The 115,343-nt window shown below is 57.3% G+C and carries 104 protein-coding genes (2 of these 104 cut by a window edge); 26 read left to right on the top strand and 78 right to left on the bottom strand.

Annotated elements, in window-relative coordinates; all coding sequences use genetic code 11:
* The 5 genes from AACX99_RS04450 to AACX99_RS04470 all read left to right on the top strand — a co-directional run.
* On the top strand, window positions 1–51 hold the final stretch of the coding sequence (locus AACX99_RS04450; protein WP_339409831.1) for an N-acetylglutaminylglutamine amidotransferase. The gene continues 1,719 nt to the left of window position 1, outside the view; the window shows 51 of its 1,770 coding nt (coding positions 1,720–1,770); its start codon lies beyond the left edge, outside the window; it ends in the stop codon at window positions 49–51.
* A gap of 147 nt (window positions 52–198) precedes the next feature.
* Window positions 199–1,938, top strand: a complete 1,740-nt coding sequence (gene ngg / locus AACX99_RS04455; protein WP_445261833.1) for an N-acetylglutaminylglutamine synthetase — start codon at window positions 199–201, stop codon at window positions 1,936–1,938.
* Window positions 1,939–1,998: 60 nt separating this feature from the next.
* On the top strand, window positions 1,999–3,189 hold the full coding sequence (locus tag AACX99_RS04460; protein ID WP_339409832.1) for an osmoprotectant NAGGN system M42 family peptidase: 1,191 nt from the start codon (window positions 1,999–2,001) through the stop codon (window positions 3,187–3,189).
* A gap of 80 nt (window positions 3,190–3,269) precedes the next feature.
* Window positions 3,270–6,023, top strand: coding sequence for a hybrid sensor histidine kinase/response regulator (locus AACX99_RS04465; RefSeq protein ID WP_339409833.1), 2,754 nt, complete (start codon window positions 3,270–3,272; stop codon window positions 6,021–6,023).
* Window positions 6,024–6,090: 67 nt separating this feature from the next.
* Window positions 6,091–6,339, top strand: coding sequence for a YheU family protein (locus AACX99_RS04470; protein WP_339409834.1), 249 nt, complete (start codon window positions 6,091–6,093; stop codon window positions 6,337–6,339).
* A gap of 6 nt (window positions 6,340–6,345) precedes the next feature.
* On the opposite strand, the gene AACX99_RS04475 is transcribed toward AACX99_RS04470, so the two are convergent.
* From AACX99_RS04475 to mtnA, 39 genes are all read right to left on the bottom strand, one after another.
* The gene (locus AACX99_RS04475; protein WP_339409835.1) at window positions 6,346–6,774 is read right to left on the bottom strand and encodes a hypothetical protein; all 429 of its coding nucleotides are present in this window, start codon (window positions 6,772–6,774) and stop codon (window positions 6,346–6,348) included.
* 77 nt (window positions 6,775–6,851) lie between these two features.
* Window positions 6,852–8,018: an MFS transporter gene (locus tag AACX99_RS04480; RefSeq protein ID WP_339409837.1), complete on the bottom strand. Its 1,167-nt coding sequence runs from the start codon at window positions 8,016–8,018 to the stop codon at window positions 6,852–6,854.
* Window positions 8,019–8,146: 128 nt separating this feature from the next.
* The gene (locus AACX99_RS04485) at window positions 8,147–8,953 is read right to left on the bottom strand and encodes an SDR family oxidoreductase (protein ID WP_339409839.1); all 807 of its coding nucleotides are present in this window, start codon (window positions 8,951–8,953) and stop codon (window positions 8,147–8,149) included.
* 105 nt (window positions 8,954–9,058) lie between these two features.
* A complete protein-coding gene (locus AACX99_RS04490; RefSeq protein WP_339409841.1) occupies window positions 9,059–9,430 on the bottom strand; it encodes a DUF2784 domain-containing protein in 372 nt (123 codons plus the stop codon).
* A gap of 125 nt (window positions 9,431–9,555) precedes the next feature.
* Complete coding sequence (locus tag AACX99_RS04495) at window positions 9,556–9,879, bottom strand: ComEA family DNA-binding protein (RefSeq protein WP_339409843.1); 324 nt, start codon at window positions 9,877–9,879, stop codon at window positions 9,556–9,558.
* A 135-nt stretch (window positions 9,880–10,014) separates the two neighbouring features.
* Window positions 10,015–11,997, bottom strand: a complete 1,983-nt coding sequence (locus AACX99_RS04500; protein WP_339409845.1) for a polysaccharide biosynthesis protein — start codon at window positions 11,995–11,997, stop codon at window positions 10,015–10,017.
* A gap of 36 nt (window positions 11,998–12,033) precedes the next feature.
* Window positions 12,034–13,053: an MraY family glycosyltransferase gene (locus AACX99_RS04505; RefSeq protein ID WP_339409847.1), complete on the bottom strand. Its 1,020-nt coding sequence runs from the start codon at window positions 13,051–13,053 to the stop codon at window positions 12,034–12,036.
* A complete protein-coding gene (locus AACX99_RS04510; RefSeq protein WP_339409848.1) occupies window positions 13,050–14,024 on the bottom strand; it encodes an NAD-dependent epimerase/dehydratase family protein in 975 nt (324 codons plus the stop codon). Before AACX99_RS04510 ends, AACX99_RS04505 begins: the two co-directional genes overlap by 4 nt.
* Before the next feature lie 36 nt (window positions 14,025–14,060).
* The gene (locus AACX99_RS04515) at window positions 14,061–15,068 is read right to left on the bottom strand and encodes an NAD-dependent epimerase (protein WP_339409850.1); all 1,008 of its coding nucleotides are present in this window, start codon (window positions 15,066–15,068) and stop codon (window positions 14,061–14,063) included.
* A 16-nt stretch (window positions 15,069–15,084) separates the two neighbouring features.
* On the bottom strand, window positions 15,085–16,428 hold the full coding sequence (locus AACX99_RS04520) for a UDP-glucose dehydrogenase family protein (protein WP_339409852.1): 1,344 nt from the start codon (window positions 16,426–16,428) through the stop codon (window positions 15,085–15,087).
* A 78-nt stretch (window positions 16,429–16,506) separates the two neighbouring features.
* Window positions 16,507–17,313, bottom strand: coding sequence for a glycosyltransferase (locus AACX99_RS04525; RefSeq protein WP_339409853.1), 807 nt, complete (start codon window positions 17,311–17,313; stop codon window positions 16,507–16,509).
* Entirely contained in the window at window positions 17,310–18,416 is a 1,107-nt protein-coding gene (locus AACX99_RS04530) for a glycosyltransferase family 4 protein (RefSeq protein ID WP_339409856.1), read from the bottom strand. The genes AACX99_RS04525 and AACX99_RS04530 overlap by 4 nt, the downstream gene beginning before the upstream one ends.
* 80 nt (window positions 18,417–18,496) lie before the next feature.
* Window positions 18,497–20,473 carry an acyltransferase family protein gene (locus tag AACX99_RS04535; protein ID WP_339409858.1) on the bottom strand — a complete coding sequence of 659 codons (1,977 nt, stop codon included), beginning with the start codon at window positions 20,471–20,473 and terminating at the stop codon, window positions 18,497–18,499.
* Window positions 20,474–20,493: 20 nt separating this feature from the next.
* Window positions 20,494–21,111: a hypothetical protein gene (locus AACX99_RS04540; protein ID WP_339409861.1), complete on the bottom strand. Its 618-nt coding sequence runs from the start codon at window positions 21,109–21,111 to the stop codon at window positions 20,494–20,496.
* Window positions 21,112–21,197: 86 nt separating this feature from the next.
* The gene (locus tag AACX99_RS04545) at window positions 21,198–22,334 is read right to left on the bottom strand and encodes a glycosyltransferase family 4 protein (protein ID WP_339409862.1); all 1,137 of its coding nucleotides are present in this window, start codon (window positions 22,332–22,334) and stop codon (window positions 21,198–21,200) included.
* A 90-nt stretch (window positions 22,335–22,424) separates the two neighbouring features.
* Window positions 22,425–23,129: a hypothetical protein gene (locus AACX99_RS04550; protein ID WP_339409863.1), complete on the bottom strand. Its 705-nt coding sequence runs from the start codon at window positions 23,127–23,129 to the stop codon at window positions 22,425–22,427.
* 10 nt (window positions 23,130–23,139) lie between these two features.
* Window positions 23,140–23,787 (bottom strand): hypothetical protein, encoded by a 648-nt coding sequence (locus AACX99_RS04555; RefSeq protein WP_339409864.1) that lies wholly within the window; start codon window positions 23,785–23,787, stop codon window positions 23,140–23,142.
* A 79-nt stretch (window positions 23,788–23,866) separates the two neighbouring features.
* Window positions 23,867–24,736 (bottom strand): hypothetical protein, encoded by an 870-nt coding sequence (locus AACX99_RS04560; RefSeq protein ID WP_339409866.1) that lies wholly within the window; start codon window positions 24,734–24,736, stop codon window positions 23,867–23,869.
* Between the two features lie 22 nt (window positions 24,737–24,758).
* Window positions 24,759–25,508: a glycosyltransferase family 2 protein gene (locus AACX99_RS04565; RefSeq protein WP_339409868.1), complete on the bottom strand. Its 750-nt coding sequence runs from the start codon at window positions 25,506–25,508 to the stop codon at window positions 24,759–24,761.
* The gene (locus tag AACX99_RS04570; protein ID WP_339409869.1) at window positions 25,505–26,887 is read right to left on the bottom strand and encodes a surface carbohydrate biosynthesis protein; all 1,383 of its coding nucleotides are present in this window, start codon (window positions 26,885–26,887) and stop codon (window positions 25,505–25,507) included. The genes AACX99_RS04565 and AACX99_RS04570 overlap by 4 nt, the downstream gene beginning before the upstream one ends.
* Window positions 26,884–28,017 carry a polysaccharide pyruvyl transferase family protein gene (locus tag AACX99_RS04575; RefSeq protein WP_339409871.1) on the bottom strand — a complete coding sequence of 378 codons (1,134 nt, stop codon included), beginning with the start codon at window positions 28,015–28,017 and terminating at the stop codon, window positions 26,884–26,886. The genes AACX99_RS04570 and AACX99_RS04575 overlap by 4 nt, the downstream gene beginning before the upstream one ends.
* Window positions 28,018–28,322: 305 nt before the next feature.
* The gene (gene pseI, locus AACX99_RS04580; protein ID WP_339409872.1) at window positions 28,323–29,378 is read right to left on the bottom strand and encodes a pseudaminic acid synthase; all 1,056 of its coding nucleotides are present in this window, start codon (window positions 29,376–29,378) and stop codon (window positions 28,323–28,325) included.
* A gap of 2 nt (window positions 29,379–29,380) precedes the next feature.
* Window positions 29,381–29,902: a UDP-4-amino-4,6-dideoxy-N-acetyl-beta-L-altrosamine N-acetyltransferase gene (pseH, locus tag AACX99_RS04585; protein WP_339409874.1), complete on the bottom strand. Its 522-nt coding sequence runs from the start codon at window positions 29,900–29,902 to the stop codon at window positions 29,381–29,383.
* Window positions 29,903–29,905: 3 nt separating this feature from the next.
* Complete coding sequence (gene pseG / locus AACX99_RS04590) at window positions 29,906–31,009, bottom strand: UDP-2,4-diacetamido-2,4,6-trideoxy-beta-L-altropyranose hydrolase (RefSeq protein ID WP_339409875.1); 1,104 nt, start codon at window positions 31,007–31,009, stop codon at window positions 29,906–29,908.
* Window positions 31,010–31,014: 5 nt separating this feature from the next.
* Window positions 31,015–33,042, bottom strand: coding sequence for an aminotransferase class III-fold pyridoxal phosphate-dependent enzyme (locus tag AACX99_RS04595; protein ID WP_339409876.1), 2,028 nt, complete (start codon window positions 33,040–33,042; stop codon window positions 31,015–31,017).
* Window positions 33,039–33,914, bottom strand: coding sequence for an aldo/keto reductase (locus AACX99_RS04600; protein ID WP_339409877.1), 876 nt, complete (start codon window positions 33,912–33,914; stop codon window positions 33,039–33,041). The genes AACX99_RS04595 and AACX99_RS04600 overlap by 4 nt, the downstream gene beginning before the upstream one ends.
* Window positions 33,904–34,440, bottom strand: coding sequence for a GNAT family N-acetyltransferase (locus tag AACX99_RS04605; RefSeq protein ID WP_339409879.1), 537 nt, complete (start codon window positions 34,438–34,440; stop codon window positions 33,904–33,906). The genes AACX99_RS04600 and AACX99_RS04605 overlap by 11 nt, the downstream gene beginning before the upstream one ends.
* Window positions 34,427–35,596 carry a UDP-4-amino-4,6-dideoxy-N-acetyl-beta-L-altrosamine transaminase gene (pseC, locus tag AACX99_RS04610; protein ID WP_339409881.1) on the bottom strand — a complete coding sequence of 390 codons (1,170 nt, stop codon included), beginning with the start codon at window positions 35,594–35,596 and terminating at the stop codon, window positions 34,427–34,429. The genes AACX99_RS04605 and pseC overlap by 14 nt, the downstream gene beginning before the upstream one ends.
* Window positions 35,597–35,599: 3 nt before the next feature.
* Window positions 35,600–36,598 carry a UDP-N-acetylglucosamine 4,6-dehydratase (inverting) gene (gene pseB, locus AACX99_RS04615; protein ID WP_339409882.1) on the bottom strand — a complete coding sequence of 333 codons (999 nt, stop codon included), beginning with the start codon at window positions 36,596–36,598 and terminating at the stop codon, window positions 35,600–35,602.
* Window positions 36,599–36,613: 15 nt separating this feature from the next.
* Window positions 36,614–38,410 carry an ABC transporter ATP-binding protein gene (locus AACX99_RS04620; RefSeq protein WP_339409883.1) on the bottom strand — a complete coding sequence of 599 codons (1,797 nt, stop codon included), beginning with the start codon at window positions 38,408–38,410 and terminating at the stop codon, window positions 36,614–36,616.
* Window positions 38,411–38,650: 240 nt separating this feature from the next.
* Window positions 38,651–38,935, bottom strand: a complete 285-nt coding sequence (gene ihfB, locus AACX99_RS04625) for an integration host factor subunit beta (RefSeq protein ID WP_090387490.1) — start codon at window positions 38,933–38,935, stop codon at window positions 38,651–38,653.
* 228 nt (window positions 38,936–39,163) lie between these two features.
* Complete coding sequence (gene rpsA, locus AACX99_RS04630; RefSeq protein WP_339409884.1) at window positions 39,164–40,849, bottom strand: 30S ribosomal protein S1; 1,686 nt, start codon at window positions 40,847–40,849, stop codon at window positions 39,164–39,166.
* A gap of 153 nt (window positions 40,850–41,002) precedes the next feature.
* A complete protein-coding gene (gene cmk / locus AACX99_RS04635; protein WP_339409885.1) occupies window positions 41,003–41,689 on the bottom strand; it encodes a (d)CMP kinase in 687 nt (228 codons plus the stop codon).
* On the bottom strand, window positions 41,686–43,944 hold the full coding sequence (locus AACX99_RS04640) for a bifunctional prephenate dehydrogenase/3-phosphoshikimate 1-carboxyvinyltransferase (protein ID WP_339409887.1): 2,259 nt from the start codon (window positions 43,942–43,944) through the stop codon (window positions 41,686–41,688). The genes cmk and AACX99_RS04640 overlap by 4 nt, the downstream gene beginning before the upstream one ends.
* Entirely contained in the window at window positions 43,941–45,047 is a 1,107-nt protein-coding gene (gene hisC, locus AACX99_RS04645) for a histidinol-phosphate transaminase (RefSeq protein WP_339409889.1), read from the bottom strand. Before hisC ends, AACX99_RS04640 begins: the two co-directional genes overlap by 4 nt.
* 86 nt (window positions 45,048–45,133) lie before the next feature.
* Window positions 45,134–46,240, bottom strand: a complete 1,107-nt coding sequence (pheA, locus tag AACX99_RS04650) for a prephenate dehydratase (protein ID WP_339409891.1) — start codon at window positions 46,238–46,240, stop codon at window positions 45,134–45,136.
* Complete coding sequence (gene serC / locus AACX99_RS04655) at window positions 46,240–47,325, bottom strand: 3-phosphoserine/phosphohydroxythreonine transaminase (RefSeq protein ID WP_339409893.1); 1,086 nt, start codon at window positions 47,323–47,325, stop codon at window positions 46,240–46,242. The genes pheA and serC overlap by 1 nt, the downstream gene beginning before the upstream one ends.
* Window positions 47,326–47,586: 261 nt before the next feature.
* Window positions 47,587–50,355 carry a DNA gyrase subunit A gene (gene gyrA / locus AACX99_RS04660; protein ID WP_339409894.1) on the bottom strand — a complete coding sequence of 923 codons (2,769 nt, stop codon included), beginning with the start codon at window positions 50,353–50,355 and terminating at the stop codon, window positions 47,587–47,589.
* A 244-nt stretch (window positions 50,356–50,599) separates the two neighbouring features.
* The gene (gene mtnA / locus AACX99_RS04665) at window positions 50,600–51,676 is read right to left on the bottom strand and encodes an S-methyl-5-thioribose-1-phosphate isomerase (RefSeq protein WP_339409895.1); all 1,077 of its coding nucleotides are present in this window, start codon (window positions 51,674–51,676) and stop codon (window positions 50,600–50,602) included.
* 148 nt (window positions 51,677–51,824) lie between these two features.
* Here mtnA and AACX99_RS04670 point away from each other — a divergent pair, with 148 nt between their 5' ends.
* The 5 genes from AACX99_RS04670 (at window position 51,825) to AACX99_RS04690 (ending at window position 56,824) form a co-directional block, all read left to right on the top strand.
* Window positions 51,825–53,144: a TRZ/ATZ family hydrolase gene (locus AACX99_RS04670; RefSeq protein ID WP_339409896.1), complete on the top strand. Its 1,320-nt coding sequence runs from the start codon at window positions 51,825–51,827 to the stop codon at window positions 53,142–53,144.
* 139 nt (window positions 53,145–53,283) lie between these two features.
* Window positions 53,284–53,982, top strand: coding sequence for a bifunctional 2-polyprenyl-6-hydroxyphenol methylase/3-demethylubiquinol 3-O-methyltransferase UbiG (ubiG, locus tag AACX99_RS04675; protein WP_339409897.1), 699 nt, complete (start codon window positions 53,284–53,286; stop codon window positions 53,980–53,982).
* A 5-nt stretch (window positions 53,983–53,987) separates the two neighbouring features.
* Window positions 53,988–54,659, top strand: coding sequence for an N-acetylmuramic acid 6-phosphate phosphatase MupP (mupP, locus tag AACX99_RS04680; RefSeq protein ID WP_339409898.1), 672 nt, complete (start codon window positions 53,988–53,990; stop codon window positions 54,657–54,659).
* Window positions 54,660–54,717: 58 nt separating this feature from the next.
* The gene (locus tag AACX99_RS04685) at window positions 54,718–55,458 is read left to right on the top strand and encodes a YciK family oxidoreductase (protein WP_339409899.1); all 741 of its coding nucleotides are present in this window, start codon (window positions 54,718–54,720) and stop codon (window positions 55,456–55,458) included.
* A gap of 439 nt (window positions 55,459–55,897) precedes the next feature.
* Window positions 55,898–56,824: a GGDEF domain-containing protein gene (locus AACX99_RS04690; protein ID WP_339409900.1), complete on the top strand. Its 927-nt coding sequence runs from the start codon at window positions 55,898–55,900 to the stop codon at window positions 56,822–56,824.
* A 71-nt stretch (window positions 56,825–56,895) separates the two neighbouring features.
* On the opposite strand, the gene rluB is transcribed toward AACX99_RS04690, so the two are convergent.
* The 7 genes from rluB to AACX99_RS04725 all read right to left on the bottom strand — a co-directional run bounded on the left by rluB (window position 56,896) and on the right by AACX99_RS04725 (window position 62,863).
* Complete coding sequence (gene rluB / locus AACX99_RS04695; protein WP_339409901.1) at window positions 56,896–58,086, bottom strand: 23S rRNA pseudouridine(2605) synthase RluB; 1,191 nt, start codon at window positions 58,084–58,086, stop codon at window positions 56,896–56,898.
* A gap of 132 nt (window positions 58,087–58,218) precedes the next feature.
* On the bottom strand, window positions 58,219–58,398 hold the full coding sequence (locus tag AACX99_RS04700) for a DUF1289 domain-containing protein (protein ID WP_339409903.1): 180 nt from the start codon (window positions 58,396–58,398) through the stop codon (window positions 58,219–58,221).
* 33 nt (window positions 58,399–58,431) lie between these two features.
* Window positions 58,432–59,223 carry an SMC-Scp complex subunit ScpB gene (gene scpB / locus AACX99_RS04705; protein ID WP_445261834.1) on the bottom strand — a complete coding sequence of 264 codons (792 nt, stop codon included), beginning with the start codon at window positions 59,221–59,223 and terminating at the stop codon, window positions 58,432–58,434.
* A 2-nt stretch (window positions 59,224–59,225) separates the two neighbouring features.
* The gene (locus AACX99_RS04710; RefSeq protein ID WP_167144217.1) at window positions 59,226–59,924 is read right to left on the bottom strand and encodes a segregation and condensation protein A; all 699 of its coding nucleotides are present in this window, start codon (window positions 59,922–59,924) and stop codon (window positions 59,226–59,228) included.
* A gap of 173 nt (window positions 59,925–60,097) precedes the next feature.
* A complete protein-coding gene (locus tag AACX99_RS04715) occupies window positions 60,098–61,312 on the bottom strand; it encodes a tryptophan--tRNA ligase (protein ID WP_339409904.1) in 1,215 nt (404 codons plus the stop codon).
* 44 nt (window positions 61,313–61,356) lie between these two features.
* Window positions 61,357–61,986: an L-threonylcarbamoyladenylate synthase gene (locus AACX99_RS04720; RefSeq protein WP_339409906.1), complete on the bottom strand. Its 630-nt coding sequence runs from the start codon at window positions 61,984–61,986 to the stop codon at window positions 61,357–61,359.
* Window positions 61,987–61,999: 13 nt separating this feature from the next.
* The gene (locus AACX99_RS04725) at window positions 62,000–62,863 is read right to left on the bottom strand and encodes a PHP domain-containing protein (RefSeq protein ID WP_339409907.1); all 864 of its coding nucleotides are present in this window, start codon (window positions 62,861–62,863) and stop codon (window positions 62,000–62,002) included.
* 151 nt (window positions 62,864–63,014) lie between these two features.
* Between AACX99_RS04725 and AACX99_RS04730 the strand changes: the two genes are divergently transcribed.
* From AACX99_RS04730 to AACX99_RS04750, 5 genes are all read left to right on the top strand, one after another.
* Window positions 63,015–63,314 (top strand): YciI family protein, encoded by a 300-nt coding sequence (locus AACX99_RS04730; RefSeq protein ID WP_339409909.1) that lies wholly within the window; start codon window positions 63,015–63,017, stop codon window positions 63,312–63,314.
* A gap of 55 nt (window positions 63,315–63,369) precedes the next feature.
* On the top strand, window positions 63,370–63,771 hold the full coding sequence (locus AACX99_RS04735) for a translation initiation factor 2 (protein ID WP_339409910.1): 402 nt from the start codon (window positions 63,370–63,372) through the stop codon (window positions 63,769–63,771).
* A 3-nt stretch (window positions 63,772–63,774) separates the two neighbouring features.
* Entirely contained in the window at window positions 63,775–64,452 is a 678-nt protein-coding gene (locus tag AACX99_RS04740; RefSeq protein ID WP_339409911.1) for a response regulator transcription factor, read from the top strand.
* Window positions 64,453–64,582: 130 nt separating this feature from the next.
* A complete protein-coding gene (locus tag AACX99_RS04745) occupies window positions 64,583–64,999 on the top strand; it encodes a Spy/CpxP family protein refolding chaperone (RefSeq protein WP_339409912.1) in 417 nt (138 codons plus the stop codon).
* A gap of 171 nt (window positions 65,000–65,170) precedes the next feature.
* Window positions 65,171–66,514, top strand: coding sequence for a sensor histidine kinase (locus AACX99_RS04750; protein ID WP_339409913.1), 1,344 nt, complete (start codon window positions 65,171–65,173; stop codon window positions 66,512–66,514).
* Here the strand turns inward: AACX99_RS04750 and AACX99_RS04755 are convergent.
* On the bottom strand, window positions 66,480–67,046 hold the full coding sequence (locus AACX99_RS04755; RefSeq protein ID WP_339409914.1) for a nitroreductase family protein: 567 nt from the start codon (window positions 67,044–67,046) through the stop codon (window positions 66,480–66,482). The genes AACX99_RS04750 and AACX99_RS04755 overlap by 35 nt on opposite strands.
* 74 nt (window positions 67,047–67,120) lie before the next feature.
* Window positions 67,121–67,492, bottom strand: a complete 372-nt coding sequence (locus AACX99_RS04760; RefSeq protein ID WP_339409915.1) for a YkgJ family cysteine cluster protein — start codon at window positions 67,490–67,492, stop codon at window positions 67,121–67,123.
* Window positions 67,493–67,646: 154 nt separating this feature from the next.
* On the opposite strand from AACX99_RS04760, the gene AACX99_RS04765 reads away from it, so the two are divergent.
* Together AACX99_RS04765 and AACX99_RS04770 are read left to right on the top strand one after the other, a co-directional pair.
* Entirely contained in the window at window positions 67,647–69,101 is a 1,455-nt protein-coding gene (locus AACX99_RS04765; protein ID WP_339409916.1) for a TrkH family potassium uptake protein, read from the top strand.
* Between the two features lie 72 nt (window positions 69,102–69,173).
* Entirely contained in the window at window positions 69,174–70,628 is a 1,455-nt protein-coding gene (locus AACX99_RS04770; RefSeq protein ID WP_339409917.1) for a TrkH family potassium uptake protein, read from the top strand.
* Between the two features lie 8 nt (window positions 70,629–70,636).
* On the opposite strand, the gene AACX99_RS04775 is transcribed toward AACX99_RS04770, so the two are convergent.
* Window positions 70,637–71,638 (bottom strand): AraC family transcriptional regulator, encoded by a 1,002-nt coding sequence (locus AACX99_RS04775; protein ID WP_339409919.1) that lies wholly within the window; start codon window positions 71,636–71,638, stop codon window positions 70,637–70,639.
* 158 nt (window positions 71,639–71,796) lie between these two features.
* Between AACX99_RS04775 and AACX99_RS04780 the strand changes: the two genes are divergently transcribed.
* Both AACX99_RS04780 and AACX99_RS04785 read left to right on the top strand, forming a co-directional pair.
* Window positions 71,797–72,114 (top strand): Mpo1-like protein, encoded by a 318-nt coding sequence (locus tag AACX99_RS04780; RefSeq protein ID WP_339409920.1) that lies wholly within the window; start codon window positions 71,797–71,799, stop codon window positions 72,112–72,114.
* A gap of 167 nt (window positions 72,115–72,281) precedes the next feature.
* Window positions 72,282–73,670, top strand: a complete 1,389-nt coding sequence (locus tag AACX99_RS04785; protein ID WP_339409921.1) for an adenylate/guanylate cyclase domain-containing protein — start codon at window positions 72,282–72,284, stop codon at window positions 73,668–73,670.
* Here the strand turns inward: AACX99_RS04785 and AACX99_RS04790 are convergent.
* Window positions 73,663–74,694 (bottom strand): glycosyltransferase family 4 protein, encoded by a 1,032-nt coding sequence (locus AACX99_RS04790; RefSeq protein ID WP_339409923.1) that lies wholly within the window; start codon window positions 74,692–74,694, stop codon window positions 73,663–73,665. The genes AACX99_RS04785 and AACX99_RS04790 overlap by 8 nt on opposite strands.
* Entirely contained in the window at window positions 74,691–75,509 is an 819-nt protein-coding gene (locus AACX99_RS04795) for a UDP-2,3-diacylglucosamine diphosphatase (protein WP_339409924.1), read from the bottom strand. The genes AACX99_RS04790 and AACX99_RS04795 overlap by 4 nt, the downstream gene beginning before the upstream one ends.
* Window positions 75,510–75,783: 274 nt before the next feature.
* Between AACX99_RS04795 and AACX99_RS04800 the strand changes: the two genes are divergently transcribed.
* From AACX99_RS04800 to AACX99_RS04810, 3 genes are all read left to right on the top strand, one after another.
* On the top strand, window positions 75,784–76,536 hold the full coding sequence (locus AACX99_RS04800) for an AraC family transcriptional regulator (RefSeq protein ID WP_339409926.1): 753 nt from the start codon (window positions 75,784–75,786) through the stop codon (window positions 76,534–76,536).
* Between the two features lie 106 nt (window positions 76,537–76,642).
* Window positions 76,643–76,978 carry a tRNA-binding protein gene (locus tag AACX99_RS04805; RefSeq protein WP_339409928.1) on the top strand — a complete coding sequence of 112 codons (336 nt, stop codon included), beginning with the start codon at window positions 76,643–76,645 and terminating at the stop codon, window positions 76,976–76,978.
* Window positions 76,975–77,826: a DMT family transporter gene (locus AACX99_RS04810; protein ID WP_339409930.1), complete on the top strand. Its 852-nt coding sequence runs from the start codon at window positions 76,975–76,977 to the stop codon at window positions 77,824–77,826. The genes AACX99_RS04805 and AACX99_RS04810 overlap by 4 nt, the downstream gene beginning before the upstream one ends.
* Here the strand turns inward: AACX99_RS04810 and AACX99_RS04815 are convergent, their stop codons facing one another.
* The 7 genes from AACX99_RS04815 to recQ form a co-directional block, all read right to left on the bottom strand.
* Window positions 77,827–78,114 carry a SelT/SelW/SelH family protein gene (locus tag AACX99_RS04815; RefSeq protein WP_339409931.1) on the bottom strand — a complete coding sequence of 96 codons (288 nt, stop codon included), beginning with the start codon at window positions 78,112–78,114 and terminating at the stop codon, window positions 77,827–77,829.
* Window positions 78,115–78,228: 114 nt separating this feature from the next.
* Entirely contained in the window at window positions 78,229–80,268 is a 2,040-nt protein-coding gene (locus AACX99_RS04820) for a FimV/HubP family polar landmark protein (RefSeq protein WP_339409932.1), read from the bottom strand.
* Between the two features lie 249 nt (window positions 80,269–80,517).
* Window positions 80,518–81,921, bottom strand: coding sequence for a DHA2 family efflux MFS transporter permease subunit (locus tag AACX99_RS04825; protein WP_339409934.1), 1,404 nt, complete (start codon window positions 81,919–81,921; stop codon window positions 80,518–80,520).
* The gene (locus tag AACX99_RS04830) at window positions 81,921–82,355 is read right to left on the bottom strand and encodes a MarR family transcriptional regulator (RefSeq protein ID WP_090248226.1); all 435 of its coding nucleotides are present in this window, start codon (window positions 82,353–82,355) and stop codon (window positions 81,921–81,923) included. Before AACX99_RS04830 ends, AACX99_RS04825 begins: the two co-directional genes overlap by 1 nt.
* Window positions 82,356–82,580: 225 nt before the next feature.
* Window positions 82,581–83,597, bottom strand: a complete 1,017-nt coding sequence (locus AACX99_RS04835; RefSeq protein ID WP_339409935.1) for a DUF2804 domain-containing protein — start codon at window positions 83,595–83,597, stop codon at window positions 82,581–82,583.
* Window positions 83,598–83,712: 115 nt separating this feature from the next.
* Window positions 83,713–84,876: a GGDEF domain-containing protein gene (locus AACX99_RS04840; RefSeq protein WP_339409936.1), complete on the bottom strand. Its 1,164-nt coding sequence runs from the start codon at window positions 84,874–84,876 to the stop codon at window positions 83,713–83,715.
* 83 nt (window positions 84,877–84,959) lie between these two features.
* Window positions 84,960–87,086: a DNA helicase RecQ gene (gene recQ / locus AACX99_RS04845; RefSeq protein ID WP_339409937.1), complete on the bottom strand. Its 2,127-nt coding sequence runs from the start codon at window positions 87,084–87,086 to the stop codon at window positions 84,960–84,962.
* 162 nt (window positions 87,087–87,248) lie between these two features.
* Here recQ and AACX99_RS04850 point away from each other — a divergent pair, with 162 nt between their 5' ends.
* From AACX99_RS04850 to lapD, 4 genes are all read left to right on the top strand, one after another.
* The gene (locus tag AACX99_RS04850) at window positions 87,249–87,836 is read left to right on the top strand and encodes a YecA family protein (protein WP_339409938.1); all 588 of its coding nucleotides are present in this window, start codon (window positions 87,249–87,251) and stop codon (window positions 87,834–87,836) included.
* Between the two features lie 9 nt (window positions 87,837–87,845).
* A complete protein-coding gene (locus AACX99_RS04855; protein ID WP_339409939.1) occupies window positions 87,846–88,244 on the top strand; it encodes a YbaN family protein in 399 nt (132 codons plus the stop codon).
* Window positions 88,245–88,335: 91 nt separating this feature from the next.
* Window positions 88,336–89,028 carry a cysteine protease LapG gene (gene lapG / locus AACX99_RS04860; RefSeq protein WP_339409941.1) on the top strand — a complete coding sequence of 231 codons (693 nt, stop codon included), beginning with the start codon at window positions 88,336–88,338 and terminating at the stop codon, window positions 89,026–89,028.
* Window positions 89,029–89,037: 9 nt separating this feature from the next.
* On the top strand, window positions 89,038–90,987 hold the full coding sequence (lapD, locus tag AACX99_RS04865; RefSeq protein ID WP_339409943.1) for a cyclic di-GMP receptor LapD: 1,950 nt from the start codon (window positions 89,038–89,040) through the stop codon (window positions 90,985–90,987).
* A 128-nt stretch (window positions 90,988–91,115) separates the two neighbouring features.
* On the opposite strand, the gene AACX99_RS04870 is transcribed toward lapD, so the two are convergent.
* From AACX99_RS04870 to flgJ, 20 genes are all read right to left on the bottom strand, one after another.
* On the bottom strand, window positions 91,116–92,522 hold the full coding sequence (locus tag AACX99_RS04870) for a sigma-54-dependent transcriptional regulator (protein ID WP_339409945.1): 1,407 nt from the start codon (window positions 92,520–92,522) through the stop codon (window positions 91,116–91,118).
* Window positions 92,523–92,528: 6 nt separating this feature from the next.
* Complete coding sequence (locus AACX99_RS04875; protein WP_339409947.1) at window positions 92,529–93,737, bottom strand: sensor histidine kinase; 1,209 nt, start codon at window positions 93,735–93,737, stop codon at window positions 92,529–92,531.
* 185 nt (window positions 93,738–93,922) lie between these two features.
* Window positions 93,923–95,395 carry a sigma-54 dependent transcriptional regulator gene (locus AACX99_RS04880; RefSeq protein WP_339409948.1) on the bottom strand — a complete coding sequence of 491 codons (1,473 nt, stop codon included), beginning with the start codon at window positions 95,393–95,395 and terminating at the stop codon, window positions 93,923–93,925.
* Window positions 95,396–95,638: 243 nt separating this feature from the next.
* Window positions 95,639–95,935, bottom strand: coding sequence for a flagellar protein FliT (gene fliT, locus AACX99_RS04885; RefSeq protein ID WP_339409949.1), 297 nt, complete (start codon window positions 95,933–95,935; stop codon window positions 95,639–95,641).
* A 27-nt stretch (window positions 95,936–95,962) separates the two neighbouring features.
* Entirely contained in the window at window positions 95,963–96,343 is a 381-nt protein-coding gene (gene fliS, locus AACX99_RS04890; RefSeq protein ID WP_339409950.1) for a flagellar export chaperone FliS, read from the bottom strand.
* 72 nt (window positions 96,344–96,415) lie between these two features.
* Window positions 96,416–96,808, bottom strand: a complete 393-nt coding sequence (gene fliS / locus AACX99_RS04895; protein ID WP_339409951.1) for a flagellar export chaperone FliS — start codon at window positions 96,806–96,808, stop codon at window positions 96,416–96,418.
* The gene (gene fliD, locus AACX99_RS04900; protein ID WP_339409952.1) at window positions 96,808–98,271 is read right to left on the bottom strand and encodes a flagellar filament capping protein FliD; all 1,464 of its coding nucleotides are present in this window, start codon (window positions 98,269–98,271) and stop codon (window positions 96,808–96,810) included. The genes fliS (AACX99_RS04895) and fliD overlap by 1 nt, the downstream gene beginning before the upstream one ends.
* Before the next feature lie 74 nt (window positions 98,272–98,345).
* Complete coding sequence (locus tag AACX99_RS04905; protein ID WP_339409954.1) at window positions 98,346–98,735, bottom strand: flagellar protein FlaG; 390 nt, start codon at window positions 98,733–98,735, stop codon at window positions 98,346–98,348.
* A gap of 72 nt (window positions 98,736–98,807) precedes the next feature.
* Window positions 98,808–100,415 (bottom strand): flagellin, encoded by a 1,608-nt coding sequence (locus AACX99_RS04910; RefSeq protein WP_339409955.1) that lies wholly within the window; start codon window positions 100,413–100,415, stop codon window positions 98,808–98,810.
* A gap of 376 nt (window positions 100,416–100,791) precedes the next feature.
* Window positions 100,792–102,399, bottom strand: a complete 1,608-nt coding sequence (locus AACX99_RS04915) for a flagellin (protein ID WP_339409956.1) — start codon at window positions 102,397–102,399, stop codon at window positions 100,792–100,794.
* 434 nt (window positions 102,400–102,833) lie between these two features.
* On the bottom strand, window positions 102,834–103,601 hold the full coding sequence (locus AACX99_RS04920; RefSeq protein ID WP_339409958.1) for a cephalosporin hydroxylase family protein: 768 nt from the start codon (window positions 103,599–103,601) through the stop codon (window positions 102,834–102,836).
* Window positions 103,602–103,621: 20 nt separating this feature from the next.
* Entirely contained in the window at window positions 103,622–104,521 is a 900-nt protein-coding gene (locus tag AACX99_RS04925; protein WP_339409959.1) for an NAD-dependent epimerase/dehydratase family protein, read from the bottom strand.
* Between the two features lies 1 nt (window position 104,522).
* Window positions 104,523–105,746 carry a class I SAM-dependent methyltransferase gene (locus AACX99_RS04930; RefSeq protein ID WP_339409960.1) on the bottom strand — a complete coding sequence of 408 codons (1,224 nt, stop codon included), beginning with the start codon at window positions 105,744–105,746 and terminating at the stop codon, window positions 104,523–104,525.
* Window positions 105,743–106,303 carry a dTDP-4-dehydrorhamnose 3,5-epimerase family protein gene (locus AACX99_RS04935; RefSeq protein WP_339409962.1) on the bottom strand — a complete coding sequence of 187 codons (561 nt, stop codon included), beginning with the start codon at window positions 106,301–106,303 and terminating at the stop codon, window positions 105,743–105,745. The genes AACX99_RS04930 and AACX99_RS04935 overlap by 4 nt, the downstream gene beginning before the upstream one ends.
* Window positions 106,300–107,382 carry a CDP-glucose 4,6-dehydratase gene (gene rfbG, locus AACX99_RS04940; RefSeq protein ID WP_339409964.1) on the bottom strand — a complete coding sequence of 361 codons (1,083 nt, stop codon included), beginning with the start codon at window positions 107,380–107,382 and terminating at the stop codon, window positions 106,300–106,302. The genes AACX99_RS04935 and rfbG overlap by 4 nt, the downstream gene beginning before the upstream one ends.
* The gene (gene rfbF, locus AACX99_RS04945; protein ID WP_339409966.1) at window positions 107,364–108,137 is read right to left on the bottom strand and encodes a glucose-1-phosphate cytidylyltransferase; all 774 of its coding nucleotides are present in this window, start codon (window positions 108,135–108,137) and stop codon (window positions 107,364–107,366) included. Before rfbF ends, rfbG begins: the two co-directional genes overlap by 19 nt.
* Entirely contained in the window at window positions 108,134–110,956 is a 2,823-nt protein-coding gene (locus tag AACX99_RS04950) for an O-linked N-acetylglucosamine transferase family protein (RefSeq protein ID WP_339409968.1), read from the bottom strand. The genes rfbF and AACX99_RS04950 overlap by 4 nt, the downstream gene beginning before the upstream one ends.
* A gap of 148 nt (window positions 110,957–111,104) precedes the next feature.
* Window positions 111,105–112,784 (bottom strand): flagellar hook-associated protein 3, encoded by a 1,680-nt coding sequence (locus AACX99_RS04955; protein ID WP_339409969.1) that lies wholly within the window; start codon window positions 112,782–112,784, stop codon window positions 111,105–111,107.
* Between the two features lie 30 nt (window positions 112,785–112,814).
* Window positions 112,815–114,854, bottom strand: a complete 2,040-nt coding sequence (flgK, locus tag AACX99_RS04960) for a flagellar hook-associated protein FlgK (protein ID WP_339409970.1) — start codon at window positions 114,852–114,854, stop codon at window positions 112,815–112,817.
* Between the two features lie 6 nt (window positions 114,855–114,860).
* Window positions 114,861–115,343: the 3' end of a flagellar assembly peptidoglycan hydrolase FlgJ gene (gene flgJ, locus AACX99_RS04965; protein ID WP_339409971.1), read on the bottom strand. It continues 690 nt past the right edge of the window; only the last 483 of its 1,173 coding nucleotides appear in the window; the start codon falls outside the window, past its right edge; it ends in the stop codon at window positions 114,861–114,863.

A 115,343-nucleotide genomic window follows, 5' to 3' on the forward strand; every position in this document is an offset into this window, starting at 1 on the left:
TTGTGGCAGATGGCTGCGCTCAACCTATGGTTGAACGAACACGGCCTGTAAGAATCAGTAGTGCGTAGGGTGGCAATATAAAGCGCCCCTACGCCGACTGCGGCATAGCCATAGCCCGGATCTAATTCGGGGTTGTCACGGCTCAACCCACACCCCGGCGCAGACCGGGTGTAGCGATAGAGGACGAGGGAATTTCCCATGCGCGCCACTGCCATCAACCAACGTCTATTACGCGGCCAGACGCCCTCCTACGAGCGCCTGCAAGCACGCTTTGCCGAAGCACCCGGCAGCCATCTGGGCCAGCCCAAAGCGGTGCATTGTGGCTGGGGTCGCCTGCTGCTCGGCCACACTTACCCAGATGCAGCCGCCTTGGCCAGCGACTTACTGACCGAGCAGGCGGGCGAGCGCGACATTGCTTTATATGTCGCAGCCCCACATCAGGTGCTCGCGCAGGCACCGCAGCAGCTGTTTCTAGACCCATCCGACACCTTACGCCTGTGGTTTACCGACTACCGTCAGGCACGCCGTGGCTTTCGTGGCTACCGGGTACGCCGCGCACAGAATGAGGCGGACTGGCAAGCGATCAACAGCCTGTACCAGCTACGCGGGATGCTGCCAATCGAGCCAGAGAAACTCACCCCACGCCACCTGGGCGGGCCGGTGTACTGGCTGGCTGAAGATGAAGACAGCGGCGCGGTGATTGGCAGCGTTATGGGCCTCAACCACCACAAGGCCTACCAGGACCCGGACCATGGCAGCAGCCTATGGTGCCTGGCCGTCGATCCGCGCTGCAGCAGGCCGGGGGTCGGTGAAGTGCTGGTACGCCACCTGATCGAACACTTTATGAGCCGCGGCCTGAGCTACTTGGACCTGTCCGTGCTGCACGATAACGAACAGGCCAAAGGGCTGTATGCCAAGCTGGGCTTTCGTGAGCTGCAGACCTTCAGCATCAAGCGCAAAAATGGCATCAACGAAGCGCTGTTCCTCGGCCCCGGCCCGCATACACCGATGAACCCCTACGCACGAATCATCGTCGATGAAGCGCTGCGCCGCGGCATCGAAGTGCAGGTGGACGACGCCGACGCCGGCCTGTTCACCTTAAACCACGGCGGCCGGCGCATTCGTTGCCGGGAATCGCTGAGTGACCTGACCAGCGCAGTAAGCATGACCCTGTGCCAGGACAAGCGCCTGACCCATCGCGCCCTGGCCCGCGTCGGCCTACACCTGCCAGCCCAGCGCCTGGCCGGCAGTGCTGAGGAAAATACCGCCTTCCTCGCCGAACACGGCAGCTTGGTGGTCAAACCTGTGGATGGTGAACAGGGCCAGGGCGTTGCAGTGGACTTGCGCACATCGCTGGATGTGCAGGATGCCATCGAGCGCGCCAGCAGCTTCGATAGCCGCGTGCTGCTGGAAAGTTTTCACCAAGGCTACGACCTGCGCATTTTGGTGATCGGCTTTGCCGTGGTCGCCGCCGCCATTCGCCGCCCAGCCGAAGTGATCGGCGATGGCCTGCACAGTATCGGCGAGTTGATCGACGCACAAAGCCGTCGCCGGCAAGCCGCCACCGAAGGCGAAAGCCGCATCCCCAAAGATGCAGAAACCCTGCGTACCTTGCATGCCGCCGGGGTCGACTACAGCAGCGTGCTCGCAGCTGGACAGCGTCTCGCCGTACGCAAGACCGCCAATCTGCACACCGGCGGTAGCCTGGAGGATGTCACCGACATCCTCCACCCCGTGCTGGCCGACGCCGCAGTAAAAGCCGCCCGTGCCTTGGATATCCCGGTAGTCGGCCTCGACCTGCTGGTGCCCGCAGCCGACCAGCCTGAGTATGTGTTTATCGAAGCCAACGAACGCGCCGGCCTGGCCAATCATCAACCACAACCCACGGCAGAGCGCTTTATCGACCTGCTATTCCCCTTGAGCCAGACACCCAGCTAACCACGTCCCCAGCCCCTCTCCGATAACGCAGAGGGGCACAATCGCCGTAGAGGAGACTCCATGCAGCAACTCCCCGAACCCGACCTCGTCTATCTGCAGAAGGTGCTGCTGGAAATGCTCGCCATTCCCAGCCCCACCGGCTTTACCGACACCATCGTGCGCTATGTCGCCGAGCGCCTGGAAGAGATCGGCATCCCCTTCGAGATGACCCGACGCGGCACCATTCGCGGCACACTTAAAGGCAAGCAGAGCAGCCCGGACCGCGCGGTTTCTGCGCACCTTGACACCATTGGTGCGATTGTTCGCGAACTACAGGACAACGGCCGCCTGGGTCTGGCCGCCGTCGGCTGCTGGTCGAGCCGCTTTGCCGAAGGCAGCCGCGTCAGCGTGTTTACCGATCACGGCGTGATTCGCGGCAGCGTGCTCCCACTAATGGCTTCGGGACACGCCTTCAACACCGCCGTTGACCAGTTACCAATCAGCTGGGACCACGTCGAACTGCGCCTGGATGCTTACTGCAGCACCCGTGCCGACTGTGAGTCGCTGGGTATCTCGGTGGGCGATTTTGTCGCCTTCGATCCACTGCCCGAGTTCACCGAGAGCGGCCATATCAGTGCCCGCCACCTGGACGACAAGGCTGGGGTTGCTGCTCTGTTAACAGCGCTCAAGGCCATCAAGGAAAGCGGTCTGGAGCCAGAAATCGACTGCCACCCGCTGTTTACCATCACCGAGGAAGTCGGCTCCGGTGCAGCCGCCGCCTTACCCTGGGATGTCAGCGAATTCGTCGGCATCGATATCGCCCCAGTTGCTCCGGGCCAGCAATCCAGCGAACACACCGTGAGCGTGGCCATGCAGGACTCCGGCGGCCCCTATGACTATCACCTGTCACGCCAGCTGCTGCGCCTGGCTACCGAAAATGAGATCCCGGTACGCCGCGATCTATTTCGCTATTACCACAGTGATGCACAATCGGCAGTGACCGCCGGCCACGATATCCGCACCGCCCTGCTGGCCTTCGGCTGCGATGCCACCCACGGCTATGAACGCACCCATATCGACAGTCTTAAAGCCCTTAGTCGGTTGCTTGCCGCTTACGTGCTCAGCCCACCGGTATTCTCCAGCGACGCCCAGCCGGCACAGGGCTCGCTAGAGCGCTTCAGCCATCAACTGGAGCACGATGCACAGATGGAAAGTGATACCCGCGTCCCGACTGTAGATAGCCTGTTGCGGCCACGTGATCAGGACGCTTGAAGGGCTGCGCGCATCCGGGCAAAGTGACAGCATGACGCGGGGCCGGATCAGGCCTCATATAAAAGTATTGAGGTCGGTGAATGCCTCGGATATGCCTGGCGGTGGTGCTTTTCTGGCTGTGCGGGCCGGCATGGGCACTGCTGCCTGCCACACTGGACAACACCGACCTGCGCCTGTCCCTCGGCTCATCCATGGCCTATCTGGAAGACCCGCAGGGTGAGCTAAGCGTCGAACAGGTTGGCACGCTGGCTGATGAGCGCTTTATCCCAACCAAGGGCGAACACGCCAACCTCGGCAAAAATGATTCGGTCTGGTGGTTCAAAGTACGGCTGAATAACAGCTTGGCGCAGAGCCTGGCCGGCTATCTGGAAATCAACTACCCGCTGCTCGATCACCTGCAGGTGTTTCTGTCTACTACCGATGGCCAGTGGCAGATGCAGGAAAGCGGCGACCGCTATGCCTTTTCCCAGCGCCCGGTACAGGTGCGCAACTTCTGGTTTCCGCTTGAGCTGGCACCCGGTGAAAGCACCCTGTTGGTTCGGGTCAAAACCACCAGCACGATCTTTATGCCGCTGTTTTTCAGCACCTACCAGGCCAGTGCCGCAGCCCAAGAAAACCTCATGGGCTTCAATGGCGCGTTCTATGGCGTGCTGTTTGCGATGTTCTGCTACAACCTATTCCTGTTTATCTCCCTACGTGAATCAGCCTACTTCTGGTACCTGGCTTACAACCTCAACGTCGGTCTGCTGGCTGCCTGCTTCGATGGCATGTTGTTCAAACTGCTGCCCGAGCATGTAGCGTTCCAGTCGGTGAGCATCTACATCCTGATGTACCTGCACTGCCTGACGGCTATTCAGTTCAGCCGGCACTTTCTGCATGCGCCGCAATATTTCCCGCGCCTGGATACCGGTCTGCGCTTATTGATGCTGGCCTGTGCCGGCTGCCTGCTGGCGGTGCCACTGATCGGTTTCAATGCCTGGAATATTCTGGCCAGCGTCACCGTCTCGCTGGTGTCGTTGGCACTGCTGCTCACCGGTCTCTATGTTTGGCGCCGCGGGGTGCGGTACGGCTCTTACTACACCCTGGCCTGGGCCATCCTGCTGTTTGCGTTTATCCAGGCCACCACCGGCTCGCTGGGACTGGAAGTATTAGGTGTGTTCGGCGCTACAGCCGTGAAGATAGGCGTGACCATCGAGCTGATCACCCTGTCCATCGGCCTGGCCGACCGCATCAACCTGCTCAAAGAGGAAGGCTTCCAGTCGCGCCGCGCTGCCGAGCAGGCGGAAATCGAGAGCCTGGCCAAGAGCCGCTTTCTGGCCAAGATGAGCCACGAGATCCGCACCCCGCTCAATGGCGTACTGGGCATGCTGCAGCTGCTCAAGGAAACCTCACTGGACCGCAGCCAGCGTTTCTATGTCGATACCATTTCCAGCTCCGGCAGTTCACTGATGGCGGTGATCAACGACATCCTGGATTACGCGCGCATCGAATCCGGCAAGCTCAGCCTGGAACATATCGAGTTCGACCTGGAAGAACTGATTTCCGACACGCTCAGCCTGTTCACCGGCCAAGCCCTAGACAAGCGCCTGCGCCTCTACGTCAGCCTGGAAAGTGGCGTACCGCGCCGCGCCCAAGGCGACCCGACGCGGCTCAAGCAGGTGCTAATGAACCTGCTCAGCAACGCCCTGAAATTCACCGCCGAAGGCCATGTGGCGCTGAATGTTTGCCGCCGCAATGATTCTCAAGGCAAACCGCATCTGGTGTTTGCCATCAGTGACAGCGGTATCGGCATTAGCGATCAGGCCCTGACCCAGCTATTCGAATCCTTCGCTCAGGGCGACTCCAGCACCACCCGCCGTTACGGCGGCAGCGGCCTGGGCCTGGCAATCAGCAAGGAGCTGGTGGAAATGATGGGGGGCCGCATCGAAGTGCAGAGCACTCCGGGTCAGGGTACACGCTTCGCCTTCGACATCCCGCAAGCCGAAGAGCCCTTGCCAGCCGACCCGCTGCGCGAACTGCTCAAGGGCCGTACCGCGCTGCTCACTTCCCTCGACGGCCTCGGACTGGACGCCTTGAGCCGCTTGCTGGGCCGCTGGGGCATGCGCACCGAACGCTGTCAAAACCCGGAGACCCTGCTCGGCTATCTGGAAGATTTTGCCGCCCCGCCACTGCTGGTATTGATGGCACCCTGGCCGGGCAGCATCCAGCACTGGCTGGATTCGCTGCGCCCGCTATTACAGCCAGGGCAACGCGCGCTGCTACTTTGTGCACCGGAACAATGCCAGCAATTGCCCAGCTCCGCTGGCCTGCGCTTGCTTGGCCTGCCGCAACCGCTGGCGATCAATGCGCTGCGCAGTGCACTCCTGGAGCTCTATGAAGAGCCGCGCGTTGCTGAGATCAAACCACTGCCGAAAACCCACAGCGACAGCGGTAACGCACCGTGCATCCTGGTGGCCGAAGACAACCCGGTAAATCAGCTGGTGGTGCAGGGCTTTCTGAAAAAGCGCGGCTACAACGTGCGCCTGGTGACCAACGGCCTGGCCGCCCTCAATGAGTACCAGCGCGACCCCAATGCCACGCAACTGATCCTGATGGACTGCGAAATGCCAGAGATGGACGGCTTCGAAGCCACTCGGCAAATACGTCGCCTGGAGCGTCAGTACAACCTGCCAGCCGTACCGATCATTGCCTTGACTGCGCATATCCTCGATGAGCACCGCCAGCATGGCGCAGACGCTGGCATGAATGACTTCCTTGGCAAACCGCTGGACAGTGCCAAGCTGTACAGCACTCTGGAGGCGTATCTACAGCCAACAGAGCCATCCGCCCAGTAACGTAGGCAAACATGGCCAGGCCGAGCCACGCGCGTTAGCATCCGCGCTGCGCTCTGGAGGCCTTACCATGCTGATCCCTTATCACCTGCTCGAAGCTGACACCTTGACCCGCCTGATCGAAGACTTCGTCACCCGTGACGGCACCGACAATGGCGACGAAACCCCGCTGGATACGCGTATCGAACGAGTACGCCACGCCCTGAGCAACGGCCAGGCGGTAATCGTATTTGATGCGGAAAGCCAGCAATGCCAACTGGCACTGAAACGCGATGTGCCAAAAGAATGGCTGGATGCGCTTGAAGCTCTTGAGGATTAAGGCCGGCTAACCGCGCAGACCGCCCTCACGCTCCCACGCGCAACGCACGCGCAACTCACCTTCCTGCGGGCTGTGAAAGCCGCTATCCGACTCCCAGCGAAAGGTGTGCGTGCCGTTCAGTTCGGTTTCCAAGTGCACCACTGCGCTGGCCCAATACAGGCGTTTGAGCAGTGCCTCGAATTGCTTGATCCACAGGTTCCACTCGTATTCCACGGTGCGGTAGCTGGCACCGAAGTGGATCACCTGGGTCTGGTACAGGCCATCGCCCGGCTGCTCGCAACAGGCAAACATCTCCCGCCCAAGAAAACTCCAGGCATCGCCCACTGGTAGCTCATCGAGCACCTGACGGTTAATTTCGCGACGCAAGCGGCTTTCCGCCGGACTGTCAGACGGCCAGTCACGGATGCAACCATAAACGATGGATTCGGACTCCACGCAGGCACTCCAACAAATCAAGGCTGCCTTCTATCACAGCCGTCCTGGCCAAGGAAGGAACTGCTGCCAAATAAGCATCAACCGTGGGCACGCTTCGGTCCGCGGCGCATCGTCCAGGCCAGCAGCGTCATCAATACCGCCAGCACCGTCAGCACCATAAATGGCAATTGGTAGTTGCCTGCCAGGTCGCGCGCCAGGCCGGTCAGCACCGGGGTCAGGCACGCAATGCAGTAACCCATGCACAGCATCATCGCCGTCCAGCGGCTGACCGCCAGTGGCGAGCCCGCCTCATACAACGGCAGCACCAGTGATAAGGCAAAGGAGCCGCCCAGACCAAAGCCGATAGTGACCGCCCACAGCTCAGGCAGCACCGACGGCTGAAAGGTGATCATCGCTAGACTGATAGATGACAACAGCCCACACCCCACCAGCAGCAGGTAGCGGTTCTTGAAACGCTGAGCCAGCCAGGGCAGTAGAAATGAGCTGGGCAAACCCATCAGCATCGACACGCTGAACAGGCTATTGCTGTGCATCAGACTCAGGCCGGCTTCGTGATAACGCGCCACGGCCCAGGTGGCGAGGGCATAAAATAAGCCGGCCTGAATGGCAAAGAACGCGCTGATCAGCCAGGCGCGCGGCTGCCGCCAGGGCAAGCCCAAACCGCCCTCCTCGCTCTCGGCTTCGACACGGTTAGGTAGGCACAGCCAGAGCAATAGCCCGACCACCGCCGGCAATGCCCAGATGGCCAGGCCATAGGTCCAGTCATCGCCCAGCCATTGCGTGGCCGGCACCGTGAGTACCGCACCACCGGCACCGCCAATCGCCATGCTCAGCGAGTACCACCCCACCACACTACCCATGCGTCCGGCAAAGTGCCGTTTAATAAAGCCCGACAGCAAAGGCCCGGCAACCGCAATCGCCGCACCGAGCAACACCGCACTGCCAATCAAAATCGCACTTGCATGCCCCACCGCACGCAACAGCAGCGCCAGCGCAATCACCGCCAGGCACAAGGCGATGGTACGTTCTAAGCCCAAACGCACGGCAAGGCGCGGCGCAAAAGGTGCCAGCAAGCCCATGCACAACACCGGCAAGGCAGTAGTAAGACTTATCAGGCTGCGGCTCAAGGCCAGCTCTTCGGCAATCCGCTCGATCAGTGGCGCCAGGGAAGTGATGCCTGGCCGTAGGTTGATTGCGGCCAAGATCAGGGCCAGCAACAGCATGGCCCGCGGGAAAGGTTTCACAGTAAATCCATCAGTTTCGCGGCCATGCCGACATGACCGCAAACCTTAGAGCGCAAGCTCATCACAGACAACCCCGAACGGTGATTAAGTTGACCGTTAAGTCAACTAATCCACTTCGGCGCAGCCTTTCACTTAGCGCGCGGCGCACGCATCTTGTCGGCCATGGTCGTCATTTCGTTGTACAGCAGCTGCGGATTTTTCTGCTTCAATGCCCAGGCCATGCGACCTTGCTCATGGGGCAAAATCATAAATTCGCCTTTGCTAATCTCTTGGTAGATGTAGTCGGCAATCTCTGCGGCACTGATCGGCGAGCTCTCCAGCAGTTTGCCAACCTGCGCCTTCATCGCCGGCGTCGGGCCGCGGAAGGAATCCAGCAAATTGGTCTGGAAAAACGAAGGGCACACCACATGCACGCCCACTTCATAAATCTTCAACTCAATCAGTAGGCTTTCCGACAGCGCCACAACGCCGGCCTTGGCCACGTTGTAGTTGCTCATCGCCGGGCCCTGCATCAAGGCCGCCATGGAGGCGATATTGACGATCTTGCCTTTGCTCTTTTCCAGCAGCGGCAGGAAGGCCTTGCAACCCTTAACCACGCCCATCAGGTTGATCGCAATCTGCCAATCCCAATCCTCCAGCGACAGCTCGCTGAAGAAACCGCCAGAGGCCACTCCGGCGTTATTGACGATCACATCAATGCCGTCGAACTTCTCCTCGCAAGCCTGGGCAAAGGCCGTCAGCTGGCTGTAATCACGCACGTCGCAACGCTGAGTGAAGCCATCGCCGCCAGCCTCACGCACCATCTGCAGGGTTTCCGCCAGGCCAGGTTCGTTGACATCCGACAGCGCCAACTGCCAGCCCTCACGCGCCCAACGCAGGGCAATCTCTCGCCCCAAACCTGAACCCGCGCCGGTGATCATCATGCGATTTTGCATAGGAAAGCTGCCTTGTGATGCTGTGGTTGATGGGGCCAGTGTAGCTGGGGAAATTATCTTGCCCGCATACCATCATTCAACTGAATAAGGCGGCCTAAGCTCAACTCACGGCCGCCGCCAGTGCTGCCAAAGCAACACGCCATAAATCAGGCCATTGAGCAGCAGAACGAACAGCCCCAAACCAGTCTGAATCTGCGGCGTCAACCCAGTCGGATAAATGATCGGCAGCAAATAGTGCTCAACGAAACCACCGCAGTATCCCGCCTGCCCTGAAGCCAAGCGCAGGCTGTGCTCCAGTGGCGTCAGCGGACAGGGCCAATGCATCAGTTCCACCAACACGCCCCACAAAGCCGCCGGCACATGCAACCAGACCACGCTACGCCAACGCCACAGCAGCAAACCGCCCAATACCACAAAGAGAATAAACAGCAGATGCACAACCACCACCGCATCTGCTGCAACAGCCAACCAGAACATAAATTGCCTCGCTGTTAATCAGCGCCCTATGGCAAACACATAACACGCAAAAGTATTAAAAACATGATATTCAGAAAGCAAAAAGGCCGGTTAATAACCGGCCTTAATTAAAACAACTGAACGCGTTAGTTAATACTCAACTTGTCGCGATTCTTCTCCAGCGTTGCCTCACCAATACCCTTCACTTCCAACAGCTCATCCACCGAAGCAAAGTCACCGTGCTCATCACGATAAGCAACAATCGCCTGCGCCTTGACCTCACCAATCCCCAACAGCTCACGCTGCAGAGTGGCCGCGTCAGCCGTATTGAGATTGACCTTACCGACCGGAGCCACTTCAGCTGACTCAATAGCGGGCGCTGGCTGGGCCTGCGTTTCAGCGGCGGAAACCACCAGGGACATGGAAGCAAGAACAGCGAACAACAGAGAAGACAGTTTGGCTTTTAGCATGTAGTGCATCCTTTCGTTAGTTTTCATCGACGTGGGATTTCCTCTCCACGCTCTGAAAATTAGCTGCTGCTATGCACTTGTCAAATAACCCTATGCGCCCCCCTGACGCGGTCCTGCCTGAAGGGCTGAATAACTCTATGGTTCCATACGTCGCTTCGAATGAATCCAGTCGACAATCTCACCTTCTGGTTTGTAGCCGCTAACCGTCTCGCACAACAACTGACGTACGCGTTCATAGTCATCATGCTCTACCGCATCCAGCAACTCACTCAGGCGCCCCTTGAAAGCCTCCCATGGTAAATGCTCTTCATTGGCTCGCATGATCATCGGGTGCTCAGTGGGGCTGACGTTATCGCCGATCAGCAGCTCTTCGTAGAGTTTCTCTCCAGGACGCAAACCGGTGAACTCGATAGCAATATCACCCTGCTGGTTTTTTTCGGAGCGTACGCTCAAACCACTCAGATGAATCATTTTCTCGGCCAGCTCGGCAATTTTCACCGGCTGCCCCATATCGAGCACAAACACATCCCCGCCCTGCCCCATGGCACCTGCCTGAATCACCAGCTGCGCAGCTTCGGGAATGGTCATAAAATAACGGGTAATGTCCGGATGTGTGACAGTTACCGGGCCACCGCGGCGAATTTGCTCGTGAAACAGCGGGATAACGGAACCGGAAGACCCTAGTACATTGCCGAAACGGACCATGGTGAAGCGCGTCTGGCTTATGTGCACAGCGCTCTCATCATTAAACAAGCGTGGCATAGTCTCATAGCTCAGCGCCTGCAGAAGCATTTCGGCAAGACGTTTAGTGCTGCCCATAATATTTGTCGGGCGTACAGCCTTATCCGTTGAAATCAGTACAAAATTCTTAACTCCAGCTCTAATAGAAGACTGAGCCACATTCAATGTACCCAAAACGTTGTTTAATAACCCTTCCGCAATATTATGCTCAACCATCGGCACGTGTTTATATGCAGCCGCATGATAAACAGTATCAACCGACCAGACGCGCATAAGATCAGACAATCGCGAATCATTACGGATAGAACCAAGTATCGGAACAAGCCTTACGCTGAGGCGCTCTCGGTTTATACGCACCAACAGTTCCGCGTGAATGCTATAAAGGTTAAATTCGCTATGATCAAAAATAATCAAAGCGGTTGGGCTACTACCAAGAATCTGCCTGCACAGCTCAGAGCCAATGGAGCCACCTGCGCCCGTGACCATGACGGACTGCCCAGCAATGCAGCGCTCAAAAAGATCGCGCTGCGGTGGAACTGTATCGCGCCCTAACAGGTCAGCAACATCAACTTCTTGAATATCTTCGACCTTCACACGTCCAGTCGCCAAGTCCATATAACCAGGAACAGAACGCACATGAAGAGGAAGTACCTCAAGGAACTCTAAAATCTCTCGACGCCTGGCACGACTAGCAGACGGAATAGCCAGCAGAATTTCTTGAGCACCGGTTTCTTTGATCATCTGCTGAATATGCTTAGGCTTGTAAACCTGCAAACCTGAAACAATGCGCGTAGCGATTCCATCGTCGTCATCGATAAATGCTACAGGTTCCATAATTCGCCCTGCCCGCAAGGCAGTTACGAGCTGGTTTCCTGCAGCCCCAGCACCATATACAGCAACTTTCAAAAAACCGTCATTACGTGGAATGAAAGGTAGCTGCTGCTTCACAGACGCCCATCCCTCCATAAAATACTGACGCATAAGTAAACGCAGCCCGCCAATCAGAAGCAGGCTAAGCCACCAGTAATTAAAGACCAAAGATCGAGGAACAAGAACTGTCGGCCGGTACCAGTAAATAGTCAAAGCCATAAGCAACGCTGACAAGGATATGGCTTTGAAAATAGTTATCAGTGCATCATTGCCAAAATAGCGCATGACAGCACGATACAATCCAAGCCGAATAAATATGGGAATAGCGATCAACGGTGCAGCCAAGAACAACCAGGCGTGTTGACCCAACGGATCAATGCGCGAATCGAAGCCTAAGCGCAAAACAAAAGCGAGCCACAGAGCCGCCCAAATGAGTATTACATCTGTCACCACCTGAAGACTACGTTTCATACGCCGCGGTAATTTCAACAAGCGTTTACGCAGCATTGAACTTCCCCCCAAGCGGCAGAACGTAATCTACCCTCATGCTTGATTCTCCTGTTGGCCCGCATTGAAAAATATAGCCAACCCCAACAACGGAGAATAAGCCAACAATAACGCCAGCACACCATCGATATAACCGGTGGCAGCAACTAAAGCCCAAGGGGTCAACCAAAATAAATTAATGAGTAAAACACCAAATGTTATAGGAAGATGCCGTCCGTACCGACGTGATGCAACCTGATAAGCATGACTGCGATGCGCCTCATATAAAGCCTCACCCCGGAGTAAACGGCATAGCAACGTCCAAGTTGCATCGACAATAAACACTCCAAGTAGAATCAACCAGCTCCATACAAGCGTGGCGGAGAGCCAACCTGCCTGTAGAGAAAAACACGCCAAGACAATCCCAAGAAATCCACTACCGGCATCGCCCATAAAAATTTTGGCTGGGGGGAAGTTCCACCAGATAAAGCCACCTACTGCAGAAGCCATAACCAGCAATACGGCACTGTGATTTATATACCCCAAAACAATATAGATAAGCGCTGCGCCGAGACACACACTAATAGCCTCTGCGCTGGCGAGCCCATCAATACCGTCCATAAAATTATAGAGATTAAGCATCCATACGAGATAAAACGCGCCAATCAAATAACCAAACCATTTAAGGTCGTAAGTAACGCCAAGCATTAGAATCGGCGGCAATCCACTCAGATAAAATAGCACCCAACCAGCCGCAATAAAATGGCCTAATAATCGCCAACGCGCAGCTATATGACCATGGTCATCAAGGAACCCTAACAATGCAACACCACTACCACTACCTAGTAGCGCGCAAAATAACGCCCACTCTACATAGCCCATTTGAAACAGCATAAATAAAGCAATCAAAAAACAAAAAACAATAGCAACACCACCCCCGCGAGGGGTTGGTGCAGAGTGGGAACTACGTGAGTTGGGGATGTCCATCAAGCTACGTGCTATGGCGTAACGCCGCAAAAGGCCTGTAGCCAACAACGCAGCGATAAAAGTAACTACACATACCACAGCTAATATCATTTTCTATGATCCAGATAGCCACTAGCACTTTCTCTTAGAGCGGTAGACGCTGCAACCGGCGGCTGCCAACCCAGCACCGTACGGGCCTTGCCTATATCGATCTGAAGGTCGCCGCAAAGCTGCTGGTATTGGGAATAAACCCCAAGAGTTTTTGCTGCATATTTCATTAAGGCAGGGGAAACGGGAAGCATGAGAACCCTGCGCCCCATACCCTCAGCAAGATACTCGATAAGTTCAGCAATGCTCAAATCATGACCATCAGCCACTAAAAACAGCTGATTCGCAGCAGACGGATGAACAACACTGCAGTATAAAAAATCCAGCAAGTTCTCTAAGGAAATAATACTGCGAAGATTCTTCACCCGCGCAAAAGGCAGAGGTATGCCAAGACTTACGAGCTTCAGCAACCGAGAAAAATTCCCAGGCGCGTGTGCTGAGTAAACAAGGGGCGGACGAACTATAACCAGCTCCATATCGCGCCCGCTTACAAGCGCCTGCAGTGCCATCTCGGCTTCAAGTTTTGATTGCGCGTAATACGCTTGAGGCTCAGGTAGATCTTGCTCAGTATAGGGACCAAGAACACTACTCGGACCATTGACACCAATTGAGCTGATAAAAACAAAACGTCGAACACCCGCCTCTAACGCTTGCCGAGCCAATGCCAAGGTCCCATCAACATTGACCACACGAAATTGCGCCAGTGAATCAATCGGCTGCCTTTTCATTACGTGCGCGCGCCCAGCGGTGTGAATAACTACATCACAGCCAGAGAGTGCTGGTCGCCAATCCGTATTACTCGTGAGACCCTCGATCTTAATCCAGTCCCCTGGACAATCAGGTAACTGACGCACAGCTCCCCGCACTGACATACCACGCTGCCGTAAATATTTGACCAACGCAGTGCCAATAAACCCATTTGCCCCCGTTACCAAACAACGAAGGTTACTGGCGCCATCACAAGAAATACTCACACGGTCACCTAGCCACTGGCGCTTTGCATAATCGAATCAAACGTTATAGAACGCGCGGTACCAAGTAACAAACCGCTTAATCCCCTCGCCCACTGAAACTTTAGGTTTATAGCCCGTATCCCTGACCAAATCCGCAACATCTGCATAAGTATGCTCGACATCACCTGGCTGCAAGGGAAGTAGCTCCTTAACGGTACTCTTACCTAGTGCTTTCTCGATCAGCTCGATGTAGGTAAGCAACTCCACCGGCTCACTGTTACCGATGTTATAAACACGCCAAGGGGACTTACTACTTGATGGGTCTGGTTGCTGCCCAGACCACTCGGAGTTGCCTTCAGCAACTCGGTCGAGGCAATGGACTACCCCCTCGACGATATCATCGATATAAGTAAAGTCGCGCCGGTGCTTACCGTAGTTGAATACCTTCAACGGTTTGCCTTCGAGAATTGCCCGGGTAAATAAGAAGGGCGACATATCTGGCCGTCCCCAAGGACCGTAGACAGTAAAAAACCGTAACCCGGTCGTCGGCAGACCATACAAATGGCTATACGAGTGCGCCATTAATTCGTTGGCTTTCTTGGTTGCGGCATATAGAGAAACGGGGTGATCAACGTTGTCATGCACGCTAAAAGGCATGGTTTCATTGGCACCATACACCGAGCTGGAGGACGCATAGACCAAATGCTCTATCGATTCTCTCCGACAACCTTCAAGAATATTCAAAAAACCCAATAGGTTGCTTTCGGCATAGGCATGTGGGTTTTCTAAGGAATATCTCACGCCTGCCTGCGCCGCTAGGTGGACAACCCGGTTGAAGCCTTCGGCCTCAAACAGCGCCGCCATCGCAGTACGATCGGCAATGTCCATGCGCATAAAACGAAAGCTGGCATAGGGCTGCAGTTCATTCAGCCGAGCATGCTTAAGCTCGACCTCATAATAATCATTCAGGTTATCAATCCCGACAACCTCATCACCGCGGTCCAACAAATAACGACACACATGGAAACCGATAAAACCGGCGGCTCCCGTTACTAGGACTTTCATATCAATCAACCTGTAACTAGAGGGCGGGGTTCAGCGAGTCAGCACGGCCAATGGCGTAGTACATCAACCCGGCCGCTTTAACAGCCTGTGGATCAAAAAGATTACGCCCATCTACAAGTACCGGGCTCACGAGTTGGCCTTTGAGCCAAGCGAAGTCAACCGTTCGGAACTGCTTCCATTCTGTACAAATCACCAACGCGTCAGCGCCTGCGAGGGCTTCCTCACGGCTGCCAACCAAACTCAGATCAGCCCGCTGACCATAGATACGCGCGGTTTCTTTCATCGCCTCAGGGTCAAAAGCCTGGACCCTGGCTCCAGCGGCCCAAAGTGACTCCATTAGCTCTCGGCTAGGCGCTTCCCTCATATCATCCGTATTGGGCTTAAATGCCAGTCCCCAGAGCGCAATGGTTTTACCTTTAAGCTGCCCATCAAACGCAGCACTCAACTTGGTAAACAACACTGTTTTCTGCCGATCATTCACAGCCTCAACGGCATTTAGCAATTGAGCTTCATAGCCAATTTGCTGCGCCGTACGCGCGAGGGCCTGTACATCCTTAGGGAAACAGGAACCGCCATAGCCACAACCTGGATATATAAAATGGAAACCAATACGCGGGTCAGAACCAATACCTAGGCGCACCTGCTCAATATCAGCGCCTAAACGCTCGGCCAGTTGCGCCATTTCGTTCATAAAGCTGATCTTGGTTGCCAGCATCGCGTTAGCTGCGTACTTGGTCAGTTCCGCAGAGCGCACATCCATGAAAATCAATTTGTCATGATTGCGGCTGTAGGGGGCGTAGCACTCACGCATACGCACGCGCACAGATTCAGAATCTGTGCCGATGACAATTCGCGCGCCCTTGGTAAAGTCCTCGATCGCCGCGCCCTCTTTAAGGAACTCCGGGTTCGAGCACACATCAAACGGCAGGCTTATATCGCGCTGCTGTAGCACTGCACTAACCGTATTTTTGACCTTGTCCGCCGTCCCGACCGGGACGGTGGACTTATCCACAATGACCTTATAGCCAGTCATGTGAGTAGCTATTGTAGTCGCCACAGCAAGAACATACTTTAGATCGGCAGAACCATCTTCATCTGGCGGGGTGCCTACAGCGATGAACTGTACCTCACCAAATGCCACACCCTGCGCGGCGTCGGTGGTGAAATGCAGTCGGCCTTCAGCATGATTGCGGGTAACCATTGAGTCCAAGCCGGGCTCGTAAATAGGTAAAACACCTTGCTTGAGCCCCTCGATTTTGGCCTGATCAACATCCACGCACATAACCTGATGGCCTACATCAGCTAGGCATGCGCCTGTAACGAGGCCAACGTAACCCGTGCCGAAGACAGTGATATTCATAAAAGACTCGCCCCACCTGAAAAATGCGGCAACGATACCACAGCACTACTTTCAGACGGCAACAAAGCTTACCCGCTATTACCTTGCAACATCATAGATGAGCTGTTTCAAGCGACTAGGCGCGACCCGCAAGATAAACCGCGCAGTGACATTCAGCATATAGTCGAGCCACCCCAGCAGACCAATCTCGCGCTGGAAACGCAGTAGCCTCAACTCATTAAGAAAATATTGATAGCCGCGACGAGCCATCAACCCTTCTCCCGTTCTCATCCACAGCAGACACTCCGCCTGATTGGCAAAGCGATAGCCACGCACAAGCATCAGCGACCACAGTGCGTAATCCTGTGCACGCTGAAACAGCGGATAGCCACCCACAGCCAGCACCGCAGCTTTGCGGAACACGACAACCGGGTGGCTTATGGGGCTGCGCCGAGTGGCAAAGCGCCTGATATCGTCATGAGCGCACGGCACGTCGCGTCGCGCCAAAACCTGCGACATGCTGCTATCTCGCTCCTCGATACAAGCGCCCAACACATCTACATCAGGATGTTTGGCGAGAAATATGGACTGAGCAGCAAAACGCTCAGGCAGCGCAACATCATCACTGTCCATCCGTGCAACCCAATCATGGCAGCAATACTTAAGACCTTCATTGAGGGCAACTGCCAATCCATGGTTGGCCGGAAGAGCACATAGGACCAAAGGCATGCGGTCCATGAATGAATCAATAACTGCCTCCAACTCTGGAGTCAGTGGCCCATCCTTTACCAAGACGACTTGCTCGGCAGGCTCTGTCTGGTCAACAAGGCTCTGCAAAGACGCTTCAAGAAAAGCAGGTTTCTCGCGCGCATAAACAGACATCAAAACAGAGAAGGCGACACTCACGATAACAACTCTTTGTATAACGCCTGATAGTGAGCTGACATATGTGCAGCACTGAAGCCAGAAGAGATTATGGCTACGGCCTCAGCTCTGGCCTGCGCATAATTGCTATCGTCCAGCCCTCTCAGGCACTCCGCCAAAGCCTCATTGTTCCCCGTCGAAAACAATAGAGAGCGCAAATTGGAACCCAGCAAGATTTCGGAGTGCTCTGCGATGTCACTCAACAAACAAGGTAAACCACAAGCAAGTGCTTCAAGCACAGCATTCGGTAATCCTTCGGCTAATGAAGCAGAAATGAAGTAATCGCTTGCCTGCAGATACTCCTGCACATTAGCAACTCGCCCCAGAAACCTTATCTGGCGAGAGGAGCTGTATCGGCCTTTAAGCTCTTCACGCAAAACGCCATCCCCCAACACCAGAAACTGATCTTCCTTGCGCGCGCCCTCCAAGAAACCATTAATCGCAGTGATCGGATCTTTCCGAGGATCAAGATGCCCTGTGGAAATAAATATCCGCGCTTCCGGTGGCAGCTCCAGACGCTCGCGTAAAAGGGCACGCTTGGCACTATCCGCAAGATGGTAACGATCAACATCTACGCCATTCTGTACAACACGCGCCTGCAGTAAACGCCCTTGGAGCATTCCATGGATAGCGTTGGAAACCAAGGCGACCGCATTGACTTTGCGTAAGTTAAATAGATGCCAGCGCGCCATTAACTCGCCCTGCACGCGCCCAAAAGACATCACATAATCTTTAAAGGGATAGTTGCGTAAGGTCGCGACCTGAACCACCGAGCGAGGCAGCACTTGCACGCATAAACTGTCCGCACGAATACCCTGGCTATGCACTAAAACCGGTTTAATAGCAGACAACCGAGCGCTCAACGCCTTGCGCCCTTTTAATAAACCGCTCAAGCGGCCTAAACCAAGCGACTGAACGTTGATCCCCAGTGCCACAAAATCATCCCAGCGCGACTCGCCGGTTTCCGGAGAAAGCGTCAGGACGAATGGCGTAAAACGTGAGCGATCAAGGTTCTTTACCAAACCAAAGAGCTGATTAGTCGGACCACAGCGCTTTAAGGTAGAAACCACATACAGAACGTTCAAAACGTATCTCCGTCGGCTAAAGCTAATGGAACCGCAACAGCCACATATTTATTTACAAGCAGGCAATCATAAACCGTGGATTAACGCACAACCCCTTTAAAAAATAGAGCAAATTCTTGTGCCATTTTTTCGGATTGATACTGCGTAATATGATGTGAATCCATCATCACATATTCATTCACGTCATCTACTACATCGGCATAGCCGTCGGCAGAATACATAAAATCAAATGGATCCCATGTAAATACAGCTTTATTTTTTTCGAGTAACCCTTGATAAACCAGGTCAAGCCGCTTTCTTGTATGTAAATCTTGAGCCTTGGACACCCGACAGACGCTACGTCCAAAAATTTGAAGCTGCAGTTTACAAGCCTCACTGGCGGCAACGACAGACATAAGTGGTGTATCTTTTATCAGTACAACCTTAACTCCACTAGCCGCTAATTTTTCAATATACACCGAAAGATTTTCTTCAAAAAAAACAGCACGCTTATCTAGCTCAACTGGATGACTCATATCGACATGGCCATCCCGATTCGGATTAAGCCGACCTCGATGCATCGCAACAGCCACCACATCCCCCTTACGCGCGGTCTCCACCACATAGTCTAGCGTCGGCGCCACGGCCTTGCCTGATAGAAAGCTTCGCGGAAAGTCATAGTCACTTGCATTGTGCGCAAACCTTAATGAATAAGGCATTCCCTGAAGCGCTTTTTCCAGCATAAAAGTAAACTGCGCTGCATGAGAGTCACCCAACAGAAATACTGTATGAGGCCGCTCAACTGTGCGCACTGGGTGCAGGCAATCACTTAGAAAAACCTCATCGTTTTCAGCCTGATTATCACCATGACATTTGATTGTACCTGCCCAGGAAGCTGCCGCTTCGATACCCATCAAGGATGCCACGCTCAAATTTTCAACCCGAGCCTTAGGCACCTCACGCACAATCAAATAAGACAGAGGCAGCACTATTAAAATAACCAAACACAATGGCTTAACGCGACCGCTTAAGTAACCTTTATAGCGCATTGGGCGCTCAACGAAATAGTAGGAAAAAAGAGAAAACGCAAAAACGATGACAAGCAAGAAAAAGGAAGCAACCAAGGAATCGCCAACGGTGTAACGCCCCAACACCAAAATGCTCCAGTGCCAGAGATATAGTGAATATGACAACGCGCCAATGTACAAGAATGGAGGCGAGCAAAGTAGTTGGTGCACACCCAAGCTGGGGACCGAGAAAACAATCAAAATAGTCACCAGCAGAACTGCCAGAACAGTTGAACAAGCCTGATACTCAATCGGCACAAAGAACAAGCCTAGCAAACCCAAAAAGGACAACCACAGCAAACCACCGCGCCACCGAATGGACTTCCCATTCAGCCAGTACTTATTTATAAAAATGAAAGCAAATGCCCCAAAACAAAACTCCCAGAATCGTGTAGGCATTGAATAGAACGAAAAAACAGGATGACTCTTAACCAGAAAAAAGTAAGAAAGCAAAGAAGCAGCAGACAACACGACAAGAAGCAGCGTTGTACGAGCCCACGCACGCTCTACTTTCACCAAAGCAAGACCAGTCAACGCCAGTAACGCGGGATAAATGAAGTAGAACTGCTCCTCAACACCGAGCGACCACGTGTGAGTAAATGGGTTTAGATGAGCATCGATAGAAAAATAGTTACTTGCAATTTTCAACAAATAAAGATTGGAAAGTCCAAACAGAGAAAGACCTCCCGTCACAAAAATCTCTCGTTGCGGCCCAGGCGTCAACACAAGGAATAATACAGTGGTGAGTGCAACGCAAAAAATTAAGGCCGGCAACAACCTACGAACACGATTTGCATAAAATGTAGTTAAGTAATCAAACCACCCCTGACTCTTCATAGAAACCAAGCTCTGTGTTATCACATAGCCTGATATCACAAAAAACACGTCAACGCCCAGATAACCTGACGGCATTAACGCTGGATAAAAATGGTTTAATATTACCGCAATTACAGCCACAGCCCTTAAGCCATCAACATCTCCACGATACTTGTATTTAGCAGCGCCAGCCATATAACACCATGCAAGAAAAATTAAGAATACGCGCACTGCATATCAAGAAAAAACTTATTAATCGACGCAACTGCAGAATTATTAACTCGCTCATATTTAACATCTACATGAACAGCTGATATCTGCACCGGAACGCTCCGCAGCCCAAGTAATCGCGCAATAGCGAACCTATGATTACCGTCATCAGTTTTCATCAGAACACCATCCCGCGAAACCGCACAGTTGATCTCACCACCGTATTTACAGCGCCCAAGCTCGGACTGCGTCATCAGCTTTCCGGCATCAGAAATCTGGCGATAAAGCCCCTGCACAGCCAGCATATAGCGGCGTAACTCTTCGTGAGTCTTCATACCCCGCGCTTCGCCACGTTGCTCTAAGCGAGCGAGTAATTGACGAAATTCTTCAAGCTGCTCAATAGGGGTGTTTCCCTCAAGCAACTCGCGGCAACTGATGTAGCGCGGGTCGGTCGCCTCAACCTCCAGAAAGGTTTTGCGCGCCAAATCCCAGTCACCACCGCGCATAAGGGTGCGCTGGACTTGAACCGCTCCACGCAGATTGCATTTGAACTCAATTTTTAGCGGATCGATATGAATGCAGGGCAACAAACTCGCGTTTGGCACGCGAAGCGACTCAAGCATTGTTAGACGGTCGCCATATACGCCTCGAAATAGCCACGAATTAGTGACTGCTTCTAAGCAGCTCAAACGATTTCTCAGCGACGCTCTCATCGCGGTCTATCAGCCAGGCAGGTCAATAGGGTTCTGGCTCTACAACTCCACGTGTATTTGCCCACTAGGTCCGCATAGGCCTGCTCAGCTAAACGCTGACTCAACGCAGGCTCATCACGTAGGCGCACCACAGCATGCGCCCATTGCTCGGGAGAGTCCGCCGAGCACAACAAGCAATTGCCCTCATGCTGCAGAACTTCGCGTAATACCGACAGATCCGACGCCAGGATGGGCTTGCGCGCAGCCATATACTCGAAAATTTTCAGAGGGGATGTCCAGCGCCCAATATCACTACCACCAACGCCCTTAACTACCTGCTGATTAGGCGCCAGAAGCACGTCCATGCCGGACATAAAACCCTGCACATCACCTGGCGGCATAAATCCATGAAAGGTTAAATTGCCTAACCCTTCAGCCTTATTGCGCCACTCACGCAACTGCACGTCAGAGCCACCAACCACATGAAAGTCAACCTCTGCCAATAATTGAGCCAAGGGCAGGACGACCTCCATCCCCTTGCCTTGGTGTAGGCTGCCAACATAACCAACCCTGAAGTCATCCGCTGCAGTTGGACCCCTAGCCACACGTGGCCGATCGGTAACAGGAGGCTCGGCACCATCGGGGGCGACATGAATCATCTCGGCACAAAGCAGCTTCTGCTGTAAATGCCAGTCCTTGAGTGCTTGGGTAATGACGACAAGGCGCTGAAATCGCTTGTGCCGGACAATCCACCTGAACATCAGCCCCTGTAGAACACCCGAATCACGCATAGGCTGGTGCACCTCTAGCACTACCTTCGCTCCAGCCAGCAGCGCACTAACGGCCCCGAGCAGCGAGCGAGAAAATACTAGATCAGGCAGCTGCCGAACTTTCCGCAACTGCACCCACACTTGCCAAGCAAAAGCATATGAAGGCTTCAGCCAGGACATTCCTGCTAGCCAGCACAGATCGAAACGAGGTGATACACCGTAATAACGAAATATCTCTTCGGCGGATAAGGTTATTTTCTTTTCAGGCAGCCAGAGGGCAACTTCACATCCTTGAGCCGAAAATGCCTCACACATTTTCATCACATGAACACTATTGGCTGCTTGCGATGGAATATCTGACTGCGCAAGATAAAGCAGCTTCACACGTACACTCCAAAAACCGACTGCTTTAGGTCGACCAGGACAGCATGTTCGGAATCATCCTCACTACACGCGCCACTACCAATCGCTAACTTAGGCATAACGTGCCTCAACATCCGCGATTAGCTGGCGCACAGCAGGAAGCCCCCTCTCAGATAAAGACCGCAGGTGCTCAGCATGGATAACGGCGAGATGCACAGGTATTGAAGTCAGCCCCAGATAGCGCGCCGCCGCAAAGCGGTGGTTACCGGCATTGATCTTGATGAGGTTGCCATCGCGGTCAAGGGCGCACTCCACCTCTCCCTGATAGCGGCTGCCGCCGAGCGCTGCCTGGCTTTTATAACCGTTCTGTCGCATTGCAAAATAGAACGCCTGACGCGCATGAACATGCGCCATGGCATCAGCTTCGTTCCGACAGCCGCGGTAACTACCACTGTTGCGAATAGCCGCCATGATCAGGGCATACTCCTGTGTTGCCTCAAGGTCGATATGTGCCTCCAACAACTCCCGACATGACACATATTTGGAGTTACTGGTTTCGACCTCTGACAAAGGCTGCCGCGCTTGGTCCCAGTCGCCGGACAAAAATAAAGCATTACCCTTCGCTGGCTTAATCGCCACGCTGGCCGCGTAGATAATCTTGTTAGGGTCAACATGTATCACCGGAGGCAACAACAGATTAGGCACCCTGACGTTGGCAATACACCGAGGGCCGGCCAGTAGCTGCTTGGCCGTATTGGTAGTGATCAGTCGATATAAACGCAACCGCTGCACCATGCGCTTTAGCAAGGTCTTCACATGCTCACCGTCAAAACGCCAGCGACTGTAGAGAGCGCACGATATTGGCCGCTGCTGAGCCGGAACTCGTGCCACCCATCGCCGCAAGCCAGTCCGGATGAATATGCCGAACCAGTACAGGCACTCGCTCCACACCCACCAATTGAGCAATAGCCAGGCGATGGCGACCTTTCTCTTCTTTTATCAATCGTCCGTCGCGCGCCACCATCACGCAAATGGGGTCAATGGCCTTGTCTGCTTGGTACCCCTCAGCAGCCATACTTTTAAACACACGAACGTAACCCGCGAACAGCTGATCAATAGCTTGCTCGGAGTTCAATAAAAGCGACTTGTATGAGCGCTGTTTGCCCGCCTGTAGATCGGCCAGCAACACGCGATAAAAATCTATGTTCTTGTACTCGAAAGCACAGGCCTGTAACTCAGCGAGAAACACATACACCGGGGTACTGGCAAAAGGGACGCTGGCGCGATCCCAATCACCCGGCAACACAAGCGGAGCACGCCCCTTAATCAGTGGATAAAGCGGATTCTTCTTTAACCACGGGCGTAACCAAGAAGCGTGCACATGCTTATATTGCACATAACCCGGCAAGCCATAGCCGCTCACAGACTCAGGCCTTACCTGGATCTGCAACGCCTCGGATAACGTTTCACGCAATGGATCCCGCCCCAGGGCAGCGAGCCTGCTTCTTATAGTTCTCATGGCCCATCACACCCCATGTACAAAAACACACGACTCAATGCAAACGGCACAGCGAGGCTGCCAGCTTGAAATCATTGGCATCCAAGGCAGAGCCCAACTGCCGCAGGCGCCATGTTTTCTCAACGAAACTCATCGGCACATCAAGCGCAGTGCTACTTGAGGGCAAATCACGCTTAAGTAGCGAATTACGCGCATCCAGAATCCAGCCAGCGCCTACACCCAGCAATTCGTTGTCAATAATCAACCAATGGCCGGTGGCATGCTCACGAATCAGGTTCGCAGCAGATAGATCCGGGTGACTCAAAAACTGTGGGACGGCTCCAGCAGACAATAGGGCCTGATACTCGATTTGCCACTGTTCAACAAACGCGCCAACATCGCCCCAATGTCGCCATACACCCAGGCGTGCCAACAGGTAATCATTCAGGTAACAAAAAGCACCTGCGTATTGACTGGCCAACGCCAACAACGACGGCTCGTGTTGATTACCGATAATAAATGAAGAGACCGCTTCGCTCGCCTCAAGCTGCTGAGCATGTGGCAATGCAGCAACCGGAGCACCTTCCACCCAAGCCTCGACAACCAGGTGCTCATCCGCAGTGATAACCGGCGCAAACTCACAACCAGCAAAGGGATGGCCCTGCACCGCTAAACGTAAGTCAATCTGGGCTTTGGAAAACGCGCTGTAAATTTTTACTTTGCGCCCCTGACACATGCCCGCAAACGACAAGCGCCCAGCTTTGGTTACGCCTGGCTGGTGATAGCCGCCCAAGGGCTTGAGGTCCGTTACCAGGCAATCGGCCACGCGAATCGTCCCTGGAAAAGACGACAACGCCCGCCGCTGACCTGCAGCCTGCAACCTACCACCGAGCTTGCTCAATACTGTTGCGAGAATGTCTGCCACGTGCGCGTCCTGATTCGGTTGTCTATCGCCCAAGCAGTACCAGCAGGCGGCGCTTCACTAACACCTTAAGCGCTCGATACAACTCAGCGGCGCGCATATTACGCCAGTGCTTCTTGAAAAAAACCCAATTTCCCACTGCCAAGCTATGGCGTGCCCGCCCACCCGCATGGTCACACAGGATAGCAATCGCCCGCGGCTGTGAGGCCAAGCGCTTACCCGCCAACAACATGCGCGCAGCCAGATCACGATCTTCTGATGCAGGCATGGCCTCATCAAAGCCACCAAAGGCCAGAAACACCTCACGCCGAATGGTCAGGTTCTGCCCGCCAAAGCCTGGGTTGGAATAAAACACTCGGCGTTGCTCTTCAGCCCCATCCGGCAACACTTTATATGGCTGAGCCTCCTGCCCCACAGGCTGGCGCATCAACTGACCAAGCACGGCATCAGCTGCTGTTTCCTGAAAGCGCTCAATCACCCGCTCCAAGTAATCGGGCTGCCACAAATCGTCATCATCAAGAAAAGCTACCAACTCACAGGCAGCAGCCTGTGCGCCAACGTTACGTGCCCGCCCGGGCCCAATTCGTGGCGCCGTGCGGATTACCCGAACCCGCTCGGCCAATCCCTCGGTATGCGCATCCTCACGGCCATTGTCGACCAGAATAATTTCGCTAGCCGAGACTGTTTGTGCAAGCACGCAATCAAGCGAACGCTGCAATAAAGCACCGCGATCTGCGGTGGGGATAACGACTGTAATAGTGCGCTCAGCACTCATCTTGCTACTTTCTCTTCAGAGACAGGGGCCCAACAGCCATCAATTTCAACCAGATTAAAATCACGCTCAATCACAGTACCCAAAAAATCAGGGCGCAATTTTTTTATAGCTTTAAGAACTTCAGCCTCGTGTATACCACCAAGCATTTTACGCCTTGCTTTAGCCAGTTTATCTCTTGCCAGACCCCAGCCTTTCATTTCACGATATTCATTCAAATAACACACTGCGAAACGGAAAAAACGCAAAAACGGATTAATTCGGAAAGCACCCATAGGCTGGACATTAATTTCTTCAAGGTGCTTTACAATTTTGGTACAAGCAAGGTCATCATCAACAAGAATCCGGTCAGAAACGTCTACTTCCTTTGAGCTCAATCCGCCTTTGTACATCTCGACACACAGCGCCAATAGCTCATCATAGCTAGAGGCGGGTCTTGAAACCTTATACGTTAAGGTTTCAAATTTAGGCTGCGAATGATCACCTACAAGGTAAACAGAAGGTATACCTGCCACATGGGCTTGAACAGCTGTCGTGCAACCACGATGAACAAGACCTGCGGCAGCGTATAGCCAAATACCGACCTCACCCTCAAAAATTATCTTAACTTTTTTTAGCCCACTTAGTCTTAGAGTCCATTCCGAAATTTCCTCAGCAGGATGGGGCCTAATTATTAAAGGTGGGAAACGCTCATCCGTGTCAATACGCCTAACAAAATCAACAAAATCGTTAAAGTCATTATATGCTGACCAAGCCAGCCTCTTATAGTTATCAACATCAATATCTGATGTAGAAATTTTCTGAAAACGCTCAATTTCCTGTAAAACTCTTCCCTCAGTCAAAAAACCAAAATCAGAAGAAAAAAGGATGAATTTTCCGTAACGCGCTCGAATTTCATCGCCGTCACATGAATACTGGCCTCTGAATTCGGAGCGCCACAAGTCAACTCGAGGCCACCCAGTGACAAATACACGACCAGCAAGACCTGGCCGAGCCTGCTCTAATTTATTTTGGTGCTCATGCCCGATAACAAACAACTTATCGATCAAGCTTTCTGTACCAGGATAAATACGCCGCCTACAGTACATATCGAGATCATGAACTGCGGGGCCCATTTCCTCATCCAGAACAACAAACGAATCGACTTTTTCCTTTATTTTCGCCAAATCGCTTATAGATTTACCACCCTTGTAGAAATAGATCCCTCCTTTTTCCTCTGTTGCCTCAAGAACTAAGCGATCAATTGAGCGCTTGGTTCCCATGTAGACACGAAATCCAGACTCTGCGGCAATAACAGCTATCAAAACCTTCGACTTAAATTCTCTGGCTTTAATTTCTATAGGTAAATAAAGGGTCGGCTTGGCTGATTTCAGCGCGTTCATTGCATACTCCTCAGCCGAACAGCAAGAGCTATACTGGAGTCGGCATAGCGACTATCACTCTGTGACTCATAACGAGGCTGAACTTGTGACCGCTGCAGCGCTATGTCCAACCGTTCGAGCAACTCGGGAATAGGGATGCTTAAGTCGCCTAGGTAAGCATCGACCTGCTCACCGAGTACAGCCGTACAAAACTCGCGAACCTTGGGGTGGCGGTTAAGTGCAAAAAATGGGGTCCCGGACAAATAGGCCGTGATCACACCATGTAGACGCATAGATATGTAAAAACTACAGGAGGCAATTTTTTCAGCAGTCGCACGTACATCACCCCTGTAGTCATGCAGCTCGATCAACTCCGGCTGCATAGCAGCTTCACGCAAGCGCTTATGCAGACGGTTGTCGGCATATTTGTCGCCGGAATAAAGTGCAGCCAACATTACTTGACGGCCGTTAGCAGTCAGGTAATTCAACATCGCCAGCATTTTGGCGAACTGCTCACGCTGTTGTTGCTCTCCTAGTTTCGGGCTGAGGATAAAGGAGACCCCAACCTGCTCAGACCGCTTTACAGCCGAGAACAGTTCAGGACGCAATGCACGGACCGAAAAAGCCAAATCCCGGCCCTGTATAACTTCGGGCCCACCCACTTGGCGGGCAAAGTCAGCAGAAGCTGCGTCCCGGCAATGCACCACATCCAATTCAGCCAGAAAAGCTTTTGCTTGCCGTTCAGCCTGGGTATCAGGAAAGGGACCGAGCGACACGCCTACCGCAGCCGACAATAAGGAGCTGCTTGAACGCCCACGGCGGAAGTTATGAAGCAGCTCATGCTTCCAGGCAATGCTATTGCCTGAATGCAGTACGGAGCCGCCGCCAAAAAACAAGCTGTCATATTCAGAACAGGATTGCGTATAGCGTTTGTAAAACCTAACCCAGCGTGACTGCCCGGCTACATTACAAACCCTTAGTGGACCATCGCCAGATCCGCGATAGACAGGTTCGCTTCCTGCCTCGTAGTAACTCACTGAGCCCACTGCAGACGCCTGATACAGTTCCAAACGCAGACCGTAGGAAAGCAGTTCGTCACCAAAGTTACCGCGACCAACCCATGCACTCACCAAAGGGGACATCGTTCTCATGCATTTACCATTCTGACTACTGCCATCCGCTAAGGCTCAGGCCTGAATAAAGGTTTGTGCAACTCAACGCACTACACAAAACATAAGAGCAGTCCCGCCATACACGGCCCCACCCGACGTGATGCTCACCCTGATTTCGATCTTGGCTTGAACCCTGGGGGTAAAAGACCGGAGCATAGGCTGCCTGCTCACGGGTCTACCCCCAACCAGAAACGTTCGTTGTTCTTCAATACAGCCGTGCTCGCTTACCAGTTGTCACCACATCTCATCAGCCGTGCTCTGAGCTAAGTTCACCTGCTCCAGGGTCACAGCAACGCCTCATGGGTAACCGGCATCCCGTAATGCACATCACAGCTCAAACGCTTGCCAATAACCTGATCCAGCATTTTCGGCGGTAACCCAAAACCGGGTCGAACACTGCGTACCATCTCGGGCGTAATCACATCACCCGCTTTGCCTGTTGCGACGAAGTACAGCGAGCGGCGGAACTGGGCATTACCTTGTTCACTGGACTTGCGCCCATAGTCCACACGCCCCAGTGTTTGCCACGCTGTACGGCTATCACGGCACAAGGCGCTCAGTTCAGCCGGTTCCAGGGAGAAACTGTCGTCAGGGCCACCGCCACTGCGGTTCAGAGTGAAGTGCTTTTCGATGATCGAAGCACCCAGCACCACACTGGCAATAGCGGTGGTGTTATCCAGCGTGTGGTCGGACAACCCCGTCACCAAGCCAAAGCGTTCGATCATGTCTGGCAGGGTGCGCAGGTTGTAATCTTCAGCAGGGGCCGGATAACCGCTAACGCAGTGCAGAATGGCCAGTTCTTTACAGCCACCGGCGCGTGCTGCCTCAATGGCCTCCTGGATTTCCTCGGCATCAGCCATGCCAGTGGAAATGATCATCGGCTTACCGGTAGCGGCCGCGTACTTAATCAGTGGTAAATCCACTGCCTCGAATGAGGCAATCTTGTAGGCCGGCGCGTTGAGGTCTTCGAGCAGGTCCACTGCAGTTGTGTCGAATGGGGAGCTGAAGGTAGTGATACCCAGCTGCCGGGCATGCTCAAACAACACGGCATGCCACTCCCAAGGCATATGCGCTTCTTCGTAAAGTTTATATAGCGTCTTGCCGTCCCACAGCCCGCCACGGATCTGGAAGTCGCTAGAATCGCAATCCAAGGTAATGGTGTCTGGGCGATAGGTCTGTAATTTAATGGCGTCAGCGCCGGCTACTTTGGCGGCAGCCATGATGCGCTTGGCGGTTTCCAGGCTGCCGTTGTGGTTGGCTGACAGCTCGGCAATCACATAGGGAGGCTCATTCAAGCCGATACGTCGCCCGGCAATACTGATAGAGGGATGCACTGACATACTCAACTCTCCGAAGCGCCCCCGGACCATTCATTGGCCAGGAGCCCGAAACAATAAACGGCATGATACCGGCTGCCGTCGAAATAATGATCACGTAACACGCCTTCTTGCTGGAATCCCAGCTTTTCGTGAAAGCGGCGTGAACGCTCATTGAAGCTCAAGGCTTCGGCGCAGACTTTATGCAGCTTCAAGCTGCCAAAGGCGTAATCCAGGGCGGCCCGACCTAGTGCGCTACCCGTCCCTTTCTCGGCATCCGGGGCCAGATAAAACCCCCACTCCGCAACAGCTGAATCCCGCAATTGATGAAAGCTGACAAACCCTTGTGGTTTGCCTGCGGGCTGATAGATGAGTAGATGACGTTTGGCGTCCTGAGAGGCATTGGCAAACCAGCGTGCATGCTCAGCGGGGCTGATCTCATGCTGGTTGTACATATAACTGCGCACGCCGTCATGGTTACGCCACGCCAATACGAGGGGCAGATCATCCTCTTGCAAGGGGCGCAGCAGTGGCGACACTTTACTCACAGATTAACCCCACACATCAAAAGCCTGGATAACCGCCTGCACACCCTCACCATTGGTAACTTGAGCGGCGGCAGCGGACATTTGGTTAAGGCGATGCGGCTCATTGAGTAATGGAGCTAGCAAGGCTGGTAAGCGGCCTGGAATATCCTCAACACAAGCAATGACCTGCGCCGCCCCCGCTTCTTGTAAGCCAGCAGCGACTGTGAGTTGGTTTTCCGCCAGCACTACCATGATTGAAGGAAGCCCTAGACTGCAGCGCTCCCAGGCTGTCGAGCCCGCAGCGCCAATTGCCAAATCCGCTCGCGCCATCAGCTCCGCCATATTCTGACTATCAACCAGTACCTCAGCACTCAACGGCAACTGCAGTACCTGCTGACGTACGGCGTGCAGCCAAGGTGCCCGACCGCCCATAACCACAGTAATTTGCAGCCCCGCCAGATACTCCATTCCGGCAAGCGCTTTCAATACTTGAGTCGTGGCATTGGCCTGATCAACGCCGCCCATGGTAATCAGCACCTGTTTTACCGCCGTTAGATCAGCACGGCGAGCGAGGCTACTAAGCCGTAGTAGTGGAAACTCAGGCCTGAGCAAGGCAAATTGGGAACCGCACAGTACGTTGCAACCTTCAGGCACCAGGGCGTGGTATTCAGCGTCATTGCGTCCAAATGTTTGATCCAACAACAAATCGCAGTCGTGACTACGGTCGGCAAGATCATCAATTACCATCAAGCGCTTAGTGAATGGCCGCAGTGCCTTGTGCCAACGAACATCCAACGCATAGTGATCAACAACCAGCCAGTCAGGCTGTATACCACGTAGTACATCGATGCTTTGTTGAGCATCTTCTGACTGTGACGCGCCCAACCAGCCTGCATGAGCCAAGATATTCTGCTGCTCAGGCATTGCCTCAACACGAGGAGTCAGTGCCAGCGGATGAATGATGTGCCCGGCGGCGCGAATCTGCGCGAGCATATGCCCAGGATGCTCGCGAAAGAGGAAGTGGCATTCAGCACCCTTCTCACGCAAAGCATTCGCCAGAGTTAGGCAACGCATGACATGCCCGCTGCCCATTTGCAGCGAGGCATCAGCCCGAAAGGCGACCTTCATCAATTTCAGTTCAGGCGCTTGAAGCCGCCGTGACACACCGGCCCTTTCAGCAAGCTCTGCACTGAACGGCCCTCTTCACACTCTTTGATCAAGGCAAAAATCGGGTCAAGAGCAGCAAAGTAGCCGTCTACAACCTCAGGCGTATGCTGGGTACAGACATACACACTGGTGCCAGCCAAATAGCCTTTGCCGAGCATTTCTTGGGTAATCAGTGTTTTGTAGGCCAGATTTTCAGGGCTATTGAAGGCAAACCCCGTCAATGCCGGAAGGCCGCTGGTGGTGATGGAGAGTTCATGCTTTTGCGCCAATGCCTGCCATTTGGCAGTGATATCAAGGCCGGTCTGGGTGATGCTTTCCCATGACTTCACGCGTTCCATGACTTCCAGGGTTTTCAGCGCAGCTGTCGGCCCAATGCGCTCGGTCCAGAAGGTACTGCTGATAAATGTACTTTGCGCAGCTTCCATCACCTCGCGCTTGCCAATAGTCGCGGTGAGGGCATAGCCGTTACCCAACGCCTTACCAAACATGGCCATATCTGGCTCGACACCATAGAGCTTATGTAGGCCGCCGAAGGTCTGGCGGAAACCGGAAGTGCACTCGTCAAAGATCAATACAATGCCGCGCTCGGTTGCCAGCTGTCGCACCTTGTGCAGGAAGTTATCTTCCGGGCCACGGTTACGCGACACTTCCATCTTGATCACCCCAATATCATGGGCGTCGACCAAGGCCAGAAGCTCGGCAAAATTATTGTAGTTAAACGGGAACACCGTCCCTCGCAGGTTCGCAGGAACACCTTTGGGCTCTAGCCCTGGCAGCAGGTGACCTGCAAGGTTTTTGTCGTCGCCCAGATTGGCGGACAAGTACCAGTCGTGCCAGCCGTGGTAACCACAGATGGCGACCTTATCGCGGCCAGAGGCGGCGCGGGCAATACGAATGGCAATGGCATTCGCTTCACCGCCGGAGCGAGCAAAGCGAACCATGTCAGCCCATGGGTGCAGCTCGACCAGCTTTTCAGCCAGGTAGACTTCTTCCGGGCAGTTGAATGTCGACATATTGCCGCTGTCGATGGTGCCGCGCACCGCATCATCAACCTCCGGATCGCCATAACCCAAAGTGTTGGTGCCGATGCCCATAATGAACATATCGGTATATTCATTGCCGTCCAGGTCCCAGACCTTACAGCCCTTAGCCTTGCTGAAATAAGCCGGCCACTGCTCCGGCAGAAACATTTCTGCGCGCTTGGAAAGAAGCATATTGCCGCCAGGAATTACTTGCTTGGCGCGTTTCCACAATTTCTGACCGGTGCCCATCACGGCTCCTTCATTTCGTTTCAATTGGTGGTTATCCGCAAACATTTGTGGCTGTGTGCGCTGCAACTCAAGCACCTGCGGCCAGCTGAAGTGCTTATCCGGAGTGAAGTGCGCGAACACCCGCTCAATCACCACAAAATCAGCCGGTTCATCAACAGTCCAGCGCAGCCCTGACAGATCTTCAGAGTGCTCAAGTGAGGCTTGGCTGAAGCGTCCTGACTCACGCAGATAAGGCGTGACATGCTCATGGTCAAATGCCAGCTCGGTTTCTTGCGCTGCCTGCTCTAGGGCGGAAAACCGAAAGACTTCGATGTCTAGGCCATCTGGGTACGTTGCAGGCTTAACGTTGCTCAGGTAGTCAACATCAGATGCTAGAAACTGGCTGATTGCCTGATCGACCAGAGCAGGGTCAACCAAGGGGCAATCCCCAGTAATGCGCACAACGACATCTGCGGCGCTCTGCTCACCAGCAAGCAAAAAGCGGGCAAGTACATCGTCTTCGCTGCCTTGTATGCAGCGGTACCCCAAACGGCGTACGTGCTCCGCCAGGGGTGAATTACGTGGGTCTTCAGACGTCGCCAGAACGATTTCATCCAACTTCGTGGCCCGCGCAAGCCGCGCCAACAGCAGCTCAATCATGGGGACGCCACCGATGGGCTTCATCACCTTGTTCGGCAAACGCGTCGACCCCATACGGGCCTGCACAACAGCAACGACTTTCATAACTGATTCCAGCGCGAGGGGTTCAACAAATCAGGATCAATGCTGCGCAGTGTTTGGGGGATTGCGGGCATCGGGCCATTCGCCGCTGATGCAATTTCCTGGAGCTGAACAGCTGTATCAACCCCAACCACCACCCGAGATATTGCATTGAACGAAAGTGCATGACGCAAGCACGCCTGAACAGGCGTTACTCCGCCCGCGTCTAACCAATTGTGCCATTCCTGCCAGAGCGCACTCCAACGCGAAAACTTATGTGGCCGCTCTGTCGCCGTCATCAACAAAAGCCCCTGCATAAACACGGAGCGCACATGAAGCTCGGTACCACGTGCCGATAACCGCTGAAGCCAGCCAGAGTCTGTAAGGCGGGCGTCCAGAATATTGAAAGGTGCCTGTACCAGATCAAAGTCCATCGCCGCACAAAGCGTATCTAACTCCAGCGGTTCGTAAATCGAGACACCGATTTGCTCTACAAGGCCTTGGGCTTTCATTTCAGCCAAACCTCGATAGAGCTCAGCACCTTTTGGACCAAGCAGTTGCTCCGGTCGATGCAGCAACAAGCCCCGCACCGTACCGCACCGCAAACGACCTAACGAACCCACCAATTGCTCTTCGACCCAACCAACGATATCCGCACAATCGTCCGGGAGGGCCGGCAGTTTGGTAATTACCTTGAAGCCGTCAAGATCAATCTGGCCTAGGGTCGACTCACTCTCACCGTATGCAATAGCGGTATCTAAGGTGTCGATGCCAGCATGGCGAGCGGTTTCAATAATGCTGTGCGCTTGAGCGAGGTCCACTTGCCCTTGCCGATTGGCTACTCCGTAGTTCATGCCAAACTGAACGGTACCGAGAGCAACCTTACTAGGGGCCATATACGAATTCACTTTTTAATATTGCCAACCAGAAACAACTCTCGCGCCGCCCGTCTAAAATGAAACTTTTTCGGAAAAAACCCTCCACAGAGTAGCCACATCGCATTAACGTCTTAAGTGACGACAAATTACTCTCATAACAACCAGCTTCAATACGCTCCAAACCGAGTTCAGTAAAACCAAACTTGCTTACTAAAGAAATTGCTTCAGACGCAAAGCCCTTGCCCCAAAATGATTTATCGCCAATAAAAAAGCTGATCTGACCCGTTTTATACCGCCAATCAATAAACCCCAACTTAATATTTCCGATATGACGACCATCAGACTTCAGAAAGATCCCAAACAGATAAGCAGTAGAATCACCAGACACCAACTCAACAAAATTACAACAGCTTTCATAAGTATTTATTGAATGCCTAACTTCCATATACCTGTTAACTTCCGGATCATTCAACCAATCAACATACTGCTGATCAACATCGGAGACATCAAGCTCTCTTATATAAATATGCTCACTGAAAATCATGAGAAATACTTCTTTTAAGGACATCAGCTATATAATTTTGCTCGCAATCAGATAGATCAGGAAAAAGAGGCAAGCTGATGGCTTCAGAGTAGTAGTGTTCTGATTCAGGAAAATCACCCTGAGAGAAACCTAGGCGCTGATAGTAGGGCTGAGTGTGCACTGGAATGTAGTGCAGGTTGACACCAACCCCCTGCTCACGGAGTGATTGAAAAACCTGAAGATGACTGCTGGTAATCCTGTCCAACTGCAAACGAATTACGTAGAGATGAAGGCCCGAATAACTATCAGGATGCTGCCATGGACAACTAACGGGCAGCTCAGCTAGTAACTCGTCATAACGCTTGGCGAGCTCATGACGACGTTGCACATACTGATCCAGACGTTGCATTTGGCTAATGCCCAGTGCGGCCTGCAACTCGGTCATACGATAGTTGAAGCCAAGTTCAATTTGTTGGTAGTACCACGGGCCATCGGCAGCATGCGTCATCTGTGCTGGGTCACGAGTGATGCCATGACTGCGCAGAAGGGCCAAACGCTCTGCAAGCTCGGCATTATTGGTCAGGGCCATACCACCTTCAGCAGTGGTAATGATTTTCACGGGATGGAAACTGAAGACAGTGACATCACTGTACTTGCCGCTACCGATAAACTCGCCCTGATATTTCCCACCAATAGCGTGTGAAGCATCCTCGATAATCTTAAAGCCATAACGCTGGGCCAATGCATGGATTGCTTGCATGTCGCACGGCTGCCCACACAAGTGAACAGGTACAACCACTTTAGGCAGTTGCCCCTCACGTTCAGCCTGTTCCAATTTACGCGCTAGCGCCTGAGGACAAAGGTTGTAAGTGCGCGGGTCGATATCCACAAAGTCAACTTCGGCTCCGCAATAGAGCGCGCAGTTAGCCGATGCAACAAAGGTGATCGGCGTTGTCCACAAGCGGTCGCCGGGGCCAAGCCCCAGTGCCAAACAGGCAATGTGCAGTGCTGACGTGGCGCTGTTTACCGCCAAGGCATGGCGAGCCCCTACATGCTGCGCCACGACCTGCTCAAATCGAGGCACCATCGGGCCCTGAGTGAGAAAGTCTGACTGTAGAACTGCAACAACCGCATCAATGTCGGCCTGGGTTATGTCCTGGCGACCATAAGGGATCATGAATCAGATGCTCCCGATTTTTTCACGATTGAGATCAATCCAGCCCTGCAGATCGTCATCGCTCATCCATTCGGAATTGTTATCGCTGGCATAAACAAAGCCTTCAGGAACCCTCTTGCCATCCTTGATTCGCTTAGGGCAAGTGGCCCAACCGTGAATGGTGGGTAAAATCTTGAAGTGCTCGGGGTATTCATAGGTGTAATACGCGTCTTCGGCGCTGATCATCTGCTCATGCAGTTTCTCACCCGGACGAATTCCAACAATTTCTTGTTTTGCATCAGGCGCCACGACACGTGCTAGGTCGGTGACTTTCATGGATGGGATTTTTTTTACGTAGATCTCGCCGCCCTCCATGTCCTCGAAGGCGTGCCAAACCAGTTCGACGCCCTCCTCCAAAGAAATCATAAAGCGAGTCATACGCTCGTCAGTAATCGGCAGTACGCCTTTGTCTTTAATGGACATAAAGAAAGGAATAACCGAACCACGCGAACCCATAACATTGCCGTAACGCACCACGGAAAAGCGCGTTTCATGACCACCCACATACGAGTTTCCGGCTACGAACAATTTATCCGAAGCCAGTTTGGTCGCGCCGTATAGGTTAATTGGGCTACTAGCCTTATCAGTTGAAAGCGCCACCACACCCTTCACGCCCTTATCAATGCATGCGTCAATTAGGTTCATGGCGCCATTGATGTTGGTTTTCACACACTCAAACGGGTTGTACTCAGCAGTAGGAACGATCTTCGTTGCGGCCGCATGCACAACATAGTCAACACCATCTAGAGCGCGGTATAGACGATCCTTGTCGCGCACATCGCCGATAAAGAACCGCACACGATGATCGCCCTCAAACTTCTTCGCCATATCCCATTGCTTCATCTCATCACGGGAGAAGATGATGATTTTTTTGGGGTTGTACTTGGCGAGGGTCATAGGCACGAAGGTATTACCGAAAGAGCCGGTGCCACCTGTTATGAGAATAGTTTTGTCATTGAACACTGCTGCTGCTCCCGCTCAGGAATTGGCGCTAGTTAGACGGCCGAAGGCACTACTGCTTAGCATTAATTCGTCATATGTACCGCTCGCGCATAATTTTCCATGCTCAAGCATAAAAATAGTGTCGCAACGCTCTACAGTGCTTAACCGATGAGCAATTAGGATGACGGTTTTGCCGCCTCTCAACTCATTGATTGCCTGCATAACCAGCGCCTCTGTTGCATTATCAAGAGCACTGGTAGCTTCATCAAAGACCACGACGTCAGGATCATGGTACAGCGCCCTGGCTATACCAATACGCTGGCGTTGGCCACCAGAAAGGCGCACACCCCGCTCCCCCACAGAGGCTTGATAGCCTTCGGAGAGCTCGCTGATGATGAAGTCATGCAGGTGGGCCGCTTTCGCTGCTTTTTCTACCGCTTGCATATCGATTTCGTGGGACGGGATCCCAAAAGCTATATTTTCGGCAATAGATGCATCAGCTAAATAGATGGCTTGAGGCACATAGCCAATATTACGCTGCCATGCTCTTAGGTTTTCACCTTGTAGAAGCTGGTCACCTACACGTATGCAGCCAGCACTTGGCTCAAGCAATCCTAGGATCAAATCAACGATCGTGCTTTTCCCAGCACCAGTTGTGCCTATAAAAGCCACACTAGTGCCCTTTGCAACAGCAATCGATATACCTGAAAGGGAATTGCTTTCTGCCCCCGGATAACGATAACTAATGTCAGACAACTCAATATCACCACTGAGCCGTTCATCACTTAGCGACTTAGCTTGAGCAACCGAACTTTCTGGCAAACCTAGCAAGTCGTCAGCAAGACTATCCAAAGCGGCATCATAAAATCGTAACTGGGTAATATTTTTGAAGATCTCTTGAAAGGCAGGCAACAGACGATAACCTGCAAAAGCATAGAGAGCGATCACAGGCAAAGCCCCTTGTAACCCGCCATGAACGCCCATCAAATATAGGACTAAAACTAACACGCCACCAAACGCGATCGCCTGAATTGCAAAATGCGGTAAATCACCAATGGCTTTACTGACAGTTACATCTTTGGCAAAAGATTTCGAAACCTGCGAAAAGCGCTCAAGGTAACTACCTTCGCGCCCCATCAATTTCAACTCTTTAATTCCGCTTAATGCTTCAGAGGCTAGAACAAACCTTCTCTCATTGGTATAGACACGACGCTCACCTAGACGACGTAACAATCCACGCGTAGAGACATACACAGCCACAAACGCACCGCCCAAGACAGCGCCAACCAACACAGAGAGCAGTGGCTCAACTGCGAGAAGAAGAGCGCTAATCATAATGGCAACCAAGCCCCCAGAGACCACCTTCATCGCTGGAATCAGAGCACCATTTATAACCTCACCAACTTCTGAAAATATTCGCTTACTCAACTCAGCAGTATTACGCCCTAGGAAAAAACCATATGGCCGCTGCAGATACCCCTCAAGCAATCGATAGGCAAAGCTGTGCGCTCGCATATTAGAAAAGCGTAAAACTGCATAGGTGGTGAATGCTTTAAGTGCAAGACTAAATACAAACAAAAAAAGAACGGCCCCACCAAGCAATATCAAAAAATTCTTGGTATCCGTAAAGTTAAGGGCATCGTAAGCAAATTTTAAGTACTCATACTTCTCTACCGCCTGGGAGTCAGCCAAAACAGCCACAAACGGCATTATAGACGCCACACCAATCATCTCTAAAAAAGCAGTACCCAGCATTAACAAGAACACAAGGAAAGCCCGCACCTGCTCACTGGCGCTAAGCAAATTTCTCAGCTTTTTAAAAACCTGAAGCATCAAAATATCTCATAAGCAAAAATGAAAAAACCTGCGAAATGGCAGGCCTGATACACGACCCTTGGTAAATCATAGGCGACGGAAAATGCCGGCAGCGCAATCTGCACGCACCATTCCAAGGCGAGATATTTTACACGAGACGAGCGCCACTGCTTCAAAAAGGTAAAGCCGTAACCTCAAGGGCGATAGGCAGCAACGAAGAGCACGCATCGAGAATGATAAGAGACCAAGATCGAACAATCATTCATCCTCATTCACCCGGTCCCTCAGCTCCTTACCCGGCTTGAAGTGCGGTACAAACTTCCCATCCAACCTGACCGAATCACCAGTTTTCGGATTACGCCCAACACGCGGCGCGCGGTAATGCAGTGAGAAGCTGCCGAAGCCGCGTATCTCGATACGATCCCCTGTCGACAGCGCCTGCGACATCTGCTCAAGCATGGTTTTGATCGCCAACTCAACATCCTTGGACGAGAGCTGCCCCTGATGGGTGACGATGCGCTCGATCAACTCCGACTTGGTCATGGTTTTCCCTTCTTTTTCAAGCGGCTAGATCACTAGATAGGAAGGTTTTAGCATGCCTGATCGGGTTTGAACAGCCTATAAAACAACAGGTTATCGATTTTAAGGGCATTAGAAATCGCCTAGAGGAACGCCTGACTTTGCCCTCGACGACTATGAGGGAGGGCTTTAAAGAATAGCGGCCACAAAAAAGGGCGACCGAAGTCGCCCTTTTCTTTGGATAAACCGAACTTAGTTCTGTTTTTCCATTTGCGCGCGGAGCAGATCACCCAAGGTGGTCGGACCGGCAGTTTCAACTTCCTGCTTACGCATTTCTTTGATGGCTTCTTTTTCGTCTTCAACGTCTTTCGACTTGACCGACAAGCTGATTACGCGGCTCTTACGGTCAACGCTGATGATTTTGGCTTCGACTTCTTCGCCTTCTTTCAGAACGTTGCGCGCGTCTTCAACGCGGTCACGGCTGATTTCGGAGGCTTTCAGAGTGGCTTCAATGCCTTCGGCCAGGGTGATGATGGCGCCCTTGGCGTCAACTTCTTTAACGATGCCGCGCACGATGGTGCCTTTATCGTTAACAGCAACGTAGTCGGAGAACGGATCTTCTTCCAGCTGCTTGATGCCGAGGGAGATGCGCTCACGCTCCGGATCAACGGAGAGGATAACGGTTTCCAGCTCGTCGCCCTTCTTGAAGCGGCGTACAGCTTCTTCGCCTACTTCGTTCCAGGAGATGTCGGACAGGTGAACGAGGCCGTCGATACCGCCATCCAGACCAATGAAGATACCGAAATCGGTGATCGACTTGATGGTGCCGGAGATCTTGTCGCCCTTGTTGAACTGACCGGAGAAATCTTCCCACGGGTTAGTTTTGCACTGCTTGATACCCAGGGAGATACGACGACGCTCTTCGTCGATATCCAGAACCATGACTTCCACTTCGTCGCCGACGTTAACGACTTTCGAAGGATGGATGTTTTTGTTGGTCCAATCCATTTCGGATACGTGCACCAGGCCTTCCACGCCTTCTTCCAGCTCTGCGAAGCAGCCGTAGTCGGTCAGATTGGTTACGCGCGCAGTAACACGAGTGTCCTGCGGGTAACGCGCCTTGATGGCAACCCATGGATCTTCGCCCAGCTGCTTGAGGCCGAGGGAAACACGGTTGCGCTCGCGATCGTACTTGAGGATCTTGACGTCGATCTCATCGCCAACGTTGACGATTTCCGACGGATGCTTGATGCGCTTCCAAGCCATGTCGGTGATGTGCAGCAGGCCGTCGACGCCACCCAGATCCACGAACGCGCCGTAGTCGGTGAGGTTTTTGACGATACCTTTGACTTGCTGACCTTCCTGCAGGGATTCCAGCAGAGCTTCGCGCTCGGCGCTGTTCTCGGCTTCCAGCACGCTGCGGCGGGAAACGACAACGTTGTTGCGCTTCTGGTCCAGCTTGATGACTTTGAATTCGAGTTCTTTGCCTTCCAAGTGAGTGGTATCACGCACTGGACGGACATCGACCAAGGAACCTGGGAGGAACGCACGGATGCCGTTAACGTCGACAGTGAAGCCGCCCTTAACCTTACCGTTGATAACGCCCGTAACCACTTCCTCAGCGGCGAAAGCTGCTTCCAGAACGATCCAGCACTCGGCACGCTTGGCTTTTTCGCGGGACAGCTTGGTTTCACCAAAGCCATCTTCAACCGCGTCCAAGGCAACGTGAACTTCGTCACCGACCTTGATGGTCAGCTCGCCAGCGTCGTTGTGGAACTGCTCCAGTGGGATGAGGCCTTCAGACTTCAAACCAGCGTGAACGGTTACCCAACCTGCTTGGTAATCGATGTCGACGATGATAGCGGTGATGATCGAGCCAGCCTGAAGGTTCAGGGTTTTTAGGCTTTCTTCAAACAGTTCAGCAAAGCTTTCGCTCATTTTAATTCCTGTTGATTCAGGGCAGGGAATCCGCCCAAACCACACTCCAGACAATGTGGGTACGTTTATATAAAAAGAAGCAAACGAGTCGAGGACTGGGTTCCCGAGAGCTTCCTTGGCGAGCTGATCAGCTTAAAGCAGCTGTAGCTCTGGTCATCCAGCGAGGTCGCGATTGGCGACTTCGCTGAGAATTCGTTCAAGCACTTGTTCAATCGAGAGCTCAGTGGAATCCAGCTGGATTGCATCGGCTGCCGGCTTGAGCGGAGCCACTGCACGCTGGGTATCGCGCTCGTCGCGCGCCTGAATCTCATCAAGAAGACTCGCGAGATTAACATCATCGCCCTTGGCCTTCAACTGCAAGTAACGGCGACGGGCACGTTCCTCGGCGCTAGCGGTGAGGAACACCTTCAGCGGCGCATCGGGGAATACCACCGTACCCATGTCGCGACCATCGGCGACCAGGCCCGGCATTTCCTGAAACGCCTGCTGACGCTGCAGCAGGGCTTCACGCACAGCAGACAGAGAAGCCACCTGCGAAGCACCAGCGCCAACCTGCTCGTTACGAATCAGATCCGTGACCTCTTCGCCCTCAAGAATGATGCGCTGTCCGTGGCCATCTCCAGCAGCGATGAACTGCACATCCAGGTGAGCGGCCAGTAACTTCATCGCCTCTTCATTGGTCAGATCGACGCCATGATTACCGGCAGCAAAGGCAAGCAGGCGATACAGCGCACCTGAATCAAGCAGATTCCAGCCCAGTTGCTTGGCCAGCAGGCCCGCGATGGTGCCTTTGCCCGAGCCGCTCGGCCCATCGATGGTGATTACCGGCGCATTGATCATGCCTTGCCCTCCTCGGCCACACAAATACCAACCTGAGCCGACAGCGCGAGGAAGTTGGGGAACGAAGTGGCTACGTTGGCGCAATCATGGATGCGGATTGGCGCAGTGGCGCGCAACGACGCCACGCTGAACGACATGGCGATACGGTGATCGCCATGGCTCCACACCTCGCCACCGCCAATACTGCTGCCACCGTCGATGATGATACCGTCAGGAGTCGGCTCGACCTTCACGCCCAGGGCGCTCAGGCCATCGGCCATGACCTGAATCCGGTCAGACTCTTTGACGCGAAGCTCCTCGGCACCGCGCAGCACGGTACGGCCTTCGGCCACAGAAGCGGCAACGAACAACACCGGGAACTCGTCAATAGCCAGAGGCACCAGGTCTTCCGGGATGTCGATACCTTTGAGCCTGGCGCTACGCACACGAATGTCCGCCACCGGCTCGCCACCAACCTCACGCTGATTTTCCAGAGTGATATCGCCACCCATCAACTTGAGGATATCGATCACCCCGGTGCGGGTCGGGTTGATACCGACGTGCTCAAGCAGCAGCTCAGAATCCTCAGCAATACTGCCAGCAACCAAGAAGAACGCCGCCGAGGAGATATCTGCCGGCACCTCGATATGCGTGGCCGTGAGTTTGTGGCCCGACTCCAAGGTCGCCGTGCGCCCTTCAACTGTGACCGGATAACCGAAACCACGCAGCATGCGCTCGGTGTGGTCGCGCGTCGGCGCGGGCTCGGTGATCGATGTGGTGCCTGCCGCATACAGGCCGGCAAGCAGCAGCGAGGACTTAACCTGGGCGCTGGCCATTGGCAGCTCGTAGGTCATCCCACCCAGGCGGCGACCACCATGAATAGTCAATGGCGGCCGGCCTTCGGCGGCCGTATCAATCAACGCCCCCATGGTGCGTAGCGGCTTGGCCACACGATTCATCGGGCGCTTGGTCAGCGAAGCATCGCCAGTGAGCACAGTATCGAACGACTGGCCCGCCAACAGTCCTGCCAATAGGCGCATGGATGTACCCGAGTTACCCAGGTAGATCGGCCCCGGCGGCGGCTGCAAGCCGTGCAGGCCGACACCATGAATGGTCACGCGACCATGGTGCGGGCCTTCGATGACCACCCCCATGTCGCGGAACGCCTGCAGGGTGGCCAGAGCATCTTCGCCCTCGAGGAAACCTTCAACCTCGGTGGTACCTTCCGCCAGCGCACCGAGCATGATCGAACGGTGAGAGATGGATTTGTCGCCCGGCACGCGAATCCGCCCAGACAGTTTGCCACCAGGATTAGCCAGAAAAATCAGATCATTCGAGTGCATAGCGTCCACATAGGCCCTGCGGGCTAAAATTTTGCCGAAATGCTCACGGGCCACTCGGGCGCGGGTAAAGACGCCCAACAGTTGATGCCCATCCCCAGCGTCGACCGCATCACGCAAAGCGTTAAGGTCGTCGCGAAATACATCCAAGGTACGCAGCACCGCCTCACGGTTGGCGAGGAAGATGTCGTGCCACATCACCGGGTCGCTGCCGGCAATCCGTGTAAAGTCGCGGAAACCGCCGGCGGCGTAACGAAAAATTTCCAGATTCTCGCTGCGCTTGGCCAGCGAATCGACCAGGGTGAAGGCCAGCAAGTGCGGCAGATGACTGGTCGCAGCCAGCACCTGGTCATGGTGTTCGACCTGCATATGCTCGACATCCGCACCGAGCGCACGCCACAGCGTGTCTACCAACACCAGTGCCGCTTCGTCGCTCTGCTCAGACGGCGTAAGAATCACCTTGTGACGGAGGAACAGCTCAGCATTGGCTGCCTCCACGCCGCTCTGTTCGGAGCCAGCAATCGGATGACCAGGCACGAAGCGCACGGCTTTATCGACAAAAGCCAAGCGCGCGGCGCGCACTACACTGGCTTTAGCGCTGCCCACATCGGTCAACACCGCATCACCCAGATCCAGCTTGGCTAGCTCGCCCAGCAGCTTCTCCATGGCCAGAATAGGCACCGCCAGCTGAATCACTGCCGCCCCCTGACAAGCGGCAGCCAGGCTGTCTTCACAGCGGTCCACCACGCCCAACTCAACCGCCAGCCGACGTGACTCTGGGTCAAGATCGACACCGACCACCTCGCGGCACAAGCCACGCTCACGCAGGCCTTTGGCGAAGGAACCGCCTATCAGCCCCAGACCGACCACCACCAGACGGCCGATCACAGGGGTAGCGGATAGCACAGGAGTGGCAACCGAAATCGACTCACTCACGCGCGCAGCACCATGGCCAAGGCCTCGAGGAAGCGCGCATTCTCTGCCGGCAGGCCGATGGAGATACGCAGGAAATTCGGCATGCCGTAACCGGCAACCGGCCGCACGATCACCCCGGCGCGCAACAATGCCTGGTTGATTGCTGCGGTATCGCGAGCAAAATCGACGCAGATAAAGTTGCCCTTGGAAGGAATCCAGCCTAGCCCCAACTCGCGCAAACCGGCCTCCAACTGCGCCATGCCGACATCATTGATCTGGCGACTTTGCAGCAGGTAGTCAGCATCATCCAGCGCCGCACAGGCAGCAGCTAATGCCAGGCTGTTGACGTTGAAGGGCTGACGGACGCGATTAAGCACATCGGCAACCTGCGTCGAGCTGATCGCATAGCCAACGCGCAACGCCGCCAGCCCGTATGCCTTGGAGAAGGTGCGCGAGACCAGCAGATTCTCGTGCTTGGCCAAGAACTGCAGGCCATCCGGCAACTCATCGCCTTCGGCGTACTCGATATAGGCCTCGTCCAGCACCACCAAGACGTTCTGCGGCACGCGAGCGAGAAAACGCGCCAGCGCATCAGGACCGAACCAAGTGCCCGTCGGATTGTTCGGGTTGGCGATAAACACCACTCGGGTATTGGCGTCGATGGCGGCCAGCATGGCCTCCAGGTCATGCCCATACTCACTGGCCGGCACCACCTTGCCTTGGGCACCCACGGCCTGAGTCGATATAGGGTAAACGGCAAAGGCGTACTGGCTGAATACCGCATTCAGACCTGGGGCCAGATAGGCACGGGCGACCAGATCGAGAATATCGTTGGAACCATTGCCTAGAGTGACCTGACCGATCTGCACAGCGCAGCGGGTGGCTAGGCGGCTCTTCAATTCGAAGCCATTGCCATCGGGATAGCGAGTCAGCTCGGCCAACTCAGCACGAACCGCCTCCAGCGCTTTGGGGCTGGGACCCAGCGGATTCTCGTTGCTAGCCAGCTTGACGATGCTGCCCGGGTCCAGATTCAGCTCACGGGCCAGCTCATCCACCGGTTTGCCCGGCACGTAGGGCGACAGCTTTTGTACGCCTGGCTGGGCCAGGGCGAGGAAATCGGTCATACAGCGCCTCAACCTTCAAGCGGCAAGCTGCAAGAAAAAGCCGGGCGAGTTCGCTTGAGGCTGAGGCTTGAAGCTTGCAGCTGCTTTTAAAGTACCGCTTTGGGATAGGAACCCAGCACCTTGAGCGCCACGGCTTCCTGATTGATCTTTTCCAGCACGTCCTTGATCAGCGGGTCGCGGTGATGACCAACGAAGTCGATAAAGAACACGTAGGTCCACTTGCCGCTGCGCGACGGGCGGGTTTCGATGCGGGTCAGGTCGATACCGTTGTTATGGAACGGCACCAGCAATTCATGCAACGCACCCGGTTTGTTGCTCATGGAGACAATGATCGAGGTCTTGTCGTCGCCGGTAGGCGGCACTTCCTGGCTGCCTATGATCAGGAAGCGCGTGGAGTTATCCGGGCGATCCTCGATCTTCTCCGCCAGCTTGGTCAGGCCGTACAGGCTTGCCGCCATATCGCCGGCAATTGCCGCGCTGCTCCATTCACTTTTCACCCGTTTGGCCGCATCGGCATTGCTCGACACCGCCACGCGCTCGACGTTGGGGTAATGTGCATCCAGCCACTTGCGGCACTGCGCCAGAGACTGCGCATGAGAATAGATACGGGTGATCTTGTCGGTCTTGGTGGTTTCACCGACCAACAGGTGGTGGTGAATGCGCAACTCGACTTCACCACAGATAACCATGTCGTGCTCGAGGAAGCTATCGAGGGTGTGGTTGATCGCGCCTTCGGTGGAGTTTTCCACCGGCACCACGCCGAAGTTCACCGCACCAGCGGCGACTTCACGGAACACTTCGTCGATAGCAGCCATCGGCACACTGATAACCGCATGGCCGAAATGCTTCATCGCCGCAGCCTGGGAGAATGTGCCTTCAGGGCCGAGATACGCGACCTTGAGCGGGTTCTCCAGGGCTAGACAGGAGGACATGATTTCGCGGAACAACCGCGCCATTTCCTCGTTGCCCAGCGGCCCCTGATTGCGATCCATGATGCGCTTAAGCACCTGGGCTTCGCGTTCAGGGCGGTAAAACACCGGTTTCTCGCCCTCTGGCAGAGCCTTCATCTTTACCCGCGCGACTTCTTCGGCGCAGCTGGCGCGATCACTGATCAGTGCGAGAATTTTTTCATCAAGATTGTCGATACGCAGGCGCAGAGCCTGCAGTTCCTGCTCGGAAATTGGATCGCTCATCAACCGTGCTCCTTCTCGAACTCGGCCATATAGGCGACCAGCGCTTCAACGGCGTCCAGGCCCACGGCGTTATAGATGGAAGCACGCATGCCGCCGACCGAACGATGCCCCTTGAGGTTGAGCAGGCCACGCGCATCGGCGCCGGCGAGAAACGGCTTATCCAGCTTCTCGTCAGCCAGGCGAAACGGCACGTTCATCCAGGAGCGGGCGTTATGGGCAATTGGGTTGCTGTAGAAGTCGCTGGTATCGATAGCCTTGTACAGCAGGTCTTTCTTGGCGCGGTTGACCCGTTCGATGGCGGCCACCCCTCCCTGCTCTTTCAGCCACTCGAACACCAGACCTGACAGGTACCAGGAGAAAGTCGCCGGAGTGTTGTACATCGAGCCGTTATCGGCAGCGATCTTGTAATTGAGCATGGTTGGGCAGACGCTGCGGGCACGGCCAAGCAGGTCTTCACGCACGATGGTCACCACCAGGCCACTGGGGCCGATATTCTTCTGCGCGCCGGCGTAGATCAGGCCGAACTTCGACACATCGATTGGGCGCGAGAGGATATCGGAAGACATATCCGCCACCAGCGGCACGTCACCGACTTCGGGAATCCAGTCGAACTGCAGGCCACCGATGGTTTCATTGCTGGCGTAGTGCAGGTAGGCGGCGTCTTTCGACAGCTGCCACTCGTTTTGCCCAGGAATGGCGAAATAGTCATAGGCCTTGGCGCTGGCGGCGACATTGATGTTGCCGTAGCGGCTGGCTTCTTCGATGCTTTTCTTCGACCAGATACCGGTGTCGATATAGTCGGCGACGCCGTCTTCGGGCAGCAGGTTGAGCGGGATTTCAGCGAACTGCTGGCTGGCCCCGCCCTGCAGGAACAGTACCTTGTAGTCGGAAGGAATTTCCATCAGGTCGCGCAGATCCTGCTCGGCCTTTTCCGCGATGGCGGTGTACTCATCGCTGCGATGGCTCATCTCCATCACCGACAGGCCTTTACCCTGCCAATCGAGGAGCTCCGCCTGGGCGCGTTGCAGAACAGCTTCAGGAAGCGCGGCCGGGCCGGCGCAGAAGTTAAAGGCTCGCTTGCTCACATCCACTCTCGCTCAAAAATGGTGGGCGGGCTGGCATTGCCACCAGCCGCCAAATCCTACCAGGCTGTTGAAAAACTACCTGCGTTGGCATTACTGCGTTAAAAACAGGCTCGGAATGCTCATTTACAGCAGTAAACTCCGCTTCCTCGCCGTTTTGACCAGCCGAAGGCTGTTACTAACGTAGCGCCTTGTACTGCCTGCCTCGCCTACATTTTCAACAGCCTGTTCGCCGTCAGGGGCGAGCGCACTCGCCCCGACAGATCACTCTTCGCTGATCGGGCTTTCGTCAGCCGCAGCTTCGGGTGCATCACCTGCATCCTCAACTGCGCCTTCAACACCCTCTTCGCCGTCCAGCAGCTCTTCGTCGTCTTCCGCCGAAGGCTCCTGCACACGCTCAAGACCCACCAGAGTTTCATCCTTGGCCAGCTTGATCAGGGTCACGCCCTGGGTGTTACGACCGAGGCTGGAGACTTCACTGACGCGGGTACGCACTAGGGTGCCCTGGTCGGAAATCAGCATGATTTCCTCGCCGTTAAGCACCTGCACGGCCCCCACCAGCTTGCCGTTACGCTCGTTGCTGACCATCGCGATTACGCCCTGGCCGCCACGACCGCGACGCGGGAATTCAGCCATCGCCGTGCGCTTGCCGTAGCCACGCTCGGAGGCGGTGAGAATCTGCGCATCGGCTTCAGGAATCAGCATGGAGATGATTTCCTGGCCTTCTGACAGACGCATGCCACGCACACCGCGAGCCGTACGACCCATGGTGCGCACTTTGCTTTCTTTAAAGCGAATCACCTTGCCGCCGTCGGAGAACATCATCACTTCGCACGCACCGTTGGTGATGGCGGCGGAAATCAGGGTGTCATCTTCATCCAGTTTGAGGGCGATCAGGCCCGAGCTGCGCGGACGGCTGAACTGCACCAGCGGCGTTTTCTTCACAGTGCCTTTGGCCGTCGCCATAAAGATGTAGGCACCGGTCGGCTCATCCGGAGTTTCGTCGTCGGCGTCATCGCCTTCGACCAGATCTTCAACTTCCTCAACCTCGACCACTACACCTTCGATATCGTCCTGCTCGTCACCTTCCGGCGCCTGCTGACGCAGCGCTTCGAGATCGACCTGGAGCATGGCGGTGATGCGCTCGCCTTCGTCAAGCGGCAACAGGTTGACCAGCGGACGACCACGGGCAGCGCGCGAGGCTTCCGGGATTTCGTAGGTCTTCAGCCAGTACACCTTGCCCTTGCTGGAGAACAACAACAAGGTGGCGTGGCTATTGGCGACCAGCAGATGCTCGATGTAGTCCTCATCCTTGATCCCGGTTGCCGATTTACCTTTACCGCCACGACGCTGCGCCTGGTAGGCAGCCAGCGGTTGCGACTTGGCATAACCAGTGTGAGAGATGGTGACCACACGCTCTTCTTCGGTGATCAGGTCAGCCAGGCTGAGGTCCAGACGATTGTCGAGAATCTCGGTGCGGCGCTTGTCGCCGAACTCGGCCTTGACCGCTTCCAGCTCTTCGCGGATCACTTCCATCAGGCGTGTAGCACTGGTGAGGATGCGGATCAGCTCGCCGATCTGGGTGAGGATTTCCTGGTATTCGGCCAGCAGTTTTTCATGCTCAAGACCGGTCAGGCGGTGCAGACGCAGCTCGAGGATGGCCTGGGCCTGTTCCGGCGAGAGGAAATACTTGCCGTCGCGCAGACCGTACTGCGGATCGAGATCGTCCGGACGGCAGGCGTCGGCACCGGCGCGCTCGACCATGGTTTCCACCGCACTGGATTCCCAGGGCGTGGCAATCAGCGCCAGCTTGGCTTCGGCCGGGGTCGGCGAGGCTTTGATCAGGGCGATGACTGGGTCAATGTTGGACAGGGCAACCGCCTGGCCTTCAAGGATATGACCACGTTCACGGGCCTTGCGCAGCTCGAATACAGTGCGCCGGGTAACCACTTCACGGCGGTGCAGAATAAAGGCTTCGAGCATGTCCTTGAGGTTAAGGACCTTCGGCTGGCCGTCGATCAGCGCCACCACGTTGATGCCGAACACGCTCTGCATCTGGGTCTGGGCGTAGAGGTTGTTGAGCACCACTTCCGGCACTTCACCACGGCGCAGCTCGATGACGATGCGCATACCGTCCTTGTCGGACTCATCGCGCAGCTCGGTGATGCCTTCGAGCTTCTTCTCTTTAACCAGCTCGGCAATCTTCTCGATCAGCCGCGCCTTGTTCAACTGATACGGCAGCTCGCTGACGATGATCTGTTGACGGCCACCGACTTTGTCGATGTCTTCAATGATGGCGCGAGCACGCATATAGATGCGCCCACGGCCGGTGCGGTAGGCCTCGATGATACCAGCGCGACCGTTGATGATCGCCGCAGTCGGGAAGTCCGGACCGGGAATGTACTGCATCAGCTCATCGACAGTCAGCTCGCCGTTGTCGATCAGCGCCAGACAACCGTTGATCACTTCTGTGAGGTTGTGCGGCGGAATATTGGTGGCCATGCCTACAGCGATACCGCTGGAACCGTTGACCAGCAGGTTGGGGATCTTGGTCGGCATGACCGCCGGGATCATCTCGGTGCCGTCGTAGTTCGGCACCCAGTCCACGGTTTCCTTGTGCAGATCGGCCAGCAGCTCATGGGCCAGCTTGGTCATGCGCACTTCGGTGTAGCGCATGGCGGCGGCGTTATCGCCGTCCACAGAACCGAAGTTACCCTGGCCGTCGACCAGCAGGTAACGCAGGGAGAATGGCTGCGCCATGCGGACGATGGTGTCGTACACCGCGGTATCACCGTGTGGGTGATACTTACCGATGACGTCACCGACCACACGGGCGGACTTCTTGTATGCCTTGTTCCAGTCGTTGCCCAACTCACTCATGGCAAACAGCACACGGCGGTGCACGGGCTTCAAGCCATCACGTGCATCCGGCAGCGCGCGCCCGACAATTACGCTCATCGCGTAATCGAGGTAGGACTGCTTGAGTTCGTCTTCAATATTGACCGGGAGGATTTCTTTGGCCAGTTCGCCCATGAGTAGCCTTGTTCCTTTTTCTGGTGAAACTCCGCGCCGCTCGTCCTGAGTGGTGTGGAGCCTGTCGCCGTGCCTTGAGGCTCATAGCGACTCACGACAAATCAATAAGTTATGCCATGTATCTGCGCAGGTAAGAGGCCCATAACGGGCACCCCCGAAAACCGCCGGAGCTTACCACAATCACTGCGGCGCACCTATCCCCAGCAGCAGCCCGCCGACCAGGGAGGCGTACCCGTAGAAAAACTCAATGCAGGCGCTTGCGGCACATCAATTGCGCCATTTTCTCGGCATCCGGACGATCAACCACGCCCTTCTCGGTGACGATAAAGTCGATCAGGTCCGCCGGGGTCACATCGAATACCGGATTGAGCACTTCAATCCCACCCGCGATGCGCTTGCCGCCCAGCTCCAGCAACTCGCTTGGGTCGCGTTCCTCCAGCACGATGTCGTCACCGTGCTCCATGGCCATGTCAATGGTTGAGCTGGGCGCCACCACCATAAAGCGTACGCCATGGTGCATGGCATTCACCGCAAGCTGATAGGTGCCGACCTTGTTGGCCACATCGCCATTGGCGGCGATGCGGTCCGCCCCGACGATGACCCAGGTGATGCCACGGGTTTTCATCAGATGCGCGGCAGCCGAGTCGACATTGACCGTCACCGGGATGCCGTCAGCCGCCAGTTCCCAGGCAGTCAGGCGCGAGCCCTGCAGCCAAGGCCGGGTTTCGTCGGCATATACCCGCTCAAGCAAGCCATCGTGGAAGGCCGCGCGAATCACCCCCAACGCCGTACCAAAGCCGCCCGTGGCCAGGGCGCCGGCATTGCAGTGGGTCAGCAGGTTCTGCTGATTGCCTTGGTGCTTGCGGATCAGATCGACACCGAGCTGGGCCATAGTCAGGTTGGCTTCGCGGTCACTTTGATGAATACCGACGGCTTCAGCCTCCAGCAGCGCCAGCGGATCGTCATGGCTTTTCAGCCGTGTAAGCCGATCACGCATACGATCGAGCGCCCAGAACAGATTGACCGCCGTCGGCCGCGAGGCAGCCAGCAGGTCGAAATCCGCTTGCAGGGCCACACGCCAGTCGCCGCCTTCCTGCAGACGAGCACGCGCAGCCAGGACAACTGCATAGGCCGCGCTGATGCCGATGGCCGGCGCACCGCGCACCACCATGCTGCGGATCGCCTCGGCGACATCCGCCGCAGAGTGGTAGCTCAGCCAGGTTTCCTCGAAAGGCAGCGCGCGCTGATCGAGCAGGTGCAGAGCGCCGTCACGCCACTCGATGGCCCTGACCTTCTCTGCCGCTAGCAATTGCTCGCGCATGACACACCTCCGCCGGAAAAAGCCGACCATTATACGCACACCGCCCCGCAGATCGCGCCCGCAGCTCGCCAGATAAAGCCTGTGCAGCTTCAAGCCTAGGGCGTTCCCCTATAAACTCGCCACTTTACTGACTACCGGAAGCGCCCTCATGCCCCAAGCCCCACTCGACCTGCTGCTCCTGCCCACCTGGCTGGTCCCAGTCGAGCCGGCTGGCGTGGTGCTGCTGGAGCATGGCCTGGGCATCCGTGACGGACGTATCGCGCTAATCGCCTCGCGCGCCGAAGCGCTCAAACACGAAGCGCTGCAGGTACTTGAACTGCCCGGACGGCTGCTCACGCCAGGTCTGATCAACGCCCACGGACATGCGGCAATGACCCTGTTCCGCGGCCTGGCCGATGACCTACCCCTGATGACCTGGCTGGAAAAACACATCTGGCCGGCCGAGGCCAAATGGGTCAACGAGCAGTTTGTCCAGGACGGCACCGAGCTGGCCATTGCCGAACAGCTCAAGGGTGGCATCACCTGTTTTTCTGACATGTACTTCTTCCCGGAAACCGCCTGCCATCTGGTACACAGCAGCGGCATTCGCGCGCAAATCACCATTCCGGTACTGGATTTTCCGATTCCCGGCGCTCGCGACGCAGACGAGTCGCTGCGCAAGGGCCTGGCGCTGTTCGACGACCTCAGGCACCACCCGCGCCTAAGCGTGGCATTCGGTCCCCACGCGCCCTATACGGTGAGCGACGATAAGCTGGAGAACATCCGCATGCTCGCCGAGGAGCTGGACGCTGGCATTCATATGCATGTGCACGAAACCGCCTTTGAAGTGCAACAGAGCCTGGAGCAATGCGGCGAACGGCCACTGGCCCGGCTGGCGCGCCTCGACCTCCTCGGCCCACGCTTCCAGGCTGTGCACATGACCCAGATTGATGATGAGGACCTCGCCCTGCTGGTGGAAAGCAACAGCAGCGTGATCCATTGCCCGGAGTCCAACCTCAAGCTGGCTAGCGGCTTCTGTCCAGTGGAAAAACTCTGGCAGGCCGGGGTCAACGTCGCCATCGGCACCGATGGCGCGGCGAGCAACAATGATCTGGATCTGCTCGGAGAAACCCGCACCGCCGCCCTGCTGGCCAAGGCCGTGGCCGGTTCCGCCACCGCCCTGGATGCCCACCGCGCACTGCGCATGGCCACCCTCAACGGTGCTCGCGCCCTTGGCCTCGATGAACAAATCGGCTCGCTGGAACTGGGCAAGGCAGCGGACATGGCGGTTTTCAACCTCTCCGGCCTGGCCCAGCAACCGGTTTACGACCCGGTTTCGCAGCTGATCTATGCCGGCGGCCGCGCCTGCGTCGAGCACCTGTGGGTCGGCGGCAAACAATTGCTCGACGCAGGCCAACTGACGCGCCTGGACGAACAACGAATTATCACCAATGCCCGCGCCTGGGGCGCGAAGATTGCCGGCAAGTGACTGCCAGCCCAGAGAATTCGGGCACTGCGACAAACTGACATACATTGGACGCACAACAGGCGTCCAATCCACCCGGCGAAACTGGCAACATGAGCACCTTCCGCTCCCATTCTTGCCGCAGCCTGATTCAGGGATTTATATGAGCAACGTCGACCACGCCGAAATCGCCAAATTCGAAGCCCTCGCCCATCGCTGGTGGGACCGCGAAAGCGAATTCAAGCCGCTGCATGACATCAACCCGCTGCGGGTCAACTGGATCGACGAACGCGTCGGCCTGGCCGGCAAGAAGGTGTTGGATGTCGGCTGCGGCGGCGGCATCCTCAGCGAGTCCATGGCTCAGCGCGGCGCCAGCGTGACCGGCATCGACATGGGTGAAGCGCCGTTGGCCGTGGCCCAGCTACACCAGCTGGAATCGGGGGTCAGCGTGGAGTACCGGCAAATCACTGCAGAAGCCCTGGCCCTTGAGATGCCCGAGCAGTTCGATATGGTCACCTGCCTGGAAATGCTTGAGCACGTACCCGACCCGGCGTCGGTGATTCGTGCCTGCTACCGCATGGTCAAACCCGGCGGCCAGGTGTTCTTCTCCACCATCAACCGCAACCCCAAGGCGTACCTGTTCGCCATCATCGGTGCCGAGTACTTGATGCGCCTGCTGCCGCGCGGCACCCATGACTTCAAGAAATTTATCCGTCCATCCGAACTGGGCGCCTGGAGCCGCGAGGCGGGTCTTGAGGTCAAGGACATCATCGGCCTGACCTACAACCCGCTGAACAAACGCTACAAGCTGGAAGCCGATGTCGACGTCAACTACATGATCCAGACCCTGCGCGAGGAGTGAGGCGCATGCGTTTACGCGCGGTTTTATTCGATATGGACGGCACCCTGCTCGACAGCGCACCGGACTTTATCGCCATCTGCCAGGCCATGCGCGCCGAACGCGACCTGCCACCGATTGCCGACAAGCTGATCCGTGATCAGGTCTCCGGCGGTGCGCGGGCCATGGTTGCCGCCAACTTTGCCATGGACCCCGAGGCTGAAGGCTTCGAAGCCCTGCGTCTGGAGTTTCTCGAGCGCTATCAGAGCCACTGCGCGGTTCTCACCCGGCCTTTTGACGGCATGAATGAACTGCTCAATGACATCGAACAGGCCAAGCTGATCTGGGGCGTGGCGACCAACAAGCCAGTGCGCTACGCCGAACCGATCATGCAGCAACTCGGCCTGGCGCAGCGCTCGGCCGCACTGGTCTGCCCGGATCACGTCAGCCGCAGCAAGCCCGATCCGGAGATGGTCCTGCTGGCCTGCGCAAAGATGGGGGTGGAACCCGCCGCCACCTTGTTTATCGGCGATGACGAGCGCGATATCGAAGCCGGCCGCGCCGCCGGCTGCAAGACCGCCGCCGTCACCTACGGCTATATCCACCCGCAGGACAACCCACGCAACTGGGGTGCCGATGTCGTGGTGGACCATCCGCTGGAACTGCGCGCAGTGCTCGAACAAGCCCTGTGCAGCTGCTGAAGATTGCTTGCCGGGCGCGCACCGACGCTCCCGTTTTTGAATTAATGAGGCTTTACCCATGCATAACTATTCCGCTCGCCCCGACCTGCTCAAGGGCCGCGTGATTCTGGTGACAGGTGCCGGCCGCGGCATTGGCGCAACCGCCGCCAAGACCTTCGCCGCCCACGGTGCAACGGTGCTGCTGCTGGGCAAGACCGAAGAAAACCTCAGCCGCGTGTACGACGCCATCGAAGCCGCCGGCCACCCACAGGCTGCGATCATCCCGTTCAATCTGGAAACCGCCCTGCCGCATCAGTACGACGAGCTGGCGGCGATGATCGAAGCCGAATTCGGCAAGCTCGACGGCCTGCTGCACAACGCCTCGATTATCGGCCCGCGCACGCCGCTGGAGCAGCTGTCCGGCGATAATTTCATGCGCGTCATGCAGGTCAACGTCAACGCCATGTTTATGCTCACCAGCACGCTGCTGCCGCTGCTCAAGCTCTCGGCGGACGCCTCAGTGGTGTTCACTTCCAGCAGCGTCGGCCGCAAGGGCCGTGCTTATTGGGGCGCTTATGCGGTGTCCAAATTCGCCACCGAAGGCCTTATGCAGGTACTGGCCGACGAAATCGACGGTATCTCCAGCGTGCGCGCCAACAGCGTCAACCCAGGAGCCACCCGCACCGATATGCGCGCCCAGGCCTACCCTGGGGAGAACCCGCAGAACAACCCTTTGCCTGAAGCGATCATGCCGGTCTACCTCTACCTGATGGGGCCAGACAGCACGGGGGTCAATGGCCAGGCATTTGACGCGCAATAAGCCACGGCCTGCTGCGCGTCGATCCTGCGGCGTTAAAACCGGCTCGGAAGCTGCTTATGGCTAACGCGCTTTAGCGCGACCCGAAGGGCGAGTGAAACGAGCCATGCTCATGTACAAAAGTACACCCGTGTGCGAGCCCAGTCCGCTTCCTCGCCTGCTTGACCAGCCAGAGGCTGTTACTAACGTAGCGCCTTGCAGGACTCAAACTCGCAAGACCTTAATAGCCCTTTAGGAATTCCGCCGGTTTTCCGGCGGCAGCCGAATCAGCTGGCATCAAATTGCCAGCAGCCCGCCAGTTAACCGGCAAAGGCTTGCCACCAATCTTTGCCACACAAATATAAGCGCATGAAATAAAAGAACTTTTAATACAAAACCGTGCTTGGCATGAAATTCGCTCTACCTCTTCCAGTCGTCGCGTATCGCGTAAGAGGTAAGGCTTATGGCCCCGCATAACCAGTCCAACACCATCGATTTCGACGCTGCCAAGTTGCAGCGTCTCGGCTATGCCGGTCGCCTGCAGAAAAGCCTCAAGCCAGTCAGCCTGGCGCAATTACGCCAACAGCTGAGCCTGCGCCTGCAGACCTCATTGGAAGCTGAACGCATTCTCGAACTGTTCTACAGCGAAGTGCAGCGTCTGGTGCCGCTCAGCGCCCTCAGCTATCAACTAGCCTCCTGCGACCTGCGCCTGGAACTGGGCGAGCGCGCCAATCACTCAGCTGGTTACCGCCTGAATCACGATGGCGAATTTCTCGGTGAACTGACGTTCCGACGTAACCAGCGGTTCAGTGAGGACGAGCTGGGCCAGCTCGAATCGCTGCTTGCCAGCCTGCTGTTTCCACTGCGCAACGCCCTGCTCTATCGCGCAGCCGTACAAAGCGCGCTGCGCGACCCGCTGACCGAAACCGGCAACCGCATCGCCATGCAGCAAACACTCAAGCGCGAAGTGGATATCGCCCGGCGCACCCTGCAACCACTGTCGGTGCTGATGGTCGACATCGATCACTTCAAGCGCATCAACGATAGCCACGGCCACCTTATCGGCGACCAGGCACTGAAAGCCGTCGCAACCGCGCTGAAAGACAGTCTGCGTAACGTCGACATGGTGTTTCGCTTCGGCGGTGAAGAATTTATGGTACTGCTCTCCAACACCAGCCGCGAAGCTGCCTCAATGGTCGGTGAGCGCCTGCGCATGGCGGTTCTGGGCATCCAGTACTTGGTCGAAAGCCGCGCCATCGAGCTGTCGGTCAGCCTCGGCTGCGCCACCCTGCTGCCGGGTGAGTCAATGGAAAGCCTGATGCGCCGTGCCGATAACGCGCTGTATGTGTCTAAGCGCGATGGCCGCAATCGCCTGTCCATGGCCGGATAAACGTAACAACCACATGGCAGGCCATAAAAAAGGCGACCCGAGGGTCGCCTTTTTACATCCACCGAAATGGATTACTCCGGCTTAGGACCACGACCGAAGCCAGGACGCTGTCCTTCGCGGGTCGGCTGGCTGCGACGCTTGACCGGCGCACCCGCAGGTTTACGCGATGAGCGATCAGTCAGCTCGACGCCTGGACGCTGCGCACCCGCCTTGGCCGGACGCTTCTTGTTGACATCACTCGGGCGCTCGGCAACCGGCGTGCCTTTGCTTTGATCAGCACGCGGGCTGCGGGCCGGACGCTCGCCGCGCCCGGCATCGTCACCACGCGCTGGACGCGAACGACCCTGATCACCCGCCGCTGCCGGACCGCCACCATGGGCCGGGCGCAAGGTCCGCTCTGGACGTGCGGCACGCCCCACCGGCTTGGCCGATTTACGCTGCAGACGGTCGATCTTGTCGCGGGCTTTTTCTTTCATGTCCGGCAAGGCCACCGGCTTGAGGCCGACTTCCTCACTGAGGATATCCACTTCGCGCTGGCTCATTTCGCGCCAGCGGCCCATGGTCAAGTCCGAGGTGATAAACACCGGGCCGAAACGCACGCGCTTTAGACGGCTGACCACCAGGCCCTGGGATTCCCACAAACGGCGCACTTCGCGGTTACGGCCTTCCATCACCACGCAGTGATACCAGTGGTTGAAGCCCACGCCGCCCGGCGCGACCTTGATATCGGTGAATTTTGCCGGGCCGTCTTCGAGCATCACGCCAGCTTTCAGGCGCTCGATCATCTCTTCGTCGACTTCGCCACGCACACGCACGGCGTACTCGCGGTCCATCTGGAAGGACGGGTGCATCAGGCGGTTGGCCAGCTCACCGTCGGTGGTGAACATCAACAAACCGGTGGTGTTGATGTCGAGGCGACCGATATTGATCCAGCGGCCATCTTTCGGCCGTGGCAGACGGTCGAACACGGTCGGACGGCCTTCCGGGTCGTCACGGGTGCAGATCTCGCCTTCGGGTTTGTTGTAGATGATCACGCGGCGCACGCTTTCAGCGGCTTCTTCGCGGCGGATCACCTTGCCATCGACGGCAATCGCATCGTGCAGGTCGACGCGCACGCCGAGGCTGGCGACTGCGCCGTTGACCTTGACGCGGCCAGCGGTAATCCAGGCTTCTATTTCACGGCGTGAAGCCAGGCCCATGCGCGCCATGACTTTCTGCAGTTTTTCGCCTGCGGGGCTGTATTCTTCGATTTCTTCACTCATCTGGGCACCTCCCGGTGTTTTCTTTAGTGATTAGGACGATTTAGGCAGGGCCTATTCGTCGAAGGGGCGCGGAGCATACGCGAAACGCGGCGCTTGCGCACGGATTGAGGCTAGCCGCCTGATCGGTGGCCGTCAGCCTGTGTGCCGACCAATGGTCGCCAGGCTCAGCAAACGCATATCAGCCTCGGCCAACACGGCGCGCCGAGCAGGCTTATCAAGCTTCTTCCAACCCTTGATCTCGGCCTTGCTACGTCCGCAGCCGAGGCAGATATCACGCTCGAACTTGCACACCTTAATGCAGGGATCTTTCACCGCACTAACGCCCTCGCTGATGCACCCTGCCCTTTAGTCAGGCAGCTGCTCTCTATCCAGGGTGTCGTGAGGCTCATCGGCATCGTCAAGCTCATCGTCCTGCTCGGGTAAATCATCGAAATCGATTTTCAGACCCTGCTCCATCGAATCGAGTTCAGCCAGCAGGCTGCTGAAGCTGGTTTCCTCACCTACTTCCACCGCAGGCTCATCAGCCAGGGCCAGATCGGCACGCGCCTGCAGGCTTTGCGGCGCCTCCAGATCATCCTCGAAAGCCAGTACCGGCTCGGGTTCCAGCTCACGCAGGGCGGCCAGTGGCGGTAATTCGTCGAGGCTTTTCAGGTTGAAGTGATCGAGAAAAGCCTTGGTGGTGGCGAACATCGCCGGCTTGCCCGGCACATCGCGATAACCCACCACACGAATCCACTCGCGCTCCAGCAGGGTTTTGACGATATGGCTGTTGACCGCTACACCGCGCACATCTTCGATCTCGCCACGAGTAATCGGCTGGCGGTAGGCAATCAGCGCCAGGGTTTCCAGCATGGCGCGCGAATAGCGTTGCGGGCGCTCCTCCCATAAGCGACCCACCCAAGGTGCAAATTTCTCGCGCACTTGCAGGCGGTAACCGGACGCCACCTCGATAAGCTCGAAGGCGCGCCCTTCGCAGGACTTGCCCAGGTGCGCCAGCGCCTTTTTAAACACCGCCGGCTCCGGCCGCTCGGCTTCTTCAAATAACTCGAACAGGCGCTCCAGCGATTGCGGTTTGCCGGAGGCCAGCAGAAAAGCTTCGAGCAGGCTGGCCAGCTCACGAGGTTCGTTAAGGTTCATGCTTATTCAGCCCGCGCACGCACATGGATTGGCCCAAAGGCCTCATTCTGCACCAGTTCAACCAGGGATTCCTTGATCAACTCGAGCACCGCCATAAAGGTCACCACCACGCCAAGCTTGCCCTCTTCGGCGCTGAACAGGCTGACAAAGGGTACAAACGCGCCGCCCTTGAGGCGCTCGAGCACTTCGCTCATGCGCTCGCGGGTGGACAGCGCCTCACGGGTGACCTGGTGGCTTTCAAACATATCGGCGCGGCGCAGCACTTCGGCCATCGACAGCAGCACTTCTTCCAGGCTGACATCCGGCAGCAGCTTGCGCGCCCGCGCTTCGGGGGCATCCAGGCGCGGCACGGTGACATCCCGCCCGACCCGGCTAAGACCGTCGATGCCTTCCGCGGCAGCCTTGTAACGCTCGTATTCCTGCAGACGGCGGATCAGCTCGGCACGCGGGTCGTCCTCTTCGGCCTCCGCCTCGCTGGAGCGCGGCAACAGCATGCGTGACTTAATCTCGGCGAGCATGGCCGCCATCACCAGATACTCGGCCGCCAACTCCAGGCGCACCGACTGCATCAGTTCGACATAGCCCATGTACTGACGGGTGATTTCCGCCACCGGGATATCCAGCACATCGATGTTCTGCTTGCGGATCAGATACAGCAGCAGGTCCAGCGGGCCTTCGAAGGCTTCGAGAAACACCTCCAGAGCATCCGGCGGGATATACAGGTCCAGCGGCATTTCGGTGACCGCCTGACCATACACCAGGGCAAAGGGCAGCTCCTGCTGAGCATTGGCCTGGTCCTGGGGATGGCTTTCAGGGTGTTCCTGGGCTGGCACGCCGGACATGGTCACTCTCGAAGTTAAATTCAGCGTTAGGTTCAGCGGTAATTCAGGCCAAGGGCCAGGCGCACTTCACTCAAGGTTTCCCGCGCTTCAGAGCGCGCTTTATCGGCACCATCGGCGAGAATCTGCCGGACCAAATCAGGATTATCCTGATAATCCGCGGCGCGTGCCTGCAACGGTTGCAACTCCTGCTGCAGCGCATCGATCAAGGGAGCTTTGCACTCCAGACAACCGATGCCGGCGCTGCGACAGCCTTGCTGCGCCCAGTCGCAGGTTGCATTGCTGGAATACAGCTGATGCAGCGGCCACACCGGGCAATTTGCCGGGCTGCCTGGGTCATCGCGGTGCACCCGCGCGGGGTCGGTCGGCATACGGCGGATCTTTTCTTCGATCGCCGCGCCACTGTCACGCAGGAAAATCGCGTTGTTATTGGATTTGGACATCTTGCTACCGTCGAGCCCCAACAGCTTGGGCGACTCGCCAAGCATGGCCTGCGGTTCGACCAGCAGAATCTTGCCGCCACCCTCCAGGTAACCGTAAAGGCGCTCTTTATCACCCAGGGTTATGCTCTGCTGGTCCTTGAGCAGCGCCCTCGCAGTTTCCAGCGCTTCTGCGTCGCCCTGCTCCTGATAGGCCTTGCGCAGGTTGTTGTAGAGCGTCGCAGTTTTCTTGCCCAGCTTGATGATCGCCGCCTCGGCCTTTTCCTCAAAGCCTGGCTCGCGGCCATACAAGTGATTGAAACGCCGCGCCACATCCCGAGCAAATTCGATATGCGCCAACTGGTCACTGCCTACCGGCACCACACCGGCGCGATACAGCAGAATGTCCGCTGCCTGCAACAAGGGGTAACCGAGAAAGCCAAAGGTGCCCAGGTCTTTGCCGTGCAGCTGCTCCTGCTGCTCTTTGTAGGACGGTACGCGCTCCAGCCAACTGAGCGGGCAGATCATCGACAACAGCAGGTGCAGTTCGGCATGTTCAGGAACCTGCGACTGGATAAACAGCGTCGCCGAACTGGGGCTGACGCCGGCCGCCAGCCAGTCCACGGCCATGTCCATAACGCGCTGGGACAGCGGGCCGACATCGTCGTAATCGGTGGTCAGCGCGTGTAGATCTACGATGCAGAAGAAGCATTCATAGCTGTGTTGCAGCTTCACCCAATTTTTCAGCACGCCCTGATAATGCCCCAGGTGCAGCAGGCCACTCGGGCGCATGCCAGACAACACACGGCGTTCAGCGTCAACAAGACTCAAAACGGATTACCTGAAAGCTCAAAGGAGTCCGATTATAGCCAGGATCAGATGTCATTCGTAAAAGGCGACGGATCACCGCAACCCACTCGAAACACCTCGGGCTCATCGTCAAGCAGACTGACCACGGTGGAGGCTTCCAGGCCGCCGAAACCGCCATCAATGATCAGATCGACCTGGTGCTCAAGAATCTGACGCATCTCGTAAGGATCGCTCATCGGCAGCGTGTCCCCCGGCAAAATCAAGGTCACGCTCATCAAAGGCTCATCCAACTCGGCCAGCAAGGCCATGGCAATTGGATGACTGGGCACGCGCAGACCAATGGTGCGGCGTTTGGCATGCAGCAGCATGCGCGGCACTTCACGGGTGGCATTGAGGATAAAGGTGTAAGGCCCCGGGGTATGGCTCTTGAGCAAGCGGAACGCGGCGGTATCGACCTTGGCAAAAGTGCTGAGTTGCGACAGATCGCGGCATACCAGAGTGAAGTTATGCTTGTCGTCCAGCTGGCGCAGGCGACGAATACGCTCCACCGCGCTCTTGTCGCCAATGTGGCAGCCCACAGCATAGGAAGAATCGGTCGGATAGATCACCACCCCGCCGCTTCGGATAATCTCCACCGCTTGTTTGATCAGGCGCGCTTGCGGGTTTTCCGGATGAATCTGGAAGAATTGACTCACACTAAGGTCCTGGTCAGATTGCAGTAGGCTGCTGGACATGTTTGAACCGTGCCCACAGGGGCGGTAGATCCTCGGGCATCGGGCGATAAACGCCCAACTCAGACCACTGGCCCGGCGCATGGAAATCACTGCCAGCGGTGACGAACATGCCAAACTCCCGCGCCAGAATCGCCAGACTGCCTACCTGCTCTGCGGGTTGCATACCGTTGACCACTTCCAGCGAATGCCCACCGGCACCGACAAAATCGGCGATCAGCTTGCGCCGTTTACTGCGAGTAAAGTCGTACTGCCAGGGATGCGCCAGGCTGACCCAGGCATTGGCGCGACGCAGGGTATCGACTGCTTGAGCCAGCTCTGGCCAGTGCTGTTTGACATCGCCCAACTTGCCCGAACCGAGCCACTTGCGAAACGCTTCGGCGCGGTCTTTCACATATCCGCTGCGCACCAGAAAATCGGCAAAATGAGGACGCGCCGGGGCATTGCCGCTATCGCCCAGTTCCTGCTGCATGGCCCGCGCGCCTTCGAGCGCGCCCGGCATGCCTTTGGCCTCCAGACGCTTGGCGATTTCCGCAGCACGCAACCAACGTCCCTCATGCAGCTCGGCAATTGCCTGCTGCAGGGCCGGCGCATCGCGATTGAAGGCGTAGCCCAGCACGTGAATGGTCGCGCCGCCCCAGGTGCAGGACAGTTCGATGCCGTTGACCAACTGCATACCCAGCGCTTGCGCTGCTGCACCCGCTTCGTCGAGGCCATCAAGGGTGTCGTGATCGGTCAACGCCAGCAAACGCACACCGCGCTCAAACGCCCGCGCCACCACCACAGCCGGAGCAAGGGCACCATCTGAAGCGGTGCTGTGGCAATGCAAATCAACATCCATAAGGGGCGCTTTCCGAGTCATTTATGTTTGTTATTATGCCGCCAGATGTGGATTCTTGCTGGCTTGCGCCAATATTTCCTCGACTTTGCCTAACCTGGCTGCTTTTCTCCCCTGGCGCTGGTCCGCGCCAACCACCGTATTAAGGATTGAAATGCTCTACGCGATCATTGCCACCGATGTGGAAAACTCCCTGGAAAGCCGCATGAATGCACGCCCAGCGCACCTTGCACGACTGGAGCAACTGAAAAACGAAGGCCGTTTGATTCTCGCCGGCCCGCACCCAGCCGTCGACAGCAATGACCCAGGCCCAGCAGGGTTCTCAGGCAGCCTGATCGTTGCGGAATTCGAATCGCTGCCGGCCGCGCAACAGTGGGCCGATGCCGACCCCTACCGCGCCGCCGGGGTGTATGCCTCGGTGCTGGTAAAACCCTTCAAGCTGGTCTTGCCTTGAAGCCAACACTTCGCTGAATAACCCATAACAATAATTAAAAAAGATAGGAGTTCCGATGCGTCCAGGCCCGTTGTTTCTGCTCTTTACCCTGAGTTCGCCGGCCTTCGTCCAGGCCGAAGAAAGCCCGCCGCAGCCTTTGGCAGAAGCCACCTCGGCGCAGACGCATATAGATGAACTGGAACAGCGCCTGGCGCTCAGCGAAGAACAGCGCGCAACCCTCAGCGCGGAATTGCAAAACAGCAGTAATGAACGTGACACCGTCCAACTGCAGCGCCTGCGCCAGGAAAACCAGCGCCTTAAACTGCAGCTGAAAAAGACCCAGGCCAGCACCCCGCAGCCACTGATAAGCGAACAGCAGATGTGGTTTGCTACGGGCGCCGGAGCCGGTCTTCTCGGGGTAATTATCGGCGCGCTCCTGCGCAGCGGCCGCCGCTCACGCAGCGAGTGGCTCAACTGACCCATGAGTAATCTGCTGTTAATCGACGACGACGTCGAACTATGCGAACTGCTGACCAGCTGGCTTACCCAGGAAGGCTTTCAGGTCAACGCCTGCCATGACGGCCACAGCGCGCGCAACGCCCTCGCCACGCAAAACCCGGATGCCGTCGTGCTGGATGTGATGCTGCCCGATGGTAGCGGCCTGGAGCTGCTCAAGCAGTTGCGCAGCGACCACCCGGAACTGCCGGTGCTGATGTTGTCGGCCCGCGGCGAACCGCTGGACCGGATTCTCGGCCTGGAACTGGGCGCTGACGACTACCTGGCCAAACCTTGCGACCCTCGCGAGCTGACCGCCCGCTTACGTGCCGTCTTACGCCGTAGCCTGCCGGCCACGCCCAGCAGCCCGCTCGATCTCGGCGACTTGCATTACAGCCAGGCCCGCGGCACCGTGACCCTGGGCGAGCAGGAAGTGCTGCTGACCCTCTCGGAAAGCCGCATCCTCGAAGCCCTGCTGCAGAATCCAGGCGAGCCGGTGGATAAACAGGAGCTGGCGCAACTGGCCCTCGGCCGCAAACTGACCCTGTATGACCGCAGCCTGGACATGCACGTCAGCAATCTGCGCAAAAAGCTCGGCCCACATGCAGACGGCCGCCAGCGCATCCTGGCGCTGCGTAGCCGCGGCTACTACTACAGCGTTTGAGAGCCGGCTCTGTAAACCAGCCACGCCGTGCTCTTTACCTAAGCTTTACCTTGCCCTGACGGCCCTTGACCTTGACCGCCCTAGACTGGGCTCATCCGGTGTTTACCGGCTTCAGACAAGGAGACACACCATGCGCAAGACCCTTACCGCAGTACTGCTCGCCCTGACCCTGCCGACGCTGGCCATGGCCATGCCCGAAGGTGGCTCGCGGCACGGTGGCCATCATGGTGAACATGGCTCGCGCATGTTCAAAGAGCTCGACCTGAGCAAAGAGCAGCACCGCGAAATCCGCAAGCTGATGGGCGAGCAGATGAAAGGCCGCCATGAAATCACCAAGCGCTACCTGGACAAGCTGCCAGCGGCCGAACAGAAAGCCATGCAGGACGAGTTGAAGGCCGCCAAGGAGCAACAACGCAGCGCCATCCGCGCCCTGCTCAACCCTGAGCAGCAGAAAGCCTTCGACGAACACCAGAAGAAGATGCAAGAGCGCCGCGCCGAGCACCAGGCGTTCAAAGCCTGGCAGGCCGAGCAGGCGAAAAAGAATTAACCCGGCCTAAGCGCCTGCTTTACGATCTCGCAAGCTAGAGCCTGCTTTTAACGCAGCAGCGTCCGACGCGCAGCAGATCGTAAACAGGCTCAAAGTCTATACGCCCATCAGGCTGCAAGGCCTGATGGGCGTAAGCATTTCCGCCACAGCCATTACCACTAAGGAGCCACCGTGCGGTCACTGTTCTGGCGCATCTTTGCCAGCTTCTGGCTGGCTATTGCCCTGGTAGCGGGGTTGTCCATGCTGCTTGGACGCATGCTCAATCAGGACGCCTGGTTGCTCAACCAGCACCCTGGTATGGATGACCTCGCCGAGAAGTGGACGCAGCGTTATGAGAAGAAAGGCCCACGTTCTGCCCAAGCCTTGCTCGAACAACGCAAGCGCAAGTTCCGCATCGACGTGCAAGTACTTGATGAAACCGGCCAAGCGGTGGTCAAAGGCACCTTCCCGCCCCGCGCGGCGGCCTTTGAGGCGCGCCATCGCAATGAGAAACGTCTGCCCTGGCGTCGTCTGAGTGTCGATTACACCAGCCCGCACAGCGGCGAAACCTATCTGTTTATCTACCGTATCCCGATCCCCGAAGTCGCCGCGTGGCAGCGCGACAGCCTGCTCTGGCCGCTGAGCGCACTGGCTATCGCCATGCTGGTACTGACCCTGTTCAGCCTCTGGCTGACGCTCTCCATCACCCGCCCACTGAATCGCCTACGCGGCGCCGTGCACGACCTGGGGCAAACCGCTTACCAGCAGAACAGCCTGGCCAAACTGGCCGAACGGCGTGATGAGCTCGGCGTGCTGGCGGCCGACTTCAACCGCATGGGCGAGCGCGTACAGGGCCTGATCAGCAGCCAGCGCCAGCTGCTGCGCGACGTGTCCCATGAGCTGCGTTCACCGCTGGCACGCTTGCGTATCGCCTTGGCGCTGACCGAGCGCGCCGATGCTGCCGAACGGGAAAAGTACTGGCCACGCCTGAGCCAGGAGTGCGACCGCCTGGAAGCGCTGATCAGTGAAATCCTCGCCCTCGCCCGCCTCGACGCCGAGCCGGGCGCGGCGCAACCAATCAACCTCGGTGAGCTGTTGCATAAATTGCAGGACGACGCGCACATGGACGCGCCAGGACAACAGATCGAGATTCAGCTGGAGAGCGACCTGCAGCTCAACGGCTGGCCAGATATGCTGCAACGCGCGATGGACAACCTGCTGCGCAATGCCCTGCGCTTCAACCCGATCGGCCAACCCATCGAATTGACCGCCAGCCAAAGCGCCGAGCAGCTATGCATGAGCGTGCGCGACCACGGCCCTGGCGCTGCGCCTGAGCTGCTGGCACGCCTTGGTGAACCCTTCTACCGCGCCCCTGGCCAGACCAGCAGTGGCCACGGCCTGGGCTTGGCCATCGCGCGCCGCGCCGCCGAGCGGCATGGCGGTCAGCTGGAACTGAGCAATCACGCGCAAGGCGGCTTTGTCGCCACCCTGCGCCTGCCGCTTACTCAGCTGAGTCAGGAACAGGCCAAGCCCTGACAAAGTCGCTGATTTGCACCTGTGGCACCGCACGCAACTCGCGCTCTGGAGTGCCGAGGTAGAGGTAGGCAATTACCTGCTCATCCGCGCTCAACCCCAGGCCGGCAGCAACCTGCGAGTTATAAGCCATATCACCGGTGCGCCAGACCGCACCAATACCCTGGGCATGCGCGGCCAGGAGAATCCCGTGGGCAGCGCAACCGGCGGCCAGCACTTGCTCCTGCGCCGGCACCTTCAAGTTGGCCTTAACACAAGCAATCACCACCACCAGCAACGGCGCACGCAGTGGCATGGCGCGCGCCTTGGTCAAGGCTTCAGGGCTGGCATCGGCAGGTAATGTACTGGCAAACAGCTCGCCCAGTTGAACAAGCGCTTCGCCTTCCACCGTAAGAAAGCGCCAGGGTCGCAGCTGGCCGTGGTCAGGCGCGCGCAGAGCAGCGCGAAACAGCAGCTCGCGCTGCGCAACATCAGGGGCCGGCGCCATCAGGCGCGGCGCGGAAACACGGTTTAGCAACGCATCAAGAGCGTCCATCAGCCACCTCGACAATTAAAACAGGTGGCCATTCTAGTGCCTGTGCCCCGCCTGGGGGCAATCCGCGCAGGCTCTCAAGCCACCCGCTCAGGGGAAATGCTGGGCAACACTGGCGGCATCAGCGGTGGTAACCCGTGTGCACTGCGCGCCGCATCGCAATGCGAATTGTGTTCGCCGTTGACCCAGGAGGCCTCGAATTCGCGACAGGTGCTGGAGCGCTGCCCATAAAGCGTACAACGCACCCCCTGGCCAACCTCCCCCAGTAGGGCGTTACAACGCGTGGGCTTGCTTTCCGTACCACGCATGGCAACACGGTGCGGGGTGATCAGCACAACCTGATCGTCCGGCATCAAACCACCGGCCGATTGGCACTCACCCCAGAAAAATGACACACGAAAATGCGCGCAGCAGGCGCCACAGCTTAGACAAGGATTGCTATCGGACATGATTTGGCGGGCTCAGAAACCGGCAAGGGCCGGCACCTGGCGGCTATTCTATGCAGCGCAAAACGCTTGTAAAGCGCCTATTACGCGGCTGTACAGCCGCTGCAGCGCGCGTAGAATAACGCCCCTTTGCCCTACCAGAGCCTGAGCCGAATCCATGTCATTGCCGACACTGCGCATCATTGCTTTTATTCTCGGCATTTTTTTGATCACTCTGGCCGTCAGCATGCTGATCCCGATGCTGACACTGCTGCTGTATTCACGCACCGACGACCTCAACGCCTTTCTCTGGTCAAGCTTGGTGACGGCTGCTGCAGGTATTGCCATGGTCCTCCCCGGACGACCCAAGGATGCGCGCCTGCGCCCGCGCGACATGTACCTACTGACCACCGGCAGCTGGCTGGTGGTGTGCATCTTTGCCGCTCTGCCGATGGTCCTGATTCACCACATCAGCTACACCGACGCTTTCTTCGAGACCATGTCCGGCGTGACCACCACCGGCTCAACCGTGTTATCGGGGCTCGATCAAGCCTCCCCCGGCCTGCTGATCTGGCGCTCGATGCTGCAATGGCTGGGCGGTATCGGCTTTATCGGCATGGCGGTAGCGATTCTGCCGCTGCTGCGGGTCGGCGGTATGCGTCTGTTCCAGACCGAATCCTCCGACTGGGGCGAAAAGGTCATGCCGCGCTCGCATATGGCGGCCAAATACATTCTGTTTATCTACCTGAGCCTGACCCTGAGCGGCTTTCTCGGCTTCTGGCTGGCCGGCATGACGCCATTCGATGCAATCAATCATGCAATGACCTCAATCTCCACCGGCGGCTACTCGACTTCGGATTCATCGCTGGCCAACTGGAGCCAGCCGGCCGTACATTGGGTGGCGGTGGTGCTGATGATCTTCGGTGGCCTGCCCTTCACCTTGTATGTTGCCACCCTGCGCGGCAACCGTAGAGCGCTGTTCAAGGACCACCAGGTACGCGGCTTTCTCGGCTTTCTGCTGGCCACCTGGTTGGTATTCGGCACCTGGCTGTGGCTGCACTCGGATAACAGCTGGCTGGATGCGTTTCGCATTGTCGCGGTGAATGTCACCTCGGTGGTCACTACCACCGGCTTCGCACTGGGCGACTACAGCACCTGGGGCAGTTTCGCCGTGCTGCTGTTCTTCTACCTGACCTTTGTCGGCGGCTGTTCGGGCTCCACCTCCGGCGGCCTGAAGATCTTTCGCTTCCAGGTGGCCTATGTGCTGCTGCGGGCCAACCTGCAGCAACTGGTGCACCCGCGCGCGGTGATCAAGCAGCAGTACAACAACCACAACCTTGATGAAGAAATTGTCCGTTCACTGATCACCTTTTCGTTTTTCTTCACCATCACCATCGGCGTGATTGCCCTCGGCCTGGCCCTGCTTGGCCTGGACTGGGTAACGGCGCTGACTGGTGCGGCGACGGCAGTGTGCAACGTAGGCCCCGGCCTGGGTCCGATCATTGGCCCGGCGGGTAATTTCTCCAGCCTGCCAGATGCCGCCAAATGGCTACTGACTGCCGGCATGCTGCTCGGACGCCTGGAAATTCTGACTGTACTGGTACTGGTCACTCGGGCCTTCTGGCGCCATTGAGTGAAATCGGCCGGGCGTTAGGCAAGCCCGATAACCTAGACTGCTGCTACTTATGCAATGGAACCCGCTTAGATGGCTTGGCCGACCTTACGGATCATCGCGTTTATCAATGGCATTTTTCTTCTGACCCTGGCGATCAGCATGGCCGTGCCCATGTTGACCCTGGTGCTGTTTGCGCGGCCTGACGAACTCAATGCTTTTCTCTGGTCCAGCCTGATCACTTTTATCGCCGGTATCGCGATGATTGCTCAGGGCAGACCCAAGGATGTGCAGCTGCGCCCACGCGACATGTACCTGTTGACGGTGTCCAGCTGGGTGCTGGTGGGGCTGTTCGCCTCCCTGCCGTTTATGTTCTCCCAGCACCTGGGCGTGACCGATGCGGTGTTTGAAAGCATGTCGGGCATCACTGCTACCGGAGCCACGGTACTGTCAGGGCTGGATGACATGTCGCCGGGCATTCTGATCTGGCGCTCGCTACTGCACTGGCTTGGAGGGATTGGCTTTATCGCCATGGCAGTGGCGATTCTGCCGATGCTGCGGATCGGCGGTATGCGGCTGTTCCAGACCGAGTCATCGGACCGCTCCGAAAAGATCATGCCGCGCTCGCATATGGTCGCGAAATACATGGTCGCAGCTTATCTGGGCATCAGCATGCTCGGTTGCCTGGCGCTGTGGACGGCGGGTATGGGGCTGTTCGATGCGATCAACCACACCATGTCGGCCATCGCCACCGGCGGGTTTTCCACATCGGATCTATCGCTTGGCAAATGGAGCGAGCCGGCCGTGCACTGGGTCACCATCGTGTTGATGATCCTCGGCAGCGTGCCGTTCGTGCTGTTTGCCTCGATGCTGCGCGGCAACTACAAGGCTTTGATCCGCGATCAGCAGGTACGTGGCTTCCTCGGCATTTTGCTCAGCACCTGGCTACTGCTTGGCACCTGGTATTTCATCAGCACCGACTTGCACTGGCTCGAAGCCATTCGCCACGTGGCGTTCAACACCACCTCGATCATGACCACCACCGGCTTCGCCCTGGGGGACTACACGCTGTGGGGTGGTTTTGCCGGCATGCTGTTTTTTTACCTAGGTTTTATCGGCGGCTGTTCGGGCTCGACCGCCGGCGGTCTAAAGATTTTCCGTTTTCAGGTCGCCTACACCCTGCTCAAAGCCAACCTGTTGCAGCTGATCCACCCGCGCGCGGTGATCAAGCAGCAATACAACCGGCATAATCTGGACGAAGATATCGTCCGCTCAATTCTGACCTTCTCATTCTTCTTCACCATTACTATTGCCGTGCTGGCCTTGGGCTTGACGCTCTGCGGTCTGGACTGGATTACCGCACTCAGCGGCGCAGCCAGCACTGTCTCCGGCGTTGGCCCCGGCATGGGCCCGATCATCGGGCCTGCGGGCAACTTCTCCAGCCTGCCGGATACCGCCAAATGGCTGCTGACCTTCGGCATGCTGCTTGGCCGCCTGGAAATCCTTACCGTCCTAGTCTTGATGCTACCGGCCTTCTGGCGACATTGAGAAGGTAGCTACAGACGCGCGCGGTACTCACCCGGCGTGGTGTCAAACCAGCGGCGGAAGGCGCGGAAGAAGTTACTGGGGTCAGAGAAACCCAGCAGGTAGGAAATTTCCAGCAAGGTCAGATTGGCCTGGCCTAAATACTGGCCGGCCAGTTCGCGGCGCGTGTCATCCAGCAGGTGCTGATAGCTGGTGCCTTCATCTTGCAAACGCCGCTGCAAGGTGCGCTCGGACAACAGCAACGCCTGCGCCACGGCCTCACGCTTGGGCTCGCCCTGGGGTAGCAGGCGGCATAGCACCTGGCGCACCTGATGGGTCACCCGGGTACCGGAAAAACGCGCGAGGTAGTCGCCAGCAAAACGGTCATGCAGCTGCGCCAATGCCTCATTAGCCGACGGTAATGGCGCATCCAGATCAGCCCGCTCGAACAGCAAGGCATAGTGTTCGGCATTGAACGTCAGCGGACATTGAAACACGTCTTCATAGGGGGTCACGTCTTCCGGAGCCGCCCCCATCAGGCTGACCAGACGCGGGCGTAGCGGCTTGCCGGTTAACCAGCGGCAGAACGCCAGGGAATAGGCCAGCGAAGCTTCAGCGCTTTGCCGGGCCGAGGGCAGACGATCACCATGGATTGCCAGCAGCATTTCATACCCCGCAGAAGTGGGATGAAAACTAAGATCAGCGCCCTCACCAATAATCCGCTGATAGCGCACTAAGCGGGCAAAGCCTTCCTGCAAATTGCGACTGCTCATCACCGCATAACCGACCACATTAAAGGACGATGGCCGCAGAATTTTCGCCATATTCAAGCCGATAGCCGGGTTGCCAGAGGCCTCCACGGCCAAGTGCCAGAGGCGGGTCATGGCATCCTGGGCAAAGCGCGCATTGGGGTCAGTCAAGGCCGTATAGTCGAGCCCCAGCTGGCGAAACAGACTGCGGCAATCAACCCCGCCAAGCTCCAGGGCCCCGACAATGCCCGAGGCCCAGCTGGATGAAGTGGTTCGTTCGCTCATGACGTGTTCTGTTCTTATTAGGGAGTCTGAAGGGCGACGGAAGGATACTAAACTGGCACCTAATGTCAGTGGCCCAGCGCGTCACTCGACCTAGACTGCAAGTAAGCCGCCACAGCCGCAAGCCTGGCGACACTCAAAAGAGTAAGTAGGAGGTCCCGATGAGCACTGAAACCCACGAGCGCTACAGCAGCTTCGCCGAGTTCTACCCCTATTACCTGCAGGAACACAGCAACGCCACCTGCCGCCGCCTGCATTATGTCGGCAGCCTGCTGGTGCTCTGTGTGCTGGGCTATGTCCTGGGCACTCAGCAGTGGCTGTGGCTGCTGGCCATACCGCTAATTGGTTACGGCTTTGCCTGGGTCGGTCACTTTGTCTTCGAAAAAAACCGCCCCGCCACCTTTGATTACCCGCTCTACTCGCTTATGGGCGACTGGGTGATGCTCAAGGATGCCTTTACCGGACGCATCAAGTTCTAACAGCGCTTGAGCGACCACTGACACAAGCGGCACTGCCGTTCGGCTGGCGCGCTTGGCGGTTGCAGTGGGCTTGGTTATGATCCCTGGCTATTTTGCGCAGCCACTACGGTGCGCTATCCAGGCACCCGACAGAGGTGCCAGACGAGCAGCAGGGATTGTTTCAACGGATGAATGTCAAAAGCGCCCCCCGAACTTCCGCATTGCCGGCACCGCCGCTGCGTGAGTATTACTCCCGCGTGCTGGCCTATATCGCCATCGCCGCCAGTATTGCAGCCGGCACCTACACCCAGCATTTCGGCTACGACATTCTCTGGATGGTGCCCTACGCCCTGCTCTATCCACACCTGGCGCACCATCTGAGTCTGCGCTTCAAGCGCGAGCATCCACAACGCACCACCCTCAGCCTGCTATTTATCGATGCTCTGCATGCCGGTGGCACGCTCGCTCTGCTCGGTTTCTCGGTGGTGCCCAGCCTGATGTCGCTGCTGATTCTGCTGTTCAGCTCACTGGTCATCGGAGGCGTGCGTCACCTGGCCCTGGCGTCGTTGATTGCACTAAGCGGCACGGTGTTCTGCGCAGCGCTGTTCGAGGTCAAGCTGAACATCAGCACCCCGCCCCTGGTAGCACTGACCAGCATATTCTTCACCACCCTGTATATCTGTATCACCGCCTACTTCGTGCACCAGCAGGGCCTGCGCCTGGCGCAGGTACGCAGCGAAATCACCCGCGAGCAGGAAAAAGCTGCGCGCTTGGCACGCAACCTGGCCAAGTACCTGTCGCCACAGGTATGGGAATCGATTTTCACCGGTAAGAAGAGCGTGCGCCTGGAAACCCAGCGCAAGAAACTCACGGTGTTTTTCTCTGATATCAAGGGTTTTACCGAGCTGTCCGAGGAGCTGGAGGCCGAAGCCCTGACCGACCTGCTCAACACCTATCTCAACGAAATGTCGAAAATCTGCCTGAAATACGGCGGCACCATCGATAAATTCATCGGTGACTGCGTGATGGTGTTCTTTGGCGACCCCAGCAGCAAAGGCGCCAAGAAGGATGCAGTAAATGCCGTATCCATGGCCATTGCTATGCGTAAGCACATGAAGGTGCTACGCCAGCAGTGGCGTGCCCAGGGCATCACCAAGCCGCTGGAAATCCGCATGGGGTTGAACACCGGCTACTGCACGGTGGGCAACTTCGGCGCCGATACGCGCATGGACTACACCATCATCGGCCGCGACGTGAACCTCGCCAGCCGCCTGGAAAGCGCCGCCGAATCCGGTGAGATCCTGATCTCCCACGAGACCTATTCGCTGATCAAGGACGTGATCATGTGCCGCGACAAGGGCCAGATCAACGTCAAGGGCTTTACCCGCCCGGTGCAGATCTATCAGGTAGTGGATTTCCGCCGCGATCTGGGCGCCACCTCCAGCTATGTTGAGCACGAACTCCCTGGGTTCTCGATGTATCTGGATACCAACGGCATCCAGAACTTCGACAAAGAAAAGGTTATCCAGGCGCTCGGTCAGGCAGCCGATAAACTGCGTGACAAAGTAATCATGTAGCGCCCATCTGGGCGGGCATGTATTGCTCACCATCGAGCAACGGCTGCTGCGCCAGAAACTCCAGCGCCGAGGCCCGCCAGGATTGCCGCGCGGCCAACCCCGCGCAACGCGCGCGGTCTAGGTTCAAAGCCGCCAAACAGGCCGCACGCAAGTCCTCACTCATGATTCCGCTAACGCCCGGCCGCAGTACATCCAGCGGCCCGGCTACCGGAAACGCCGCCACCGGCGTGCCGCACGCCAGGGCCTCAAGCATCACTAAGCCATAGGTATCGGTACGCGAGGGAAACACCAGCACGCTGGCCTGCTGAAACGCCTCGGCCAACGCCTGGCCATGCTGGTAACCGAGAAAGCGCACCTGCGGATAGGCGGCCTGCAAGGCCTCGCGCTGCGGACCGTCGCCGATCACCTGCTTCTCCCCCGGTAGATCAAGGGCGAGAAAGGCCTCGATATTCTTCTCCGGCGCAATCCGCCCGACATACAAAAATACCGCTTTCACCTGACGTACCGGCATTAGCGCAGGGCGAAACAGTCGCGTGTCGACGCCCTTACACCAGAGCGTCAGGCGCTTAAATCCCCAGCCGGAAAACTCTTCACGCATGCGCTCAGTGGTCACCAATACCGCCTGGCTAGGCCGGTGAAATGCGCGCAGAAAGGCGTAACCCAAACGCAGGGGAATCCAGGGCCAGCGAGTGTGCACGTATTCAGGAAAGCGCGTATGGATCGCGCTGGAAAACGCCAGGCCACGCCTGCTTAGCCAGCGCCTTGCCGCCCAGCCTAGCGGCCCCTCGGTGGCCAGGTGCACGCAGTCCGGCTGAAACGCACGGATCGCCGGACCAACCTGCCAGAGGTTCCACACCAGCGGAATTTCTGGATAGCTGGGGCATGGCAGCGCTCGAAAATCAGCCGGCGACAGCAGCTTGACCTGATGCCCCAGCCCGCGCAGTTCGCTAATCAGCGCCTGCAGGCTGGTAACCACGCCATTGACCTGTGGCGACCAGGCGTCAGAGACAATCAGAATCCTCACAAAACCGGCTCGGTAGCGGCCACTGGCATAGCCTGCAACTGACGCGCCTGATCATCAGCCAGACGATACAACTCAATACTGCCATCCAGATGCTCGATCAGCGCCGTACAGGATTCCACCCAGTCGCCGCAGTTCATGTATTCGACGTCGCCCATCGGGCGGATTTCGGCATGGTGGATATGCCCGCAGATTACGCCGTTGAAGCCGCGCCTGGCGCATTCATGGACGATAGCTTCTTCAAAGTCACTGATGAAGTTCACCGCGCTCTTGACCTTGTGCTTGAGATACGCCGACAACGACCAGTAGCCGTAGCCATAGCGGCGGCGCCAGAAATTCAGCCAGCGGTTGAGGGTCAGGGTGAAGCCATAGGCCGAGTCGCCGAGAAAGGCCAGCCAGCGGTGGTAACGGGTGATCACATCGAACTGGTCACCGTGAATCACCAGCAGCCGACGGCCATCGGCGGTGAGGTGCTCGGCCTCGTCGACCAGCTGGATATTGCCCAGGATCAGGCTGGAGTAACGGCGCAGAAATTCGTCATGGTTGCCGGTGACGTAGATCACCTCGGTGCCGCGTTTGCTCATGGTCAGCAGGCGGCGGATCACGTTGCTGTGCGACTGCGGCCAGTACACCCCGCTGCGCAGCTTCCAACCGTCGATGATGTCGCCGACCAGGTAGATCTTGTCGGTCTGGTAGCGCTTGAGAAACGCCGCCAAGTGTTCGGCCTGACAATCCCGGGTACCCAGGTGCACATCGGAAATCCATAGGGTACGGACACGTTGCTTGCGGCTTGGCTTGGCGAGCTGAGCGCTGGTCATGGACGACCTCCGGCTGGGTTTGCTCGAGTCTGCGCAGCGCCAGTGAAATAGTCATGACAAGCGCATGGCAGTTCAATGACAGCGCACCAGCCATATCTAAGAATCTGTTTACGATCTCGCGAGCTAGAGTCATGCAAGGCAAAAGCAGGCGAGGAAGCCGAGTTTACTGGTGTAAATGAGCATTCCGAGCCTGCTTTTAACGCAGCAGGGCCGACGCGCAGCAGATCGTAAATAGGTTCTGCGGGTAGACTTAGCGCCTGAAAAGGAGCCCACCATGTCCTCGCTGCTTTCGCTGCGTCATTACAGCCACGAACTGCTCAGCCACAGCCATGACCATGCGCAGCTGGTCTTCGGCCTGAGCGGCCTGCTGGAGTTCGAAATTGCCGGGCATGGTAGCCAGGTGAAGCGGCAGACCCTGGCCGTGGTGCCCAGCGCTGCGCAGCACGCCTGCGGTAGCAGAAATGGCAGTCACTGCCTGGTGCTCGACGTACCCGAACACAGCTGGCTACAACACCAGCTGGGTCAGCACCTGGATGCCACCCGCCGCCTGCTGGAAAAACCTGCTGCCATCAGCCTGAAGCCCGCGCAGAGCCAATTGGTCAGCTGGCTGGCAGCCAGTCCGATCAATGACCCGGTGATTGCCCAGCAAGGTGCCGCCCTGCTCTTGGCCAGCCTGGCCAATGGCGACATGCCCACCCAGGTAACCAATCGCCTGCCGCTGACGGCGCTGGATGCGTATATCGAGCAACATGCCGCCCACCCCTTGCAGGTTGCGGATCTGGCGCGCCTGGCCGGCCTATCTGCTGCGCGCTTTCACGTGCGCTTTCTCAGTGAAACCGGGCAAACGCCGATGGACTATGTGCGTAATCGCCGCCTGCAGCTTGCGCGTCAGCTGCTGCAAAGCAGCAATCTGGCGATTGGCGAGATTGCCGCGCGGGTTGGCTACAGCTCGCAAAGTGCCTTTAGCGCCGCCCTGTTGCGGCATCTCGGCGTTACGCCTCGGCAACTGCGCTGCTCTGGCGAGTAAACCTGCGCCCACCGCACAAGAGCCTGACAACAAAACCCGCGACTCCTGAGACAGACACGTGGCCAGGTAGCCACCTAGACTGCTCGACAGAATCGAGGAGTCGCCGATGCAACATATCGAATGGCAGGATTTTGCAAAGGTGGAACTGCGCGTCGGCACCATTCGCGCAGCCCGCCCCAATGAACAAGCCATAAAACCCGCCTACGTGCTGGAGGTCGATCTCGGCGAGTTGGGCCTCAAAACCTCCAGCGCCCAGCTCACCGCCCACTACAGTTGCGAGCAACTGCTCGGCCGCCAGGTGCTGTGCGTGTGCAATTTCGCCTCCAAGCGCATCGCCGGCGTGCGCTCAGAAATACTGGTGACCGGCGTGTATGACGCTGATAACAACGTAGTGCTGGCCGGCTTCGACAAACCGCTACCAAACGGTGCTCGCCTGGCATGAATCAACGTAATGCACTGTGGGCGATCCATCTGGGCGCCCTGCTGTTTGGTCTATCGGGCATCTTTGGCAAGCTGGCCAATACCACCCCACAAATGATCTCCGCCGGCCGTGCCGTATTCGCCGTGGCAGCCTTACTGCTGTTCGCCAAGCTGATCAGCAACGCTCGCCTGGTCCGCCTCGGGCTGCGTCAAACCAGCTTGCTGGGCCTCGGCGGTCTGCTGCTTGGCGGCCACTGGTGGAGCTTTTTCGAGTCCGTGCATATCTCAGGCGTGGCCATCGCCACTCTCGGTTTTGCCAGTTTCCCGGCGTTTACTGTGCTGCTGGAGGGTCTGCTATTTCGCGAGCGCACGCGGCCAGTCGAATACGTCATGGTGGTATTGGTGTGCCTGGGCCTGGTGCTGGTCACCCCGGATTTCGACCTGAGCAGCCAGGCCACCAGTGGCCTGCTTTGGGCGGTATTGTCCGGCCTGCTATTCGCCCTGCTGTCGCTGCTCAACCGCGCCAGCACCCGCGGCATCGAGCCAGTGCAGGCGGCGCTGTACCAGAACCTCACCGTGCTGCTGGTGTTTATCCCGCTGGCCTGGCCGACGCTGCCCAGCGTGCAGGCACAGGATTGGCTGTGGATGGCCATGCTCGGGATCTTCTGCACGGGTCTGGCGCACAGCCTGTTTGTCGCCAGTCTGCGGGTACTCAAGGCGCGCACCACCGCGGTGATTTTTGCCTTGGAGCCGATCTACGGAATTGCCTTCGCCTGGCTGCTGTTCAGCGAAGTACCGACGCTGCGCATGCTAGCCGGTGGCCTGCTGATTATCAGCGCGATCTTTCTCTCGGCACGGATGGCCAAGTGATCAACTCGCACGATCGTTATGACCCAGATCCCGAGCTGGATCGATCTGATCGCGCACGCGTTGTTTGAGCACCTTGGCCTCGGGAAAGCCGCCATCGGCTTTGCGCTCCCATATCTGCACACCATCACAGGTAATGCGAAACACCCCGCCAGTGCCTGGCTCCAAGCAAACCCTGGACAAATCATCGGTAAAGCTCGACAGCAGCTCCTGGGCCAACCAGGCAGCACGCAATAGCCACTGACATTGGCTGCAATAGGTGATGACCACTTCGACTTTCGGGCTGGACATTAGCAAGCTCACGGCAGGTGAAAAACCGATGATAACGCGCAGCCACTTAGGCTCCACACAAGAAAAACGCCCGCGTACCAGAGACACGCGGGCGTTGAGTGACAGCGTTTTGGCTCAGGCGATTTTTGCCAGCAGCTGACGCGCCTCCTGCTTCTGCTCTTCATCGCCCTCGTTGATCACTTCATTAAGAATCTGGCAGGCGCTGTCCAGGCTACCCTGCTCGATATAGGCCAGAGCCATGTTCAATTTGGACAGGTGCTCACGGTTGCCGGCCAGCTCATCAAGGTCATCCGGGTAGGACGCATTGAATTCATCCTCCCCCCAGCCTTCGTTGGAGGTTTCCTCCACCAGCATCGATTCGGCAAACGGGCTGCGCGCATCGTGGGTGCCTGGCAACTCGAAAATATCCGAGGACTGCTTGGCCTCTGCATTGCTTTTGGACGCAGGCTTACTCTGCGCACTAGGAGCAAAGGGGCTGACCAGATCCCAGTCAGCATCCAGGGACATATCATCCAGATTGAGCTGACCATCATTGGCGGCCTCCTCAAACGATGGCTCCTCGAGCTCATCCAGCTCGAGCACCACATCGTCAAGCAGACTGGTGGGTGGTGCATTGAACAGCTCGGCATGCCGCGCTTTCAATTCGTCAATCCGTGCCGGAGTAAAGCCCGATGCTCGCACCAAAGCCTCATGGGCGACAAAGCCTTGGGCATCCCCCATCAAGGCCAGCACTTCCAGCAGCCGGAAACCGATATCACTGCGCTGCGGCTGCGCTTCCCAGGCCTTGCGCAAAGTACTCGCAGCCTCACTGAGGCGGCCATAGGCGATATACACATTGGCACTTTGCAACGCATCCTCACCCGCAGCCGGCCATACCGGACCGGCACGCGGCACGTCGCGTACCTTGAGGGCTACCGCGGCCGGCGGTTCTACCGGTAAAGGCGGTGTCACACTTGGCGCCTTGGGCATGAGAGCTGCGCGCGCCGACTGGGCAGGCACAGCCGTAGGCTCGACGGGTTTTCTGCTACGCCAGAACAGGCCAGCCACACCCGCCAGCAGCAGTGCCAGCAGACCGGCAATAATCGCCAGCCATTTGCTACCTGATTCAATGGTAACCGGCGGAGTAACCGCGACTGGAGTAGGCGCTGGCGCTGCGGTGGCTTCGGCACTGGCCCGGCGAGCGGCCAACTCGGCCTGCAGCCCAGCAATCTGCTGATCCCGCGCCTCCATCTGCTCTTGCAATTGCTGCACCTGCAGGCCTAGTTGCGCCAGGCTTTGTTGCAGTTGCAGGGTTTCGCTTATTTGGCTGGCCAGTTCTTCCTCGACGCGGGCCTGCTCCTGAATCAATTGCTCAGCCGGCGGATCAACCGGCAGCGGCGTGCTAGGCGCTGCCGTCGCCTCAGGCAAAGCAGCTGCAGAAGGCTCCGACACTACTGATGAAGCACTGGCAAGGCTATCGGGCAATAGCAACTGCACACCTGCGCGCAGGCGATTGATATCGCCATTGATAAAGGCCTGTGGATTGAGTGCATGGATATCGTTCATTACTACCTGGGGCGACACCTGCCCGGCATCGGCGGTCAGGCGCGTGGCAATCTTCCATAGGCTGTCACCGCTGACCACGCCGTAGCGATTGCCCAGGTGCGCTGCGGGCATTACGGCAGGGCGCACAGGCGCATCAGTGGTTACACGGGGCGTAATCGGTGCGGCGGCTGGCGCGCTGCTGGCAGGCGCAGCCAAACTGCGATAGGCGGCCGAACTGGGTGGATCAAGGAGAACGGTGTACTCGCGGTACAACTGGCCGTTGGGCCGTACCACTTCGACGATAAAGTTCAGATACGGCTCACGCACCGGCTGGGTCGACACCACGCGAATCACACTCTTGCCGCCCCGCAGCAATGGGGTGAAGCGCAGGTCATTGAAGAAATACAGGCGATCAACGCCAGAACGGCTGAACACTTCGGCGGGCGCCAGACGAACGCGCATATCTGCGTCGGTCAGATCGCCCACATCAAACAATTCGATTTCGGCATCCAGCGGCTGACTAAGCGCCGAATGCAGGGTAATTTCACCCAGCCCAAGCGCTGATACCAGCCCTGAATAGAGGGCCGAACTGGATGCCAGGCCGATCAGTAGTTGACGAACCTTTGCCATAAAAACGCTCCCGGTGAATCCGCCGCATGCCCTTGCCAATACGTGCGCTTCCAGCGCGTGCAAACAGTATAGAAGATGGCAAATGCTGCCTTGGGAAGTACGTTCCGTGTTTAACCCGGCTGGTGCATGAATAGTTACGGCGCACTGAGCAGCAGAATAGCAACCGCCGTTTGGCCACAAGCCACCACAGGTGCAAGCATAGGCTTGCAGTCAATAAAGTGACAACTCCGTCACACTACCATCTAGCTGTCAGCGCCTTGTCGACTTGACGCCCCAGGCCGCCAAAACCGTAATCGCGAATACCCCTGCCACCAGCCAGAAACTTTGTTTGAAGGCGAGTAATTGCGCCCCTTGATCGCCGCCTTCGGCGCTATGCCGCCACTCCAAAAAGAAGGTCAGCAGGTTGACCCCGAACGCACCACCCAGTTGGCGGACAAAGGTGATGGCGCCTGCGCCTAAGGCCAACTCTTCAGGGCTGAGAATATCCAACGAGCCAGTACTCAAGGCCGGCAGCAGCAGACCCAGGCCAATACGCCCGATGCAGGCCCAGAAACACAGCAGCATAAATGAAGCGCCCTGCTCGACCCACGCCAACCCCGCTGACGACAACGCGAAGATCAACAGGCCAGCACTCAAGAGCACCGCCGAGGACCACCGATCACTGAGCCAACCGCCAAGAAACGACGCCATTCCCATTAACAGCCCGGCCGGTAACAGCAGCAAACCGGAACGCCCCGCGCTGAAACCATCAACGGTTTGCAGGTACAGCGGGATCAGGTAGGTGGAGCCATAAAGACCCAAACCCAGGGTTAATGCGACCCAACTGGCACTGCGAAACCCGGCATGCCGCCATAGCGCAAGGGGCAACAGAGGCCGGACCGCACGCCGGCTACGCAGGATAAACGCCCCGCCCGCCAGCAATGCCAGGCAGCCCGGGAGCCAGACCCTGGGCGCGCTCCAGGCAAAACGCTGCGCTTCGGCCAGAAACCCCAGCGCGGCAAATATCGCCACACAGAGCCAGGCAAACGCCCGAATATCCAAAAAAGGCGTACTGCGCTCACGCTCACTGGGCAACAACCACTGCCCCGCGAGCATGGCCAGTAGGCACATCGGTAATGGCATCCAGAAGATCGACGGCCAACCGAAATGATCGACCAGGTAACCACCAACCCCCGGCCCCAACGACGGCGCCAGCATCACTCCCAGGCCATATATGCCCAGCGCCATGCCGCGACCGCCATCGGCGAATACGCGAAAGATCAGCACCATGGCCAATGGCTGGACGATTCCGGCGCAGAGCCCTTGCACAATGCGCAGGGCAATCAGTTGCCAGGCCTCATGGGCCAGCAATGCCAACAACGAAGTGACGATAAACAGCAGCAAGCCAAATTGTGCCGTGCGCCGCGCGCCGAAACGCGCCTGGGCCCAAGCGGCCAATAGCAAACCCGCCGTCATGGCCGCGAGAAAACCGGTGGACAGCCACTGCGCCAACGGTCGACCGATAGCGAAATCCGCCATGATCGCCGGTAAGGCGACGTTGATACTGGTGGAGGCCAACACCATGGCCATGCTGCCAACCATCAGCAAGGCCAGCAGCCACTGCGGGTAACGCGGACCGAAGCGTTGCTGCAGGCTCTGCAGGTCGTCACGCATTAGCGTTTTTCCAGGTTACTCAACACCTGGGCATGGACCTTCTGGCAGCGGCGTAATTCATCCTCATCAATGCCGGCGAATACTTCCTGGCGCAGTTGCGCTGAGATCGCTTCGATCTTTTCAATCAGCGGACGGGCCTGTGGGCTGAGGGCAATCTTTTTCGCACGACGGTCCTCCGGTACCGCCTGACGGCTGACCAGGCCCTGGGCTTCCAGGCTGTCGAGCAAACGCGCCAGTGTCGGCCCCTCGACGCCGACGCTCTGCGCCAACTCGCGTTGGGTCGGTAATTCAGCAAAGCGCCCAAGATGCAGCAGCACCAGCCAGCGGGCCTGGGACAGCCCCAGGCCGACCAGGCGGCGATCCAGTTCGGCGCGCCAAGCGCGGGAGAGCTGGGCAACTTGCATGGCAAAACGGTGTTGATCGGTATGCGACATGGACAACGGCTCTTAACTATAAAAAACTAATTATTAGCCAGCTAACCATAACCCTTTTAACGAGGCAAGCCTGTAAAAGGCCTAGCAAGTCGTTGAAACGTAGTCGAGGCCGGCAATACAAGGCAAAAACTGGCGAGGAAGCGGAGTTTACTGGTGTAAATGAGCATTCCGAGCCTGTTTTTAACGCAGTATTGCCAACGCAGGTAGTTTTCAACGGCCTGCTAGTCACCACTTTACATACTGATCTTCGACAAAACCCCAGAGCTTTTCGATACGCACTTCGGGCCGGCCAGTCGGCCGCAGTACGCCAGTGAACTGGCCGAAGATCTGTTTGAAATTGCTCGCCAGCAGCCCCACGTTCAAGCGCTCCTTGTGCAAACCACGCCCCTCGAAACGCAGCTCCACCTGACCGTCATAGGAATTGATCAACCAGGGCTGTAACGGCTGATCGCGGTCAAAGGCGAAGCGCACCGTATCGACCTTAAGCAGCTCGCCATCAAGCCAGAAGCAATTCTCGGTAAAGCTGCTCTCATTAACGCCGCATGACAGGTTCAGTCCGACACGCTGCTCCCCTGCCTGGCCAGAAAGGCACGCCCAGTTCCAGTGGGTTTCGGGGCGCATATAACCGGCCGACCAGTCGTGGTGGGCGAATGCACCGATCTGCGCCAGGTCGAAATCCCCCAGCGCGCTGCGCACCTGCCCCGTGCAGCGCACCCCCGCCACCTTCTGCGCATAGACCCAGCCATTGACCGCCGTCGGCGTGTTGATGCACATCGGCTGAAAAGCCGGCTGCACCTCAGAAAAGCAGGCGTCGATACGGGTGCCGTCATCCAGCTCCACCAGCAGGCGCTTTTCCCGAGGCGAGGCGCTGTTCTCCAGACGCAACAGATTGCCACCGCTGCGTAACTCGCACACGCCCTGATCCGGGGTCTGTGAGAACTGGCTGCCAAAGCCCAGCGGCAGCTTGAACTGACGTTCGATCATGCGCCCGCTGGCAGGATGGAACAGGTAGACAAAACCCACCCCCAGCAGGCTGAGGTTGGCCAGCGCGCAGCCGCCAATCAGCTCGTCACTGATCAGGCCGAAATACTGGAATTGGTGAAAGCGCCGCCACTTGGCCAATGCGCCCAACTTGCGGCCCATGGGCGAACGGAAATCAAAATCGCGATAATTGATCAGCGCCGGCGCGGCGGGAAAGATGCCGTAATGCGGCTGGCCGTTGGCCTGAATCAGTCGGTCCATCGCAGCAATTACTCAAGGAAAAAACCTCAGCGATGCTAGCACCGCGACTTCGCTCCGGGCATTCACCACAGACGCCAAGCACAGCGGCAAAATCGGCCACCTACTCCTTAGACTCTCACGCCACAACCTGATTGCGGCCAAACGCCTTGGCCTCGTAAAGCGCGCGATCCGCATGCTCGTAGAGCTGCGCCAACGCCCCACCTGCAGCAGGCTGGATGCAGGAAATGCCAATCGACATGGTCAACATGCTCGCCGTGTCCGAGCCTGCATGTTCGATATTCAGGGTTTGCAGGGTCTGGCGCAGTGCTTCGGCGTGATGCCGCGCTTCGGTTTCGCCGATGTCATAGAGCAGCACCGCAAACTCTTCGCCGCCCAGGCGCACAGCCATATCCAGCGGACGCCGCGCGGCGTCCTGCAGCAGGCTGCCAATGCGTTGCAAGACGTTATCGCCGGCCTGATGGCCGTAATGATCGTTGTAGGCTTTGAAGTGATCGACATCGCAGAGCAGCAACGCCAGGCTGCGATTCTCGCGCTGGGCCTGACGCCACAGACGCTCGAACTGACGGTTGAAACTGCGACGGTTGTGCAAGCCGGTCAGGCTATCGTGATCGGCCAATACGCGCATCAGCCGGCTGATCAGAAAATGCTCGCGCGACTTGAACTCCAGCAGGTAACAACCCACCGCTCCCATCAGGTTGCCAAACAGCAGAAACAGGGTGTTATTGATCAGCCGGGGCAGCGGCAAACTGGCCACCAGCAACTCGACGCAGACGTAGACCAGCAGCACCAGCAAAGAGCAGCACAACGCTTCAATCAGACGTAGACCCGCCAGAAAGTAGGCGGCCATACAGACCAGCAGCAGCCCCTCATAGGGGTAGCCAGGGTCGATGCGATGGGCAATGCCGACCACCAGGGACGCCGCCGCGCCCAGGGCCAGCAGGCTGACCAGACTCAGCGGCTGTAACAGGGAGATGTGTTTGCGCTGAATCAGCAGCCCAGCGAACAGGCAAAGTAGTAACAAGACGGCGAGGCGGATGGCCAGCATCCACCACACTTCAGGGGCCTTGATCAGGACGAAATCAAACGCAGCAAAAGCCAGCCACACCAGAATGCCCACGCCAAGAGCGATGCGCTTGAGATCAAAGGTGTCGTCACGTAGGTAGTCGCGGTACTCCTGCTCTAGCGGCCGGGAGAAGCGCAACAGTCGAAAGCCCAAGGCGAGCTGATCCGCGTAGGGGCTGGGGCGAACATCGTCTAGCCAGGCATGGGAAAGCGGCACCGGAACCTCAACAGCTGGGTAGCTGAAAACACCTTAGTCGCTCGTACTCGGCGTCACAAGATCAACCGACAGCCAGACCGAGGTCAAGCCTCGAACTCCGCCTGCAACGCCGCTCGCACGCAGTGCAGGATGCCCAGCTCAACACGCCCAGCAAACTGCTCGCTGATCACAGCTACCGGTGGCAGTTCGCCCTCGCCATCGAGAAAGGCATCCTGAATTTCACCCAGCAATGCTTCGGGTACATCCAGTGCCTGCTCCAGGGACAACTGCTGACGACCAATGGCTTCGGCCAGCAGGCTGTAGACATTCTTTTCACTGCAGCTGAGCTGGCTGGCGATCTGCGCTGGAGTCATGCCGGCACGGGCCAGACTGACCAGCTCATGGCGCAGATCAACCACCGCACGCGGCGCTTCATCCTCCGCACCAAGCACGGCCAGAAAGGCCTCGCCATAGCGCTCCAACTTGCGCGCCCCGACGCCACTGACCCGCGCCATCTCGGCGAGGGTGCTGGGCTTGCTGCGCAGCATCTCCAGCAAAGTGGCATCCGGAAAAATCACATACGGCGGCACGCCATGTTCTTCTGCCAGTTTGCGGCGCAAGGCGCGCAGTGCTTCCCACTGGCCGCGCTCTTCACCACGCACCAGTTGGCTGGCCGCGCTGCTGGAGGCCTTGGCGCTCTGTTGCGGTTTCAGATCGCGGCGTAGCTGCAGGCTGACTTCGCCCTTGAGCAAAGGCCGGCAACTGTCAGAAAGGCGCAGCCCACCAAAGCCTTCGAGATCGACGTCAGCCAGTCCGCGCGCCACCAGTTGGCGGAACAGCGAACGCCACTCACCTTCGGCCAGCGCCTTGCCGATGCCGAACACCGCCAGATGCTGATGGCCCATACCGCGAATCTTCTCATTGTCACGGCCGAGCAGCACATCGACCAGATGCCCCACGCCATAACGCTGGCCAGTGCGATAAATCGCCGACAGCGCCTGGCGCGCCGGCTCGGTGGCATCCCAGGTCTGCACGCCATCGATGCAGTTATCGCAATGGCCGCAGGGCTGCGGCATGTCTTCGTCGAAATAGGCCAGCAGCGCCTGACGCCGGCAGCGGGTTTCCTCGCACAGCGCCAACATGGCATCGAGCTTGTGCTGCTCGACGCGCTTGTGCCGCTCGTCGCCCTCGGAGTTGTTGAGCATCTGCTTGAGGAAAATCACATCCTGCAGGCCGTAGGCCATCCAGGCATCAGCCGGCAAACCATCACGGCCAGCGCGACCGGTTTCCTGGTAATAGGCTTCCAGGGATTTCGGCAGATCGAGGTGGGCGACAAAGCGCACGTTGGGTTTGTCGATGCCCATGCCGAAGGCGATGGTCGCCACCATGATCAGCCCTTCCTCATTGAGAAAGCGCTTCTGGTGATAGGCACGCAACTCGTTGGCCAGGCCGGCGTGGTAAGGCAATGCGGGAAAACCCTGCTCGGAAAGGAATGAGGCAACCTCCTCAACCTTCTTGCGCGACAGGCAGTAGACGATGCCGGCATCGCCCTTGCGCGCCGCGAGGAAGTTCAGTAATTGCTTGCGCGGCTGCTCCTTGGGCACGATGCGGTAGAAGATATTCGGTCGGTCAAAGCTCGACAGGAAACGCTCGGCACTATGCAGATGCAGGCGCTGGACGATCTCCTCGCGGGTGCGCATATCCGCCGTGGCGGTCAGGGCGATGCGCGGCACGTTGGGGAACAGCTCGGCAAGCTGGCCCAGCTGCAGGTATTCCGGGCGGAAATCATGCCCCCACTGCGACACGCAATGCGCCTCGTCGATGGCGAACAGGGCAATCTCGAGGTTCTGCAGAAAACTCAGCATGCGCGGCTGCACCAGCCGTTCGGGAGCCAGGTAGAGCATCTTGATTTCGCCGCGCTTGATCCGCTCGGCGATCTCGCGCTGCTCATCGGCGCTCAAGGTCGAGTTCAGCGCTACGGCAGCCACGCCCAACTCATCGAGAGTGGCAACCTGATCGTCCATCAGCGCGATCAGCGGCGACACCACCACTGCCAGGCCTTCGCGCAGCAGGGCCGGCACCTGAAAGCACAGCGACTTGCCGCCACCGGTGGGCATCAATACCAGAGCATCGCCGCCACTGGCCACGCGCTCGATAATCGCACCCTGACGGCCACGAAAGCTGTCGTAACCGAATACGTCTTTGAGGATGCGTTGTGCGTGCTCGAACATGAAAGGTCTCCGAAACAAGCCGCGCATTATACGCACCTGGCAATGGGCCTGAGTCCCGATCTGACTCGGCTGCGCATTTGCCCGTATTTACCTAGAACTATGGCTGCTGTAACGGGTCTGGACTAGAATCCAGCCTCGTTTACTTCTTCAAGGTAGCCCTCGATGTCTTTCGCCGAACAATTGTCCCGCCTGCAAGCCTTCCTCGACGCCGATGAGCTGCATGACGAGGCACTGGACTACATCGCCGCCCACGGTTACCTGACCGCCCTGTCGATCTGCCCGCAGCCGGTGCCGGAGCGCGAGTGGATTGATGCACTGTTCTCCGAGCCGCCGCACTACCGCAGTGATGCCGAGCGCGAAGAGGTCGAAGCCACCCTGATCCAACTGCAAAGTCATATCGCCCGCCAACTGGCCAGTGATGATGATCCGGAAGTGCCGTGCGAGCTTGACCTGGGTGACGAGCCGGATGATTCCGATCTGCGCGGCTGGTGCATCGGCTTTATGGAAGGGGTGTTCCTGCGTGAAGCGGTGTGGTTCGACGACGCCGAAGACGAGGTCAGCGAACTGCTGCTGCCGATCATGGTCGGTTCAGGCCTGTTTGATGAGCAACCCGAGTTCGCCGAGATTGCCCGTGATCGCGACCTGGTCGACAGCATGGTCGAACAGATCCCTGAGCTGCTGACCGCGCTGTTCCTGCTATGCCATGCCCCGGAAGAAAAACCGGCCCTCCTGAAGCCCCGTCACCACTAAGCACGCGCCATGGCGCGCACTATCCAGGAACAGCGCAACCCGGTTATTCGCTACGTTCTGCTGGCCATCGGCTGGCTGAGCGTGGCGCTGGGAGTAATCGGCATTTTCCTTCCCGTACTACCCACCACGCCTTTCCTGCTGCTGGCTGCCGCCTGTTTTATGCGCAGCTCGAAGCGCTTCTACCTGTGGCTGGTCAATCACCGCCAGCTTGGCCCGTGGATCATTGATTATCTCGAAGGTCAGGGCATTCCGCTCAAGGGTAAGGTCTACGCCATCAGCCTGATGTGGCTGAGTATCGGCCTGTCGTGCTACCTGGTGCCGCTGTTCTGGGCCAGAGTCTTTATGTTGACCAGCGCAGTGCTGGTCAGTCTGTATATCCTCAGCCAGAAAACGCGGGACAAATCCTAAGCAACACGCCAGCCGACATTCGGTATATTCAGCGCGGCAAAAAACAGCAGCACCACCTAGACTTTCTCAATCCCCGGCCGAGGCGCGGTACATGCCACCCCGTCAGCTTACTCATGGATGGTTTAAGCGCCTCAACCGAGCGTTGCTGGGCGGTTGCACCCTGCTGATCGGCCTTGCCAGCGCACTGGCCAACTGGGACTTCGGCCTCATCCTGCAAAATGCCGAAAGCCGCTACGGCAACCTCGGCGCCGCCAAGCAGCGTATCCAGGCCTGGGAAGCGCAGATCAAGGCCAGCGCCGACAGCAGCGAAAAGGACAAGCTCACCGAGGTCAATCGCTTCTTCAATCGGCAAATCCGCTTCACCGACGATATCCGCCTGTGGAAGCAGAATGACTACTGGGCCACGCCCATCGAGATGCTGGTCAAGGGTGCCGGCGACTGCGAAGACTACTCCATCGCCAAATACTTCACCTTGCGCCGCCTCGGCATCCCCAGCGACAAACTGCGTATCACCTACGTCAAAGCACTCAATTACAACCAGGCGCACATGGTCCTGACCTACTACGCCAGCCCTGGCGCCGAACCACTGGTGCTGGACAACCTGATCAATGAAATCAAACCCGCCTCGCAGCGCAAAGACCTGCTGCCGGTCTATGCATTCAATGCAGAAGGGCTCTATCTCCCCGGTTCCAACAGCAAGAAGAGCGACTCCAAGAAGCTCTCGCGCTGGCAAGACATCTTGAAAAAAATGCGCACGGAGGGCTTCGCCATCGGCGAAGGCTAGGAGGAACCTATGTCTCTACTCAAGCAGCTATTTCTCGCCATCTGCCTGTTCTTGGTTGTGGCCTTTACCGGCAGTTTTATCGCCGGGGTGGAAAGCTCGCGCGAGCAATTGCTCAGCCAGCTGCGCTCCCATGCCCAGGACGCCGCGACCGCGCTGGGCCTGTCAATGACCCCGCACGTGGATGATCCGGCGATGATCGAGCTGATGGTCAGCTCGATCTTCGACAGCGGCTATTTCACCAGCATCCGCGTGGTGCGCATTCCTGATGATGAGGTGATAGTCGAACGGCGTAGCGACGATGCCAGCGCAGAAACCGTACCCACCTGGTTCAGCGAGCTGGTGGACCTGCAACCTCAGGGCGGCGATGCGCTGATCATGCGTGGCTGGGAACAGGCCGCGCGGGTCGAGGTGCTCAGCCACCCGCAGTTCGCCCTGGCCAAACTCTGGGACAGCGCCATTGGCAGCCTTATCTGGCTACTGCTCTGCGGCCTGGTCAGCGCCATACTCGGCGGCTGGCTGCTGCGTACCCAACTGCGCCCGCTGGACAACATGGTGCAACAGGCCCAGGCCATCACCCGCCGCGAATTCCTCACCCTGCCCAAGGTGCCGCGTACCCCGGAACTTAAACGCGTGGTCACCGCCATGAACCAGATGGTGGAAAAGCTGAAAACCCTGTTCGCCGAAGAAGCCGCGCGCAGCGAAAAGCTGCGTGAAGAGGCCTATCAGGACAGCATCACCGGCCTGGCCAACCGCCGCCTGTTCGATATCCGCCTGGCCCATCAATTGTTGGTCAGTGAACAGAATGCCGAAGGTTATCTGCTGCTGTTGCGGGTCAACGATCTCGGCGGGCTCAACCAGCGCCTCGGCGGCCAGCAGACCGACGCCCTGATTGCCGCCATCGGCGAGCTGCTCAAGCGTCTGCTCAACCAGACCAACCGCTCGGATTGGTTGGCCTCACGCAGCCGTGGCGGCGAATTCAGCCTGCTGGCCCCAGGGATTGGCAGCGAAGAAGCCGACCTGCTGGCCGGCGAGCTGCATACCGGGCTGGAAAGCCTGCGTCAGACCGGTGCCAGTGACTGCACACCGGTGGCGCATATGGGCATTGCTGCCTTCCGCCCGGGTGAAGAACCCAGCCAAGTCATCGGCCGCGCCGATCAGGCCCTGGCGCAAGCGCAGAACGATCCGAGTCGCGACTGGGTACGCCTGGATGATTACAACGCACAACCGACTCAGGGATTACACGAATGGCGCACCTGGATCGACGATGCGCTGAACAAGCGCAAGCTGCAGCTGTATTTCCAGCCGGTCATGCAATGCGCCGATCGCAACCAGCTGCTGCACCACAAGGTGCTAGCGCGCCTGCTTGACCCGCAAGGTGAAGCGATTGCCGCCGGACGCTTTCTGCCCTGGATTGAACGCCTGGGTTGGACCGCGCGTTTCGACCTGGCCATGCTCGAACACAGCCTGGCGCACCTCAGCCAGCATGCGGCACCACTGGCCCTGAGCCTTTCGGCAGCGACCCTGCGCGATGACGAAACCCTCAAGCGCATGTTCGACATCCTCCGCCAGCACCCACAGCTGGCCAGTCTGCTGACTCTGGAAGTGGACGAACGCCATCTGCCGCCGGCGGCCGAGCTGGAGGCACTTAGCCAGAGCATCCGTGACACCGGCTTCAGCCTGGGCCTGCAACACTTTGGCGGACGTTTCAGCCTGATCGGTAACCTGACCCATCTGGGCCTCGCCTACCTGAAACTCGACGGCACCTATATCCGCGCCATTGACCAAGAACGTGACAAACGCATGTTTATCGAGGCGGTGTTCCGCGCCACCAACAGCATCGACCTGCCATTGATTGCGGAAATGGTGGAAACCGAGGGCGAGCTGGCGGTGCTCAAGCAGCTCGGGCTGTATGGCGCAATGGGTCGCCTGCTTGGCGCGCCTATGCCGTGGAAGGATTAATCAGGGCTACACGAGCACTCGCGATCAGGCGTAGGGGATGACGCCTTACCCATCCACCAACAACGACCTTATGGTGGGTGAAAATAGTGTCATCCACCCTACAAGTCCTGCATTTCAACCTGCGGCTTTCAGCTGGCAAACAGATAACCTTCCACATCCATGCCTGCATCACGCATTTGCGCCAGCTTGTAGCGCAGGGTGCGCGGGCTGATGCCCAGGCGCTCGGCGGCTTCCTTGCGGCGGCCGCGCTCGGCGCGCAAGGTATCGATGATCATCTGAAACTCATGCCGACGCAGATCATCGCCCAAGGCACCTGCTTCTGCCGACGAGGCGTCCTGCTGCGCAGGTGCGCTATTGACCACCACTGCCAATGACGGCTGCACGGACGGCGCAACCGCCGAGCCAATGGGCGCCAGCAGGCAGAGGTCCTGCGGCTGAATCAGGCCGCCCTGCTGCAGAATCAGGGCACGTTGAATGGCGTTATCCAGCTCGCGTACATTACCCGGCCAGCTATGGTTCATCAGGCTCATCTGCGCCTGCGGGGAAAGCCGAATAGGCGCGTGGTTCATTTTCTTCACGTACTTGGCCAGCAAGCGCTCGGCCAGCGGCACGATGTCCGCAGGGCGCTCTCGCAGCGGTCGCCAGGCCAGCGGGAACACCGACAGACGATAGTAAAGGTCTTCACGGAAGCGCCCCGCCGCCACTTCCGCAGCTAGATCACGGTTACTGGTGGCCAGCACGCGGATGTCCAGAGTAATCGGCTTACGCGCACCAACCCGCTCTACCTCACGCTCCTGCAGCACGCGCAATAGTTTGGCCTGCAAGCCCAGCGGCATTTCAGAAATTTCGTCGAGCAGAATAGTGCCGCCTTCGGCCAGTTCAAATTTGCCCGGCGCACTGGCAATAGCCCCGGTAAATGCGCCCTTCTCATGGCCAAATAGCGTCGCCTCGAGCATGTTGTCCGGAATCGCCGCGCAGTTAATGGCTATAAAGGGTTTGCTGCCGCGTGGCGACTGCTGGTGGATAAAGCGCGCCAGCACTTCTTTACCGGTGCCGGATTCGCCGGTGATCAACACCGTGGAATCACTTTGCGCCACTCGCGTGGCCAGGGCCAGTAGTTGCACACTGGCGGGCTCTTCGGCAACCGGACCGTCTTGCTCGCTGACAGAAACCCGGCCCAATGCATGCCGGTCAACCAGCGTCAGCAGGGCTTTCGGTTCGAATGGTTTGACCAGATAATCCGCCGCGCCTTGGCGCATGGCATCCACCGCCCGCTCGACCGCGCCAAAGGCGGTCATCAGCAACACCGGCAATTGCGGCTGACGCTGGCGAATCTGCGCGAGCAACTGATGGCCATCCATGCCGGGCATGTTCACGTCACTGACCACCAGGCCAAAAGGCTCCTCGGCAATCGCCAGCAGCCCCGCTTCAGCACAATCCACTGCGCGGTAATCATGACCACCCAGCGCCAGGGTATCGGCCAGTGCCTCGCGCAATGCACGGTCATCTTCGACCAATAGAATTTTGCTCGCCATGGATGGTTACTCCTGAATCAAAGGGTGCGTAGCACCAAGCAGCGGCAAGGTGAGAATGGCGCACGTGCCACGCCCGGGCCGCGAACGCAGCTGCACATCGCCCTGATGGGCGCGCGCCACTGCCTTGACCACGGCCAGGCCAAGCCCGGTACCAGTGGTTTTGGTGGTAAAGAAGGGTTCGCCAAGCCGCGCCAGCGTCGCGCTGTCGATGCCTGGGCCGTTATCGCTGATACACAGGCGCAGCGTTTCACCGCGCTGATACAGATGAATCTTCAAACGCGCCTCACGGCCGCCTGCCTGAATCGCGTTCTCGATCAGATTGAGCACGGTGCCCACCAGGGTGTCGCGGTTGCACAGCAACTCGCCCGCGCGGCTGTCGCACTGCCAGCGCACCTGCATATCCAGCACATGGGGTTCGGCGGCGCTGCGCAGCGCATCGAACAGTTCCTTGGGTGCCAAACGATCCGGTAGTGGCAGCTCGCCACGGGCGAAGATCAGCATGTCGCGCACCTGATGCTCCAGCTCGTGCAGACGCTCTTTCAGGCGGCCGGCAAAACGCTGCTGCTGTTCAACCGGCAGCACTTGCTCAGTCAGGTGACTGGCGTAGAGCAAAGCGGCAGAGAGCGGCGTCCGAATCTGGTGAGCCAGGGAAGCGACCATACGGCCCAAAGCAGACAAACGTTCGTGACGGGACAGTTGATCCTGCAAGCGTCGGGTTTCTGTCAGGTCGGTCAGCAGCACTAACTGCCCGGGTTCGGCGTGCAGTGAACGGGTGGCAATCGACAGGCGCCGGCCATCCTTCAGCGAGATTTCGTGGCCGTCATCCTCGCGCGGAGCGAAGTTGCGCGCGATCACCTGGCGCCAGAGCATGCCCACGAGAGGCTGCCCCAGCAGATTGCGCGCCACCGGATTGGCCTCACGCACCACGCCCTGACCATCGATCACGATCACCCCACCGGGCAGCAGATCCAGCAGGCTCTGCAGGCGGTGAGCCAGGCGCTCTTTCTCGGCCAGCTCCTGCATGCGCTGAGCGCTGACCAGCGCCAATTGGCCCTTGAGTTCAGTTACCCGCGCCTCCAGCATGCTGTAGCTGGTGCTGAGCTGGGTCGACATCTGGTTGAACAAGGCAAAAGCCTGTTCGAGCCCGGCACGGCTGGCCTGCTCCACGGGAGCGGGCGCTTCGGATTCTTCAGGGCGTTGGGCGTTAGCGTTCATGGTTCTCTCTCGCGTAGCGAGCCGTCATAAGACAGTCAGTTGCAAGAGAGATAGCAATACCCGTGCCTGAAAAAATATCCTTTTAAATCAATCCTATAAAAAATAGAGCCGAAGGTTTCGTCAAACCTTCGGCTCTATTGGATGGACTAACGCCAAGTCACTGACAATCGCCTGACATAGAACGGTCAGTCGTCCAACCCTTCATCATCACGCCGGCTCATACCGTACTTGCGCATTTTCTCAACCAGTGTGGTGCGGCGTATACGCAAGCGTTCAGCAGCACGCGCGACCACACCGCTGGCATCGTCGAGCGCCTGTTGAATCAAGCCCTGCTCAAGATTGCCCAGGTAATCCTTCAGATCCAAACCTTCCGGCGGCAGCATGGCCATCGAATCCACACCCGGCAGGCCAGCCAGAATGGTAGCGCGCTCATCCAGCTCATCACGCAGAGTCGCCACCATGCCCTCGTCTTCATCATCAACATGGCGGAATTTCTTCGGCAGCTCGCCCACGCCAATAACACCGTAGGGATGCATGATCGCCATACGCTCGACCAGATTGGCCAGCTCGCGTACGTTCCCAGCCCAATCATGTCGGCACAGCGACATGATTGCCGCTGAGTTGAAACGGATAGAGCCGCGTTTCTCGAACTCCATACGCGAGATCAGCTCATTCATCAGCAACGGAATGTCCTCGATGCGCTCGCGCAGCGGGGCCATCTCGATTGGGAATACGTTGAGGCGGTAATACAGATCCTCACGGAAACTGCCGTCCTCAATCATCTTTTCGAGATTCTTATGGGTGGCGGCAATGATTCGCACATCGGCGCTCTGGGTCTTATTGCTGCCAACCCGCTCGAAAGTACGTTCCTGTAATACACGCAGCAGCTTCACCTGCATGGGCAACGGCATATCGCCAATTTCATCGAGGAACAAGGTGCCGCCATTGGCCAGCTCAAAACGCCCGGCGCGGCTGGTGATCGCACCGGTAAATGCGCCTTTCTCATGGCCGAACAATTCGCTTTCCAGCAGTTCGGCAGGAATCGCGCCGCAGTTGACTGGTACAAACGGAGCTTCACGGCGCTTGGAGTGGTAATGCAGGTTGCGCGCGACCACTTCCTTGCCCGTGCCCGACTCGCCAAGGATCAGAACGCTAGCCTCGGTGTCGGCCACCTGCTGCATCATCTGCCGTACTTGCTGAATAGCCCGGCTGGTGCCGACCAGACTGCGGAATAGATTGGTCTCACGCTGACGGCCGCGCTCACGGGCCTGGTCGTACATCTCGCGGTAAACCTGGGCGCGGTGCAAGGAGTCGAGCAGTTTGTTGTAGCTCACCGGCATTTCCAGCGTTGCCAACACGCAGCGGCGCTGCTCTTCCGGCCACTCGGCGGCAATCTGATCGTTAATCAGCAGGGTAGGTAGGAACTCATCCCAGGCAGCCAGCTGTTTAAGCATTTCCAGCACGCCGCCTTTGGCTTGCACTTCGCCAAGCAACACACTGAGCACTTCACGGCTGGATGCCAACTCCGCCACGCATTGACGCCAGTTCTGGCTATCGCTGGCCAGATGATCTTCACCTAGAAAACTCAAGATCACCGTCAAGTCACGACGGCGCTCGCTGTTATCGTCAATTAGGAGGATTTTGGTTTCACGCCACATAATTTTATTTGCTAATCCTGGAGTGAAAAACGCGCCCGCCGCCCCAATACCACTCAATCCAGCCGCCGGCATTTGGCCACTAGTTAAGTCAATTTTTTGTTATTAGTCAATTTTATGGCGTGCTTTTTATTGTGTCCGCCAAGCAGACTAAGCAGCTGTTTAACAACGAAGGGGGAAAGAACGAAACAGAACGCAGACATATGCAGAAGGTCGATACCAGGCAGCATCGACCAAAAACGCTAATCAACCAAACAGCTGATAGACCTTGGCACCTTGTTGCGATTGATTGAGCTGAACGAGCTCATGAGCCAATCGCTGTTGCTCTGCTTGGCACACGCGAACCAGATCACGATAAAGATCCAGCAACTCCTGCATACGCGCACGCAGGGTTTCTTCATCACTGGCAGATTCGACCATGGCTTCGTCAACAGCCTGGCGGCACTGAAGATCCAGCTCGCCAATAGCGGCCCAATCCTGAGTAGCCAGCGCAGTACGCAAAGCGCTGCCGGTTTCTTCTAGACGCTGCACGGATGAACTCATAATCAATTCCTCAGCCGGGAAACAACATCACTCGGCGATAGCATCCCAGCCAGCTTTTACATTGCGAAGCAGGCCTACAACTTCGTCCAGCGGCGCTATTTCATTCTGCACATTGGCATCAACCAAACGGGTCGCCATGTATTCGTAGAGGCTATCCAAGTTCGCAGCAACTTCACCGCCCTGCTCCAGGTTGAGGCCTTCGCGCAAGCCACCGATGATGCCGATAGCTTTACTAATCAGCTCACCTTTGAGAGCAACCTGATTACGCTCGATAGCGCCACGCGCCTGGGCAATGCGGGTTAACCCGCCCTCCATCAACATTTGGATCAATCGATGTGGGCTGGCTTCAATAGCCTGGGCCTGGGTGTTGACGGTTTGATACTGCTTGAGGGCCGCCATCGCGTTCATCGTTGTTCTCGCTGTTCTGTTTGCTGGATACCTTGGGTATCGGCGCTACAGAGCAAAGCTTTAGCAACGAAATTATTTTCCTGAGACAGGCTCAATCTCTGGGTCGATCGCATCCCAAGCACTCTTGATCTGCTCAAGCAACACCTGAACCTCATCCAACGTACGCGGCGTATTATCGAGCGCACCACCAGCAAGACGACGGGTCATGTAGTCATAGAGCGAGTCTAGATTTTCAGCAATTTCACCGCCCTGGTCCTTGTCCAGACTGGCTTGCAGAGCCCCCAAAATGGTGATGGTACTGCCAACAGCCATACCGCGAATCTCAGTATCACCTTCCGTTTGAGCATGCTTGGCTAACATCATTCGCTGTATAGCCCCCTCAAGCAGTAACTGAACAGTGCGATAGGGCGAAACGTCCTGACTGGTATTGACCTGCTTATAAGTGTCGATCGGCGTATTGCTCATTACTTATCCTTTTTCACAAAGCCAGGCAGGCTAGCAAGCTGGTTAGCCAAGCTCTCGCTAGTACGCTTTAGCTGGCCAACCAAGGTATCCATCGCGTTATATTGAGCATAGAGACGGGTTTGAATTTTCTCTACCCGCAGATCCAAGGTCACACGCTGCTCATCAATATTAGTCAGAGTGCCTTGCAGTGTGTCGGTACGTTGCTTTAGCACACCAGTAGCTGCCACATAGCCAGAAACAGACTTGCCCAAACGGCCCATTAAGCCGTTTTCACCCGTCAAATAGCCTGAAATTTGATCAAAATTATTCGCAAGAGCACTCGTCAATTTAGTGTCATCCAGCTTGAGCTTGCCATCTTTTTCAGTGGTAATGCCCAGATCAGCTAGCGCTCGAACGCCATCCTCGCCGGTCATCTTAACCATCTCATTGCGTAAGCCGGACAGCACATTACGGACAGATGAATCCCCCAAAAGGGGACCAGTAACCGGCTTCTTACCTTCGCCAAGGCTGACAACCCCTGTCAGCTGAGAAGTCGCGCTGATCAAGGTGTTATATGCTTCAACAAATTTTTGCAGGTTGGCCTTGGCACCCGCCTTATCGACGCCGACACTCACGTTGATAGTTTTACCATCAAGCAACTCAGCTGAACTCTGGGTCGATACAAGATCAAGCGTGACGCCCTCTAAGGCATCTTCAATGCGGTTAGTGTCACGCACTAACTGAAGTCCATCGATAGTCACTTTGGAGGATTTTGCTTTCGTAATAACGCCTGCAGCGCCTGTATCAGAGCTAGGAGAAACAAAGGCCTCGGCGTTATCCGGATCAACAACCGGAACAAATGCTTGGGATGTCAACGTATTGACACCAGTAACCGTACCGTCTTCGATTGCTTCAACTTGAATATCGTTTCCAGCACCCGTTTTGCTGGAACTCAATACGAGGCGTGAACCAGAGGCGTCAGTGATAATAGTGGCGCTGATGCCACTGTCCTTACCTGCTTCATTGATAGCATCACGCATGCCCGCCAGCGTGTTGTTCTCGGCGGTTATATCAACGCTGAAATTATTGCTGGTGGTTGAAATATTCAGCTTGCCGCTGTTGAAGGTTGCACTATTTCCACCCGCAACTGACTGCAGCGCAACCTTACTGCTAGTAGCCAGCTGTTGTACCTGAACGTTATAGCTTCCCGCAGGGGCAGTAGTTGCAGCAGTGGCCTTAAGCACACTGGTGTTCGAAGAACTCGCTGTACGCGACTCAAACAAGGACGTTTTATTAAGCGCGTCAACCGACGACTTGAATGCATTCAGCGCGCCCGTCAAGGTGCCCAGCGCGGAAATTCGTGTAGTGGTTACTTTTTCAAGACGATCAAGTTGGGAAGTCTTGGGCGCGCGCTCAGAATCGACTAACGCTTTTACGATGCTGTCGATGTCGATCCCTGAACCGATACCTGTGATACCTACCATGATGCACCTCGTCAAAAACTCGACTGTTTAAGCCTCGTGAGCATAAACAGTCAAAAGCCATGCCAAGCCTGTGGCTAAGCTTCAGCCTTAAACAGCAGGCTGCGAACCTCCGAGAGATTTTCAGCCAGCTGCAGCGCTTCTTCTGACGGAATCTGTCGAATTACATCACCAGAGCCAGAGTCAGTGACTTTCACAACAACTCGACCAGTGCCCTCTTCAAGCGAAAAATTTAGGTCACGGCGAACCGTCTGAACAAAGTCTTGGATGGTCGCTACAGCCGCTTCAACATCCTCCCTGGATGCTTGAGGGGAAGATGCAGTGCTAACAGATTGATCTGCAACACTATCTTGAGCAACTCTCTGCTCAAGAGCGCCCTCTACGGCATTACCCGCCGTAGCACTTTGAGTCCGCTCTACCTTAGTGGGTACAGCAGTTGGGGAATTTTGAACTGAACCAATGTCCATCACTTTATCCTCACAATGAGGGAACGGGGGAAAGAGCCATGCCCTCCCCCCCGTAGTCTAGCGCTTCTACCCTTAGCCGAGCAGACTGAGTACAGCCTGCGGCAACTGGTTAGCCTGAGCCAAAATCGCGGTACCGGCCTGCTGCAGGATCTGATTTTTGGTCAGTTCCGAAGTTTCAGCAGCATAGTCGGTGTCACGAATCCGGCTGCGAGCAGCGGAAGCGTTCTCTCCAATGTTCTGCAAGTTGGAGATGGTGTTTTCGAAGCGGTTTTGTACCGCACCGAGTTGAGCACGCTGGCTGTCGATGTTGGAGATCGCCGAGCTGATGATACCCAAGGCGTTCTGCGCACCAATCGCCGTACCGATATCGATCGAGTCCACCGCTTCTAGCACGCTGAACTTGCTCGCAGCCTGATTACCACCGTCGATGGTATCGAAGTTCTCGACCTCGAAGGCATCCGGCGACTCGAAGCGCACTTGGCCTACAGCGGTGGCACCATCGGTCCCGTCACCGGTCAGGGCAGCAGCAGTACCTACGGTATCGCTAGCATCGTCAGCATCATCGATACCGTTGTCGCCATCGAAGGACAGCGTCTGGAGCTCAGCCGCGACCGCAGCATCCGCCGAGTCGGTAGCAGTGTATTCGTCGATCGCGATATTATCGCCACGCTCGCTGGTCATTTCCAGCGCGCCGTTGTTCAGCACCCGAGCACTGATACCAGTACGACCGGTCTCCTTGTTGATCGCATCAGCCAAACCGGAGAGATCACCCCAATCAGTAATACTGGCGGAGATCGCCACAGCGTCGCCTTCTTTGGCGTTATTAGAGCCATAGAGGTTGAAGCTGATGGTGCCGGACGTATCGGTGTTGGTGAAACCACCACTGGCATCCTGCTGCAGACGGACCGAGGTGCGTGCAGTAGACGTCACACCGGTGGAATCCGCAGTACGGTTCACGGCATTAGAAAGGTCACGCGCCGAGCTGCCATCAACCAAAGCAACCGAGGCTTCGCCCAGTTTACCCTTGATGGTCAGGCCATCGGTGGTGGCCGGCGACGAGGCATAACCTACGTCGGTGGAGGTGATGTCGGCGAAGCCGGTCACGACGCTAGCGGCGATACCGCTTTGCGCATCGGTTTCACTGGATACACTGCTGTTAAAGCGGCTGGCACCAATGCGCGACGCAGAGGCCGCACCGACCGAAACGCTGATGGTCTCGAAGGCGTTAGCGCCGACCTGGAAGCTTTGCGAACCAAAGGTACCGTCGAGAATCTTACGGCCACCGAAGCTGGTGGTTTCAGCGATACGGTTCAACTCCTGCTGCAGTTGCGCTACTTCGCCCTGCAGAGCGGCACGTTCGCTGGCGCCGTTGGAGCCGTTAGCGGACTGCAGTGCCAGATCGCGCATACGCTGCAGAATGCCGGTGGACTGCTGCAACGCGCCTTCAGCGGTTTGCGCCAGGGAGATGCCGTCGTTGGAGTTACGCACCGCAACGTTAAGGCCGTTGATCTGGCTGGTCAGACGGTTGGAAATCTGCAGACCAGCCGCATCGTCTTTAGCGCTATTGATACGGAAGCCAGTGGAAAGGCGTTGCAGGGACGTATCCAGGCCTTTGGCCGAACTGCCCAAGTTACGCTGAGTGTTCAGCGACGCTACGTTTGTGTTGACTGTAAGGGCCATGGTATTTGCCTCCAAAGGACCGCTAAGTTTGCCTGAGCTCGCGAGCTTCGGGGCTGTTTGCTCAGACACCCTATTAAGTTCGCATTCGATCTTTGTATCGGCGCTGCCCGGAGCAACTTTAGGCAGCTTCGGCAAGAAAATTTTTGGATATTTTTTTGCCGTTCGATCAGGCAGTTACACAAGCCGTTGCAGTCATGTTGAAAACTTGACGCTATAGATTCGGTCGACCTGAGCCCCTGCCTACGAGGCTATCGGCAGCCCGACGGGATAGTTTAGGCCTGGCTGGGCACCGGAGGGCGACCATAGATAGAGGCGGATAAACGACAACAGGGCGGAGCGGATCGCTCCGCCCCGCCCTGCCGTCACAGCAAGGTTATTACTGAAGCAAGCTGAGCACAGCCTGAGGTAGCTGGTTGGCCTGAGCCAGAATCGCGGTACCGGCCTGCTGCAGGATCTGGTTCTTGGTCAGCTCCGAGGTTTCCGCCGCATAGTCGGTGTCACGAATCCGGCTGCGCGCAGCCGATGCGTTTTCACCGATGTTTTGCAGGTTAGAAATGGTGTTCTCGAAACGGTTCTGCACCGCACCCAGTTGAGCACGCTGGCTATCGATGTTGGAAATTGCCGCGCTGATAATGCCCAGCGCGTTCTGTGCGCCAACATAGGTACTCACGTCCACCTCGTCGACCGACTCAAGCAAGCTATAAACGTCAGCTGCTTGAACACCACCATCGACGGTGTCGAAGTTCTCGACCTTGAAGGCATCCGGCGACTCGAAACGCACCTGACCAACCGCCACCGCGCCGTTCGTGCCATCGCCGGTTAGAGTCGCGACTACGCCAACGGTGTCACTGGCATCCGCCGCATCGTCGACGCTGTTATCGCCGTTGAACGCCAGGGTCTGCATCTCGGCAGCGATGGTATTACCCGTGGAACCCTCGGCGGTGTATCCATCGATGGCGATATTGTCGCCACGCTCGTTGACCATCTCCAAGGCACCGTTGACCAATATCTTGGCACTGATGCCGGTGCGCCCGGTTTCCTTGTTGATCGCGTCGGCCAGCCCCGACAAGTCGCCCCAATCGGAGATGGTCGCGGAAATCGCGACGCCGTCGCCGACCTTGGCGTCATTGGCGCCATACAGCGTGAAACTGATGGTGCCGGAGATATCGGTGTTGGTGAAGCCGCCACTAGCGTCCTGTTGCAAGCGCACCGAGGTGCGTGCGCTGGCGGTGACACCGGTGGAGTCGGTAGCGCGATTGACGGCAGTGGCCAATTCGCGTGCCGAGCTGCCGTCGACCAAACCAATCGAAGCCTCGCCGAGCTTGCCCTTGATGGTCAGACCGTCGGTGGTCGCCGGCGATGAGGCGTAGCCCACATCGGTCGAGGTGATGTCGGCGAAGCCGGTGACTGTGCTGGCAGCGATGCCGCTTTGCGCCGCGGTGTCGCTGGCCAAGCTGCTGTTGAAGCGGCTGGCGCCGATCCGCGAAGCCGATGCCGCGCCGACCGATACGCTGATGGTTTCGAATGCGTTGGCACCAACCTGGAAGCTTTGCGAACCGAAGGAGCCGTCGAGAATCTTGCGACCGCCGAAGCTGGTGGTCTCGGCGATACGGTTGATCTCCTGCTGCAACTGCGCCACTTCGCCTTGCAATGCGGCGCGCTCGCTGGCTCCGTTGGAGCCGTTGGCCGATTGCAGAGCCAGGTCGCGCATGCGCTGCAGAATACCGGTGGACTGCTGCAATGCGCCTTCAGCGGTTTGCGCCAGAGAGATGCCGTCATTGGAGTTGCGCACCGCAACCGCCAAGCCCTGGATCTGGCTGGTCAGCCGGTTGGAAATCTGCAAGCCGGCGGCATCGTCCTTGGCGCTGTTGATGCGCAAGCCGGTAGAAAGACGCTGCAAGGACGTGTCCAAGCCCTTGGACGAGGAATTCAGGTTGCGCTGAGTATTCAGCGACGCCACGTTGGTATTGACTGTCAGAGCCATGGTTGTTCTCCAATGAATATGTCTGCTGCACGTGTGCTTCTGGCCGGAACCGATAGAGCACCAGGCGCCGACATCTAGTGACATCCTCTGCAATGCCATTAACGTGCCAACTCGCTAAAAAATGAAAAGGTCAATAAAAAACAGCAGGTTGCGCTTAATTAATACTCTAACGGCAACGACTTGCCGGGGGGTTCTGCGGCAGCGCCCGGCAAGCCACTGCCGCTCGGTTTGCCTCTTGCGGCAAAGCCCGGTCGCCTGCACGACGGCATCGCCACAGACTGGTAATGAACCGCGGCGACTAGCAGGGGTAGGGTTTCTGAACGAGGCCGCAGCTCGCGCTACAGCAAAGGCGGGAAGTAAATCGAAGGGGAAATCAATGCGGCACGGATGCCGGGAAGGGTCGGCCGCCGCGTGAAACGCAGCGGCCAGGACCATCAGGCAAGGCGTTTCAACCAGGCATTCGGCCAGTGGGTGATGTTCTTACTGAGGCTGCTTTCATTGAACGGCCAGGCTGGCTGCTCGATAACGAACTGCGGATTGCCTTCGGCGAAATCGAGAGCGGCTTGCGAAGGATTGTCCTTGCCCCAGTTCGGGTTGCCCCGCGGAACGTCGGTCAGATCGCGCATAACGCCGTCGGTGGAAACGATGTAGGAGCCTGGGGTGACCAGCGGCGAGTACTGGCGTAGCTCTTCGGCAACGTGGGCATAGGTGTGGTTGGAGTCGAGAATCACCAGTACCGTTTCACCAGGCTTGACCAGTAACTTGACCTGGGCGACGACATCATCGGCCACTGAGCTGCCTTCGATCAGGGTCAGGTACTCGAACAGTTCATGTTCTTCGATGGCTTTGCGGTTGTGCGGGCGAATTTCGATATCCACACCAATCACACGCCCCTTGCCCATAGCCTTGAACAGGCTGGCGTAGTAAATCAGCGAACCACCATGAGCGATGCCGGTTTCAATGATCACGTCCGGTTTGATGCTGTAGATCACTTCCTGAATGCGCAGCATATCTTCCGGCAACTGGATCACCGGGCGGCCCATCCACGAGAAGGTATAAGGGTACTTCTGGTTCCAGCCCAGGGTTACCCACTGCTGAGTGAGCAATTCGAAGGCTTCGTCCGTGTACAGATCCAGCTCGCGCACTGTGCCCTTGTCATCCAGAGTCAGCTTTTTGTTATCAGTATCGACTGTCAGTTTCATGCCCTGCTCCTTTGCCAGAATTAAACACGCCCACGCCACCAGGCCAGAGCGTCATCCAAACCGTGTTGTAGATCAAACTGTGCTTGCCAACCCAACCTCACCAGGCGCTGGTTATCCGCCAGCAGCAACGGTGGATCATCGGCGGCCACCGCAACGCCCCCCATGCGTAGCAGATGCAGTGCATCCAACTGTGTAGCCAAGTACTCAACCACCTCACGCAGGCGCACCGGCTGGCCGCTGCCAAGATTGAATGCGCCCTGAGCCTGGTGTTGTAACAAGGTTACCAAGGCGCTGCCGATATCCGCCGCATGCAACAGGTCACGCAGTTGCATGCCGTGCGAGCAGAGTGCCGGCTGGCCGTTAAGCAGTGCATTAATCACGGCCGGAACCAAGCGCCCCGGTGCCTCGAACGGGCCGTAAGCGTGAAAGATACGTGCCCAGGCGATCGGCAGACCATGCACTGCGCTGAACACCTCCGCCAACTCGCGAGTCGCATTCTTGCAGCGCCCATAAACAGTCGCGGGGATTAAAGGCGTCACCTCTTCCCGACAATAGCCGTAGCGCCAGTCATACTCGGCGCAGCTACCGACCAGCACCGCATGCTGGCCGCCCTGAGCCTGAAATGCCTCGAGCAAGCGCAGTGTTGCCTGCACCCACAGCAGGTTTTCCGGCGAGGTCCAATACACACCTGGCTTAGCGCACCAGGCCAGGTGCAACAGCTGTTGGGGGCGTACGGCGGCGATCAGCTTTTCAACAGCTCCGGGCTCAAGCAGATTGGCCTGATGCGCCATAACCGAGGCCTGTGTCTCGATGCGCGTTTGTGCATAGACGGCATGCACCTCAAACCCACTGAGCTGCAGCTGCTGCACGGCATGCTGGCCAATGAAGCCGCTTGCCCCAGTCACCAGCACACGCGTCATATCAGCTGAACCCTAATTGCGGCACAGCCACTACAAACTGGCCACCCCAGGTTTTGATCTGCGCTTGCTGCTGCCGCACTTCGTGCAACAGGTTCCACGGTAGTACCAACAGATAATCGGGTTTGTCGACGGCTATGCGCGCCGGTTCAACCACGGGGATGCGGCTACCCGGGAGAAACTTGCCCTGCTTGTGCGGGTTGGCATCGGCGACCCAGGCGAGCAGGTCACCGCGCACTCCAGCGTAGTTGAGTAGCGTGTTGCCCTTGGCTGCTGCGCCATAAGCCGCAACCGTCTTACCTTCGGCTTTGGCCTTGAGCAGGAAGCGCAGCAGCTCATGTTTGATGCGCTCGGCGGCAGGTGCCAGGGTCGAATAGAACGCGGCAGTTTTGATGCCGGCCTGTTCTTCCCGCGCCAGCAAATCGGCCACTGCGATTGAGGCTTCACGCCCACCGTCAACTCGCTGTGCATAGACTCGCAGCGAGCCACCATGAGTCGGCAACTCTTCAACATCAAAGAGATGTAAACCATTACGCGCGCACAGGCTCTGTACGGCAGTCAGAGACAGATAGGAATAATGCTCGTGGTAGAGGGTGTCGAACTGCTGCTCAGCCATCAACCGGAGCAGATGAGGAAACTCGAACGTGGCCACACCGCTCGGCTGCAATAACGTGGCAAAGCCCTTGAGGAAATCATTGATGTCCGGCACATGCGCCAGCACGTTGTTGGCCGCCATCAGATCAGCACACCACCCCTCAGCTGCCAGGGCTGCAGCCGTAGCCTCGCCAAAGAACAGCTCGCGAATCTGTAAGCCCTTTTCCCGCGCCGCACGCGCGGTGCTGGCAGTCGGTTCGACGCCCAGACAGGGAATCCCGCGCTGCGCCACGTACTGCAGCAGGTAGCCGTCATTAGCGGCGATTTCCACCACCCGGCTCTGTGCATTTAAGCCAAAGCGCTTAACCATCTTTGCGACATAACGCTGAGCGTGCTCCAGCCAACTACTGGAATAGGAGCTGAAGTAGGCATAGTCGGCATCGAACAGACTATCGGCCGAACGGTAATCCTCAGTCTGCACCAGCCAGCAGCTGTCGCACACTTGCACCCGCAGCGGCACCCATTGCTCAGCCTGGCCAAGCTGATCGGCGCGCAGGTAGGCATTGGAAGGTGGCGCAGTGCCCAGATCAATCAACGGCACATGCAAAGCCGCACCACAGCCTCGGCACTTCATATCTCTACTCCTTGAAAATCAGCGGCCAACGGCGGATGTGCGGCGTCCCGGGCGGAGAGATTACTCACAGGCAACGGCCAGGCGATCGCCAGGCGCGGGTCATTGGGCGACAGACCGCCCTCGTATTCGGGGCTGTAATCCGCGCTGTGCAGGTAGAACAACTCGGCATCGTCACTCAGCGCCTGAAAACCGTGGGCAAAACCTGGCGGCAGTAACAGGCTGCGGCCATCGCCTGCTTGCAGACGCTCGGCATGCCAATGAAGGAAGGTCACGGAGCCGCGCCGTAAATCCACGGCAACATCCCACACGGCGCCACGTAAGCAAGTAATCAGTTTGGTCTCGGCATGCGGCGGGTACTGAAAGTGCAGACCACGCACGCTGCCACGCAAGGCGGTACGTGAGTGATTAATCTGACGAATCTGCAGTGGCTGGCCGAATGCGGCCAGGCTGCCCTGACAGAACAGCCGAGCAAAACGACCGCGCTCGTCTTCATGAACCTTGTGCTGCAGGCTGAACAGCCCTGCAAGGGGCAACGCCTGCAGGCTCAACTCACTCATTTTGCCCCCTGATAAACAGCCAGCTGCGCTAGGGTCAGCGTGCGCATATCCTCACCGCGCTGCCAGGCCTGGTGCCAATCCAGTGTTTGCTGCAGGCAGTTATCCAGCGACCAACGGGGGGTCCAGCCAAGTAGTTGGCGAGCGCGACTGCTGTCCAGCCGCAACAAGCCCGCCTCATGCAGCTCACTGGGCTCGATCAACAGGCCAGGGGCTTGCGGCCAGCGTTGCGCCAGGCGCTCAACCACCTCGCCAACAGTGCACATGTCGTTGTCACTCGGGCCAAAATTCCAGGGGCCGGCAAACGCACAGCCCTGCTCGTACAACCCCTGGGCCAACTGTAGGTAACCCGCCAACGGCTCCAAGGCGTGCTGCCAGGGCCGCACCGCCTGCGGGTAGCGTAGCGTCACCGGCTCACCACGCGTCCAGGCCGCCAGAATATCGGGCACCAGACGATCCTGCGCAAAATCGCCACCGCCCAGCACATTACCGGCGCGGGCCGTGGCCATAGCCAAGCCGTGCTCGGCATAACGCGCAGCCGGGAAATAAGAAGAAGCAAATGACTGTGCCACCAATTCGCAACAGGCCTTGCTGCTGCTGTAAGGGTCATGGCCACCAAGCGCTTCGTTTTCACGATAGGGCCAGGCCCACTCATTGTTGGCATAAACCTTATCGGTGGTGACCACCACGCATGCTTTGACCCCCCCCGCCTGGCGCATGGCCTCAAGCAGATGCAGCGTGCCCATGACATTGCTGGCATAGGTTCCCAGCGGATCGCGATACCCTTCACGAACCAGCGGCTGGGCGGCCAGGTGCAGCACGATTTCCGGTTTGACCTCGGCCATCACCTTCTGCAGGGCGGCAAGATCGCGCAAATCACCAATATGGCTGTCGATGCCCTCCCCGACTCGCGCCAACTCAAACAGGCTGGGCGAGGTCGAGGGCTGCAGCGCAAAACCACTGACCTGAGCCCCCCAGCTCTGCAGCCAAAGCGTCAACCAGCCACCTTTGAAGCCGGTATGCCCGGTGAGCAGCACCCGCTTGCCGCACCAGAATGAGGGACTCAGCTCCACTGCTTCCAAGGGGCCTCCCCGCTCAACCACAGTTGCTCGAGGTAGTTCTTGTCGCGCAGGGTATCCATCGGGTGCCAAAAGCCCTGATGCTGGAAAGCCATCAACTGGCCTTCAGTGGCCAACTGGGTCAGCGGCTCGGCCTCCCAGGACGTCTCCACACTATCGATATAAGGCAGCACTTTGGGTGACAGCACAAAGAAACCGCCATTGATCCAGCCACCGTCGCCGCGGGGCTTCTCGATAAAACCTTTGACCTGATCACCCTCGCGCTCCAGCGCGCCATAACGGCCCGGCGGTTGTACCGCCGTGACCGTGGCATATTTGCCGTGGGCCTTGTGGAAAGCCACCAGGGCGCTGATATTCAGGTCGGAAACACCGTCGCCATAGGTGAAGCAGAAGGCTTCCTCGGCATCCAGATAGCGCCCGGCACTCTTCAACCGGCCACCTGTCATGGTGTCTTCGCCAGTGTCGACCAAGGTCACACGCCAGGGCTCACTGTAATTTTGGTGGACTTCCATATTGTTGTTGCGCATGTCAAAGGTGACATCAGAGGTATGCAGGAAGTAGTTGGCGAAAAAATCCTTGATTGCATAGCCCTTGTAGCCCAGACAGATGACGAAGTCGTGGATACCATGGGCCGAGTACTGCTTCATGATGTGCCAGAGAATTGGCTTGCCGCCGATCTCGATCATCGGTTTAGGTTTGAGGTGCGACTCTTCGCTGATGCGGGTGCCTAGACCACCGGCCAGAATGACTGCCTTCATGGTTGTTCTCCTGCGCAGTAGCGTTGCCACATCTGCTGATAGGTCGCTTCCATTCGGCGGGTGAAATCGACGGCGTCGCATAGCCGCGACGCGCGCATCTCCTCGCGCAACCCCGCACGGGTAGCCGCCAGGGCGGGCACATCGGCGGCCAACGCGATCAACTTGTCGAGGTACTGTTGCTCCGTATCGGCAATCCACTCGTCGCGGCCCAGGCCATGCAGGATCAACGCACCGACCCGCCCCATCGAGGGGCGATCGCGCAAGCTGACTACCGGCAGGCCCATCCACAGGCTTTCGTACAGCGTAGTACCGGAGTTGTGCGGAAAGCAGTCGAGGGCGATATCCATCTGTGCCAACGCCGCCGTCGCTGGCGAGGTGTAACCCAGCAGCAGACGCTCGGCCTCGATCCCCTGCTCGGCGAATAAGCCCTGGTAGTGGTCACGCAGACTCTCGTCCTGGAAAGAACCGCTGTCGAGCATCAACCGCGAATTCGGCACGCGCTTGAGCAGTTTGGACCAAGCGCGGATCACTCGATGATTGAGGCGAACCGGACGGGTCAGACTGCCGAAGGTGATATAGCCGTTGCTCAAGGCCGGCAGCGGCCCTACCTCGGCCGCCTGCATGTGTGCGGGGGCCGTGTAGGCGATGGCGGGCGCGGGCATGCGCCAGAGCGACTCGGCAAACGAGGACTCGCAACCGGCCGGCAACATCTGCTCATCGGCCAGGAAATAGTCGACCTGATCCAGCCCGGTACCGAAGGCGAAGCCCATCCACCAGCTGACTTGTACCGGCGCCGGTTTGAGCGCGAAGACCTGCAAACGGTTGTTCCCGGTGTGGCCGGCGAGATCGACGAGAATATCGATGCCGTCTTCACGGATACGCTCGGCAATCGCTTCGTCCTTGAGGCCGACACAGTGGCGCCAATGATCAACATGCCCCATGAAGCGCTCGGTCACTGCGTCTTCGCGGCGCACCAGCGAATAGGCAAACAGCTCGACTTGGGTACTATCATGGTTGCGCAGCAAGGGTTCGATAAACAGCGCACAGACATGGTGGCGGAAGTCAGGCGAAACATAGCCGATGCGCAACCGACGCTGCGGCTGCAGGCTGTTGGCATAGTCGAAATACAACCGTGCCGGGAAACGTTGAGTGACCTCGCGATATAGCTCGAACACCTGCTCCCCGGTCCAATCCGGGTGGTAGTTGGCGAAGAACAGCAAGTTGGTCCGCGAACCCGGCAGGTGCAGAACCTGACGCAGCAAGCCAATCGAGCGGTCCAGGTTGTTGAAATGCGACTCAACGCCCGCCAGGTTGATCAGCACGGGCTCGTAGCCGGGGTAAACGTCCAGGGTTTTACGGAAGGCCTCGCGTGCTTCCTTGAGCCGCCTACCGGCACTGAGGATATTGCCCAGGTTGTTCCACAGGCTGGGATCGTCAGGGTTGAGCTGCAAGGCGACCTGCATAACGTGCTCAGCTTCATCGAGCACCTGACCATCTAGGTAAGTATTGGCCAGGTTGTTCCAGGCCAGCGGCTGCAACGGTGCAATCGCTAGAGCGCGCATAAAGCAGCCTTCAGACTCGTGTTGGCGCCCTACCGACTGATACACGCCACCGAGCATGTTCCATCCTGGCTGATAATCGGGCTTAAGCTGCAAACCACGCGCTAGAAACTCCAATGCACGGTGCGGGTCTTGCTCCTGCTGGTAGGACTGGCCCATCCAACACAATGCTTCGTGGCTATTAGGGTCTAAAGCCAAGGCCTGCTGAAGGTATTCACGCCCGGCCTCAGTCTCGGTATTCATGATCGCCGACATACCACAGTGACACCAGGCTTCGGCCTGATCCGGGCAGCGCTTAGTCCAGTCACGCATGGCTTCCAGATCAGCCTCCGGACGCTGGGATTTGCGCAGAAAATAGCTCAATCGTTGCCAAGCCAAAATACAGTCAGGATTATGTTGCAGCAGTTCACGCAATACCCGCTCTGACTCATGCGAGCGGCCGAAACGCGAATGGCAAGCAGCAAGCACCAAGCTCGCGCGCCACTGACCGGGCTCAACCGCCAACACAGACTCGGCCAAGCGCTGCGCTAGACCGACATCATGGTCGAGCTCCAAATCGGCCATAGCCGCACAGAGCTCTAAGTCATCGGGGGTTTTACGGTAAGCGGCCTTGATTAGGGGATAAGCAAGCCCACGCTGATAGAGTTCATAACGCGCTAAGGCCAGTGATCTGCGCGCCTCATCTGATGATTGCTGCAGTTCCTCGCCAAGATCGATGACCTGCTGCCATTGCTCCGCAGCAAAGGCCTGCTCGAAACGCTGGCGAATCATCAACTGGGAGCTTTGCTCCAGGCAGCATTTTTTGTATTTCAAACCGCTGCCGCAGGGGCAAGGATCATTGCGCTTGGGTTGTGCGTTGAGGCCTTGGCCGAGGATATTCAGGCGCGCTTGCAGCTGATCGATGAGCGCAAGCGCTTCATGCGCGGCGACATGCTCTGGCTGTAGCTCCAATACCTGTTTGAATGCTGAGACTGCAGCCGGCCAGTCTTGCGCCTGCAGACAGGCTTGTCCAAGCTTCATCGCCGATTCGGCGCTGTCAGGTTGCAGTTCAAGCAGTTGGTCGAAACTACGCAAAGCCACCACGCTGTCATGACTCGCCAGCGCAGCATCACCGAGCAAGGTTAAGGCTTCAGTATCGTCGGGGACATACTGCAGAAGTTCACGACAGCTGTTGCGAGTACGCGTGTAGTCACCTTCTTCGAAGCCCAAACGCGCTTGTCGGCGAAAAAAATCTATTAGCCACTCGGTATCAACTGTCATGCGCGCATCCGTCAATTTTTCAGCATCGTCTGTGCAAGTTAGCAATTAACACGCCAGAGGTAATGAAAAATTACACCGTCATGCACACAAGCGTTAATTGCTTAACGCTCATGGACTACGCTAAATCCACGCCGTTCAAGAGTCTCATTCAGCGCAGCTGATTGAACAAATTCAGACCGGCGATCTTCACATAACTCTGCTGCGCGGCCTCCAGCACGATGGTCTGGAATGACAAACGCGACAAAGCTTCTGCGTAATCCAGTTCACGCAGATCAGCCTGCACAGCCTTATTCACCAAGGTGACATCCTCATTGTCAACTTCGGTTGTATCAATCAGATTGAGCCGTGCACCGATTTCCGTCTGCACCTCCAGCACTTTCCCCATACCGTTATCGAGATTAGTAAGAGCAATGGCCACCTCGTCACGCACACCTAAATTACCCGCAGGTGACGTTATCGAAGACTCTAACGCCTGACGCAAACGGCTGATGGTATTAAGGATGCTGCGTTGTTCCTGAAACTGCGGCTGCACGCCAAACTCATCGCCGCCAACAACCGCCGCAGGAGCCGACAGGGTGAAATCCGCACCAAAGACACTGAATGTTGCCGGATAAGGCCCAACCACTGTACCTGTAGCCAGTACCGGGCTTCCCGGCCCTACAGGCTGGGAATAAACCTCGTAGTTAGTGTCGTCGGTAAAGCGCAGGACGACACCGGAGGTCGGGAACTGGCTGTCGAAGGTTGCCTGATTGCTGATGCCTGCCGGTGAGACGATCGCAGCCGAGTTGTTGGTTGATGAGCGATTGACGGCAAAATCCGTCGGTGCCGATTGCAGCGTAAAACTATGGGTATTAATGCCCGGAGTTCCCGGCGTAGTGGTATCAGCCAGCAAACTGTCCAGATCCAGTTCGTTATCACCAGACTGCAGCACCACATCCAACTGGAAACGCATGCCGCGAAAATTGATGGTGTTGCCACCGCTGACCAAGGGATCAATCAAACCACCACCTGGGACCTCAGAGGTTACATCAGCGCCTGCACTGTCATAGATGCGAAACTCGGTACCGCTGATAAACGCCAGGGAATAAGGCTCGCCAGCACGAAAATCACTGTTGAATGCAGCGTTATCCTGCACCAAACCAGGCGACACAAACACGCGCTGATCTGCCGTCGGCAACGCCGGGATATTTGTGGCCGGCAAGGGCGGTGTCGGTAACGCGGCGTTATTGACGCCAAGCGCATTGATAATCCGATTGGCGTTGCTTACGTCTTCAAACAGTCGCTTACCGTTGTCGTTGATCGCCACATTACTTGAACCTGCCACCTGCAAGCTGCGCTGCCCCTCGTCACCGAGGTAAGAATAGGTACCGTCTGGGTTGCGCTGAAAAGGCTCGGTTTTACCCACAAAGCCACTGAACAAATACTCACCACGGGCATTGCGGCTGTTCATCAGGTTGAGCAACTCACCTTCGCGCTCACCCAGCTCTTTGGCGATCGCTTTGCGGTCTTCACCCGATAACGCACCGCCGCCGGCCTGCACCGCCAATTCGCGGATGCGCTGCATCACATTGACCACAGAGGTAACAGTGGTTTCTTCCTGAGTCAGACTGTTCTTCGCCGCAGTGAGGTTTTCCTTGTACTGGCCCAATAGCGCCTGCTGCTGTTCAAGTTGCAGCAGACGCACAGAGGCCACCGGATCATCGGCCGGAGTAAGAATACGGTTACCGCTGCTGATCTGTTCTTGGGTGCGGATCAGATTGGAATAGTTGCGCCCAAGGCCACTGACACCGTTATTGAAGGCCTGGATCGAAGAGATGCGCATCACCATAAAACTAACCTCGAAGTTCTAGACGGCGCGTCAGAACGTGTTAATCAGTGTATCGAACAGACTGCGGGCAACTTGAATGATCTGCGCCGAGGCCTGGTAGTACTGCTCGAACTGAATCAGTTTGGCCGCCTCTTCATCAAGGTTGACCGCCGACACCGAATCGCGGTTATCGGTCGCCTGCTTGAGAATCGCGCCAGTGGCCTCACCATCGACTCGCGCCTGGCTGGTCAGGGTGCCAACCCGCTCCACCAGATCGCCATAGGCGTCGGTGAAGCTTGAACCGGTGGTATCCGGTGCCAGAGGGTTGATGCCAATCGTCGTACGGTTTTGCAGATCAATCAATTTCAAAGCATTACGGTTATCAGACACCCCATTGGTGTTGAAGGAAACCGAAAAATTGTCACCGCTCTGGGGACGACCACTGATGGTCACTTCGTAATCGAAAGGCACCGGCACTGCAGGCGGGCCGGCAGACGCGGGCACGGTGATGGTCAGGCTATTGTTCTGCCCCGGCACGATTACCCCAGTATCGATGACGTTGCCGTTGATATCGACCACGTCATAGCCCTGGGTGGCGCCACCGCCAGCGCCCATGACAATGCGCAGTGGCGGCGCATTACGCAGGCTGGTTTCCAGATCGGCCTGAGCCACCGGGTCATAAATGTCGATCTCGGTCAGCAGAGTCGGCTGACTAATCACCCCGGTGCCGATATTCGCCGGGCTGGTTTGTGACTTCAACGGTGCGGCAAAAGCCAGCTCTTCAGGGCGCTTCATATCCGCACGAATGGACTCGCCAGCATTACGCGTCGGCATCACCCGAAAGCGGTCACCGGCGGCAAAAGTGCCACTGGCCACATTCAGGGACACACCATCGAACTCCGCCGCTGGCACCACGGTAATGTCGAAGGGGCCGAAACTGGTGCCGTCACTGACGCGCCGTACCGTGTAATCCGTGGCGTTAGTGAACTCCACCTCATAGTCGCTGGTGGTCAGTTGAGTAGTGTCTTCGATCAGCACATTGAGGTTGGCGGTGGTATCGCTGTTGCCGATACGCGCTAGGCTGCGCTGGCCAATCAGCTCAGGGTCATTCAGTTCGCGAAACAGACCATTGCCGAACTGGCCGTTAAGGTCCAAGCCCTGGCCCAGCTGACGGTTAACCTGGTCGGTGACCGACAGCGCCAGACGCCCAACCGCGTTCAGCGTGGTGTCCAACACATCTTCACGGTAGCGAATCAACCCACCCATCTCGCCGCCGGTAATCAGCGAGGTAATGCCCTGACGCGAGTTACCGCTGACAAACTGCACCTCACTGCGCAGCGGGTCAGACAAGCCCGGCACCACTTCTAGGCGCGACGCCTGGCTGCCCACCACCAAGGGTTGGCCCGAGCCGACAAACAGGTTGTAGCTATTGTCATCCTGGGTGACGACCGTCACACCAATAAAGGTCGACAACTTGCGCACCGCCTCTTCGCGGGCATCAAGCAGGTCGTTGGGTTGCTGGCCGTTGGACGCAGCTACCGCAATGGCTTCGTTATAACCGGCAATCGAACCGGCCAATTGGTTGACCTGATCGGTCACCGCAGACAGCTGCTTATTGATAAAGGCGTTCTGCTCGTACAGACGGTCGTACACGGTATTGAAGCGCTTGGCCAAGCCCTCGGCTTCGGACAACGCCAGCTGCCTTGCAGGAATATTGGCCGGGTCTTCGGCGGCAGTTTGCAGGGCGGCAAACACCTTCTGCAGGCCTGGATTGACGCCAGTAGTACTGCCGGCCAGCAATGAGTCGAGCTGATTGATCTGGCTCAGGTAACTCTGGGTATCAGAGTTGAGCGCGGTGCTGCTGCGCACCTGGGTATTGAGAAACTCGTTATAGATGCGCCGTACGTCGACCAGGGTGGTGCCCGAGCCGATATAGCCCGCCCCGCTGAACTGCGGAATACGCGTCGCTTGGATCGTCTCCTGGCGCGAAAAGCCCGGTGTGTTGACGTTAGTGATGTTATGACCGGTGACCGCCAGCGACGTCTTGTTCGCCGACAGCCCGGACAGGCCAATATTGAGTAGGTCAGCCATCTTTCATCATCCGTTGGTGGACGGCGTACTGACAGCCGCGACTGTTTGATAAGTCTGCATTTGCCGCGCTATCTGGGCAATCTTGCGGGCGTACTGCGGGTCCGTGGCGTAGCCGGCTTTCTGCAACTCACGGGCGAACTGCTCGGGCTTGTCGGTGGTGGCCAGGGCTTTTTCGTAGCGGCCATTGCCCTGCAGGAAGCTCACAAAATCGTTAAAGCTGTGCTCGAAGGAGTCATAGGCGCGGAACGAGGCCGCTTCCTTGACCGCCTTACCGCCCTTGAACTCGGTGGTCAGTACTCGGGCCGAATCGCCTTCCCAGGTGTTGTGGGTCTTGATCCCGAACAGGTTGTGGCTGCTGCTGCCGTCCTGCTGGCGAATAATTGACTTGCCCCAACCGGTTTCCAGCGCGGCCTGGGCCACCAGGTAACGCGGGTCGACACCAATCTTCTCGGCGGCCTTTTCGGCCATCGGCAACATGGCGGCAATAAA

The sequence above is a fragment of the Pseudomonas sp. EA_35y_Pfl2_R5 genome, from assembly GCF_963970805.1.
Lineage (GTDB): Bacteria > Pseudomonadota > Gammaproteobacteria > Pseudomonadales > Pseudomonadaceae > Aquipseudomonas.

Coding starts and splice junctions, on each gene's coding strand:
- ngg (WP_445261833.1), top strand. CDS start 199: ATGCGCGCCACTGCCATCAACCAACGTCTATTACGCGGCCAGACGCCC.
- AACX99_RS04460 (WP_339409832.1), top strand. CDS start 1,999: ATGCAGCAACTCCCCGAACCCGACCTCGTCTATCTGCAGAAGGTGCTG.
- AACX99_RS04465 (WP_339409833.1), top strand. CDS start 3,270: ATGCCTCGGATATGCCTGGCGGTGGTGCTTTTCTGGCTGTGCGGGCCG.
- AACX99_RS04470 (WP_339409834.1), top strand. CDS start 6,091: ATGCTGATCCCTTATCACCTGCTCGAAGCTGACACCTTGACCCGCCTG.
- AACX99_RS04485 (WP_339409839.1), bottom strand. CDS start 8,953: ATGCAAAATCGCATGATGATCACCGGCGCGGGTTCAGGTTTGGGGCGA.
- AACX99_RS04490 (WP_339409841.1), bottom strand. CDS start 9,430: ATGTTCTGGTTGGCTGTTGCAGCAGATGCGGTGGTGGTTGTGCATCTG.
- AACX99_RS04495 (WP_339409843.1), bottom strand. CDS start 9,879: ATGCTAAAAGCCAAACTGTCTTCTCTGTTGTTCGCTGTTCTTGCTTCC.
- AACX99_RS04500 (WP_339409845.1), bottom strand. CDS start 11,997: ATGCTGCGTAAACGCTTGTTGAAATTACCGCGGCGTATGAAACGTAGT.
- AACX99_RS04505 (WP_339409847.1), bottom strand. CDS start 13,053: ATGATATTAGCTGTGGTATGTGTAGTTACTTTTATCGCTGCGTTGTTG.
- AACX99_RS04515 (WP_339409850.1), bottom strand. CDS start 15,068: ATGAAAGTCCTAGTAACGGGAGCCGCCGGTTTTATCGGTTTCCATGTG.
- AACX99_RS04520 (WP_339409852.1), bottom strand. CDS start 16,428: ATGAATATCACTGTCTTCGGCACGGGTTACGTTGGCCTCGTTACAGGC.
- AACX99_RS04535 (WP_339409858.1), bottom strand. CDS start 20,473: ATGGCTGGCGCTGCTAAATACAAGTATCGTGGAGATGTTGATGGCTTA.
- AACX99_RS04540 (WP_339409861.1), bottom strand. CDS start 21,111: ATGCTTGAGTCGCTTCGCGTGCCAAACGCGAGTTTGTTGCCCTGCATT.
- AACX99_RS04565 (WP_339409868.1), bottom strand. CDS start 25,508: ATGAGTGCTGAGCGCACTATTACAGTCGTTATCCCCACCGCAGATCGC.
- AACX99_RS04570 (WP_339409869.1), bottom strand. CDS start 26,887: ATGAACGCGCTGAAATCAGCCAAGCCGACCCTTTATTTACCTATAGAA.
- AACX99_RS04575 (WP_339409871.1), bottom strand. CDS start 28,017: ATGAGAACGATGTCCCCTTTGGTGAGTGCATGGGTTGGTCGCGGTAAC.
- pseI (WP_339409872.1), bottom strand. CDS start 29,378: ATGTCAGTGCATCCCTCTATCAGTATTGCCGGGCGACGTATCGGCTTG.
- pseG (WP_339409875.1), bottom strand. CDS start 31,009: ATGAAGGTCGCCTTTCGGGCTGATGCCTCGCTGCAAATGGGCAGCGGG.
- AACX99_RS04595 (WP_339409876.1), bottom strand. CDS start 33,042: ATGAAAGTCGTTGCTGTTGTGCAGGCCCGTATGGGGTCGACGCGTTTG.
- AACX99_RS04600 (WP_339409877.1), bottom strand. CDS start 33,914: ATGGCCCCTAGTAAGGTTGCTCTCGGTACCGTTCAGTTTGGCATGAAC.
- AACX99_RS04605 (WP_339409879.1), bottom strand. CDS start 34,440: ATGATTTTCAGTGAGCATATTTATATAAGAGAGCTTGATGTCTCCGAT.
- pseC (WP_339409881.1), bottom strand. CDS start 35,596: ATGATCCCTTATGGTCGCCAGGACATAACCCAGGCCGACATTGATGCG.
- AACX99_RS04620 (WP_339409883.1), bottom strand. CDS start 38,410: ATGCTTCAGGTTTTTAAAAAGCTGAGAAATTTGCTTAGCGCCAGTGAG.
- ihfB (WP_090387490.1), bottom strand. CDS start 38,935: ATGACCAAGTCGGAGTTGATCGAGCGCATCGTCACCCATCAGGGGCAG.
- rpsA (WP_339409884.1), bottom strand. CDS start 40,849: ATGAGCGAAAGCTTTGCTGAACTGTTTGAAGAAAGCCTAAAAACCCTG.
- cmk (WP_339409885.1), bottom strand. CDS start 41,689: ATGATCAATGCGCCGGTAATCACCATCGATGGGCCGAGCGGCTCGGGC.
- hisC (WP_339409889.1), bottom strand. CDS start 45,047: ATGACCGATTTCCTCGCCCTGGCCCAGCCAGGCGTACAAAAGCTGTCG.
- pheA (WP_339409891.1), bottom strand. CDS start 46,240: ATGAGCGATCCAATTTCCGAGCAGGAACTGCAGGCTCTGCGCCTGCGT.
- gyrA (WP_339409894.1), bottom strand. CDS start 50,355: ATGGGCGAACTGGCCAAAGAAATCCTCCCGGTCAATATTGAAGACGAA.
- mtnA (WP_339409895.1), bottom strand. CDS start 51,676: ATGCGCGAGCAATTGCTAGCGGCAGAGAAGGTCAGGGCCATCGAGTGG.
- AACX99_RS04670 (WP_339409896.1), top strand. CDS start 51,825: ATGCCCCAAGCCCCACTCGACCTGCTGCTCCTGCCCACCTGGCTGGTC.
- ubiG (WP_339409897.1), top strand. CDS start 53,284: ATGAGCAACGTCGACCACGCCGAAATCGCCAAATTCGAAGCCCTCGCC.
- mupP (WP_339409898.1), top strand. CDS start 53,988: ATGCGTTTACGCGCGGTTTTATTCGATATGGACGGCACCCTGCTCGAC.
- AACX99_RS04685 (WP_339409899.1), top strand. CDS start 54,718: ATGCATAACTATTCCGCTCGCCCCGACCTGCTCAAGGGCCGCGTGATT.
- AACX99_RS04690 (WP_339409900.1), top strand. CDS start 55,898: ATGGCCCCGCATAACCAGTCCAACACCATCGATTTCGACGCTGCCAAG.
- rluB (WP_339409901.1), bottom strand. CDS start 58,086: ATGAGTGAAGAAATCGAAGAATACAGCCCCGCAGGCGAAAAACTGCAG.
- scpB (WP_445261834.1), bottom strand. CDS start 59,223: ATGAACCTTAACGAACCTCGTGAGCTGGCCAGCCTGCTCGAAGCTTTT.
- AACX99_RS04725 (WP_339409907.1), bottom strand. CDS start 62,863: ATGGATGTTGATTTGCATTGCCACAGCACCGCTTCAGATGGTGCCCTT.
- AACX99_RS04730 (WP_339409909.1), top strand. CDS start 63,015: ATGCTCTACGCGATCATTGCCACCGATGTGGAAAACTCCCTGGAAAGC.
- AACX99_RS04735 (WP_339409910.1), top strand. CDS start 63,370: ATGCGTCCAGGCCCGTTGTTTCTGCTCTTTACCCTGAGTTCGCCGGCC.
- AACX99_RS04740 (WP_339409911.1), top strand. CDS start 63,775: ATGAGTAATCTGCTGTTAATCGACGACGACGTCGAACTATGCGAACTG.
- AACX99_RS04745 (WP_339409912.1), top strand. CDS start 64,583: ATGCGCAAGACCCTTACCGCAGTACTGCTCGCCCTGACCCTGCCGACG.
- AACX99_RS04755 (WP_339409914.1), bottom strand. CDS start 67,046: ATGGACGCTCTTGATGCGTTGCTAAACCGTGTTTCCGCGCCGCGCCTG.
- AACX99_RS04760 (WP_339409915.1), bottom strand. CDS start 67,492: ATGTCCGATAGCAATCCTTGTCTAAGCTGTGGCGCCTGCTGCGCGCAT.
- AACX99_RS04765 (WP_339409916.1), top strand. CDS start 67,647: ATGTCATTGCCGACACTGCGCATCATTGCTTTTATTCTCGGCATTTTT.
- AACX99_RS04770 (WP_339409917.1), top strand. CDS start 69,174: ATGGCTTGGCCGACCTTACGGATCATCGCGTTTATCAATGGCATTTTT.
- AACX99_RS04775 (WP_339409919.1), bottom strand. CDS start 71,638: ATGAGCGAACGAACCACTTCATCCAGCTGGGCCTCGGGCATTGTCGGG.
- AACX99_RS04780 (WP_339409920.1), top strand. CDS start 71,797: ATGAGCACTGAAACCCACGAGCGCTACAGCAGCTTCGCCGAGTTCTAC.
- AACX99_RS04785 (WP_339409921.1), top strand. CDS start 72,282: ATGAATGTCAAAAGCGCCCCCCGAACTTCCGCATTGCCGGCACCGCCG.
- AACX99_RS04795 (WP_339409924.1), bottom strand. CDS start 75,509: ATGACCAGCGCTCAGCTCGCCAAGCCAAGCCGCAAGCAACGTGTCCGT.
- AACX99_RS04800 (WP_339409926.1), top strand. CDS start 75,784: ATGTCCTCGCTGCTTTCGCTGCGTCATTACAGCCACGAACTGCTCAGC.
- AACX99_RS04805 (WP_339409928.1), top strand. CDS start 76,643: ATGCAACATATCGAATGGCAGGATTTTGCAAAGGTGGAACTGCGCGTC.
- AACX99_RS04810 (WP_339409930.1), top strand. CDS start 76,975: ATGAATCAACGTAATGCACTGTGGGCGATCCATCTGGGCGCCCTGCTG.
- AACX99_RS04815 (WP_339409931.1), bottom strand. CDS start 78,114: ATGTCCAGCCCGAAAGTCGAAGTGGTCATCACCTATTGCAGCCAATGT.
- AACX99_RS04820 (WP_339409932.1), bottom strand. CDS start 80,268: ATGGCAAAGGTTCGTCAACTACTGATCGGCCTGGCATCCAGTTCGGCC.
- AACX99_RS04825 (WP_339409934.1), bottom strand. CDS start 81,921: ATGCGTGACGACCTGCAGAGCCTGCAGCAACGCTTCGGTCCGCGTTAC.
- AACX99_RS04830 (WP_090248226.1), bottom strand. CDS start 82,355: ATGTCGCATACCGATCAACACCGTTTTGCCATGCAAGTTGCCCAGCTC.
- AACX99_RS04835 (WP_339409935.1), bottom strand. CDS start 83,597: ATGGACCGACTGATTCAGGCCAACGGCCAGCCGCATTACGGCATCTTT.
- recQ (WP_339409937.1), bottom strand. CDS start 87,086: ATGTTCGAGCACGCACAACGCATCCTCAAAGACGTATTCGGTTACGAC.
- AACX99_RS04850 (WP_339409938.1), top strand. CDS start 87,249: ATGTCTTTCGCCGAACAATTGTCCCGCCTGCAAGCCTTCCTCGACGCC.
- AACX99_RS04855 (WP_339409939.1), top strand. CDS start 87,846: ATGGCGCGCACTATCCAGGAACAGCGCAACCCGGTTATTCGCTACGTT.
- lapG (WP_339409941.1), top strand. CDS start 88,336: ATGCCACCCCGTCAGCTTACTCATGGATGGTTTAAGCGCCTCAACCGA.
- lapD (WP_339409943.1), top strand. CDS start 89,038: ATGTCTCTACTCAAGCAGCTATTTCTCGCCATCTGCCTGTTCTTGGTT.
- AACX99_RS04870 (WP_339409945.1), bottom strand. CDS start 92,522: ATGGCGAGCAAAATTCTATTGGTCGAAGATGACCGTGCATTGCGCGAG.
- AACX99_RS04875 (WP_339409947.1), bottom strand. CDS start 93,737: ATGAACGCTAACGCCCAACGCCCTGAAGAATCCGAAGCGCCCGCTCCC.
- AACX99_RS04880 (WP_339409948.1), bottom strand. CDS start 95,395: ATGTGGCGTGAAACCAAAATCCTCCTAATTGACGATAACAGCGAGCGC.
- fliT (WP_339409949.1), bottom strand. CDS start 95,935: ATGAGTTCATCCGTGCAGCGTCTAGAAGAAACCGGCAGCGCTTTGCGT.
- fliS (WP_339409950.1), bottom strand. CDS start 96,343: ATGAACGCGATGGCGGCCCTCAAGCAGTATCAAACCGTCAACACCCAG.
- fliS (WP_339409951.1), bottom strand. CDS start 96,808: ATGAGCAATACGCCGATCGACACTTATAAGCAGGTCAATACCAGTCAG.
- fliD (WP_339409952.1), bottom strand. CDS start 98,271: ATGGTAGGTATCACAGGTATCGGTTCAGGGATCGACATCGACAGCATC.
- AACX99_RS04905 (WP_339409954.1), bottom strand. CDS start 98,735: ATGGACATTGGTTCAGTTCAAAATTCCCCAACTGCTGTACCCACTAAG.
- AACX99_RS04910 (WP_339409955.1), bottom strand. CDS start 100,415: ATGGCCCTTACAGTCAACACAAACGTAGCGTCGCTGAACACTCAGCGT.
- AACX99_RS04915 (WP_339409956.1), bottom strand. CDS start 102,399: ATGGCTCTGACAGTCAATACCAACGTGGCGTCGCTGAATACTCAGCGC.
- AACX99_RS04920 (WP_339409958.1), bottom strand. CDS start 103,601: ATGAAACTGACAGTCGATACTGATAACAAAAAGCTGACTCTGGATGAC.
- AACX99_RS04925 (WP_339409959.1), bottom strand. CDS start 104,521: ATGACGCGTGTGCTGGTGACTGGGGCAAGCGGCTTCATTGGCCAGCAT.
- AACX99_RS04930 (WP_339409960.1), bottom strand. CDS start 105,746: ATGAAGTGCCGAGGCTGTGGTGCGGCTTTGCATGTGCCGTTGATTGAT.
- AACX99_RS04935 (WP_339409962.1), bottom strand. CDS start 106,303: ATGAGTGAGTTGAGCCTGCAGGCGTTGCCCCTTGCAGGGCTGTTCAGC.
- rfbF (WP_339409966.1), bottom strand. CDS start 108,137: ATGAAGGCAGTCATTCTGGCCGGTGGTCTAGGCACCCGCATCAGCGAA.
- AACX99_RS04950 (WP_339409968.1), bottom strand. CDS start 110,956: ATGACAGTTGATACCGAGTGGCTAATAGATTTTTTTCGCCGACAAGCG.
- AACX99_RS04955 (WP_339409969.1), bottom strand. CDS start 112,784: ATGGTGATGCGCATCTCTTCGATCCAGGCCTTCAATAACGGTGTCAGT.
- flgK (WP_339409970.1), bottom strand. CDS start 114,854: ATGGCTGACCTACTCAATATTGGCCTGTCCGGGCTGTCGGCGAACAAG.